General features: G+C 52.0%; 76 protein-coding genes and 7 pseudogenes (1 of these 83 running past the window's edge). 49 read left to right on the top strand and 34 right to left on the bottom strand.

Annotation, left to right across the window (positions count from 1 at the left end; genetic code table 11):
• From EAH77_RS18935 to EAH77_RS18955, 5 genes are all read left to right on the top strand, one after another.
• Positions 1-1,510, top strand: partial view of a hydantoinase B/oxoprolinase family protein gene (locus EAH77_RS18935; protein WP_140474377.1) — the 3' portion only. Its footprint begins 152 nt before the window's first position; the window shows 1,510 of its 1,662 coding nt (coding positions 153-1,662); its start codon lies off the left edge, out of view; its stop codon occupies positions 1,508-1,510.
• A gap of 2 nt (positions 1,511-1,512) precedes the next feature.
• Entirely contained in the window at positions 1,513-2,319 is an 807-nt protein-coding gene (locus EAH77_RS18940) for an SDR family oxidoreductase (RefSeq protein ID WP_140474378.1), read from the top strand.
• A gap of 37 nt (positions 2,320-2,356) precedes the next feature.
• On the top strand, positions 2,357-3,511 hold the full coding sequence (locus EAH77_RS18945) for a pyridoxal phosphate-dependent aminotransferase (RefSeq protein WP_140474379.1): 1,155 nt from the start codon (positions 2,357-2,359) through the stop codon (positions 3,509-3,511).
• A 101-nt stretch (positions 3,512-3,612) separates the two neighbouring features.
• Complete coding sequence (locus EAH77_RS18950; RefSeq protein ID WP_140474380.1) at positions 3,613-4,218, top strand: TetR/AcrR family transcriptional regulator; 606 nt, start codon at positions 3,613-3,615, stop codon at positions 4,216-4,218.
• Positions 4,219-4,316: 98 nt separating this feature from the next.
• Entirely contained in the window at positions 4,317-5,588 is a 1,272-nt protein-coding gene (locus EAH77_RS18955; protein WP_140474381.1) for a Glu/Leu/Phe/Val family dehydrogenase, read from the top strand.
• Between the two features lie 12 nt (positions 5,589-5,600).
• Here EAH77_RS18955 and EAH77_RS18960 read toward each other — a convergent pair whose 3' ends face one another.
• Positions 5,601-6,020 carry a winged helix-turn-helix transcriptional regulator gene (locus EAH77_RS18960; protein WP_140474382.1) on the bottom strand — a complete coding sequence of 140 codons (420 nt, stop codon included), beginning with the start codon at positions 6,018-6,020 and terminating at the stop codon, positions 5,601-5,603.
• Between the two features lie 131 nt (positions 6,021-6,151).
• Between EAH77_RS18960 and EAH77_RS18965 the strand changes: the two genes are divergently transcribed.
• From EAH77_RS18965 to arsH, 4 genes and pseudogenes are all read left to right on the top strand, one after another.
• On the top strand, positions 6,152-7,009 hold the full coding sequence (locus EAH77_RS18965; RefSeq protein ID WP_140474383.1) for an SDR family oxidoreductase: 858 nt from the start codon (positions 6,152-6,154) through the stop codon (positions 7,007-7,009).
• Positions 7,010-7,157: 148 nt separating this feature from the next.
• Positions 7,158-7,286: pseudogene (locus EAH77_RS18970) on the top strand (POTRA domain-containing protein); the annotation flags it as partial.
• 131 nt (positions 7,287-7,417) lie between these two features.
• Positions 7,418-7,717, top strand: coding sequence for an ArsR/SmtB family transcription factor (locus tag EAH77_RS18975; RefSeq protein WP_140474385.1), 300 nt, complete (start codon positions 7,418-7,420; stop codon positions 7,715-7,717).
• Positions 7,718-7,740: 23 nt separating this feature from the next.
• Positions 7,741-8,463: an arsenical resistance protein ArsH gene (arsH, locus tag EAH77_RS18980; protein WP_161985830.1), complete on the top strand. Its 723-nt coding sequence runs from the start codon at positions 7,741-7,743 to the stop codon at positions 8,461-8,463.
• A 106-nt stretch (positions 8,464-8,569) separates the two neighbouring features.
• Here arsH and EAH77_RS18985 read toward each other — a convergent pair whose 3' ends face one another.
• A complete protein-coding gene (locus EAH77_RS18985; RefSeq protein ID WP_140474386.1) occupies positions 8,570-8,836 on the bottom strand; it encodes a hypothetical protein in 267 nt (88 codons plus the stop codon).
• 589 nt (positions 8,837-9,425) lie between these two features.
• Here EAH77_RS18985 and EAH77_RS18990 point away from each other — a divergent pair.
• Positions 9,426-11,090 carry a methyl-accepting chemotaxis protein gene (locus EAH77_RS18990; protein WP_140474387.1) on the top strand — a complete coding sequence of 555 codons (1,665 nt, stop codon included), beginning with the start codon at positions 9,426-9,428 and terminating at the stop codon, positions 11,088-11,090.
• A gap of 432 nt (positions 11,091-11,522) precedes the next feature.
• Here the strand turns inward: EAH77_RS18990 and EAH77_RS18995 are convergent, their stop codons facing one another.
• A complete protein-coding gene (locus tag EAH77_RS18995) occupies positions 11,523-13,181 on the bottom strand; it encodes a tannase/feruloyl esterase family alpha/beta hydrolase (RefSeq protein WP_140474388.1) in 1,659 nt (552 codons plus the stop codon).
• A 280-nt stretch (positions 13,182-13,461) separates the two neighbouring features.
• Here EAH77_RS18995 and EAH77_RS19000 point away from each other — a divergent pair, with 280 nt between their 5' ends.
• Positions 13,462-14,574 (top strand): tyrosine-type recombinase/integrase, encoded by a 1,113-nt coding sequence (locus EAH77_RS19000; protein WP_140474389.1) that lies wholly within the window; start codon positions 13,462-13,464, stop codon positions 14,572-14,574.
• A gap of 111 nt (positions 14,575-14,685) precedes the next feature.
• Positions 14,686-16,827, top strand: coding sequence for a 5-histidylcysteine sulfoxide synthase (gene ovoA, locus EAH77_RS19005; protein ID WP_140474390.1), 2,142 nt, complete (start codon positions 14,686-14,688; stop codon positions 16,825-16,827).
• Positions 16,828-17,076: 249 nt separating this feature from the next.
• Here ovoA and EAH77_RS19010 read toward each other — a convergent pair whose 3' ends face one another.
• Positions 17,077-17,778 (bottom strand): glutathione S-transferase N-terminal domain-containing protein, encoded by a 702-nt coding sequence (locus EAH77_RS19010; RefSeq protein WP_140474391.1) that lies wholly within the window; start codon positions 17,776-17,778, stop codon positions 17,077-17,079.
• Positions 17,779-18,012: 234 nt separating this feature from the next.
• On the opposite strand from EAH77_RS19010, the gene EAH77_RS19015 reads away from it, so the two are divergent.
• The 3 genes from EAH77_RS19015 (at position 18,013) to EAH77_RS19025 (ending at position 21,311) form a co-directional block, all read left to right on the top strand.
• On the top strand, positions 18,013-18,597 hold the full coding sequence (locus EAH77_RS19015) for a sugar O-acetyltransferase (protein ID WP_140474392.1): 585 nt from the start codon (positions 18,013-18,015) through the stop codon (positions 18,595-18,597).
• A gap of 263 nt (positions 18,598-18,860) precedes the next feature.
• Positions 18,861-19,661, top strand: coding sequence for an MBL fold metallo-hydrolase (locus EAH77_RS19020; RefSeq protein ID WP_140474393.1), 801 nt, complete (start codon positions 18,861-18,863; stop codon positions 19,659-19,661).
• 354 nt (positions 19,662-20,015) lie between these two features.
• A complete protein-coding gene (locus EAH77_RS19025; RefSeq protein ID WP_140474394.1) occupies positions 20,016-21,311 on the top strand; it encodes an NRAMP family divalent metal transporter in 1,296 nt (431 codons plus the stop codon).
• Positions 21,312-21,686: 375 nt separating this feature from the next.
• Here the strand turns inward: EAH77_RS19025 and EAH77_RS19030 are convergent, their stop codons facing one another.
• Both EAH77_RS19030 and EAH77_RS19035 read right to left on the bottom strand, forming a co-directional pair.
• Entirely contained in the window at positions 21,687-21,983 is a 297-nt protein-coding gene (locus EAH77_RS19030) for a type II toxin-antitoxin system RelE/ParE family toxin (protein WP_140474395.1), read from the bottom strand.
• A complete protein-coding gene (locus tag EAH77_RS19035; protein ID WP_140474396.1) occupies positions 21,970-22,233 on the bottom strand; it encodes a type II toxin-antitoxin system ParD family antitoxin in 264 nt (87 codons plus the stop codon). Before EAH77_RS19035 ends, EAH77_RS19030 begins: the two co-directional genes overlap by 14 nt.
• A gap of 245 nt (positions 22,234-22,478) precedes the next feature.
• On the opposite strand from EAH77_RS19035, the pseudogene EAH77_RS19040 reads away from it, so the two are divergent.
• Positions 22,479-22,854: pseudogene (locus tag EAH77_RS19040) on the top strand (recombinase family protein); the annotation flags it as partial.
• An 11-nt stretch (positions 22,855-22,865) separates the two neighbouring features.
• Here EAH77_RS19040 and EAH77_RS19045 read toward each other — a convergent pair.
• The gene (locus tag EAH77_RS19045) at positions 22,866-23,399 is read right to left on the bottom strand and encodes a DUF6622 family protein (RefSeq protein WP_140474397.1); all 534 of its coding nucleotides are present in this window, start codon (positions 23,397-23,399) and stop codon (positions 22,866-22,868) included.
• 518 nt (positions 23,400-23,917) lie between these two features.
• Between EAH77_RS19045 and EAH77_RS19050 the strand changes: the two genes are divergently transcribed.
• The 3 genes from EAH77_RS19050 (at position 23,918) to bla (ending at position 26,407) form a co-directional block, all read left to right on the top strand.
• Positions 23,918-24,187 (top strand): metal-sensing transcriptional repressor, encoded by a 270-nt coding sequence (locus tag EAH77_RS19050; RefSeq protein ID WP_140474398.1) that lies wholly within the window; start codon positions 23,918-23,920, stop codon positions 24,185-24,187.
• A gap of 8 nt (positions 24,188-24,195) precedes the next feature.
• Entirely contained in the window at positions 24,196-25,323 is a 1,128-nt protein-coding gene (locus tag EAH77_RS19055; RefSeq protein ID WP_140474399.1) for a nickel/cobalt efflux protein RcnA, read from the top strand.
• A gap of 196 nt (positions 25,324-25,519) precedes the next feature.
• A complete protein-coding gene (bla, locus tag EAH77_RS19060; protein WP_140474400.1) occupies positions 25,520-26,407 on the top strand; it encodes a class A beta-lactamase in 888 nt (295 codons plus the stop codon).
• A gap of 43 nt (positions 26,408-26,450) precedes the next feature.
• Here the strand turns inward: bla and EAH77_RS19065 are convergent, their stop codons facing one another.
• The 3 genes from EAH77_RS19065 to EAH77_RS19075 form a co-directional block, all read right to left on the bottom strand.
• A complete protein-coding gene (locus EAH77_RS19065) occupies positions 26,451-27,518 on the bottom strand; it encodes an Ig-like domain-containing protein (protein WP_140474401.1) in 1,068 nt (355 codons plus the stop codon).
• Positions 27,519-27,609: 91 nt separating this feature from the next.
• The gene (locus tag EAH77_RS19070) at positions 27,610-28,482 is read right to left on the bottom strand and encodes a SinI family autotransporter-associated protein (protein WP_140474402.1); all 873 of its coding nucleotides are present in this window, start codon (positions 28,480-28,482) and stop codon (positions 27,610-27,612) included.
• A gap of 57 nt (positions 28,483-28,539) precedes the next feature.
• Complete coding sequence (locus tag EAH77_RS19075; RefSeq protein ID WP_140474403.1) at positions 28,540-30,795, bottom strand: inverse autotransporter beta domain-containing protein; 2,256 nt, start codon at positions 30,793-30,795, stop codon at positions 28,540-28,542.
• Positions 30,796-31,197: 402 nt separating this feature from the next.
• Here EAH77_RS19075 and EAH77_RS19080 point away from each other — a divergent pair, with 402 nt between their 5' ends.
• From EAH77_RS19080 to EAH77_RS19090, 3 genes are all read left to right on the top strand, one after another.
• Positions 31,198-31,884, top strand: coding sequence for a TetR family transcriptional regulator (locus tag EAH77_RS19080; protein ID WP_241673494.1), 687 nt, complete (start codon positions 31,198-31,200; stop codon positions 31,882-31,884).
• A complete protein-coding gene (locus tag EAH77_RS19085) occupies positions 31,884-32,219 on the top strand; it encodes an SMR family transporter (RefSeq protein WP_140474404.1) in 336 nt (111 codons plus the stop codon). Before EAH77_RS19080 ends, EAH77_RS19085 begins: the two co-directional genes overlap by 1 nt.
• Positions 32,220-32,297: 78 nt before the next feature.
• On the top strand, positions 32,298-33,164 hold the full coding sequence (locus tag EAH77_RS19090; protein ID WP_140474405.1) for a helix-turn-helix domain-containing protein: 867 nt from the start codon (positions 32,298-32,300) through the stop codon (positions 33,162-33,164).
• Between the two features lie 80 nt (positions 33,165-33,244).
• Here the strand turns inward: EAH77_RS19090 and EAH77_RS19095 are convergent, their stop codons facing one another.
• Together EAH77_RS19095 and EAH77_RS19100 are read right to left on the bottom strand one after the other, a co-directional pair.
• Positions 33,245-34,024 (bottom strand): (S)-acetoin forming diacetyl reductase, encoded by a 780-nt coding sequence (locus EAH77_RS19095; protein WP_140474406.1) that lies wholly within the window; start codon positions 34,022-34,024, stop codon positions 33,245-33,247.
• A 221-nt stretch (positions 34,025-34,245) separates the two neighbouring features.
• On the bottom strand, positions 34,246-35,130 hold the full coding sequence (locus EAH77_RS19100; protein ID WP_140474407.1) for a LysR substrate-binding domain-containing protein: 885 nt from the start codon (positions 35,128-35,130) through the stop codon (positions 34,246-34,248).
• A gap of 97 nt (positions 35,131-35,227) precedes the next feature.
• On the opposite strand from EAH77_RS19100, the gene EAH77_RS19105 reads away from it, so the two are divergent.
• From EAH77_RS19105 to EAH77_RS19115, 3 genes are all read left to right on the top strand, one after another.
• The gene (locus EAH77_RS19105; protein ID WP_140474408.1) at positions 35,228-35,545 is read left to right on the top strand and encodes a carboxymuconolactone decarboxylase family protein; all 318 of its coding nucleotides are present in this window, start codon (positions 35,228-35,230) and stop codon (positions 35,543-35,545) included.
• Positions 35,536-35,922: a tautomerase family protein gene (locus EAH77_RS19110; RefSeq protein WP_140474409.1), complete on the top strand. Its 387-nt coding sequence runs from the start codon at positions 35,536-35,538 to the stop codon at positions 35,920-35,922. Before EAH77_RS19105 ends, EAH77_RS19110 begins: the two co-directional genes overlap by 10 nt.
• Positions 35,923-35,994: 72 nt before the next feature.
• Positions 35,995-36,645, top strand: a complete 651-nt coding sequence (locus EAH77_RS19115) for a Vat family streptogramin A O-acetyltransferase (protein ID WP_140474410.1) — start codon at positions 35,995-35,997, stop codon at positions 36,643-36,645.
• 47 nt (positions 36,646-36,692) lie between these two features.
• Here the strand turns inward: EAH77_RS19115 and EAH77_RS19120 are convergent, their stop codons facing one another.
• The 7 genes from EAH77_RS19120 to EAH77_RS19150 are packed head-to-tail and all read right to left on the bottom strand — an operon-like array spanning position 36,693 to position 44,643.
• Complete coding sequence (locus EAH77_RS19120) at positions 36,693-38,045, bottom strand: LLM class flavin-dependent oxidoreductase (RefSeq protein ID WP_140474411.1); 1,353 nt, start codon at positions 38,043-38,045, stop codon at positions 36,693-36,695.
• A gap of 36 nt (positions 38,046-38,081) precedes the next feature.
• A complete protein-coding gene (locus EAH77_RS19125) occupies positions 38,082-39,545 on the bottom strand; it encodes a dipeptide ABC transporter ATP-binding protein (RefSeq protein WP_140474412.1) in 1,464 nt (487 codons plus the stop codon).
• Complete coding sequence (locus EAH77_RS19130) at positions 39,542-40,381, bottom strand: ABC transporter permease (protein WP_140474413.1); 840 nt, start codon at positions 40,379-40,381, stop codon at positions 39,542-39,544. The genes EAH77_RS19125 and EAH77_RS19130 overlap by 4 nt, the downstream gene beginning before the upstream one ends.
• Entirely contained in the window at positions 40,378-41,385 is a 1,008-nt protein-coding gene (locus EAH77_RS19135; RefSeq protein ID WP_140474414.1) for an ABC transporter permease, read from the bottom strand. Before EAH77_RS19135 ends, EAH77_RS19130 begins: the two co-directional genes overlap by 4 nt.
• A 28-nt stretch (positions 41,386-41,413) precedes the next feature.
• Positions 41,414-43,039: an ABC transporter substrate-binding protein gene (locus EAH77_RS19140; RefSeq protein WP_140474415.1), complete on the bottom strand. Its 1,626-nt coding sequence runs from the start codon at positions 43,037-43,039 to the stop codon at positions 41,414-41,416.
• A gap of 34 nt (positions 43,040-43,073) precedes the next feature.
• Positions 43,074-43,634, bottom strand: a complete 561-nt coding sequence (locus EAH77_RS19145; RefSeq protein WP_140474416.1) for a GNAT family N-acetyltransferase — start codon at positions 43,632-43,634, stop codon at positions 43,074-43,076.
• A gap of 10 nt (positions 43,635-43,644) precedes the next feature.
• Positions 43,645-44,643: an LLM class flavin-dependent oxidoreductase gene (locus EAH77_RS19150; RefSeq protein WP_140474417.1), complete on the bottom strand. Its 999-nt coding sequence runs from the start codon at positions 44,641-44,643 to the stop codon at positions 43,645-43,647.
• 204 nt (positions 44,644-44,847) lie between these two features.
• Here EAH77_RS19150 and EAH77_RS19155 point away from each other — a divergent pair, with 204 nt between their 5' ends.
• A complete protein-coding gene (locus EAH77_RS19155; RefSeq protein ID WP_140474418.1) occupies positions 44,848-45,261 on the top strand; it encodes a hypothetical protein in 414 nt (137 codons plus the stop codon).
• 59 nt (positions 45,262-45,320) lie between these two features.
• On the opposite strand, the gene EAH77_RS19160 is transcribed toward EAH77_RS19155, so the two are convergent.
• Together EAH77_RS19160 and EAH77_RS19165 are read right to left on the bottom strand one after the other, a co-directional pair.
• Positions 45,321-46,151 carry a phosphoenolpyruvate hydrolase family protein gene (locus EAH77_RS19160; protein ID WP_140474419.1) on the bottom strand — a complete coding sequence of 277 codons (831 nt, stop codon included), beginning with the start codon at positions 46,149-46,151 and terminating at the stop codon, positions 45,321-45,323.
• Positions 46,152-46,162: 11 nt separating this feature from the next.
• Positions 46,163-47,377 carry a Tm-1-like ATP-binding domain-containing protein gene (locus EAH77_RS19165; protein WP_140474420.1) on the bottom strand — a complete coding sequence of 405 codons (1,215 nt, stop codon included), beginning with the start codon at positions 47,375-47,377 and terminating at the stop codon, positions 46,163-46,165.
• A gap of 172 nt (positions 47,378-47,549) precedes the next feature.
• Between EAH77_RS19165 and EAH77_RS19170 the strand changes: the two genes are divergently transcribed.
• Positions 47,550-48,182 (top strand): TetR/AcrR family transcriptional regulator, encoded by a 633-nt coding sequence (locus EAH77_RS19170; protein ID WP_431306780.1) that lies wholly within the window; start codon positions 47,550-47,552, stop codon positions 48,180-48,182.
• 31 nt (positions 48,183-48,213) lie between these two features.
• On the opposite strand, the gene mntR is transcribed toward EAH77_RS19170, so the two are convergent.
• On the bottom strand, positions 48,214-48,660 hold the full coding sequence (mntR, locus tag EAH77_RS19175) for a manganese-binding transcriptional regulator MntR (protein WP_194150521.1): 447 nt from the start codon (positions 48,658-48,660) through the stop codon (positions 48,214-48,216).
• Between the two features lie 278 nt (positions 48,661-48,938).
• On the opposite strand from mntR, the gene EAH77_RS19180 reads away from it, so the two are divergent.
• The 7 genes from EAH77_RS19180 (at position 48,939) to ompC (ending at position 55,055) form a co-directional block, all read left to right on the top strand.
• Positions 48,939-49,808 (top strand): metal ABC transporter substrate-binding protein, encoded by an 870-nt coding sequence (locus EAH77_RS19180; RefSeq protein ID WP_241673499.1) that lies wholly within the window; start codon positions 48,939-48,941, stop codon positions 49,806-49,808.
• Positions 49,805-50,590 (top strand): ATP-binding cassette domain-containing protein, encoded by a 786-nt coding sequence (locus EAH77_RS19185; protein ID WP_140474423.1) that lies wholly within the window; start codon positions 49,805-49,807, stop codon positions 50,588-50,590. The genes EAH77_RS19180 and EAH77_RS19185 overlap by 4 nt, the downstream gene beginning before the upstream one ends.
• Positions 50,587-51,444: a metal ABC transporter permease gene (locus EAH77_RS19190; protein ID WP_140474424.1), complete on the top strand. Its 858-nt coding sequence runs from the start codon at positions 50,587-50,589 to the stop codon at positions 51,442-51,444. Before EAH77_RS19185 ends, EAH77_RS19190 begins: the two co-directional genes overlap by 4 nt.
• Positions 51,441-52,289, top strand: coding sequence for a metal ABC transporter permease (locus EAH77_RS19195; protein ID WP_140474425.1), 849 nt, complete (start codon positions 51,441-51,443; stop codon positions 52,287-52,289). The genes EAH77_RS19190 and EAH77_RS19195 overlap by 4 nt, the downstream gene beginning before the upstream one ends.
• A 70-nt stretch (positions 52,290-52,359) precedes the next feature.
• Positions 52,360-52,929, top strand: coding sequence for a hypothetical protein (locus EAH77_RS19200; protein ID WP_140474426.1), 570 nt, complete (start codon positions 52,360-52,362; stop codon positions 52,927-52,929).
• Positions 52,930-53,110: 181 nt separating this feature from the next.
• Entirely contained in the window at positions 53,111-53,299 is a 189-nt protein-coding gene (locus EAH77_RS25260; protein WP_140474427.1) for a hypothetical protein, read from the top strand.
• 625 nt (positions 53,300-53,924) lie between these two features.
• Positions 53,925-55,055, top strand: coding sequence for a porin OmpC (gene ompC / locus EAH77_RS19210; RefSeq protein WP_140474428.1), 1,131 nt, complete (start codon positions 53,925-53,927; stop codon positions 55,053-55,055).
• Between the two features lie 83 nt (positions 55,056-55,138).
• On the opposite strand, the gene EAH77_RS19215 is transcribed toward ompC, so the two are convergent.
• The gene (locus tag EAH77_RS19215) at positions 55,139-55,687 is read right to left on the bottom strand and encodes a helix-turn-helix domain-containing protein (RefSeq protein ID WP_140474429.1); all 549 of its coding nucleotides are present in this window, start codon (positions 55,685-55,687) and stop codon (positions 55,139-55,141) included.
• Between the two features lie 102 nt (positions 55,688-55,789).
• Between EAH77_RS19215 and EAH77_RS19220 the strand changes: the two genes are divergently transcribed.
• The 4 genes from EAH77_RS19220 to kup all read left to right on the top strand — a co-directional run bounded on the left by EAH77_RS19220 (position 55,790) and on the right by kup (position 60,142).
• A complete protein-coding gene (locus tag EAH77_RS19220) occupies positions 55,790-56,458 on the top strand; it encodes an AzlC family ABC transporter permease (protein WP_140474430.1) in 669 nt (222 codons plus the stop codon).
• Complete coding sequence (locus EAH77_RS19225) at positions 56,455-56,778, top strand: AzlD domain-containing protein (RefSeq protein ID WP_140474431.1); 324 nt, start codon at positions 56,455-56,457, stop codon at positions 56,776-56,778. Before EAH77_RS19220 ends, EAH77_RS19225 begins: the two co-directional genes overlap by 4 nt.
• A 178-nt stretch (positions 56,779-56,956) precedes the next feature.
• A complete protein-coding gene (locus EAH77_RS19230) occupies positions 56,957-58,141 on the top strand; it encodes a sugar transporter (protein ID WP_140474432.1) in 1,185 nt (394 codons plus the stop codon).
• Between the two features lie 132 nt (positions 58,142-58,273).
• Positions 58,274-60,142 (top strand): low affinity potassium transporter Kup, encoded by a 1,869-nt coding sequence (gene kup / locus EAH77_RS19235; RefSeq protein WP_140474433.1) that lies wholly within the window; start codon positions 58,274-58,276, stop codon positions 60,140-60,142.
• A gap of 11 nt (positions 60,143-60,153) precedes the next feature.
• Here the strand turns inward: kup and EAH77_RS19240 are convergent, their stop codons facing one another.
• From EAH77_RS19240 to EAH77_RS19250, 3 genes are all read right to left on the bottom strand, one after another.
• On the bottom strand, positions 60,154-60,723 hold the full coding sequence (locus EAH77_RS19240) for a glycine zipper family protein (protein WP_140474434.1): 570 nt from the start codon (positions 60,721-60,723) through the stop codon (positions 60,154-60,156).
• 17 nt (positions 60,724-60,740) lie between these two features.
• Complete coding sequence (locus tag EAH77_RS19245; protein ID WP_140474435.1) at positions 60,741-61,100, bottom strand: hypothetical protein; 360 nt, start codon at positions 61,098-61,100, stop codon at positions 60,741-60,743.
• A gap of 213 nt (positions 61,101-61,313) precedes the next feature.
• Positions 61,314-62,774 carry an AMP nucleosidase gene (locus tag EAH77_RS19250; protein ID WP_140474436.1) on the bottom strand — a complete coding sequence of 487 codons (1,461 nt, stop codon included), beginning with the start codon at positions 62,772-62,774 and terminating at the stop codon, positions 61,314-61,316.
• Between the two features lie 158 nt (positions 62,775-62,932).
• Here EAH77_RS19250 and amyA point away from each other — a divergent pair, with 158 nt between their 5' ends.
• The 3 genes from amyA (at position 62,933) to phoC (ending at position 65,890) form a co-directional block, all read left to right on the top strand.
• Positions 62,933-64,414: an alpha-amylase gene (gene amyA / locus EAH77_RS19255; RefSeq protein ID WP_140474437.1), complete on the top strand. Its 1,482-nt coding sequence runs from the start codon at positions 62,933-62,935 to the stop codon at positions 64,412-64,414.
• Between the two features lie 180 nt (positions 64,415-64,594).
• Positions 64,595-64,915 (top strand): DMT family transporter, encoded by a 321-nt coding sequence (locus EAH77_RS19260; RefSeq protein WP_140474438.1) that lies wholly within the window; start codon positions 64,595-64,597, stop codon positions 64,913-64,915.
• A 231-nt stretch (positions 64,916-65,146) separates the two neighbouring features.
• Positions 65,147-65,890 (top strand): acid phosphatase PhoC, encoded by a 744-nt coding sequence (gene phoC / locus EAH77_RS19265; protein ID WP_140474439.1) that lies wholly within the window; start codon positions 65,147-65,149, stop codon positions 65,888-65,890.
• Between the two features lie 76 nt (positions 65,891-65,966).
• Here phoC and EAH77_RS19270 read toward each other — a convergent pair whose 3' ends face one another.
• Positions 65,967-67,148, bottom strand: a complete 1,182-nt coding sequence (locus EAH77_RS19270) for an oligogalacturonate lyase family protein (RefSeq protein ID WP_140474440.1) — start codon at positions 67,146-67,148, stop codon at positions 65,967-65,969.
• Between the two features lie 509 nt (positions 67,149-67,657).
• Between EAH77_RS19270 and EAH77_RS19275 the strand changes: the two genes are divergently transcribed.
• From EAH77_RS19275 to EAH77_RS19285, 3 genes are all read left to right on the top strand, one after another.
• Positions 67,658-69,223 (top strand): MFS transporter, encoded by a 1,566-nt coding sequence (locus tag EAH77_RS19275; RefSeq protein ID WP_140474441.1) that lies wholly within the window; start codon positions 67,658-67,660, stop codon positions 69,221-69,223.
• Between the two features lie 90 nt (positions 69,224-69,313).
• Positions 69,314-71,482, top strand: a complete 2,169-nt coding sequence (locus EAH77_RS19280) for a right-handed parallel beta-helix repeat-containing protein (protein ID WP_140474442.1) — start codon at positions 69,314-69,316, stop codon at positions 71,480-71,482.
• Positions 71,483-71,550: 68 nt separating this feature from the next.
• Positions 71,551-72,231: an oligogalacturonate-specific porin KdgM family protein gene (locus tag EAH77_RS19285; RefSeq protein WP_140474443.1), complete on the top strand. Its 681-nt coding sequence runs from the start codon at positions 71,551-71,553 to the stop codon at positions 72,229-72,231.
• Positions 72,232-72,317: 86 nt separating this feature from the next.
• Here EAH77_RS19285 and EAH77_RS19290 read toward each other — a convergent pair whose 3' ends face one another.
• Together EAH77_RS19290 and EAH77_RS25580 are read right to left on the bottom strand one after the other, a co-directional pair.
• A complete protein-coding gene (locus EAH77_RS19290; protein WP_140474444.1) occupies positions 72,318-72,848 on the bottom strand; it encodes a glyoxalase superfamily protein in 531 nt (176 codons plus the stop codon).
• 252 nt (positions 72,849-73,100) lie between these two features.
• A pseudogene (locus EAH77_RS25580) lies at positions 73,101-73,313 on the bottom strand (LacI family transcriptional regulator); the annotation flags it as partial.
• Between the two features lie 537 nt (positions 73,314-73,850).
• On the opposite strand from EAH77_RS25580, the gene speD reads away from it, so the two are divergent.
• The 3 genes from speD to EAH77_RS19310 are packed head-to-tail and all read left to right on the top strand — an operon-like array spanning position 73,851 to position 76,963.
• Positions 73,851-74,324 carry an adenosylmethionine decarboxylase gene (gene speD, locus EAH77_RS19300; RefSeq protein WP_277752570.1) on the top strand — a complete coding sequence of 158 codons (474 nt, stop codon included), beginning with the start codon at positions 73,851-73,853 and terminating at the stop codon, positions 74,322-74,324.
• Positions 74,311-75,711: a coproporphyrinogen-III oxidase family protein gene (locus EAH77_RS19305; protein WP_140474445.1), complete on the top strand. Its 1,401-nt coding sequence runs from the start codon at positions 74,311-74,313 to the stop codon at positions 75,709-75,711. Before speD ends, EAH77_RS19305 begins: the two co-directional genes overlap by 14 nt.
• Before the next feature lie 37 nt (positions 75,712-75,748).
• Positions 75,749-76,963: an MFS transporter gene (locus tag EAH77_RS19310; protein ID WP_140474446.1), complete on the top strand. Its 1,215-nt coding sequence runs from the start codon at positions 75,749-75,751 to the stop codon at positions 76,961-76,963.
• A gap of 252 nt (positions 76,964-77,215) precedes the next feature.
• Here EAH77_RS19310 and EAH77_RS19315 read toward each other — a convergent pair.
• The 5 genes and pseudogenes from EAH77_RS19315 to cbpA form a co-directional block, all read right to left on the bottom strand.
• Positions 77,216-77,812 (bottom strand): annotated as a pseudogene (locus tag EAH77_RS19315) (ISNCY family transposase); the annotation flags it as partial.
• Positions 77,813-78,010: 198 nt separating this feature from the next.
• Positions 78,011-78,271 (bottom strand): annotated as a pseudogene (locus tag EAH77_RS19320) (ISNCY family transposase); the annotation flags it as partial.
• 4 nt (positions 78,272-78,275) lie between these two features.
• Positions 78,276-78,420 (bottom strand): annotated as a pseudogene (locus EAH77_RS19325) (ISNCY family transposase); the annotation flags it as partial.
• A gap of 210 nt (positions 78,421-78,630) precedes the next feature.
• Positions 78,631-78,936, bottom strand: a complete 306-nt coding sequence (cbpM, locus tag EAH77_RS19330) for a chaperone modulator CbpM (protein ID WP_140474447.1) — start codon at positions 78,934-78,936, stop codon at positions 78,631-78,633.
• Between the two features lie 6 nt (positions 78,937-78,942).
• Positions 78,943-79,893 (bottom strand): curved DNA-binding protein, encoded by a 951-nt coding sequence (gene cbpA, locus EAH77_RS19335; RefSeq protein WP_140474448.1) that lies wholly within the window; start codon positions 79,891-79,893, stop codon positions 78,943-78,945.
• A gap of 461 nt (positions 79,894-80,354) precedes the next feature.
• Between cbpA and EAH77_RS19345 the strand changes: the two genes are divergently transcribed.
• Positions 80,355-80,672 (top strand): RcnB family protein, encoded by a 318-nt coding sequence (locus EAH77_RS19345; RefSeq protein WP_140474449.1) that lies wholly within the window; start codon positions 80,355-80,357, stop codon positions 80,670-80,672.
• Positions 80,673-80,743: 71 nt separating this feature from the next.
• Positions 80,744-80,853, top strand: a pseudogene (locus tag EAH77_RS25835) (GlxA family transcriptional regulator); the annotation flags it as partial.

An 80,853-nucleotide genomic window follows, 5' to 3' on the forward strand; every position in this document is an offset into this window, starting at 1 on the left:
CTGCCTGCTGATGGACGCGCAGGGCAACTCACTGGCGCAGCCGAAAACCAGTATTCCGGTGTTTATCGGCACGCTACCGGCGACGGTGCGTCATATGCTGGCAAAATTCCCGGCGGACACCCTGAAACCCGGCGACAGTCTGGTCACGAATAATCCGTGGCTGGGCACCGGCCATCTGAATGACGTCACCGTGGTCACGCCGATTTTCCGCCACGGCGTGCTGGTGGCCTTTGCCGGGTCAGCTGCGCATATGTCGGATATCGGCGGCACGCTGAATATGGGCTCCTCCCGCGACGTGTTCGAAGAGGGCTTTATGATCCCGCCGAGCAAACTGGTGATCGGCGGCGAGGTTAATCAGCAACTGGTGGATTTACTGCTGGCTAACGTGCGATCGCCGGATCAGGTTCAGGGCGATCTGCACGCCATGCTGGCGGCTAATCAGGTCGGGGCCAACGGCCTGCTGGGGTTGATGGAGGATTTACAGCTGCACCGGGTGGAGCCGCTGGCGGAGAAAATCCATTCGCTGACCGAGAACGCGATGCGCAAAGCCATCACCGACGTGCCGGACGGCCGCTATGAGGCCTCTGTCGATATTGGCGATTACGAAGGTGAAATCCATCTGCAGGTGGCGGTGATTGTCAGCGGCAGTGATATCACCATCGACTACACCGGGTCTTCCGCGCAGTCGCTGTTTGGTACCAACTGCCCGATGTCGTTTACCTATGCCTACAGCGTCTATCCGCTCAAATGCCTGCTGGAACCCTGGCTGCCTAATAACGAGGGCTGCTTCAAGCCGATCACCGTCACGGCCCCGGTGGGTTGTATTGCTAACGCACAGCCGCCTTGCGCTGTGGAGATGCGTAACCGTGTCGGGCACATGGCCCATGCGGCGATCTTCTCCGCACTGGCGCAGGTGATGCCGGAACGCGTGATGGGCCACTCCGGCAGTGCGCCGGTGACCTGTGACGTTTTCTCGGGGCAACTGGACGACGGCCAGCGCTTTGTTGAAAGCCTGTGCGTCAACGGTGGCACCGGTGCCCGCCCGCAGGCGGACGGTTTTATCACCGGCTTCCCTGGGAATATGTCCTCAACCCCTATCGAACTTATCGAAGCGGCCACGCCATTACTGTTCATGCAAAAAGCCATCGTGCCGGATTCCGGCGGTGCTGGCCGTTACCGTGGTGGGCTGGCGCAGCGCATGGTGATCCGCCATCTGGGCAAGTTCCCGCTGTCACACAGCATGTTCTATTCGCGGCAAAATCACCCGGCGCTGGGCGTGCTCGGCGGCGGGGCGGGGACACCCAACGTGATTGCCATTAACGGAGACGTGCTGGAGAAACCGGTCGGCCGCCATGACGTGTTTCCGGGGGATGAAATCACCATTCAGATGCCCGGCGGCGGCGGGAAATATCCGGCCGCTGAGCGCGATCGCGCGGCGATTTTACAGGATTTACGCGAAGGCTATATCACTGCCGCTGGGGCAGAACGTGATTACGGATTCCGGGGTTAACCATGAATGATTTAAACGGCAAAGTGGCGATTATTACCGGCGCAGGCACCGGCATCGGGCGCAGCTCAGCAGAGTTACTGGCTGCGCAGGGTACGCGTGTGGTGCTGGTCGGGCGACGCCAGGCGGTGCTGGATGACGTGGTCAACGCCATCCGTACCAAAGGCGGTCAGGCCTGGGCTTTCGCTGCCCACATCGAGCAAAAATCCCAGGTGGCCGAACTGGTGCGCTGGACCCTCGCTGAGCTGGGCGGCGTGGATATTCTGGTCAACAACGCGGGCAGCGCCAGCAAGGTGCTGAATGCGCGCTGGATAGAAGAGGAGGAGTGGCAGCAGGTGCAGGACGTCAACCTGAAAGCCGTATTTCTGCTGACGCAGGCGGTACTGCCGGACATGCTGGCGCGCGGCGGCGGCACCATTATCACGGTGTCATCACTGGCCGCATTGCGCCCGAACCTGCTCGGCGGTGCCGCTTACGGCGCAGCCAAAGCCGGGGTGCGCAACTTTATGACTTATCTGCACAACACCTTCCGCAATCAGGGGATCCGTGCCACGTCGATCCTGCCGGGGGAGGTCAATACGCCGATCATGGATAACCGCGCCAATCCGCCGCTGCGCAGCGTGCGTGAAGCCATGGTTCAGCCGCAGGACGTCGCCGATGCCGTATTGCTGTGTGCCGCACTGCCGGGCCGCACGGTGATTGAGGAGCTGATCATCGCCCCGACGTTTTTACGCGATATCTCGGGCGACCTGGATGTCAGCCGCTGGAAAGGTGCCCCGCCAGAGTGCCGTAACGAACGAAATAATCCCTGAATCTTGCCCTCAATCATCCTGCTAAAAGGTGAATAACATGAGTTCTGCATTAGGTTTTAAAGCCGCTGAAGCGGTATTACGGGTGGAACGCAGTTCGCTGCGCGTACAACAACCGGCCTCTTCTGGCGATATGGTGTCGCTGGCGATGGGTGAACCGGATTTCGACACGCCGCCGCGTATTGTGCAGGCCGCCGCCGACGCGCTGCAAAAGGGGTTTACCCACTATGCGCCGCTGCTCGGCGACAAGTTATTGTGTCAGGCGCTGGCCGAACAGGTGGCGGAGCAGTCCGGGTATCCGGTGGCGGCTGGTGAAGTGCTGGTGACCCATGGCGGGACCGGCGGGCTGGCGGCGGCTATTTTATCTATCGTCAATCCGGGCGACCGGGTGGTGATCCCGGATCCGACCTATTCGCTCTACGCGGATCTGGTCAATATGGCCGGGGGGATTTGTGTTCCGATGCCGTGCCGCAGTGACCTGCACTGGGATCTCGACCGGTTGGAGAAGGTGATGGACGGCGCGAAGCTGTTTGTATTCTGCAACCCCGGTAACCCGACCGGCATCGTGCATACACGGCAGGAAGTTGAAGCGCTGGGTCGCATCGTTAAAGCCAGCAACACGCGGGTGATCGCCGATGAGGCTTACAGTGATCTGGTGTTCACCGGCCAGCCGTTCACCTCGGTCTTACAGGTTGAGGCGTTTCGCGGGCGCACGCTCTATTGCCAGACATTCTCGAAAAGTTATGCCATGACCGGCTGGCGTGTCGGCTATCTGGCCGGACCGGCGGAGATGATCGCCGCCGCCGCACGGGTGCATAACACGCTTAACGGTTCGGTCAACACTGCGGTGCAGCGGGCGGCGTTGGTGGCGCTGAAAGAGTGCGGGCCGGATGTGCGCCGCATGTTTGAGGTCTACAAAGAGCGCCGTCAGCTGATGATGGACGGGCTGATGAATATTCGCGGTCTGACACTGAATCAACCCGAAGGCGCATTCTACTGTTTCCCTTCATATGATCTGCCGATCCCGGCCATCGATATGGTGGGAATATTGCGTGAACAGGGCATTGCGGTGCGCCCAGGCAGTGAATTTGGGGCGGCGGGCGAACGCCATTTACGCCTTTCCTACGCGGCGAGCAAAGAGGCCATTGTCGAAGGCGTTGCCAGATTACAGCGGGGTCTGGCGAGACTTTATTAATGTTTACGGGCAATATTAACCATCAGGCAGCGATCACCGCCAGGGACAGAGTTCACATCAAAACATCGGTCGGCAGGCAAGGCTAACCACGGAGACAGGCAATGCGCAGTGATACCGAAAGAAATCGCAGGAATTTAATTCAGGCAGCAGCCCGGTTATTTGAAAAGGCAGATGGCCCGATCAGCATGACCGAGATTGCCGCTGAGGCCGAAGTTTCGGTAGCGACGGCGTATCGTCAGTTCTCCTCGGTTGAGGAAGTGCTGAACACTTACCGCCGGGATGTCGGGGTGCTGCTGCTGGAGTTCAGCCAGCAGCAGACCAGCAGCGGATTACAGCGGCTGGAAAATGTCAGCCGCTACTGGATAAAACTGGTGCGTGAACGCGGTGCCGCCATGGTGCCGATGCGTAACCGCCGCGGTTATCTGGAGCGTTTATGGGAAGGCGCAGATTACCTGCTGGTGCAGGCCGATGCGGTACGCCCTCCGCTGCGCGAAGCGATGGAAGAGATGGGGTTGCCGGACATCGGCGACAAGGCGGTTTTCCTGTGGAATATTCTGTTTGACCCGCGTGAAATTTTCGATCTGGTGGATACCGTGGGGCTCAGCGAAAAAGAGGTCGGCACCCAGCTGATGTCGGTGCTGGTGGGCGGCCTGAATGGCTGGGCCACGGCCAACCATTACTCTATCGAGGCCCTGAAGGCCCGCTAAATTTTGTAGATAAATTCAACTCCAACGCCGCACAAGCGCCTCACGGCGAGGCGTTGTCACAGCCAAAATTCATCCATTCAGTCTCAGAGAGGCGAGTTATGAGTGTACTTTCTTACGTGTCATCGGATAAAGATTCAGCCTGGGCCACCTATTTGTCTCAGGTTGACCGGGTGCTGCCCTACCTCGGTGAACTGACCCACTGGGCGGATACGTTGCGCCACCCTAAACGGGCGCTGATTGTTGATATTCCGCTGGAGATGGACGACGGCAGCGTGCGGCATTTCGAGGGATACCGTGTGCAACATAATCTGTCGCGCGGTCCAGGTAAGGGCGGCGTGCGCTATCACCCGGACGTCACGCTGGAAGAAGTGATGGCGCTGTCGGCCTGGATGACCATCAAAAGCGCCGTGCTGAACCTGCCGTTTGGCGGGGCGAAGGGCGGCATTCGTGTCGATCCCCGCGAGTTATCGGCCAAAGAGCTGGAGCGTCTGACCCGCCGTTACACCAGTGAAATCGGCAGCATTATCGGGCCGCAGCAGGATATCCCCGCGCCGGATGTCGGCACCAATGCGCAGGTGATGGCCTGGATGATGGACACCTATTCGATGAATACCGGGGCGACCACCACCGGCGTGGTGACCGGCAAGCCGATCCATCTCGGCGGTTCGCTTGGCAGGGTGAAAGCCACCGGTCGGGGTGTTTTTGTGACCGGCAAGGCGACGGCGGAACGTATCGGCCTGGCGCTGCCCGGCGCCAGAGTGGCGGTGCAGGGCTTTGGCAACGTGGGGGGCGTGGCGGCTGAGCTGTTTGTCGCCGAGGGCGCACAAGTGGTGGCGGTGCAGGATCACAGCGCAACCTTGTTCAATGAGCAGGGGCTGGACATTGCGGCACTACAGGAATATCAACAGGCACACGGCAGCATTGCCGGTTTCCCGCAGGCGAGAGTGATAACACATGAAGCGTTCTGGGAAGTAGAGTTTGAAATTCTGATACCGGCCGCGCTCGAAGGGCAGATCACGCCGGAAAGGGCGCAGCGGCTGACCTGCAAACTGGTGCTGGAAGGGGCCAACGGCCCGACGTTTCCGGCGGCTGATGATATTTTGCGTCAGCGTGGCATCGTGGTGGTGCCGGATGTGATTTGTAATGCGGGTGGCGTAACCGTGAGCTATTTCGAATGGGTGCAGGATTTCTCCAGTTTCTTCTGGAGCGAAGACGAGATAAACCAGCGGCTGGACCGTATTATGCAGGAGGCGCTGGCTGCTGTGTGGCAGAAGGCGGATTCGCTCGGCATCACCCTGAGAACTGCCGCCTATGCCGTGGCCTGCGAACGCATCCTGATGGCCCGCAAAGAGCGCGGCCTCTATCCGTGAAACGCTCAGCCGTTATTTGGCTGACTGACGTTTTTGCATAATGCGGTAGAGATTATTTTCCACCCAGTCAGTCAGGCCAGTGAGCTGCACCTGCACTTCGACGCCCATCCCGGTCAGGGTGTATTCGACGTGCGGGGGCACCACCGGGTAAGCGATCCGGTCAATAAAACCATCGGCCTCCAGCGCCTGTAACGTCTGCGCCAGCATTTTTTCACTGACGCCGCCAATTTTGCGGCGCAGTTCGCTAAAACGCATCGTTCCATCGCCCAGCGCAATCAGAATCAACACGCCCCAGCGGCTGGTGATGTGGCTCAGCACTTCCCGTGACGGGCAGTGGGCGCTCATCACTTCACCCCGGCGCAGCCGTTCGCTCAGGCTGTTTACCGCCACCTGATCTTCAATGATGTCATGCTTGACCGATGTTAATTTCATACTAACCTTTTTGTACGTACTTACGAAAAGTTAGTATATCGCATAGGATATTTTCCACGGACGCGATTTTAAGATTGTTTCGTCATAAGACGGTCGTCCCCCGCATCATTTATCACTTTCGGAGAAACATCATGATTGCTATTACCGGTGCCACCGGCCAGCTTGGCCGCCTTGTTATCGCTGCATTGTTGAAGAAAGTGCCTGCGAGCCAGATCATCGCCGCAGTGCGCAGCCCGGAAAAAGCCAAAGACCTGGCTGACCTCGGCATTGAGGTGCGCAAGGCAGATTACAGCCAGCCTGCGACGCTGGAGAGCGCTTTTAAGGGCGTGGAAAAATTACTGCTGATCTCCTCAAGCGAAGTCGGCCAGCGTGAAGCCCAGCATCAGGCGGTCATCGAGGCCGCGAAACGTGCCGGTGTGAAACTGCTGGCCTACACCAGTCTGCTGCATGCTGACAAAAAGCTGCTCGGCCTGAGTGCTGACCATCTGGCGACAGAAGCCGCGCTGCGCGCATCCGGCCTGCCGGTAGTGGTATTGCGTAATGGCTGGTATCACGAAAACTACGCGGCGAGTATTGTTCCGGCGCTGGCGCACAACGCATTTATTGGCGCGGTGGGAGAAGGGCGTATTTCGTCGGCTGCACGTCAGGACTATGCTGAAGCGGCTGCTGCAGTTTTGGTGCTGGAAAATCAGGCGGGCAAAGTGTACGAACTGGCCGGAGACGAAAGCTACACGCTGGCAGAATTCTCGGCAGAAATCGCCCGTCAGTCCGGTGAAACGGTGAACTACGTTAATCTGCCACAGGCCGAATTTGCCAAAGCACTGATCGGTGCCGGGCTGAATGAGTGGCTGGCGAATATGCTGGCGGATTCCGACGCCGGTGCAGCCAAAGGCGGGTTGTTTGATGACAGCCACACCCTGAGCAAATTGATTGGGCGTAGTACCACGCCTTATCAAGAGGTGATCGCTGCCACGCTGAAAGCTCGCTGAGCCAAAATGTTTGTATGGGGCAGGGTTAGGCCCGGTAGCGCAAACTGTATAAAAATATAACTTACTGTTTATATTAATATTTATCATCCACACTTCCCCCTCAGAGGTGTTGATGTTTCATCCCCTGTTGAGTTCTTCCAGACTCCTTAAAGTTCAGAATGCCCTTTTAGAACAAGGCTACGTCACCACGCGGGTTATGGCCGAGGAGCAGGATCTCACCCAGGGAACTTTTACCCTGATGTTGCAACCCGGCCGCATTGAGCAGATCCGTCCGGAGCGTGAGCTGCAAGCAACTGTCTTGAAGAGTTAGTGCGCATTCTAACCACCACGAAATTTCTTTTAAGTCGTGGTGTTGATTTCTCCTATAATTCCATTATTCTGGAAATATAGAATTATAGGAGAGTTGCAATGGAACTTAATGACGTCGCTAATGCGCTAAAAGAGCTTGGCCATCCAACTCGCCTCGCCGTGTATAAGTCGCTGGTGAAGTCGGGGCATGAGGGGGTGCCCGTCGGTGAGTTGCAAAAACGTCTGGACATACCAGCCTCCACGCTGAGCCATCATATCGCGGCCCTGGTTGCGGTAGGCCTGGTACGCCAGAACCGGCAGGGCAGAACGCTGTACTGCTTACCACAGTATGAGGTTCTGAACGAAATTATGGCCTTCTTTATCGACGAATGCTGCGCCGATAAGGGTCAAAGCTGCTAAAGACACCACACAGAGAAAGTAATATGTCAGATTCGATGAACGAACTTAGCAACATTCAGCCTGAAATATTGGATACCCATATCAGCACCGAAAGGTTCTCCCTGACCGCGGGTCTCCACGCTCCACGAATTTTGATGCTTTACGGTTCAGTGCGGGAAAGGTCATACAGCCGTCTGGCTACGGAAGAGGCTGCCCGACTGCTAACGGCTATGGGGGCTGAGGTTAAAATATTCAATCCTTCCAGACTGCCGCTCCCTGATGATGCACCGGATACACATCCAAAAGTGCTCGAACTGCGAGAGCTTGTTATGTGGTCTGAAGGTATGGTCTGGTGTTCACCTGAACGCCACGGGGCGATGACTGGCATCATGAAGGCTCAGATTGACTGGATCCCTCTGTCGGTCGGCGCAGTTCGTCCCTCACAGGGGAAGACGCTCGCCATCATGCAGGTTAGTGGCGGCTCTCAGTCGTTTAATGCCCTAAATCAGATGCGCATTCTCGGACGATGGATGCGGATGATCACCATCCCCAACCAGTCCTCCGTCGCCAAAGCGTTTCTGGAGTTCGATGAGAGCGGCAGGATGAAGCCTTCTGCCTACTACGATCGCATTGTCGACGTGATGGAAGAGCTAATGAAATTTACGCTGTTAACCCGTGGCAATGCTGAATATCTGGTTGACCGTTACAGTGAACGTAAAGAAAGCGCCGCCGAGCTGTCCGCCAGGGTTAATCAGAAAAGCATTTGAGCACATCGCGGCCTGTTTGTAAGGCCTCGACGGTGCGTCCAGCTTCGACAGATTTCAGAACGGCGATGATCTGGTGCTACGGTAAATGGTCTTTATTCGCTGGCTGCTATTTCAGAAATATAAAGTCAGCCACCGCCATCAATCCTACGGCAAGCGCGATGAACGCAGCCCCTGTTGCGAAGGCATATTCTGTTGTCCGTTCTTCTTTGCGGATATCAGTAAAGCGGGCAAGCGCGCGTTTTGCATCCGGTGCGTTTATCTCTTCAAATTGTTTTTCATAGCCCTGACCGGTCAGCCGAGAGGCTTCGCGTGTGTCTGATCTTTCCAGCACAGCGGTTTGCTTACCCTTTTTAAATAAATAGTAATCTGGCATCAGGTGCTCCACGTAGAAGATGGTAGTCATTAGATAGCATATCTGATCTGGTTTGATTCAGTGCTCAAGAAATCTGATTTTAGAGCACAGAATCAATGAAAAAATAACGTGCAATGTGGTTATGGATAGACTGCAATGCCCTCATTGTCTCTTCCAATATAATTTATTTCAAGGACACACGACTGTAGTCACCTCTTATTAACGCAAAGAATTACAACGAGTGAGGGAAATAGTCTAAGTATGAAAGAAATACTGTTTCTCTAAAATACCGGTTAGAAGCCCACCTTTTCTCTATTATCGAACTTAACTGTTATGGAAAAATAAAACTAAGAATATTTCATTAAAACAATTGGTTATCCCATATATTTTTTGGGGTTGAATGCAATTGTGGTTCTAATGGGAAGAATAATTAATGGCAATATTGAGGTGCTCATAGGACTCGTCAGAACTCGTTAAAACAGCTGACTTTTGTAAAAGATCAAAAATAAGCTAACTATTTACTGCCTGACGCCGATAGCTAATGGTGCTTCTGTATGGTTTACGTCATGCAGCCTTTTTTAGCCCGGCAATATCTCAGGTAAAAATAAATATGACAATTACACAGCGGCTGTTTCTGGTCTTTTCTCTGCTTTCAGCCTCACTTATCACCCTGGTGATTGTGGCCGTTCTGGTCGTGACGGGGTTTCAGTCGCGCTTTCAGTATGTCCAGAGCAATACCGTGCCTTCGATTATTGACTTAGGCAAAATGGTGGATGGCAGCAACCAGCTGATTATCTGGATGTACAGGCATGAGAGCTCAACTGATCCGGCCAGACAGGCCGAGGTTGAGAAAAAACTTAGCGAACTGCTGAGTAGTCTGAAGTCTCTCAATCAGTACTATCTGGATAACGATATTTCCAACGATAGCGATCGGCAGTTGACGGAGGCGGGCTCCGCCACCATACAAGATTTCCAGAACAGATTGCCGGCCTTCCTGAAAGGCTCCCGTGAACAGAATGCTGCGGTCTCTCTGGTTGAACTCCAGGGCAACACAGGTGCTGGTGAAGCCGCCCGCCGCCTCATCGACGGCTACAAGAAGCAGTTGCAGTTGAACGTGGACATCGGTGAATCGCTCAAAAGTCAGAATATCCAAATCTATCAGTTGACGTTCTGGGGCATGATTATAGGGTCAGCAATTGCGATCCTTATCCTCGGCTTATTCACCGTGAGGACGATAACCGGTATCCGCAGAAACCTTAACGCCATGCGTTCCACCATGGAGTCTGCCAGTACCCACCTGGACCTGACCCTGCGGGCGGATGACTCCCGTAAAGACGAAATCGGCCTGACGGCAAGAGCATTCAATGACCTGGTGGAAAATGTTGCTGCCTCGCTGTTGTCCGTGAGCGCTTCCTCCCAGTCCGTCAGTACGGCCTCTGCGCAGATATCTGCAGGCAACGAGGATCTGTCATCCCGGACCGAGGAACAGGCAGCCTCCCTGGAGCAGACGGCGGCCAGCATGTCAGAGTTGAGTGAAACGGTACGGCAGACTGCCGAAAATACCGGTATGGCAAGCCAGCTTTCACAGAATGCCCGCCGGATCTCTGAAGACAGCACAGCCAAGGTCAGTACCATGTTGGGCACAATGTCCGATATCAGGAACAGTTCTGAAAAAATCACCGATATTATCTCGCTCATTGAAGGTATTGCTTTCCAGACCAATATTCTTGCACTCAATGCCGCAGTTGAAGCGGCGCGGGCCGGGGATCAGGGTCGCGGATTTGCGGTGGTTGCCGGTGAAGTACGTAATCTTGCGCAGCGCTCATCGTCTTCAGCCCGTGAGATCAAAGAGCTGATTGAGTCATCAATGAATTTCGTGGCGAAGGGTGCTGGTCAGGCGGAAGAAGTCGGGCAGAATATGGACAGTATGAAGGAAGCAATTGGTCAGGTCGCTGACCTGGTGAATGAAATCGCGGCCGCCGCTCACGAGCAGATGCAGGGTATTGGCCAGGTCCACCAGGCAGTTAACCAGATGGACGAAGTGACGCAGCAGAATGCGGCACTCGTACAGGAAGCATCAGCCGCCTCACACTCGCTGATGGAGCAGGCCACCGTCCTCAACCAGCTGGTAGCCGCCTTTGTCATCGAAGCGCCGTCAGCGGTGAAATTGCGCACAGCGATAAGCCCGGCTGGAGTTACAAAATCATCATCACCTTCCGGGCTGCCAGCGAAGAAAAAGACAGCAGAGCGGGAAGAAGAATGGCAAAGTTTCTGAGTCTTGTAAAAAGATTTAGCAGGACTACCATAGTGAACGAGCACGGCTGATGTAATATTATATTTGTAGCATCAAGTACTGCCCTATTATACGGGGCGCTAGTAGGGCAGTACTAAACGGTTTAAATTAAGTGCCATGAGACATAACATTAGGTTAGTACTACTGTCTTTGATTTACCTAAAAACAAAGAAGTGTCATCGGACTGGTAATAAAAAACTTTAAGTTTTTATTATATGAATAATTCACACTAGAACTCGCTATGAGAGTGACCAATTTTATTTGCTTATATGCCATTTTAAAAATCCCCCCATGTCATAGTAACCTCCGAAAAAGCAGTGTGTTCATCAGTGGAATTTTCTCGTCATCTGAACCGAGGGAATTTCTATGAAAAATCACGTTTTGGCCTGTCAAATTTAATATCTCGCCCGGCTTTTACTCCGTCACGCAGCTAAAGCTTGAGGCGGAATTCTTATTCCCATGCCCCTGATATTTCGGATATGACGGAAATTCACACAGGGGCAGTTCCCGCCCGGCCGTAGCCGAATGAGTATCGATAATCGTTTGCGGGCCTGGAGCGATGCCTTTATCTACCCAATTATCCAGCGTGCCCAGTGAATCCCAACTCATCGGGAAAGGACCGGTGTTGTGGGCAAAACCAGGCGCAATGTAAAAACGTACAAATTGATGAAGGGCCGCGTTTCCAAATTGGGCCTGCAATTTTTCATAGTAGGCAATCGTATTTGCCGGTGGGACGGACATATCTATTGAACCGTGCATCAGCAGCAGCTTTCCCCCGTGCTGCTCAAATACGCGGATGTCTGGATCGGCATCATCAGCCTGAGAAGCCAACTCCTGCAAACGCGCTTGGTACGACGCCGGATTGAACGATAGGGTGTCATACGTTGCATCCTGCGTGACAGCGTAACGTACTACCTGATCACCCATGATGTAAGGGAATGACATAATCAGATTGGCGGGTGCCGGGGCGGTCCCAGGTTGCGGCCCGGTTTGACCGTTTAACTCAGCGGCGGCGATGGTTTTTGATTTGTTGATCCCTGTTCCAAACATGCTTATCAGCGTCGGTGCATCCGCCCCTTGTAATATTGGCCATGAGGCAAAATGATCGCCGGTGGGTAAGGTCACACCCAGCGGCTGAGGTCGGGTCATTTTCCTCACCAGCGACATCTGCACATCTGACAGACAGGTCGGGCCGCTGTCTGTGCCGCCACTACAGCGTAGGCCTTCAAGACGGAAGGTTTTGTCGCAGGCTTTTATATTCGCGATGACGCCATCGCTGAGACCATCCAGTTGATCGCAAACCGCATAAACGGCGTTAGATATCAGCGCAGCCTTCGCCGGGGAGATCCAGGCATCGGGTGTGTTATACATTGCCTGACCTAAAAGCGAGCCCGCCACGTGTAATTCGATGAAGTTATAAACCGGGTGTATGGCGATCACGCCGTCATAATCTTGCGGATAGTGCTGAATGACGGCCAGCGCTTCGTGGCCGCCCTGAGAATTTCCCTGAAAATACATGTGTTTTGGCTTACTGCCATAGGCTTGTTGAATCATCGCGATCGCCAGATCGTGAGTTTTTTTCAATTGTAAACCGGTGAAATTTTTCCAGGCTCCGTTATTCAGGGCAAAGGACGCATCGGAGATCCCTCCCTGATGGCCCGAGTCACTGCCGAAAGTGGCATAACCCTGTTTAAGTACGCCGGGCGTTGCAACTGGCGAAAAGCGCGCGGTGTCTGTTTTGCGCACAGCGCCATTAAACCCGCTGCCACCCAGATGCAGCGCTTTGCCATTCCATATTAGAGGCAGATTGATTTGGACATTAATATCCGGCGCAGAGGAATCAACGGGTTTGATGGCACCTTCAAGCTGGCAGTGGCGCTCGCTGGCCTGGCCTACCATAGCCGCCGCCGTGATCACGGCACCGTTGGTCGGCAGCCCAATTTGAGAAGCTCCGATGTGAATCTGCTTCATGGCCAGACAGTCGGTTTCGCTAAATGTTTTGCGCTGTTCGGCGACGCTGTTGCTGGTGAGCAATATCAGCGCTACACCGCAAAGAGAGGGGATGATTCTCATTTTTTTCTCTGGTCGTAAGGTAGCAAAATATCCTGCCCTGTTTTTAACATCTTATATGTCATTAATCATCCGCTTATTTTCGCTGGTTAATTGACCTATTAGCGCCCGTTTCACCCGTTAATTCATTTGGCTAAATTGATACGCCTGAGTCAGCTATTTTCGATTCTCCGCACGCTTTGTGACTCCAGACTTAATAGGTCTGGAGTCACAAACCTTTTGCGTAGGATCTGCAGAGTTGCTATAACTGCGTCCCGGACTTTAGCCTGTTGAAATAGCCTGAATGAATAGAGTCGTGACCGAACCCGACATCGCCGCCGAGCAGGTTGGGCGCCATGTGATCCAGTTTCTTGCGCAGATCAAAAACGCGCCGCTGGCTGAACTGGACAATATTGATGAAGAGGGCAACGCGACGGTTGAGCAGGTGATGAAGGTGTGGATCAAACTGTCGCTGATGATCACCCGCCGTCGCCCGGAAATTGCTGTCTCCTCATTGCTCAATCATGTACTGCCGATGATCGGCCCGCTGCCGCTCAATAAAGTCAGCCGTTTGCGGCTCAACCGGTTGTTCAACGTGCTGCTGGCAGAGGGGAAAATCGCCGAAGCCAAACGGGTGTTTGCCTTATGTAAACAGTTTCTCAGCTGGGCAGAAACTCAGGGTTATCTCGAACATTCGCCGATCAGTTCAATGAAACGCCGTGATGTCGGCGGGCGTAATACGCCTCCTCGCGAACGTTCTCTGACCGATGCGGAAATTTGGATTTTCTGGCATAGCCTTGATTTATTAGGTATTTCAGAGCAATGCCGCTGGGCGCTGCGCCTGTGTTTACTTACCGCAAGGCGCCCCGACGAAGTGGTGCGGGCGCGAAAAGAGGAATTTCATTTACACATCGGTGTATGGCGGCAGGGACTGCGCAATAAATCGCGGCGTGACCACAGTTTACCCCTGACCCCGCTGATGATCCGCTGTGTGAGTGCACTGCTTGAAGCCAGCCCGGCGGATAGCCCGTGGCTGGTGCCTTCGCCCGCTGACGGGCAAAAACCGTTGTCGCGTGGGGCGATCACCCAAGCGCTGCGGCGTATGCTGCGCGCTGAAAGAGGGCCGGGCATTGAGGTGTTTACTACCCGGGATCTACGGCGAACTGCACGATCCAAGCTGGCGTCGCTGAGCGTTGCCAACGATGTTGCGCGTAAAATCATGAATCATTCGCTGGAAGGGATTGACCGTGTATACGATACCCACGATTATTTGCCACAAATGAAACGGGCGCTGGAAATGCTTTCCGCAGACATTGAACGTATTATCTCAGCGGAATCTTATCTGCCATTACGCCACCGTTTTGAGGGTGAGCCACTGCGACTGCCTGAACGATCCCTGCTCTTTATGCTCGATTAACCCGAAAAGTGCTGACTAAAGTGTGTCACAATTTCTCATGAAACCGCCGTGAAATGAATAAATGCTACACTTTGCAGTTCATTTGCCTCGCCAGAGAACTAAGGAATATCCATGAGTCCCCTAAAAATAACCACAACCGGGTTACCTCAGCCGACGCAAACGTTACGCCTGAACGGCAACAGTGCTGCCGAAAAACGCCATGAAATTCTTGGGTACTTTAACCAGACCTGGGACCTGTACGAAAGCCTGTTTGACTGCCTGGCCGATGAGCGCGCCTACTTTAATAAGGCCATTTCTCTGCGCCATCCACTGATTTTCTATTTTGGCCATACCGCGACTTTTTACATTAATAAGCTGATGGCCGCCGGTTTAGTCTCTCAACGTATTGATGACGGTATTGAGGCGATGCTGGCGATCGGCGTGGATGAAATGAGCTGGGATGATTTAGACAATAGCCATTACAGCTGGCCGAGTGTTGCTGCGTTACGTGATTATCGCGGCAAAGTCCGCACCTTTTTAGTCGATTTCATCGAAAATATGCCGCTTGAATTGCCGCTCAATTGGGAAAGCCCGGCGTGGGTGATCCTGATGGGTATTGAGCATGAACGCATTCACCTTGAGACGTCGAGCGTGCTGATCCGTCAGTTGCCGGTCGAATGGGTTAAGCCCCAGGGGCACTGGCCAGCTTGCACGCATGTCCGCGAAGATCGTGCTGCTGCGCCGAAAAACGCACTGGTAACCATGGCCGGTGGGGCAGTGACGCTGGGAAAAACGGATGATACTTACGGCTGGGACAACGAATACGGCACTTCGCACAGCGACGTCAAACCGTTCAAAGCCAGTAAAATGTTGGTCAGTAATGCGGAATTTTTCGAGTTTGTACAGGCCGGTGGATATCAGAATGTACAGTGGTGGGATGACGAGGGCCAGGGCTGGCGGGATTTTGCCAATGCGACGATGCCTACGTTCTGGGTCGGTTCTGCGACACAATCGGAGAACCTAAAACTGCGTCTGATGACTGAAGAGATCCCGATGCCATGGGACTGGCCAGCGGAGGTTAATCAGTTGGAAGCCGCCGCATTCTGCCGCTGGAAAGCTGATGAAACCGGCAAATCCATCCAGTTGCCGACCGAAGCCGAATGGTATCTGCTTCGCAATCAGGTGGAAGGCGATCAGCCAGACTGGCAGACAGCGCCCGGCAATATTAATCTGGCGTGGTGGGCTTCTACCTGCCCGGTGGACCAGTTCCCGCAAGGGGATTTCTACGATATCGTCGGTAACGTGTGGCAATGGACCACGACGCCGATCAGTGGTTTTGATGGTTTCCGCGTGCATCCTTTATATGACGATTTTTCCACACCGACCTTTGATGGTAAACACTCGATCATGAAAGGTGGCAGCTGGATCTCCACCGGTAACGAAGCACTGCGCTCATCCCGCTACGCGTTCCGCCGCCACTTTTTCCAGCATGCAGGTTTCCGCTATGTGGTGTCGACGCATCAGGAAAAACTGACGGTCAATCCGTATGAAACGGACACTTTGGTGTCGCAGTACCTTGATTTCCAATACGGAAAACGGTATTTCGGCGTGGATAATTACGCCCGCGCTCTGGTGGATATCGCCGAAAAACTGTGCGACAAACGTCATCGCGCACTGGATATTGGTTGCGCCACAGGCCGCGCCAGTTTTGAGTTGGCACGCCTGTTTGAGCAGGTCACGGGGATGGATTATTCTGCACGCTTCATTGATGTGGCACTGTCGCTGGCCAGCGGTGAAGATTTACGTTATCTGATGCCGGAAGAGGGTGACCTGATGGAATATTGTCAGGCGCGATTGTCAGATGTGGGCTTAAGTGCCGAACAGGCAGAGAAAGTGCGTTTTTTGCAGGGTGATGCCTGTAATCTGAAACCGCAGAAAGAGCCTTACGATCTGGTGCTGGCTTCCAATCTCATCGACCGGCTGCGCCAGCCGAAACGCTTCCTGCAAGATATCGCGCCGATGATTCGCCCCGGAGGCCTGCTGATGCTCTCTTCGCCTTATACCTGGCTGGAGGCGTTCACGCCAAAAGAGAATTGGATCGGTGGTGTGCGTGAAAATGGCGAAGCGTTGACCACACACCAGGCACTGCAACGCCTGCTGGCGGCCGATTTCACCGAAGTTCAGGCCCCGATAGAGGTGCCTTTTGTGATCCGCGAAACGGCAAGAAAATATCAGCATACGGTGGCGCAACTGACGGTGTGGCGTAAGCGTTAATCTCCGCTTAAATATCGTGTACCGGCAGGGAAGTCTCTGAAAAGCAAGGTGGCTTTCCTGCCGTTTAACAGCGAATGATCCAGCCAGGCCCCGGAAGTCAATCTCCAGTGGGCCCACGGCCCTGGATGAATAAAGTGATGAGATTAATGGTTGAGTTGCCACGGTTGTAGTGATTCAAAACATCTGTATGTTGTAACTAAAGGAGATTGTAAAAAAGGCCTGCCGTTTTATCAGGCAAGCCCGCTCATGTTATCTTGCCGGAATATTCAGGCCACGTTGTACCGCTTCGCGTGCCAGACCGCGTTCCAGCCAAAGAGGGACCTGGATGAGCTTGTCATAGTCGACCAATTCACGCGCCTCATAGAAGCCAATCATGTTGCGAACCCAACCCAGCAATGAGATATCGGCAATGGTGTATTCATCGCCCATGATCCACTGTCGCCCCGCGAGACGTGATTCCAGTACGTTGAGCAGGCGGATTGACTCTTTGCGGTAACGTTCGAGAGGGCGTTTGTCTTCGATTTCCCGACCAGCAAACTTGTGGAAGAAACCGAGTTGGCCAAACATCGGGCCGACCGCGGCCATCTGGAAGAATAGCCACTGCAAGGTCTCAATGCGTTCGACAGGATCTGTCGGTAAGAACCGCCCACTTTTCTCAGCCAAATACAATAGGATAGCCCCGGACTCAAACAGCGCCAGCGGTTTTCCTCCCGGACCGTTCGGGTCAAGAATAGCCGGAATTTTACCGTTAGGATTCAGTGCTAAAAACTCCGGTGTCCAGGTCTCATTTTTACCAATATCAATGAGATGTGCTTCATACGGCAAGCCGATCTCTTCGAGCATAATTGATACTTTGACACCATTTGGCGTCGGCAATGAGTACAGTTGCAATCGATCTGGGTGCTGTGCTGGCCAGCGTGTCGTAATCGGGAAAGCGGTAGAGTCAAACATGCAGTGCTCCGGTGTGAGAGTGAAGTAGCGACGGACTAAGAGTAATGTAGTTTAGACGGTCAGGTCCTTGCCACCTTACCATTCAGGAAAAAACAAGATTGAAAAAAACAATCCATCCCCGTCTTTGATAAGGTGATAATCCTTTGGCACATAGGTAACTCTTTCATTTATTTTGTCGTCAGGCAGCGTCTATACTGGCTGCATCTTTGGGAAGATCAACGGAGAATGAGCATCATGACAGAAATGGAAAAAGCACTGGCCGGGCTACTCTACGACGCCAACTACGATCCTCTGATACTTGAACAACGTCAGGCTGCTAAACGTGCACTGTTTGAATATAACCATATGCATCCTGACGATATTTCGGAGCGCGTTGACCTTATCAAAAACCTGCTGGCAAAAACCGGTGAGTCGCTGGTCATTGAGTCACCGTTCCACTGCGATTACGGTTTTAACATCGAAATTGGTGAGAATTTTTACTCCAACGTTAACCTGGTCATTCTCGATGGTGCCAAAGTCACTATCGGTGACAATGCTTTTATCGCGCCAAATGTCGGGCTGTATACCGCCGGGCATCCGGTTGATCATGAACGGCGCAATCAGGGGCTGGAATACGCGCGGCCCATCACTATAGGCGATAATGTCTGGCTAGGCGCGGGGGTCAGTGTACTGCCAGGCATCACTATTGGTGATAACTGCGTGATTGCCGCAGGCAGCGTCGTTAACCGCGATATACCGGCAGATTCGATTGCCGCAGGTAATCCGTGCAAAGTCATTCGACCGATTAACGACAGTGACCGAAAGAAGTTTAGCGCCTGATGCGCACCGCCGCCGCCTCGAAGACATCAGCTGATTTCAATGGCGGCGGGGTAGTGCCCCCGCAAAGTAACGATCCGAATCAAATCAGTGGAACGAAAACTCACGTTAAGCAATATCTTCCTCCACTGGATCTTCTTTTGTTCCAAGCTTCAGAAAATTTAGTTTACTCAGGGAATGGGGTATTATTTGGCTGCATACCACAGAGATGTTGTCGATAAATTTCATACCCTGCGGTAACTCATCACGCCAAGGAAAGAGCGAACATGTCCATAACCATCAGCGTCCTGCTGGAAAACAGGCTTAACTCCGGCTCTATAAATTTGCTGCGTGCTAAAACCGGGCTAAGTCTGTTTATCCAGGATGAAAATGACTCAATCTTGTTTGATACCGGACCTGATGATAGCTTCCTGCATAACGCTGCCCTGATGGGGGTCGATTTGACAAGCCTAACCGCGGCTGTACTTTCACACGGCCACTATGACCATTGTGGCGGTGTTCCGTGGTTGCCTGATAAATGCCGGATCGTATGCCATCCCCAAGTGGCCAGTGAGCGCCACTCGGCCGTAAGGTTTTCAGGCTATACCGCCAGAATAAAAAAATTGTCTCTGAATATTGATTATTCACAACACCTTATGGAGTACAGCAGTGCCCCACTGCATATAGGGGAACGCTTTATGTGGTCAGGGGAGATCCCGATGACCAAGCCGCAGGCATACGGTGTTATCAGAGATAAGAATACCAGAGTAGACTATGTACAAGATGAAGGAGTTCTGATCTATAAATCTGACCGCGGACTGATCATTTTTATCGGTTGTGGACATCGCGGACTCATTGATATCGTGCGTCATTGCCAGAAAATAACAGGAATAAATCATATTCACGCTCTTTTCGGTGGTTTTCACTTGCGTTGTGCGTCACCTCGTAAACTCTGGGAGGTGAGACAGTTTCTACGCAGCCAAAAGCCAGATAAAATAATGGGCTGTCATTGTACTGGTAAATGGGGTTGCTTGTGGTTGCCGGATGCAGTCACTCCGAAAACAGGAGATATTTATGTTCTGGGATAGGACTTAAATAAACAGCGTGGCTATCACTGCAGTTCCACTAAGTAATACCACGGAGCTGATGATTTTCAGCAGCAATCTTCCCTTCATTATAAAATATACGGAGGGAATAAAGAACACCGTGGTAACTAAGACTGGCATTGAACCGTTAGCAATTATTTTCACTATGCGGGGTTTGAGGTCCAATGGGGCGAAAACGTACGCTAAGAAGGGCAATCTGCGATGTAAATTGGCTGGTTAATTTTTGACTATTTAAAATGACGGCTTAAAGACGTTCCTGATTCCGTTACACCCCAGCCCTCGACATTTGACTGCTATGCTATACAGACGCTGATTTTTTTCTCTCTAAGAGCAAAAATGAAAAATTCTACTGCAGAGGATACTTCCAAAGGCCAAAAACCTTGGTGGAAAAAGTTAGGCCCTGGGCTGATAACGGGTGCCGCAGACGATGATCCGAGTGGTATCGCGACCTATTCCCAAAGTGGCGCCCAATTCGGTTTTGCCATGTTATGGACGCTGATCTTAACCTATCCGTTGATGGTAGGTATTCAGCTTATCAGCGCCAAAATAGGTCGTGTCAGCGGCCGGGGGTTGACCACCAATATTCGGCTGCATTATCCCATATCCATGCTGTATGCGATTATTGGTCTGCTTTTTATTGCAAACACCATTAATATTGCCGCCGACATTGCCGCAATGGGGCAGGCCCTGGCGTTACTCATTGGTGGCCCGCCCCATCTTTATGCTTTGGGGTTTGCAGTTATTTCATTGTTATTACAGATTTTCATACCTTATAACAGCTATGTCCGCGTACTGAAATGGCTGACATTAGTGTTATTTGCCTATGTGGGTATTATTTTCGTCGTCCATATTCCTTGGGGACAGGTATTAAAAAGCACATTTATTCCGCATATATCCTGGAAATCTGACTATATAATCATGGTGGTAGCGATATTCGGCACCACTATAAGCCCCTATCTATTTTTCTGGCAGGCCTCACAAGAGGTGGAGGAGTTGCATTTACATCCCGATGCCAAGCCGCTGATAGACGCGCCCAATCAGGCTAGTGCCAATTTTCGCCGTATCAGAATCGACACATTGATAGGTATGGGGATTTCCAACGTTGTGGCATTTTTCATCATGTTAACCACTGCCGTTACTCTGCACATGCATCATGTGACAAATATTCAGACCTCTGCACAAGCGGCATCGGCACTACGCCCGGTAGCTGGCCAGTTTGCTTTTTGGCTATTCAGCCTGGGGATTATCGGCACAGGCTTATTAGCGATCCCCGTGCTGGCAGGTTCAGCAGCCTATGCCATGGCCGGAGCATTCCAGTGGAGAAACAGCCTTGAAGCCAAACCGGTGGCGGCCAAGCATTTCTATGCGATTATTGCGATCGCCATGTTGATCGGGCTAGGTATCTGTTTTACGCCTATTGACCCGATAAAAGCTCTTTTTTGGAGCGCCGTAATTAATGGCGTAATTGCAGTGCCCATCATGATAATTATGATGTTAATGGCCATAAACAAAAAAATTATGGGGGAATTTGTCATAGGCAAGCGTATGCAAGCATTAGGCTGGGCCTGCACCGGCGTTATGGCGTTGGTCGTCCTGGGCATGTTTTGGACAATGCTATTTGGTCATCACTGATAGTTGTAGCGGCACTGTTGCACATAACCGTTAAAGGTGATCTCGGGCGCTAAAGATAAAGCAGGGCACGCAGCTGCCGTGAACAATATCCTCGGTAAGCAATGTCGTTTTGACTTCGACGTGATGATTACGCCCTTGCGCAAGCCAACGTTGCAAGGGCGTTGCGGCATTTTTGGCAGAGACTTGTTTTTATTCAACATAACCAAAAATCTTATTTTGTTAAGGCTGGTTTTAAATGTCCCCCAAGCGGTTAGCTTAGCGACTACACACTCGGTACGCACGATGATATTGTGTTAAATATCGTGGTTATTTTCAAACTGCGTCGAGTATAACTCATCCCCTTCCTTAAATTTTCCGTTCTATATCTGGCTCAAATTAAGTCCAGGAAAGATGACGAACAACATCCTGCGATTGATTCAGAACGCGGATCACAGTGATGGAAAACTCAGATGGAACAAAGAAAATCACATGCCTTTCAATAGGTAATGAGAAGATATGATCTCCTAACTCACGCCTTTCTGTTCCGATTTCATGGGTAGCTAGAACTTCAAAAATGTTCGAAATGCGACTGATATATTCATCAGCTTTAACAAGGCCAAATTGTTCTTGGCTATAAGACCAAATAGCTTCCAAATCTTCAGTCGCTTTAGGCGTCAGGTTAATCTCTTTCATGCAGACTAGCCTTTCCTTTCACCCGCTGCAGAAACGTATCTTTATCCCATGTTTCTGGCGTTCCGCTGCTCACCCCTTCAGCCAATAGATCCCGTAGAGTCTGCAAGTGAGATTCGGCCTGCTTTTCACGCAATAAGCGCAATGCTTCCCGAAGCACTTCACTTTGAGTTCTGTAATCACCGGATTTTACTAATGAATCTATAAATTCTCGAAGTTCATCACCCAAATCAACCGTCATAGTTCTAGCCATACCCACCTCGATGTAAGATTTAATCTTACATCCAGTATAGTTTTATCCGCTCTATTGTGCCAATAGATTCCCTGCAGCTATTACGCCCAATTATAAAAGGCACTCCCAAAACTGATACAACATTAAGCTATACGCCTGTATCACTAGCCATAAACGGCGTTTTTCAACGTTGGATCATCACTTATCTGTCATGTACATGATGATCATCACCTAAGTGACACAGCAAGGTTAAAAAATGTACATATCACGGATATCTCCGGGCATCGACGAAAGAACAAAATGCTCTTCGGGCAAAAAAACAGAATGAAGGCGTTCGTTGAGGAGAAAGGTTTTCGGTTGGTCAGCTGATACACCGAATATGTATCCGGCGCATCTCTTCAACGGCCGGAGCTTTTGCGCCTTCTGGATAACGCTGCACCTGGTGACATTATTCTCATTGAGCAGGTTGATAGATTTCGCGCCTGGACGAAGAAGGGTGGCAAAAACTGAAGCACCTGATCCAGGAAAAGCACCTTGTTGTAGTAAGCCTGAATTTACCGACGAGCCACATGGCGTTGATTCACCCAGGCAATGCTGACAGCCATTAATGGGATGATGCTCGATATGCTGGCCTCTTTCAGTGCATTATGTATTTAATCATTACAATTATTGCCCTGTTCAAGCGTCCGCTGATGTTTATACCATGGCATAAACAACCGGAGCGTTCCCCCCCAGAAGATCCCGTCGATCATTCCTGTTATTAATCCAAAAACTATGCAGAATGTCTCCGCTTCACGTAATGAAGGCTGGAGATACAGGGCTGAGGTTAGAGTGAATTTCAGGCTAAAGGCAACGATTATCATGCCAAGCGTCAGTGGCGTCCCGCTGCGTACGATAAAACCCGAATGATCTGAGTTTCTCAGTGGTGGTTGCGACCACCATAATATATACCCGAAAATAATGCCTGCCAGTACTCCGAATCCCATCATGATCAGGCTAAGGCCGGGGCGGGATGTCTCATTGGTTACATCATAGACTCCCCAGATTAGAAACAAGACCGGGAGGAAGAACAGTCTTCCCGGATGCATTTCCCGGTCGAAGAGAGCGGTAAATCCGCGGCGAAGCAGGAAAATAAGCAGAACCCACACCCATACAGGAATATCTTTGAAAAACTGTATGACAGACATATTTTCACCTTATTGATAAAAAACCACTATTGACTGGCTATAGAAGAAATCCCCACTTCGACTCAGACAGCAAGAATGTATGTATTAGTCTCCCTTTCCTGAATGTGATATTTCCCGTGCAGCCAGGACATTTGTTCTCTTATAAACCGCAGTACTCTTTAATTTTTTCACCTGTACTCATTTATGCTCCCTCACTGATTCTTTATAAGAGTATTTTCGCACATCCATCTCCCCTGCGGCACGACAGACAGGCGACACCTTCATGACACGATAACGACACACCTCAGGAAACGGCTTTATAACCCGCTTTTTGTATGTGTCACCAGGGCATGACTGAGATAAGTAAAAGAAAGCGAGGGGTTGTACTTCAGAATTCAATGGTGACTGGAAGTTGTGATCAATATCTTCGGGGAAACGATAAAGAATTTAAGGGCTGGCGGATCACGTGATTCATTTCATGGATGACAATAAGACTCAATTCCGCTAGCATCATCCTATCCCCCCCCATAGGATATAATATGCACGCACATACAACACATCCGGACATTATCAAACGACTTAAGCGCGCCACAGGCCATCTGAACAGCACAATAAAAATGCTGGAGGAGGGCAGAACCTGTCTCGATATAGCTCAGCAGCTTCAGGCGGTAGAGAAAGCCATTGTTAACGCTAAAAAAACGCTCATTCACGACCACCTGGACCACTGTCTGGATCACGCGGTAAAGGAGGATGGTGAAGTGTCGGCTGATGTCATCCGTGAATTTAAAGACATCACCAAGTATCTCTGAGGCACGCTATGACTGATTTTTCCGCACTGTTACAGCAAGGCACGAGCAACGCATGGCTCTTTATTCCCAGCGCGATTTTGTTAGGTGCGCTGCATGGGCTGGAACCGGGGCATTCGAAAACGATGATGGCGGCATTTATTATCGCGATCCGGGGCACGATGAAACAGGCGGTTTACCTGGGGCTGGCTGCCACTCTGTCGCACACGGCCATCGTGTGGCTCATCGCCTTCGGTGGCATGTATCTGAGCCGTCAATTCACCGCCGAAGCAACCGAACCTTACTTCCAGATTATTTCGGCCGTCATCATTATTGCCACCGCTATCTGGATGTTTTGGCGCACCTGGCGCGGGGAACAATTATGGAAGAGGGAGCAGGTAGAACAACATGACCATCATCATGATGAATCTCATCTGATTGATACCGGTCACGGTCGCGTCGAACTGTCAATTTTTGAAGAAGGTATGCCGCCGCACTGGCGTCTGAAGAACCTGTCGGGACAGCGCTGGGGAGCAAAAACCGTCACCGTGACCACGTCGCGTGAAACAGGGATGGCGCAGATTTTCCAATTCGAGGAAATCGAGGGCGGCTTGCAGTCAGTACATGCCGTCCCCGAGCCGCATAATTTCACTGCGCGCCTGTCGCTGGGGCATGGGGGTCATTCGCATGACTATGATGTGGTGTTTACAGAGCACGCCCACCCACATCACGAGCACGATCACGCGGCGCTGGAGGGGCTGGATATCAGTTCACAGGAATATCAGGACGCGCATGAAAAAGCCCATGCCAACGACATTCAGCGCCGTTTTACCAACCAGAATGTCAGCACCGGTCAGATCATCCTTTTCGGGCTGACTGGTGGGTTGATCCCCTGTCCGGCGGCGATCACCGTGCTGTTGCTCTGCATTCAGGTCAAAGCCTTTACATTGGGTGCTGCGCTGGTGCTGTGCTTTAGCATCGGTCTGGCGATCACGCTGGTGACCGTTGGCGTTGCCGCAGCTTATAGCGTCAGGCAGGCGACAAAACGCTGGAGTGGTTTTAACACCTTAGCCCGTCGTGCCCCTTATTTCTCGAGTGCGCTGATCGCGTGCGTCGGCCTCTATATGGGTTTTCATGGCTGGATCAGCCTGACGCATTAACAGGTTAGCGGGCAGCCTTGTCTTCGTATTTTTTATCTCAACCCGGACATAGACCTGGGCGGCAGGCAGGATATTCAGCTATGTGTTTACTTTAGGTTCGGATAAAATCCTTCTCACTTGTCGATCCTTTGAGAAAGAGGGGATCTTCAAATCTATGTATTTTAAAGATAAATATTCATCATAATCGAGAGACAGCATGATCAAAATGACCTTCCGACAAGCGGCCCTCATGGCAACGGCGGTGATGCCACTCCTCTTTGGCAGTGCGCCCCTGTTTGCACAAACCTCGACAAACGTGGCAGCCATTCAACAAAAACTGGCAGCGCTGGAAAAAAATTCCGGTGGACGTCTGGGAGTGGTGCTGATCAATACCGCCGATAACACCAGGATTGAGTATCGCGGCGATGAGCGTTTTCCAATGTGCAGCACCAGTAAAGTGATGGCCGCTTCAGCGATTTTAAAACAGAGTGAGACAGAGAAAGAACTGCTGAACCAGCGAGTTGAGATCAAAAAATCCGATCTGGTCAACTACAATCCCATTGCTGAAAAGCATCTGGATACCGGCATGACACTGGCTGAACTCAGCGCTGCTGCGCTGCAATACAGTGATAATACTGCCATGAATAAGCTTATCGCCCAGCTTGGCGGGCCTGTGGGGGTGACGAAGTTTGCCCGCTCTATCGGTGATACCACTTTCCGTCTGGACCGCACTGAGCCAACGTTGAATACCGCCATTCCGGGTGATAAACGAGACACCACGTCGCCGCTGGCGATGGCAACCAGCCTGCACAACCTGACATTAGGCAAAGCCTTGGGTGAACCTCAGCGTGCACAGTTAGTTGAATGGCTCAAGGGTAATACCACCGGCGCCGAGAGCATCCGTGCAGGCCTGCCAGCAACGTGGGTAGTGGGTGACAAAACCGGCAGCGGCGACTACGGCACCACTAACGATATCGCGGTGATCTGGCCGGAAAACCATCCGCCGCTGGTTGTGGTGACCTATTTCACCCAGCCGCATCAGAATGCGAAAGCGCGTAAAGATGTGCTGGCCGCCGCCGCTAAAATCGTGACGGAAGGTCTGTAATCTTTGTATTCCATGGGGTAAAAACCCCATGGAATACCCATCACTAAGGAACCAGACACGCAGCACCTTCTGTCATTGATTTGCTGTTTGAAGTAGTGTGACCGTCAGAAATATACATATAATACCCGTGACTAGACCACTCATCGCTAGACCAGACAACAGACCCGGCAACTTTGGCTCCATCTACCGAAACATTCCCCCACTCCTGCCACAAAGTAGCAGAAGGTATCTCCCTTTTATTAGCAGCGCCGGTTGACAACTGATTGAGTGCTGGCATGGTGTATCCTTGTTCCGTACACCAGGCATCAGCTTCATACCAGCTGCGTCCTACCGTACTGAAAACATAGAAAAGGTCGGGATTAAACGTAATAGTATTACTGACTTCCTCATTAGTGGCCGTGAAAGTCACTGCGCCTTTTGATTTAAACGTCACCAGACCGCTGGATGAAACGGTAGCAATCTCATCATTACTGCTTTTCCAGGTCACCTGGGAGGCAACATTGTCGGTTTCCAACTGTAATTTGGCGCCATTCCAGCCAGTACGCAAAATGAGATCGGCCGCTACAGTCTTACTTTGTGTGGTGCCGGGTGCCACGGTGTACTCGGTGATATTGATAGCATGCGGGTTAACAGGCCCATCAACAATATTGTCATCCTGATCGTAATTACTGATGTCGTCTATCGTCAGGAGATCGTTTTCACGTGGGTCACCGGTTAGCGTTTTGGGTTGCAGACTGACGCCAATAAAGCAGCCCAGATCCTGCGAGGTAATGGTGTAACTGTCCACACCGGTTGCCAAAACACGCTGCCCTTTTTGCGGATGATCGCAACGCCAGACCACGGAAGCGAGCGACGCATCAGCATCACCTTCGTTGTCGAGCAATTTCCATGAGAGTTTCACCGTGTCATTTACATCCAGGTCATGATCGGTTTCGTGTTTATCATCTTTAGTAAAATTCACTTTCCCGCTTTCGCCAGCGACGTTGAAGAACGAGGGAGGGGTTCCGATGAGGTGGCCGGTTGAGGGTGTTGTCATCTCAGCATGACACAGCGTATTCAGTGAGAGGAACATCAAGCAGGAGAGTGCAGAATACTTCAATAATTTTGCCATGATGGTTTCATCCTATGCGCGAACGAGGGTGTAAAAAATTGAGCACTTGCGTGCTCAATTTTCATGATCGACTCGTCGCTATTTCACGCCCTTATTTATGGCTACTTTTCAGCAGTGGTGTGTAGTCAACTTTCAGACTGTAACCCTGAACACCGTCTGCGCCGGCCGTCGCAAAGACATTCGTTGCCAGAGCATTGGTTGCAGGGATAGACAGATCTTTATTATTCGTTGAAGTAACCGCATAACCGCCCGCTGTACCGGTAGTGGCACTGGTGCCATCAAAGACCCATTTGTAGCTGTAGTTACTCGTCGCTTCAATTTCGCCAGCGTCCCAGACGCTGTTGTTATTAGCGTCATACCAGGCTTTGAACTGATAAGTATGACCAACCAGTAACTGACTATCTTCCTTACCAATGAGGTTAACGGTAGGTGATGCGGAATCGACGATCATCACGCCAATATTGCCGCCGACAACCGGACCGGTTGGAATGCCATCTGTCGCGTCGTTGGTACTGACATCAGCAATGGTGATCAGCTGGCCTTTAGCCGGTGTACCCGTTGAGGTCTGTTCGGTGATTTCTGCGCCAAGGTAACGACCTGCATCTGATGCCTGCAGGGTATACCCCACCTTTCCATCATTATCTAACGCGATTTTGTCGCCACCTTTACCATCACTGGTGGTGTACCACTTGATGGTGGTTTTACTGCTGTCGGTATCGCCTTCTGCGTCGGTGAAGCCATAGCTCAACGTGATGGTATCGCCCGGAGACATCGCTTCGGTTGAACCGCTTTCGTGGCCGTTAGAGAAAGAGACGCTGTGGTCGGTAGAACTGCTCCCTGTTCCTTTTAATACCGGAACAGTACCGATCAATTGCCCGGCGGACTCGGTCATTTCTGCCATCGCGAGATGGGAGCAGCCTACAAATAACAGGCTGGCAAGAAGCGTTTTGTTGAAGGTTTTCATATCAGTCATCATTCAGTAAGTTTATGTTATAAATAGCCAAATAATTGGTTAACAACTTTATTGGCTGCTTGCAGTATTAAGTAATTTCAAACCGGCTGATGATGGTTCAAAATCGACTTTTAATTCGTATCCCTGAATTCCGCTTTTTCCTGCCGCCGCAAACACTTGCGTAGCCTGGGCGTTTTCTACCGGAATCGTCAGGTTATGATTATTGGTATCCTGATTGGCATACCCACCTTTTTCACCCTGATCATTCACTCCATCAAATACCCACTTGTAATTCACCAGTGAGGCAATCAGTGTCGGGTTGGTGTCTGAAATATTTTCACGGTCTGAAGTATCCCATTTACCGTTGCCATTACTGTCGTACGCCACCCTGAACTGATATTCATGGCCAGATTGTAATTTATTCCCTTTCAGTTCAGTCAGGTTCACATTAGGGTTTTGTACATCAACAATGGCTGTCACAATATCCTTATTACCTGTACTAAATTCGATATAAACAGAATTCGTCTTTTTAGTATCATCATCTATCGGCGTTGCAACGGCGGTGAATACACCGGGTAACGTACTGGCAATAGAGGTATTCCCTTGAGTCGGTGATTTAACATAGTAAATACAGCCAGAGGTCTTATCACATTCACTTTGCGAATTGTGAATTGTGACTTCGTGCTCCTGATTTTTATCCGACACGGAATAAATATGGAATTTCATATTGGTATTTTCAGCCGGTAGCGACGTCGTTTCCCCTTGCAAGCCAGAAACTTTAGTGCCTGTTGCCGCCAGCTCAACAGTATTTTTACCGTTGGCCGTCTGTTTAATGGCTTTATTATTATTGGGTGAATTGCTGATCAGCAACTGATAACTCACTGGCGCTTCCACCACTTTAATTTTGACGACATTAGACTGTTTAGTATTGCCATTATCATCCGTAATAGTCACCGCCAATTGATACTCATTGGCATTACTTGCCGCTGAGTTCACCCAGGCAGGGAACGTCAATGTCCAGTGATTATCCTTCCCTGCACCAATATTACTCTGCGGCGATAATGCCGGTAACCCTAGAGCAGACTCTGCGGAGAATCCGCCCACAGGGACCCACTGGGCTGATTTAATTTTCCGATGCGATTTGATGTCAGCATTCAGTGTCCAGTGGCAACCTTCATAAGCTTCGGCAAGATCAGGCTGGTCGGAAATAATACACTGCGGTGCGGTCCCGGTCGGCTTGAGATAAGTATCAATATCCAGATCTTTGACTTCGCGGTACTCAAGAACAATGTCATTGTTGCGATCAACAAAATCCATGCGGCTACCGGCCAGCGTGCGCATCGCACTCACTGCCGACGGATCCAACTGCTTAGATATTGGCACACCGATATGGTAATCCACGGCAATATTGGCTGTCAGTTCGGTGCTGTCCGTATTGCCTTTTTTATAGCCCACCCCCATGGTGACCAAAGGCACTGGAGTGTAATCCACACCCACCGTCACGGCTGAAGGGTCTTCCTGCAAATCATCAATACCAAACAGCGCAACCTGATCACCATAATATTGTTCATATACCAGTGAGGCACCCAATTGCGGATATGAAGGCAGATAGGTCTGCAGACGCACATCCCAACCTTCTGCCGGTCGTTCTTCATAATTATCAAAGTCTTTCGACGTTTTCCACTCGGAAAGAGGAATATAATAATTGCCGCTGAACTTTAAATAGTTGGTCCAGACTTCCGTCCCCATACTTCCCCGGCGATGACCCCGACTGATGTCATAATCATAAAAAGCATTAACGCCGACCAACCAATCTTTATTAAGGTTATATCTAACTCCCGCACCCAGGTTAGCAATATTACGGCCATCTTTACTGTGTGTTGAGAATTGATTGAATAACAAAGTACTTTCACCCGCGTACCAGGGGATTAAGTAATCCAGTGATGAACCATCAAGGCTGCCATCATTAAGGGTTAAATTGGTTCTGACATGCCCGTAAGGTGACAGTAACGCTTCGACTTTCGATTGCGCCGTGCTGGTGACTGCACTTTTCCCATATTGATAAAGTTGATTCGTCGCACCGTCTACTGTCAAATTTTGGAAATTCTGTTGAGCTTCACTCATTAATGTTTGCGCTGAGCGGCTCTCTACGTTTTTCTCATTTTTTTCACTTTGTGTCGAAGGCAACGTTGCGTCTTTATTATCAGAATAGACGTCACCGCCGCCTAAAGTAGGTAATGCGATTCCATCACGTGCATAGGCAGAAAAACTCATTAAAATACAGATGAGTACTTTCGCATATTCGAAGTATATATTTTTTTTCATATCGTAATATCAATGTTAGATAAAATATTTCAAAATATGGCCGATGGATATATCAGTAGACACTCTGTAATAACAACACCCCTATTAACAGGAGGCGCGTTTATGAACATTAATTTCAGACATTCCTTCGCCAGGGAAAATTTCACGTGAGATCCGAGAAATAAATCATAGTGTTCTTCTTCATGAAGATATTTATAAAAATGGATAAATGAGATGTTGTTTCCATCAACTCAGTGAATGCATCATACCTTTAATTACCCTTTATTTATATATCCAAAATTGGATACCAATTTGGAATGGATTATAAGGAGAGAGATTTCCCGCCGTTGTTGGTAATCCGTCTCTTTATGGCCCTGATCAAACCGTCACACTGGGTCATTTGCGAACGAGCGTTCTCAAAACTTGAACATCCGTCCAACATTTGGCATGATGCACGTCTCCTTCCTTTACCGCTGGTCACTTCCCGTGGTTTATCTGTGTAAACAAGATCGCAAAGCCGCCATTTTACAGGCTGCTGCACGCATCGCGCTGGATGAGGGTCTGGCATCGACCACTGTTCGCCGGGTGGCCAGCGAAGCGGACACCGCAGCAGGGCAAGTTCATCATCATTTTTCCAGCGCGGCCGCGTTGCGGGCAGAAGCCTACCTGCTGGTGATGCGCAACATGCAGCAGTCATTGGCGTTGACCAGCCGTCACTTAATGCCATTTGAGCGCATACGGCTGTATTTGATCGATGCCAAAGATCAGCACTACACCCGGGTCATTCGCCTGTGGCGTGAAGCGATGCTGTTAACCGAACAAGATGAATTAATGCGAACCGCTTTCGCCAGCTCATTGTCTGACTGGCACAGGCTGGTTAAGCAGGTGATAGAAGAAGGCAGGGTAAGTGGCGAGTTTAAAAGTGGGGAGTGCGCAGATGACATTGCCTGGCGCCTTATAGGCCTGAGCAGCAGTCTCGACGGCATGGCGCGTCTTGCTTCGCTGGGCCTCACCGAACAGCGCGTTGCCCATAACCTAAACCGCGCAATTGACATTGAATTACGGTGTACTTCACATTGTGACGCCATTTCGGCACAAGGAACTGTTTAATGTTTATCACTTATTTATATCTTTGTATCGCCATTATGGCTGAGGTCATCGCGACCAGCAGTCTCAAAAGTTCCGAAGGGTTCAGCCGGTTCTGGCCCAGCCTGATTTGTATTGTCGGTTACGGACTGGCGGTCTTCCTGCTCTCATTGACGCTGCGTACTCTGCCAACCGGCATCGCGTATGCCATCTGGTCCGGTATAGGCATTGTGCTGGTATCAGCGATAGGCTGGGTCTATTACGGGCAGAAACTCGATACCCCGGCTATCATCGGCCTAAGTCTTATCATCGCTGGGGTTATTGTGGTAAACGTTTTCTCAAAATCCATTGCGCACTGAGTAATAAAAAAGTGACATAGCTTTCCGTGCTGCGAGTGCGGACATTAGTTTCATCATCAGGACCGTCTGGAGTGCATTTTGTACAACGTAGATAAACCCGATTTTCATGATCAGTTGATTAAAGAGCTGTTGTATTGGATTGAAGTGAATCTGAACGATCGCCTGACGATGGAAAGTGCGTCAAAGAAAACCGGTTATTCGCCCTGGTATCTGCAACGGTTGTTCAAGAGCAAAACCGGCTATGCGCTGGGCAAATATATCCGCGATCGTCGCCTGACGATGGCGGCGGTTGCGCTGCGCCTGACCAATATGCCGATCCTGGATATTTCGCTCTATTACTCTTACGACTCACAGCAAACGTTTACCCGTTCGTTTAAAAAGAACTTCGCCGAAACGCCGGCCGTATTTCGCCGTAACCGTGAGTGGGATATGGGTGGCATCACCGCACCACTGCTGATTGATGACTTTCCGCAACCCGATTACGAGATAGTTAACATGCCAGAGATGGCTTTTGTCGGTCAAACCACGCGCCATACTTATCCCATTGAAGCCCTGTTCAATCCGAAAAACCACGTCCACCGCGACGCCCTGCTCAACTACCTGAAAGAGCCTGAATCCATGCAGGGAGAAGTGTGGGGGCTGTCGGACTGTGGACCAGGCGAAGAACTGACGTCGGTGATGGAGATGGCCTATACCTACGGGCGGGAAAAAACAACGGATAACAGCGATAACAAAGCCGCTACGCTGACTGTTCCGGCAGGGCGCTATTTGAAGATCGACTATCCACACGAACTCGGCCGCCTCAATGACTATATCCTCTACCTTTACTCGGTATTTTTACCGACGCTTGGCTTGCAGTTCCGTATGAGCCATGATCTGGAAAAATACTCCCAGGCCACCGCCCGTAATGGCATTACCTGCGAATATTACATTCCGGTGGTGTAACATTTATTTAGCTGGCAAACCAGAATGCAAAAAGCCTCCGTATTAGGGAGGCTTTTGTTTGTGCTGCCATCGCGTTTAACTCAGTTAAACACCATGCCGCCATCGATCAACAGTGACTGACCGGTCATATAATCGGAATCAGGGCCCGCGAGGTAAGAAACACAGCCTGCCACATCTTCCGGCTCGGACAGACGCTTCAGCGTGATGTTCTTGGCAAACTCGGTGGTGCCATAACCGATCGGTTTCCCGGCTGCTTTGGACACCTGGCGGTCAATCTCTTCCCACATCGGCGTTTTCACGATACCCGGACAGTAGGCGTTAACGGTGATACCCAGCGGAGCCAGGTCACGTGCGGCGGTTTGGGTCAGCCCGCGTACGGCAAATTTGCTTGAGCTGTAGATTGCCAGTTCAGGGTTCCCGACATGCCCGGCCTGCGAACAGGCATTGATGATTTTCCCGCCGTGATTGAGAGATTTAAAGGCCTTGATCGCCGCCTGAATACCCCAAATAACGCCTTTCACATTGATGTTGTACACACGGTCTACGATCTCCGGTGTGATATCCTCAATCAGCGTAGTGGGTGCAATGCCCGCGTTATTGACGATAACGTCAAATCCGCCCAATTGGGTTTTGGCGGCTTCCACTGCGGCAAACACCTGGTCGCGGTCTGATACATCCGCCAGTTGCGCGATAGCCCGGCCACCGGCCTGATTAATCTCTTTCGCCACGCTATTGGCGGTTTCTGCGTTAAAGTCCACAACGGCGACGGCAAAGCCGTCTTTCGCCAACCGCAACGCAATGGCTCTGCCGATCCCTTGTCCTGCACCTGTTACTAACGCCACTTTTCCATGATCAGACATACATCTTATCCTCTATGTATTGGGTTTCAGGTACTTCTCATAACAAACCGGACACTCCGTCCAATAATTCTTGCTGAGAAGTTAGGATTATTGTTACCTCTCAACAGGAGTAGGCGCAAATATTAGCCACGGGAAGTAACTAATTTCCGAATGCAGAAAAGAGGAAAGTGTAAAGCTGAGCGTGCAAGGGTATGAACGCAAACACCCTTTATTTCAGTGAGCTACAGAAGAGTAAACGTTTTTACCTTCTCCACCATCAGCCGTTGTAATAATTGCACGGCAGCATTAGATGTCTTTCCTTTATGCAACAGCGAGATACCTAGCTGGCCAGGTGAAGGTAAAATACCGGTGATCACGCTCAACGTCTCCGGCATGCCAATGCGGGTTCGCAACGTCACCCCAAGCCCGGCCTGAACACCAGCCCAGATGCCGCTGAGACTGTGGCAGGAAAACACGATCCGCCACGGGATCCCTGCCTGGTCAAGCGCAGCAATGGCACGGGAGCGAATCAGACAAGGCGCGTCAAACATCACCAACGGCAGCGGTTCGCCATCCGCCAGATAGGCGTGAATATCCCTGTCTGGGTGGTGGATCCACTCCAGAGGACAGTGGCCGATGGGCTGGTATTCCGGCAATGCTTTTTCTGGTTGCCACAGAAGTGCCAAATCAAGTTTGCCGGCTGCCATACCGTCGAGCAGCGCCTGATTTCTGTCTACCTGGGCATAGATTTTCACCCCCGGATGCTGCTGGCTAAACTTTCCGAGGACCTCCGGCATGGCTGACTCACCAAAATCCTCCTGCATACCCAGCCGTACTTCTCCCTGGAGCAACTCGCCCTTAATTGCCAACTGTGCCTCGTCATTGAGTGCCAGTAAGCGACGGGCATAACTGATTAACATTTCACCGCTGGGGGTCAGCACGAGATGGCGTCCGTTTTTTACCACCAGTGCCGTACCGCACTGCTGCTCCAGCTTTTTTAACTGAGCACTGACCGCCGACGTTGAACGACACAAACGTTGTGCCGCCAACGCGAAGCTGCCGCACTCAATACCCAGCACAAAACTGCGCAGGGCGTCGGTGTCCAGAGAGACCGGGAGTTTGTCCACAATCATCCTTAAATTCGGGATTAAAAGTTCTGAATATTTTGATTTTCTGCACAGTATCATCACGGCATAGTATTTTCACTCACAATGGAGAAAAACTATGCCGACAAATCTTGATCGTCAATCTCTCGCCCTGGTCGCTCCCAAACTGGCTGAACTGAGTCAGGAGGTGCTGTTTGGCGATATCTGGCAGCGCACTGAGCTGTCACCCCGTGAACGCAGCCTGATCACGCTGGCAACGCTGACCGCACTGGGCCGCGTCCAGCAGTTGCCCTGGCATATCGACTTTGCCCAACAAAACGGTCTGACGCGGGTGGAAATCACCGAAGTATTCACCCATCTGGCTTTCTATGCGGGCTGGCCCGCGGCGGTATCGGCCATCAGCTGTATGGCAGAGGAGGGTGAAAAATGCCAATGACCCGGATCACCCTGCGTCAGGGATACAGCGACGCGGCGCTCGGGCAGATTTCAGACGTCCTGCATCAGACATTGGTTGATGAATTTGCAGTGCCTGCGGCTGACCGTTTTCAAATCATTGAGATGCTGCCGGACGTGCAGCGCAGTTTCGATCGCCACTATCTCAGCGGGACGCGCAGCGCGGATTTCATGCTGTTCCATATTGTGGCGGGGAAACCCCGTACGTCTGAGCAGAAGCAAAATTTCTATCGCGTACTGAGCGAACGGCTACATGTCTTACTTGGCATCAACCCGGATGATGTGATGGTGGTGATTCAATTTAATACTGCGCAGGAGTGGAGCTTTAGCCGCGGGGATATGTATCAGCCAGTGGGATAAGTAGAAGTCTCAGCATTGGACCTCAAAGACGCTTTCCATTAGGGTGATAAAAAACAGCAAGGAGACGCTTTAATGGACGAGATCACCCTGACTGGCCCGGCACCTGAAGCCCGACATCCGATGGCCGGCTTCCCTCAGGTTTGCTTCATCAAAAACACGGTCAATAACCCGAATATCATTATCGGTGACTACACCTATTACGACGATCCCGAAGATTCAGAAAACTTCGAGCGCAACGTGCTGTATCACTTTCCGTTTATTGGCGACAAGCTGGTGATAGGCAAATTTTGTGCGCTGGCACGCGGCGTAAAGTTCATTATGAACGGCGCTAACCACAAGATGTCCGGCGTTTCGACTTATCCGTTTTGGATCTTTGGTAACGGCTGGGAAAAGTCATTACCGCCGATGGAAGAGTTGCCTTATAAAGGCGACACAATTGTCGGTAACGATGTGTGGATTGGCTACGACGAATTGATCATGCCCGGCGTGAACATCGGCAACGGGGCCATCATCTCGTCGCGCTCGGTGGTGACTGCCGACGTTCCGGCGTACAGCGTCGTTGGGGGAAATCCGGCGAAACTGATTAAAAGCCGCTTCGCCCCGGACGTCGTCTGCCGTCTGGAGAATATTGCCTGGTGGAACTGGCCGGTGGAGCGCATCACCCGTCATATGGGGTTGATTGTATCGGGGGATGTCGCTGCGCTTGAGCAGGCGGCTGAATAAACCTAAAACGCCCCATCGCAGGGGCGTTCTTTTTACCGTTAGCGCAATTATTTCACCACGGCCAGTTCCCGCTCTTCACTCAACGCTTTCGCGGCAAACTGATTTTGCGGCTCACGCAGGCCCAGATTTTCGCGCAGCGTATTGCCTTCATATTCCGTGCGGTAGAGACCGCGCTGTTGCAGCAGCGGGATCACCTGTTCGACAAAATCGTCGAACGCCGTCGGCGTGCCGCCGCGCACGATAAAACCGTCGGTTGCGCCGCCGGTAAACCAGTGCTCCAGACCGTCGGCCACATCGGCTGCCGTACCCAGAAACGTCGGGCGTGGCGTAGCGGCTTCCAGCGCAACCTGGCGCAGCGTCAGGCCGCGATCCTGTGCGTCACGTTTGATCTCATCGGTGGTGCTGCGAAAGCTGTTCTGGCCCAGATCGCCGATGTCCGGGAAGGGCGCATCAGGGTCGTGCTGGCTGAAATCATAGTGTTCAAAATAGCGGCCAAGGTATTCCAGCGCCTTATCCACGGTGACCAGCTGTGCGGTTTGTTGATATTTTTGCTCGGCATCGGTGACACTGTCACCGACAATCAGGCTGATCCCCTGGAAAATACGGATACCATCGGCACCGCGACCGTTTTCCACCAGTTGGCGTTTAACGTCCTGGTAAAATTCCCGGGCCAGTTCCGGCGTGGCCTGGCGGGTATAGATGGCATCTGCCGCTTCTGCCGCAAAGGCTTTGCCCTGATCGGACGCCCCGGCCTGAAACACCACCGGTTGGCCCTGCGGCGAGCGCCCGACGTTCAGCGGACCCTGTACCGCAAAATATTTTCCCTGATGATTCAGGGTATGCAGTTTTTCCGGCGCAAAGAACTGGCCGTCGGCTTTATTGCGCACAAAAGCATCGCCCTCCCACGAATCCCACAATCCCTTCACTACGCTGACGTATTCGCTGGCGATGCGGTAACGCTCATCATGCTCCGGGTGTTTATCCCGTGAGAAGTTTTTCGCTGAACCCTCCAGCGGCGAGGTCACCACGTTCCAGCCCGCACGACCACCGCTCAGATGATCGAGACTGGCAAACTGGCGTGCCACGGTAAACGGTTCGCTGTAAGAGGTGGAAAGCGTCGCCACCAGCCCGATTTTTTGGGTTACCAGCGCCAGCGCGGAGAGCAGGGTGATTGGCTCGAAGCGGTTGAGAAAGTGCGGGATCGACTTCTCATTGATATACAAACCGTCAGCCACGAACAGGAAATCAAATTTTCCCTGCTCAGCTTTCTGCGCCAGCTGCTGGCAGAACTGAATATTGATACTGGCGTCAGCCACCGCGTCCGGGTGGCGCCATGCCGACATATTGCCTGATGCGCCCTGAATAATGGCCCCTAAACGCAGTTGTCTTTTGTTACTCATGATTGGCTCGCTTCTATTATCTTGAGGATGTCAGGTTCAGGCCGCCTGACCGGGAAGAACCGGCAGGGCGTCCAGCAATTGTTGTGTCCAGCGGTGCTGCGGATGGGTAAACACGCGCCCGACGTCGCCGCTTTCGACCACCGCACCGTCTTTCATCACCAGCACCCGGTCAGCCAGATGATGAATAACGCCGAGGTCATGAGAAATAAACAGCAGCGCGGTGCGGTGCTCCGCCTGCATATCGGCCAGCAGATCCAACACCTGCGCCTGCACCGAGACATCCAGCGCACTGACCGGCTCGTCGGCGACCAGCAGGGCCGGATTAGGCGCAAAGGCGCGGGCAATCGCCACCCGCTGGCGCTGTCCGCCGGAGAGCTCACGCGGATAGCGTTGCAGGAAACTGGCACCGAGGCGCACTTCGTCCAGCAACTGCAACACGCGCTGGCGTCGTTCTGCGCCGAAAATACCGGCGGCGTCCAGGCTCTCGCCAATGATTTTTTCCACCGTGTAGCGCGGGTCAAACGAGCTGAGAGGATCCTGGGCAATAAGTTGAATACGGCTGCGGCGCAGGCGGCGCTGGTTTTCTGCCACGCGGCTCCACGGCTGGCCTTCAATCTGAATCAGTCCACTGTCGGGCTCGGTCAGCCCGAGCACCATACGTGCCACGGTGGTTTTGCCCGAACCCGACTCGCCGACAATGCCCAGCGTTTCTCCCGCCGCCAGCACCGCCTGCAACAGCTGGCGGGTCCACGGATGTTCCGGTGCCTGCAACAGGCGCTGCGCCGGGCCTTGTTCCACCACGATGCCGTCTTTCATCACCATCACAAAATCGGCCAGTTGCCCAACCACCGACAGGTCGTGACTGATGAGCAACAGCGCCTGACCGTCGTCGCGGCGGCGTTGCAGTAAATCGAGAATTTGCTTTTGTACCGTCATATCGAGCGCGGTAGTGGGTTCATCGGCGATCAACAGTTCGGGTCTGCCCGCCAGCGCGGTGGCGATCAGTGCGCGCTGACGCAGTCCGCCGGAAAGCTGGTGCGGGTAAAGCTCCAGCCGCCGCTGTGCTTCAGGCATGCCCACCGAGGCCAGCAGCTGTAAACTGCGCTGGCGCAAGTCCGTGTTGCCATCGCGCGGGTTGGCCCGCAGGGCATCGCCGAGCTGCTGGCCGATGCGCCGCAGCGGGTCGAGCGACACCAGTGCATCCTGCAGGACGTAACCAATCTGCTTTCCACGGATAGCCCGCCAGTCGCGCTGGCTGGCCTGCAACATGTCTCGACCGTCAATCATGAAACGGTCGGCGGTCAGCAGCGCATTTTCGTCCTGTAAGCCAATCAATGAGCGTGCGGTGACGGTTTTTCCTGAACCCGACTCTCCCACCAGCGCCAGCGACTGGCCGCGTTGCAGTTGCAGATTCAGGCCACTGACCACGGCTTTCAGCCCCTGTGGCGAAGGGAAGCGCACGGTGAGATTACGGATATCAATGAACAGTTCGCGGCTCATGCCTTTTTCCCTTCGAAACGGGCCTGCCAGTGGCGGCCGACGGTATTAACCGCGACTACGGTCAGGGTAATTGCCACGCCCGGCCAGACGCCAATCCACCAGGCGTTACGCAGGTAGTTACGGCCTTCGGCCAGCATCAGTCCCCATTCGGCCGTCGGCGGTTGCGGCCCCATGCCGAGAAAACTCAGCCCGGCGGTGCCGATAATAGCCGTGCCCAAACCGAGCGTCGCCAGCACCGGCACATGGGCAATGGCGTGCGGCAGGACGTGCCGCCAGACCAGTACCCGGCGGGTCAGCCCAAAGGTGCGTGCCTGTTCGACATAGCCCGATGACATCACTAAAAAGGTTTGAGCGCGGACCACCCGGGCAAAGCGCGGTATCGACGCCACGCCCAGCGCGAAGATCAAATTGATGGTGCCGGGGCCGGTGAACGCAATCAGCATCAGCGCCAGCAGCAGATCGGGAAACGCCGAGACAACGTCCACGGCGCGGCTGATGAACTCATCCAGCGCACCGCGCGCCAGACCGGCCAGCAGCCCAAGCAGGCTGCCAACGGTAACCGCCAGCGCCATTGCGGCGATACTGATCAGCAACGAATAGCGGCTGCCGTAAATCAACCGCGTCAGCACGTCGCGCCCGAGCTGGTCCGTTCCCAGCCAGTGCGCGGCCGAAGGGGGTAACTGAGCGTTCACCGGATCCGCCATCAGCGGGTCATAAGGGCTAAGCAGCGCAGGGAACAGTACCGCCAGCAGCACCAACAGCAGAAAAATGCCAGAGACCAGCAAACCGGCGGGGGGCCATGCGCGACGGCGTAACAAAGGAAGAGTCAGGCTCATGAGGCGCCTCCGTGGGAAGCGGGCTGGTCACGCAGGCGCGGGTCAATCAGCAGATAGAGAATATCCACCAGCGTGCTCATCACCACATAAACCAGCGCGGAGAAAATCGCCACCGCCAGCACCACCGGCAGATCTTTACCGAGCACTGCATCGACGGTGATTTTGCCTAAGCCGGGGCGGCCAAACACCTGTTCGGTGATCACCGCACCGCTCAGCAGTCCGCCAATCAGCCAGCCGGTGAGGGTAACGGCGGGAAGCGCCGCATGACGCAGCGCGTGGCGTAAGCGGATGGTCAGGTTGCCAATCCCCCAGGCGCGCAGCGTCAGGGCGAAAGGCTCGTTGAGGGCATCTTCCAGCCCACGCCGCAGCACCTGTGCGACCACTGCGCCCTGTGCCAGCCCAAGAGACAGCGCGGGCAGCACCAGGGCGGAGAAATTGCGGTCACCGGCCACCGGAAACCAGCGCAGGGTGAAGCTAAAAACAAACAGCAGCACGATACCGAGCCAGAACGACGGCGTTGACGCCAGCAGCAGTTCAAAGAAACCGGCAATGCGCCTGCCGATACGGCGGTTGGCAGTCAGTACCGCCATCGCCACGGCGAAAATCAGGCTGACCACCAGCGCCGCGCCGGTCAGTTTCAGCGTCGGCCACAGCTGCGACAACACCAGCGAACTGACATCCGTATTCAGCATATAAGAGCGGCCAAAATCCCCGTGCAGCACCCGCCATAAGTAATGCAGATATTGCAGCCACAGCGGCTGGTCCAGCCCCCATTCGGCGCGGATCGCCGCTTCGATGGCCGGTGTACGCACCTGCTCGCCAACCAGCAAACTAACAATATCGCCGGGCGCCAGATAGACGCTGATAAACGACAGGCTGACCGCCGCCCACAGCACCAGCGCACCGCTGCCGACGCGGCGCAGCACGCGCCACAACAGCGGCGCACGCCAGTTCAGGTTGCTTCGCCAGCGGCGGGGCGTGGCGAGTGAACTTTCTACGGTCATCGGAGAGCTCCTTTTTCATTCACGTCAATTAGTGATCGCTCAGCCAAACGTCATAGGCATTTTCCGGCATCTGTTTGAATGGCCGAAAGCCCAGACCATGCACGTAGGCAGCGCCCGCAATCTGGTCTTCCGGCTCATACAGTGGGATGGCCAGCGCCTGCTGCACAATGGCGAACTCCTGCAACTGGGCGTAAAAGCCTTTGCGTTTTTCGGTGTCCAGCGTCTGCGACGCCCCCTGCAACCATGGGGTGATTTCCGGGGCTGCCGTGCGGCTGTAGTTAATTGCACCGCCGCCTTTTACCGGCAGGTAATGGTTTTCAATATCGATGCCATCGGTATCGGTGTTGGAATTGGCAATCGAGCCAAACTGGCCGGTATTGCGCACGTCGGTATAGGTGCCGGAATCGACATAACGAATTTTCAACTCAACGCCCAGACGCTGGCGGGCCTGCGCCTGCAACGCCTGCAGTAATACGTCACGCTGGTCGCGTACCGTGGCCTGCGCCTGAATAATTTCAATGCTCAGACGTTGACCGTCTTTTGAGCGGAAGCCTTCGCCGTCACGGGTTTTCCAGCTCGCTTCGTCGAGCAGCTGGTTGGCCAGCGTCGGGTTATTGCCATATTTGCCGTCGAGGCTGTTGTCATACAGCGGATCCACCGGTGACGTAATGCCCCAGACACGGGTCCGCTCGCCGCGATAGATCGACTGCAATATCGGCCCGACGTCCAGCCCCTGCAACAGCGCCTGACGCACCTTCAGCTCCTGCGTCGGCCCGTAGGTGACGTTCAAAAACAGCGAGTAAGGCGTGCCGGTATTCAGTGCGTGCTGGTAGGTAAAGTCTTTGTTGTCCTTGAATTCCCCCGCGTCGTTGCCGGAAATCCCTTCAATCACATCAACCTGCCCGGAGAGCAGCGCGCCGCTGCGCACTGAGGACTCCGGCAGGAAGCGGTAGGTCACGCTGTCGAGATACGCCGGTCCCTGATGTGCCGCATTGGCCGACGCCCAGTTATAATTTGGGTTTTTGACGAACTCCGCCTGTTGGCCTTTCTCATATTTTTTAAGGATGAAAGGTCCGGTGCCTGCCAGCTCCGGCCCACCGGCTTTCAGCTGTGGTGAACTCCACGCCGCCGGGGACAATAATTTCAGACTCGCCGCGAAAGAGAGGAAAGGGGCGTAGACCTGTTTGAGTGTCACGGTAACCGTGTGGTCGTCCGGTGTGCCGACATTGTCGATACGGCTGGCGATGGCGCACAGGCTTGAACCTGCGCAGTAGGCCGGATCCTGCGCATGGCGGAAATTCTCGGCCACGGCATTGGCGTCGAGTTTTTTGCCGTCAGAGAAAGTGACGTCCGGGCGCAGGGTAAAGGTATAGGTTTTTCCGTCGTCGGACAGGCTGTAACCCTGTGCCAGCCACGGAATGTACGAACCGTCCGGTTTGCGCGCCAGCAGGGATTCATAAGCTACGCGCAGGATCAATTCCGCTTTCGACTGGCCGTTAAGCTGCGGGTTAAAGGTGTTGGGTTCGGTTTCGACACCCCAGGTCAGCGCACCGCCGCTGCGGGGCTGCCCGGTGGAGGCGAAAACGTTGTGGCTGACGGCCAGCGCCAACAGAGAGAGGCTGGCCATGCCAGCGGTGAGCGTTATACGATTCATTATTTCCCCAGAGATCCATCAGATTCAAACGTCATCAGACGTAAAGTTTGGCTTCAGGCACGGTGCGCACGAACTCTTTCTGCGCCTGTGCTTCATACAGCGGTTGGTTAAGAATTTTGCGTAAATAGACCAGTTCCACACCGAGCGGATTGACCGCCGTGTGGAAAGGTTCGTAGCCGCGGCGCTGATAGAGCGCCGTCAGCCACGGATGCCGGATGGCGGTCGCCAGATAAACCGCCGGAACTTTCAGGGTGTCGCGCAGAAAGTTATCTTCGACATAACTCATGATCTGCGCGCCAAATCCCTGTCCTTTGGCGCTTTCGCTGACGGCAAACCAGTGAACAAACGGCCAGGGCGCGAACTCTTTATTGGAGGGCGTCCACGGAAAGCGCGTGGTCAACGTGGCGGTCAGCCCCTGTTCGGTTTCCAGCACATAGGTGGTCTCACGACGGATCACCTCGCGTACCTCGTCAACCGAGGCACGGGTGATGGTGAAATGAATATTCAGCTTGAGTAGCGGGGCATAGGCCTGTTGCAACAACGCGTGCAGCTCAGCCGCTTCATCTTCGCGTGCCAGCCGGATTTGTTGGCTCATGGGGTTCTCCTCAGGCCAGCACGCGGCTTTCGGCCGCCAGCAGTTCGAGCGACTTCAGCCGCGCCTGGGCCTCGGCCAGCGGGGTATCGATCACAAACTCTTCCACGCCGTAGCGCGCCTGTAATTCCTCAAGCTTGTGGTGAACCTGCTCTGCGGTGCCGGTCAGCACTGACGAGGTGCGCTCTTCAATCTGATGGGACGTGGCGGTGGACTGGCGGATATAGGCTTCAGCCTGCGCATGGCTGCCGACGGTGACGCTCTGACCGTCGCTGCCGGTGACGCGAAACTGCTGACGGTCGGCGGCCAGTTTCTCAGCCTGCGCGGCGGTTTCAGCCACAATCACTGAGACGGCCAGCAGCCCGCGACGCCCGAGGCTGTCGTGGGTATAGGCTGACAGCGCGCGGCCAATTTCCGCCGGATCACCGTTGAGGTGCGCGGCAAACACAAAGTTCCAGTTCAGGCTGGCGGCCAGGCGTGCGCTCTGTTCGCTGGCACCGAGCAGAAAACGGCTTGCTGGTTGTTCCGGCAGCGGCGTAGCGAACAGCGTATCGCCCTGAATGTCAGAGGGTTGCGCCGACAGCCAGCCATCGAGTTGTTGCAGCTGCGCCGCAAAATCGCCTTTCAGCGTGGGGTCGACTGCATATTGCAGCGCGCGCGTGGAGAGCGGCAGGCCGCCGGGCGCTTTGCCGACGCCTAAATCCACCCGTCCCGGCGCCAGCGATGCCAGCAGGTTGAAGTTTTCGGCCACTTTGTACGGACTGTAATGTTGCAGCATCACACCGCCGGAGCCGACGCGGATGCGTTTGGTATGCGCGAGGATCCAGGCGATCACCACTTCGGGTGAAGAGATCGCCAGCTTATCAGTGTTGTGGTGTTCGGCCAGCCAGAAGCGGTGATAACCCCAACGTTCAGCCTTCTGTGCCAGTTCCAGCGTGCGTTTAAGCGCACCGCTGGCGGTTTCACCCTCGTCGATGGGGCTTTTTTCCAGCAGACTTAATCGGTAACTCATAGTATTCCTGTCCTTTTGTTCCCGGCGGTACGTTATGGGTTCGATTATTAAAGGCAGGTTACAAAGTTGTAAAACAACAATAGTTGCTATTCAGTTGCGCGAAATGAGATAGGGAAAGCGGGCGGGGTGTGACGGCGGTTTCTGCCGGAACGGATTTAAGGTAAGGTTTGCGCCATAACGATGGCGTCCACTTTCAGGCCCAATATGACAACGGATAATCCCGACGAACTTTTCCGCCAAAAACTGGTGGCGCTCACGCTGACGCTGAATATTGATCCGCACGTGGCGGACAATCAGGTGCTGGACCGCGTGGCACTCAGCTTTCGCAAACTGCTCAATTTTCTGTCCGAGGACAGTGAACGGAGCCAGCTGGCGTTTGACGCGCAGGCGAAAAACGCACTGGTCAGTGCCATCGGCGATAATTTTGCTCAATGTCAGGAAGGTGGATTGTTCAGAAAAGACATTTCAGCCCGATGGCTGGCCCGCAGTTTTGTCGGCATGCTGGACCAGATGCGGGAGGAGCCGGCCGACGCGGCCCTGCGCCATCAGCAAAGCATCGCCTGCGCGAAGATTCTCTGTGAAGGAATGTGGCCGGGCGCAGCGGATTCACGGGTTTAAAACCCAAAAAAAGCCAGGGTGCGTTAACGGCACTCTGGCTTTTTTTATGCGTGAAAGGCTTAGCGGCTGAGCGATTTAAACTGGCGTGTCGTTTCTGTTAACGCCACTTCGGTTGGCAGACGTTCCATAGAGCTTGCGCCGTAGAAACCATCCACCAGCGGGCAGTTTTTCATGATGTACTCTGCGTCCTGCGGCGATGAAATCGGCCCGCCGTGGCACAGCACAATCACGTCTTCACGCACGCTTTTGGCAGCTTTCGCCCACTCGTTGATCATCGGCACGCAATCTTCGAGTTTAAGCGCGGTTCCGGCACCGATGTTCCCGCCGGTGGTCAGGCCCATGTGCGGCACGATAATGTCCGCACCGGCTTCAGTCATCGCGATGGCATCGGCGGCGCTGAATACGTAAGGCGTGGTCAGCATGTCTTTCTGATGGGCGAGACGGATCATATCGACTTCCAGCCCGTAGCCCATGCCGGTTTCTTCCAGATTGGCGCGGAAGTTACCGTCAATTAGCCCGACAGTCGGGAAATTCTGCACACCGGCAAACCCCAGGGCTTTCAAGTCATCGAGGAATTTATCGAACTGGCAGAATGGGTCAGTTCCGTTAACACCCGCCAGTACCGGCGTATGTTTCACCACCGGTATCACTTCTTTGGCCATATCGACCACAATCTCATTGGCGTTGCCGTAAGCCAGTAAACCGGCCAGCGACCCGCGCCCGGCCATACGGTAACGGCCTGAGTTGTAGATAACGATCAGGTCAATCCCACCGGCTTCTTCGCACTTGGCGGAGAGCCCCGTTCCCGCACCGCCGCCGATAATCGGCTCACGGCGGGCGATCATTTCATGAAATTTAGCCAGCAACGCCTGACGTTCAAATTTAGCCATGATGGTTTCCCTTAATGTTGGGCAATATCTCTAAAGTGTCGGACTGCGGTAGCGGCAAACTCTGGATCATTAATGTTGCAGCTCAGTCTGACTAAACGCCGCTTTGCGGTCTGTTTTACGGTTTTTTCCAAGGTGTCGGCAAAAGCATTCAGCGCATCGGGGTTCCAGAAAGGTTGCCCGACCGCATCGAGGGCAGAAAAACCGCCCCCGGGTATCAGGAATCGCACTTCACCTTCGCAGGCGTTGAGCTTCTCCCCAATCCATTTCGCCATTTCTGCGTTTTCTTCCGGCGTGGTGCGCATCAGCGTCACCTGCGCATTGTGCTCGTAAAACTGGCGGCCGGCGTATTTGGCCGGAACGCTGGAAATATGGCCGAAGTTGACCATATCCAGTGCGCCGCAGGAGCCGACGTAAGGCACCTGCGTTTGTGCAATGGCGTCAAAGCGTTCAGGACCACAAGCCAGTACGCCATCAAATAAGAAGTCGCACACTTCAGTGGTGGTCAGATCCAGTACGCCAGAAAGCAGCCCGCTGGAGACCAGTTTTTCCATCGCTTTACCGCCGCTGCCGGTGGCATGAAACACCAGGCAGTCAAATTCTTTTTCCAGCAGTTCGCTGGCGGCCTGGATGCATGGCGTGGTGACACCAAACATGGTCAGCCCGATCGCCGGTTTGTCATCTTCACTGTCTGGATGCGAGAAATAAACCGCGCCGGCGATCTGGTGCGCGGCATTGGCCAGCACTTTGCGCGAAATGCGGTTTAGCCCTGCCACATCGGTGACGGAATAGAGCATGGCAATATCGCTCGCGCCGATATAAGCCGACACATCACCCGACGCCATCGTCGAGACCATCAGCTTCGGTACCCCCACCTGCAGGCTTTGCATCGCCGGAGTAATCAGTGCCGTCCCCCCAGAGCCACCCAGGCCGAGCAGGGCGGCGACGTCATTTCGCGATTCGATGAAGCGCTCGAATGCCACGGCCATCGCGCTGATAGCCCGCCCGCGATCGCCGCAAAACACCGCATCTGCGCCATCAGGATGGAACGCGGCAACCGTCGCGGCACTGATATCGGCCAGCGTGTCGTGGCCCGTTGCTTTAGTTGATAAATCCACCGTGACCGTTTTCAGGCCGGTAGCACGGACCAAATCACTGACAAAAACCAGTTCCCGACCTTTGGTATCCGTCGTGGTGGCGATGTAAACACTGGGCGTTGGCACGGTCATCGGGGCATCCTTAATATGAGTAAGATAACGTCATAATGAGACGGCGATCTTATTCATGCAAGGCTATCATACACATTTGAGACTGTAGTCTCATAAAATTTACACACCGGTGATTTTACTTCGTATAGCTGCTGAATTTGCTAAAGTGACCCCATCAGGATATCGACGGAAATTGACTTTGACACCTATCGACACTCAAAAAGAACTGACTCCGGCGCAGCGCCGCACCCGCCGACGGCTGGTGGCGGCAGCCATGTGTTTGTCAGAAAGCGGTGCGTTACCCACGCTGACCGAAGTGGCCACGCAGGCAGAGATGTCACGCGCAACGGCCTACCGCTACTTCCCGACCCAGGGGGCATTGGTGGCGGCCATGGTTGAAGAGAGCCTCGGCCCAATCCTCGAGTGGCGTCCACATCAGGACAACGCCGATCAGCGTATCCATGAACTGCTGGCCTTTGCCTATCCGCGTATGCTCGAACACGAAGGCGTGCTGCGTGCTGCACTGCAACTCTCATTGCAGCAGTGGTCTGAACGACGCCGTGATCCGAAAACAACAGAGACGCTGGTTCGTGGTAACCGTAAAAATATTCTCAAACGCGTGGTGGAACCGCTGGAAGGCAAAATGTCACCCGACAGTTTGCAGCGGATGATCTACGCCTTCTCGCTGATTTACGGCTCAGAGGTATTTATGGTCATGAAGGATATCTGGCACGTTGACGACAAAGAAATCCTCAACGTCACCCAGTGGATGGCGAAAGCGATTTTGCGTCAGGCCGAAGAGGATACAAAGAAAGGGAACGCCTGACGGGAAGAGTCCCGGCAGGCGATCAATATTGCTATAACAGTTTCTGCTGCGCCGTAAAGCGGCGAAAGGCATCGAGGGTTTCGTCGCTAACATGATGCTCGACACCTTCAGCATCGAGGCGTGCGGTTTCCGGACTGATGCCCAGAGCAATAAAGAAGGACTCCACCACATTATGCCGCTCACGGTTTTCCGCCGCCAACCTCTCACCTTCCGGCGTCAAAAATGTTCCCCGATACGGCAATTGGCGAACCAGCCCGGCGCTGGCCAGACGTTTAAGGGTTTTCGCCACCGTCGGCTGCGAAACGCCGAGACGGGCGGCTAAATCGACCTGCCGCGCTTCACCAAATTCGCGGATCAAATCCGAGATCAGCTCAACGTAGTCATCCATTAATTCCCGACGATGTGCCTCTCGCACCTGTAAAAAACCCTGAGCGTGCTCTTCAGCATCCAATAACGGATTCGATTTCTTATTATTCACAACGCCTGCCTCTTTCTTGCTCAATGGTTTTTTACCTTGGCCGCTATCACAGCGGCAAGGAGTGACATTGTAAACCAAGCGGCCTCCAGCACCAATTTTTGCAAACTTCACCTTGGCTATGTAGTATAGCCTATGCTATACATGAATAATAAACCGCCATCTTGTGCTGTTGTGTTCTCAGGAGGAATTTCATGGAAAGAGGCCGGGGTCTTATAAATCACGCTGTTTCAGCCTGGTTCAGTCATTCACCGTTTCGCTTACGGCTGATGCTGGTCGGGATGATGGCTTCGCTGCTCGGCGGTAATGCACAAGCGGTTGAAAAAAATCAAAAAAAGTTCAAAGTAGTCACTACTTTCACGGTGATTCAGGACATCGCGCAGAACGTCGCCGGTGACGCCGCCACGGTAGAGTCGATCACCAAACCCGGCGCTGAAATCCATGATTATCAGCCCACACCGCGTGATATTGTCAAAACCCAGTCGGCCGATTTGATTCTGTGGAACGGCTTCAATCTGGAACGCTGGTTTGGGCGATTCTTTGCCAATATCAAGAATGTGCCGTCGGTGACGGTGACCGACGGCATTACCCCGTTGCCTATTCAGGCAGGGCCGTACGTCGGCAACCCCAATCCGCACGCCTGGATGTCTTCTAAAAACGCGCTGATCTACGTCGAGAATATCCGTGCGGCGCTGGTCAAATATGACCCGGACAACGCCCCGACCTATGACCGCAACGCCAAAAATTACGCGGAAAAAATCAGTCAGCTGGATGCGCCGCTGCGCGCCCGTCTGGAGCAGATCCCTGCCGGACAGCGCTGGTTAGTCACCAGTGAAGGGGCGTTCAGTTACCTGGCGAAAGATTATCAGTTGAAAGAGGCTTATCTGTGGCCAATCAACGCCGAAGAGCAGGGTACGCCTCAGCAGGTTAAAAAACTGATCGATCGGGTGCGCGAAAAACAGATCCCGGTGGTGTTCAGCGAAAGTACTATTTCAGATAAACCCGCCAGACAGGTGAGTAAAGAGACTGGCGCAAAGTACGGCGGCGTGCTGTATGTCGATTCGCTTTCCGCCGCCAGTGGCCCGGTACCGACCTATATTGATTTGCTGAAGGTCACCGTCGGCACCATTGCCGAAGGATTCGGACAATGACTTTGCCGCGCCTTGATCTCAACGTCGACAATATTTCGGTGACTTATAATAACGGCCACACGGCGATTCAAAACGCTGGCTTTCGGTTACGTGGCGGTTCTATTTGCGCGCTGCTTGGTGTTAACGGCAGCGGCAAGTCCACGCTGTTCAAAACCATTATGGGCATTATCCGCCCAACGCAGGGCAGCGTGACCCTCGACGGGCTGAACGTCGCTAAGGCACTGAAACAAAACCTGATTGCTTACGTGCCACAGTCCGAAGAGGTGGACTGGAATTTCCCGGTGTTAGTGCGTGATGTCGTGATGATGGGCCGCTATGGCAAGATGTCGTTTCTGCGCATTCCGTCAACAGAGGACAAGCGACAAGTCGCTTCCGCATTGGCGCGAGTCGGCCTGACAGATCTGGCACAGCGTCAGATTGGCGAGCTGTCCGGTGGTCAGAAGAAGCGCGTGTTTCTGGCCCGCGCCCTGGCGCAACAAGGCCGGGTAATGCTGCTCGATGAGCCTTTTACCGGCGTTGATATCAAAACCGAAAATGCCATTATCGAGTTACTTTGTCAGTTGCGCGAAGAAGGACATCTGATTCTGGTTTCTACGCATAATATTGCCAGCGTACCGGAGTTCTGTGACAGGGTAGTGTTGATCAATAAAACCGTGATTGCCCACGGCCCGCTGGAAACCACGTTTACCGCTGAAAATCTTGAGAGCACCTTTGGCGGCGCGCTGCGTAACATCAACTACCTGTCTCAGGATCGTCCCTCGCCAGTCAGGCTGGCGCAATGATTGAACTGATGCTCGAACCGTTTCACTACAACTACATGGTCAAAGCCATCTGGGTCAGCGCCGGGGTTGGCGCGGTATGTGCGTTTCTATCCGCATATTTGATGCTCAAAGGTTGGTCGCTGATGGGCGATGCACTATCACACTCCGTGGTGCCCGGCGTCGCTGGCGCTTATGCACTGGGTTTCCCATACGCCATTGGCGCATTCGGTACCGGCATTCTGGCCGCGCTGTCGATGACGTTGTTACGTCATTACACCAAACTGCGGGAAGACGCGATCATCGGCTTCGTTTTTTCGACGTTCTTCGCCCTCGGGCTGTTACTGGTGTCAATGAACCCGACGTCGGTCAACGTGCAGTCCATCTTGTTTGGCAATATTTTGGGTATTGATGACGCCGACATTTTGCAGGTGCAAATTATCGTCGGCGTCTCGTTGCTGGTGCTGTGCGTTGTCTGGCGTGACCTGTTGGCGGTGTTCTTTGACGAAGCACATGCGCGGTCGGTTGGCCTTTCACCTCTGTGGCTCAAGGTGATTTTCTTCACCCTGTTCAGCGCATGTAGCGTGGCCGCGCTCCAGACCGTCGGCGCAATTTTGGTGATCGCTATGGTGATCACACCCGGCGCAACCGCCTATCTGCTGACTGACCGTTTCTCCCATTTGCTCATCATTGCAGTCATCTTGGGTACAGCCACCAGTGCAGTCGGCGCCTGGCTGAGTTATTACCTCGATGGCGCAACCGGCGGGGTGATTGTCTGCCTACAAACCACGGTATTCCTGCTGGCGTTTCTGTTCGCACCAAAACATGGTTGGCTGGTTAATCGCCTTCGTCTCTACCGGGCAGGGAGCCGCACATGATGGCCTGGATTGATGTTCTGATGGAGCCAATGAGTTTCGCGTTTATGCAACGCGCGCTGCTGACCGCCGCCGCAACCAGTATTGTCTGCGCAATATTCTCCTGCTTTCTGGTACTCAAAGGCTGGTCACTGATGGGCGATGCCATCTCCCATGCGGTACTGCCCGGCGTGGTACTGGCTTATCTGGCCGGTATTCCGCTGGTGGTCGGCGCGTTCAGCTCTGGGGTGTTCTGCGCCGTTGCTACCGGTTTTATCAAAGAGCACTGCCGCGTGAAAGAAGACTCGGTGATGGGCATTGTATTCTCCGGTATGTTTGCGGCAGGTCTGGTGCTGTTTTCGCGGGTGAATACCGAACAGCATTTGAGTCATATTCTGTTCGGTAATGTGCTGGGCGTGACAGACGGCGAAATGCTGCAAACGCTGATTATCGCGGCCCTGGTCACGCTGGCAATATTTTTGAAATTCAAAGATCTGGTGCTGTTCTGTTTTGATCCGGTACAGGCCAAAGTTATCGGGCTGCCGGTACGGTTTTACCATTATGCGTTGTTGTGTCTGCTGGCTTTGACCATTGTCGCCGCGCTGCAGGCGGTAGGCGTGGTGTTAGTGGTCGCGATGCTGATCACGCCCGGTATCACCGCATTTTTACTGAGTAAAACCTTGCCAAAGATGGTGATGATCGCAGTGACGGCGTCACTTTTGGCCGCTATCAGCGGTACCTTCATCAGTTTTTATATCGACGCGGCGACCGGGCCGACCATCGTGCTGATTCAGGCATTGTTCTTCCTGCTGGCGCTGGCGGTACACTTGCTGCGCGGAAATCCGAAGCCGGTGGCGGAGTTGTCTTAGTCTTATAAATCAGAAATAGAACAGAACATTTGTCATACTCATTGGCAGATAACCTGAGGAAGGAGCAGCAATGAATATCAGTAAATCTGACAGCAGCGATGCGCGGGAAATATTACAGATGCTGGGCGAATCTAAAGGGGAAAACCTCACGCCGCAGCAGCGCGCAGAAGAGGGGTTTACTCAGGGCAGTATGGATGAAGCCATGCTGAAAAACTTCCAGGCTGGCAGCGGTGTGTTTGTCAGTAAAGCGCAGGCCAGCGATAATACGGTGATCACCGGCGTGGCGATGACGGTACCGGGAAGGTTGGCAAAACACGGTACGGCGCAGGCTGCGTACAATATAGTTCTGGAAAGTGGTGAAGTAACGGCAGACCAGATTTTCCTCTATGGCCCCGTTACCGTCCGTCAGGCTTTCCGAGGTAAAGGTATCCTCACGCAGCTGCTTATCCATATCTGCCAGGCGCTGAAAGATCAATATAGTCTCGGCGTAGCTTTTGTGGATAAAGAGAATCATAAATCGCTGTTAATCCACCGCCATTACCCGATGAAAGAGCCTGGCAGCTTCGAGCTGAATGGCCGCAGCTATGCAATCTTCACCTTTGCGCCCGCCACCGTACTGGCGTTCTACCAGAACCGTTAATCATCCCCTTCATTTCTGGTTACCTGCGTATGGCACGCGAAGCCGCATAGTTGCTGGGCAACTATAGAAAGCAGAAATGGATATTTTATTTCCCAGCCATTCCACGGTTAACTGGTTTCAACGAAGAACAATGTGAAAGCGTTTTTCTTCAAGATTTCACTAACACGGGAGTGCTTTCATCATGCCGCAGACAAAACGTTTGAAGACTTCAATCTCATTTTGGCAGCGCGTCAAACACAAGTGTGCCAGTGCGTTTATCAGCGAACCTTCACAGGACAGCACCCGTATGATGGAAGCGTTAATCCCAACAGGAAGTTTATATGGTATCGAAATGGGAAATATCGACCCGGCCTGGTATCGCGAGAAATAATCGCGTCCATCGCATGATGCGCATATTTTATTGGAATGAACTCTGCGTGTTAACAAAAGGCCTTAATGCTTCTCCTGGTAGGGCAAATATGTAGTAGTAGTAAATTCGTTCTCTCTGACCTCGTCGTAAATGTGATTATCTCTCTCATTTGTGGAGCCCATAACTGCCTGCAGTTATGGGTTTTTTATTGCCCTCATCTCCCAAATCTCACTCACCGCTGTTTTTAGACAACAGGGTAGGCGCTAATAACAGGCAAAAAAAAGCCCCGCCAGTCAGGGCGGGGCGAAGATGCAATATCAGCCACAGGGAAGGGCTATTGAAAATAATAAGATGACGCTCAACAAGGATAGTAGACCATGGTGATGAGTCCATGATCTGGGAACTAAAATATCACAACACTTTAGCTATTAATAAATACAAATTTTATATGAATTAATAATGAAATATATTATATATAAATGAAAGTTGTCACTGAAATAATTAGCAATAAATAATAAAAGTGTTTTTGATAATTTAATTAAAAAACTACGGAACTATATAGTTATGATTAGTGCGAAGGGCTAAGCATATATATATTGTATTTTTAGAATAAAAACATTCATATTAATGATAAAGGAATACCATAATGAAATTGAAAGCACTGGCATTAATCATTCCAGCACTGCTGGTAGCAGGCGCAGCGCAGTCGGCTGAAGTTTATAATAAAGACGGCAATAAACTGGATCTGTACGGCAAGGTTGATGGCCTGCACTACTTCTCCGATGACGCGTCAAAAGACGGTGACCAGTCTTATGTGCGTGTCGGTTTCAAAGGTGAAACCCAGATCAATTCCGAACTGACCGGTTACGGCCAGTGGGAATACAACGTTCAGGCTAACCACGCAGAAGGAGATGGCTCGTCGGGTAACGCGACCCGTCTGGGCTTCGCAGGTCTGAAATTTGGTGACTACGGTTCATTCGACTACGGCCGTAACTATGGTGTCGTCTATGACGTTGAATCATGGACCGATATGCTGCCAGAGTTCGGTGGCGATAGTTATACTACCGCTGACAACTTTATGGTTGGCCGTACCAACGGCGTAGCAACTTACCGTAACACCGGCTTCTTCGGTCTGGTTAACGGCCTGAATTTCGCACTGCAATACCAGGGCGCAAACGACGGCAATATTTCGGGTGAAGGTACAAATAATGGTAACCGTAGCATCCGCGCTCAGAATGGCGACGGCTTCGGTATGTCCACCAGCTATGATTTCGGTATGGGTATTAGTGCTTCGGGTGCTTACGCCTCTTCTGACCGTACCAATGATCAAGTTAATGGAACCATTGCCGATGGTGACAAAGCCGAGGTTTGGACTCTTGGCCTGAAATATGATGCGAACAACATTTATTTAGCGACTATGTATTCTGAAACACGCAACATGACCGGTTTCGGTGACAATGACGCACTGGTCGCGAACAAAACTCAGAACTTCGAAGTGACTGCGCAATACCAGTTTGACTTCGGTCTGCGTCCGGAAGTTTCTTACCTGCAATCTAAAGGTAAAAACCTGGCCGTCGACATTGCTAACAATTCAGAATATAACGACAAAGATCTGGTCAAATATGTTTCTGTTGGTACCTCTTATTACTTCAACAAAAACATGTCCACCTATGTTGATTACAAAATTAACCTGCTGGACAATGACGACAACTTCTATAAATCAACCGGTATCTCTACCGACGACATCGTAGCATTAGGTCTGGTTTACCAGTTCTAATTCCGACTATCTTTATCAGGCCCACCTATTTGGTGGGCTTTTTGGTTTTTATTGCAGGCAACTCCCGTCGCATTCTCAATAAGTTAATTCTGTTCAGAAACCAATACCGCCTGAGTATCCGCTTCCAGCGCACGGAAAATGTGTTCCTGATCGGCAGGGTAGCTGATGTAATCCCCGGCATTGAGCGTGAAGGGCTCCTCTACCAACCCAACCAGCGCCTGACCCTGGGTGATAATAATATGTTCGACTGCACCCGGTGAATGTGGCTGGGAAATACGATCGGCGCCAGGCTGGGTCATCAGCAAGTAGATATCCCGCCGCGCACCGGGCGGGCAAGTTGCAAGTAATACAGCCTTGTAGTTCGCCAACTCCGCCGCCACTGACGGCCCCTCACCACGCCGGATCACCTGAGATTTATTGATCTGCGGCTCCATCAACCGGGCAAACGGAATATCCAGCGCGACGCACAGCGCCCACAACGTTTCCAGGCTCGGATTGCCATTTCCCGCCTCAAGCTGAGAGAGCGTAGACTTGGCGACGCCTGCCCGGCGGGCCACTTCGGCCAGAGACAGACCGGTTCGCTGACGCTCGCGCAGCAGCGCTTTGGCAATAATGCTGATCGGTTGAGACATAAATCACCCTGCACAATGTTATAACGAACGATCGTTCGACTTGTAAATAGAATCACGATTGTTCATTATAACAGTCTAACTGTTCGTTATGGGATGAGTTTTATGAAGTCCAGCCATTTTTCTTCGCTGAGTGCGGACACCATCAAAGCCATTGTGCTGGTATGTCTGGCGGATGGTATCGTCGGAATATCTTACGGATCGCTGGCTACGGGCAGCGGCTTTCCGCTGTGGGTGCCACTGGCGTTATCATTAGTGGTACTGGCCGGGGCATCCGAGTTTTTGTTTATTGGTATTGTCGCCAGTGGAGGCAGTCCGTTTGCCGCTGCGGCGGCGGGACTGTTGGTCAACGCACGCCATCTGCCGTTCGGCATCGCGGTCAAGGATTTGGTTGGGCATAATGCGGCAAGTTATTTAGGTTGCCACATTATGAATGATGAAAGCGTAGTGTTCGGCGTCGCACAATCCTCACACACCCGCCGCCAAGCCGCCTTCTGGTTCTGTGGCATAGGGATTGCGATCTGCTGGCCATTGGGCGTAGTGATAGGCGGTTTAATGGGGAAATTTATTCCTGATACGCAGGCTATCGGCCTCGATGCCGTCTTCCCAGCCATTATGGTGGCACTCATTCTGCCCGCACTGAAAAACGCCAAAACCATCATCTCAGCCTTTTCAGGCGCAGTGATTTCCCTCGCAGCAGTGCCTTTTGTCCCGGTTGGGATGCCAATACTGTTTTCACTGCTGGGACTGACCATCAGGGGGAAAAAATCATGAACCAGCCTGCTCTGGTGATTGCTGGCATCGTCATGCTGGCCGCGGGAACCTACTTGTTGCGCCTGGCCGGGGTGAAACTCGGTTCACGGATAACCTTTAGCGAAAGTCGCCGCGCCTTGATCGCCGATGCCGCGACAACGTTGCTACTGTCAGTCGCAGTGATCGCCACGTTACTGGAAGGGGAGCATTTTGCCGGTTTTGCACGCCTGGCAGGCGTTGGGGTAGCGGCCATACTGGCGTGGCGCAAGGTACCACTGATTATTGTCATACTGGCCGCGGCTGTCGTGACGGCTGGCCTGCGCGGGTTAGGGGTGTCCTGAGAATGCATCAGGCGAAGTGATATATCAGCCTAATGAAAAACCTGCGGAGGGAATTTTCCCCTTTGCCGGATTTAACGGTTTTCATTCAGGTCGAAATAAAACACAATACGGCTCACAAAAGTGACATTTTTTCTGTCATGCGCGCAACTATCATTTCACCAAAAAGCCACATACTTTCATGCAAACACTACCCGTCTCACGCAAGACCGAATGGCTTCGCGTCATTATGCTTTCCATCGCCGCCTTCATTTTTAACACCACGGAGTTCGTTCCGGTTGGTTTGCTGTCGGATATCGCCAGCAGTTTTTCGATGGAAACGGCTCAGGTCGGGCTGATGTTGACCATCTACGCCTGGGTTGTCGCCCTGATGTCGTTGCCGCTGATGTTGCTGACTCGAAATGTTGAACGTCGACGCTTGCTGACTGTGATATTTGTGCTGTTTATTGTCAGCCATATTCTGTCGGTGATGGCATGGGACTTCTGGTCACTGGTGGTGTCACGTATCGGTATTGCACTCGCTCATGCTATCTTCTGGTCGATCACCGCGTCGCTTGCGATCCGCGTGGCTCCGGCAGGCAAGAAAACGCAGGCACTGAGTATGCTGGCCACCGGTACGGCGCTGGCGATGGTGCTGGGTTTGCCGCTCGGGCGGCTGATTGGACAATACCTCGGTTGGCGCATCACGTTTGCGATCATCGGCATTGTCGCGCTGGTGACCTTATTGTGCCTGATGAAGCTTTTGCCTAAATTGCCAAGCGAACATACTGGTTCACTCGGCAGTGTGCCGATGCTGTTTAAACGTCCGGCGCTGGTCAGCATGTATTTATTGACCACGCTTATTGTCACCGCGCATTACACTGCCTACAGCTATATCGAACCCTTTATGCAGAACGTGGCGGATATGGGCGAAAACTTCACCACCTTCCTGCTGCTGATCTTTGGTGGTGCAGGAATTCTGGGTAGCGTATTGTTCAGCGTACTGGGCAACCGGTTCCCGTCAGCCTTTTTGGTCGGGGCAATTGCCATTGTGACACTCAGTATGTTGTTGCTACTCGTGGCGGCGACGCATACCGTCAGCATCTCCGTACTCTCGATTTTATGGGGAATGGGCATGATGGCGATTGGACTGGCGATGCAGATCCGCGTTCTGGCGCTGGCACCCGACGCCACCGATGTCGCAATGGCGCTGTTCTCCGGCATCTATAATTTGGGCATTGGTGCTGGTGCATTACTCGGCAATCAGGTCAGTTTGCATCTGGGAATGGCGAATGTGGGTTATGTCGGCGGCGTGATGGGCTGCGTGGCATTGACGTGGTGTGTGTTTATTTTCCGGCGTTATCCGCTATTGCGGGCCGCTCACTAAGTGCAGAAAAATGCGATAGAAAGTCAAATTTAACAAAATATTCACATCAAGAGATGTACTGGTTTTTGCCGGTACTATACTGCCTACAGGCACCGGCTTTCTTCAGCCCACTGAATTTGCGAATCCCCCTCTATGCATATAACGAACAAGCAGCCTTTGCCTGCGGTAACGCTGGCGGCAATTGGCGTGGTGTACGGTGATATCGGTACCAGCCCGCTATATACCCTGCGCGAATGCCTGACCGGGCAGGCGGGTATTACTATGACGCAAAGTTCGATTTTCGGTTTTCTGTCGCTGATTTTCTGGCTGCTGATGCTGGTCGTCTCGGTCAAATACATCGGCTTCGTGATGCGGGCAGATAACGACGGCGAGGGCGGGATCCTGACGCTGATGTCGCTGGCGGTGCGAAAAATCAACCCGCGCTGGTTTACGGTTACGGTGTTTATCGGGCTGATTGGCGGCAGTTTCTTTTACGGCGACGGCGTCATCACCCCGGCGATCTCCGTGCTGTCAGCGATAGAAGGGCTGGAGATTATCGAACCCTCCCTTGACCCTTTCATCATTCCTATGTCGATTGCCGTCCTGACCCTGCTGTTTATCATCCAGAAGAAAGGCACAGGCATCGTCGGCAAGCTGTTTGCACCCGTCATGGTGGTGTGGTTCGTTTCGCTGGCAGTGCTGGGTATCAGTGGAATCTTGAAAAACCCTGCCGTATTGCAAGCACTGAACCCTTACTGGGCGATGAATTTCTTTATCGAATATAAAGGCGTTTCTTTCTTCGCCCTTGGCATGGTGGTCCTGGCGGTGACGGGTGCCGAAGCGCTGTATGCCGATATGGGACATTTTGGTAAAAAACCTATTCGTATCGCCTGGTTCCTGCTGGTCGCCCCTTCGCTGATATTGAACTATTTCGGTCAGGGCGCACTGTTGATGACCAACCCTGAGGCGGTTAAGAACCCGTTCTTCCTGCTGGCGCCAGACTGGGCCTTAGTGCCTCTGTTGCTGATTGCTACCATGGCAACGGTGATCGCCTCCCAGGCGGTGATTTCAGGTGTCTTCTCTCTGACCAGCCAGGCGATGCGCCTTGGTTATCTGCCGCCAATGCGCATTGTTTACACCTCAGATGTGGAATCCGGGCAGATTTATATTCCGGTGGTCAACTGGCTGCTGTATGTCGCAGTACTGATTGTCATCATCAGTTTCAAACACTCCAGCGATCTCGCCTCGGCGTACGGCATTGTTGTCACCGGGACCATGGCGCTGACCTCCGTGTTACTTAGCATTGTGGCGATAAAAAACTGGGGTTGGAAGCCGCGTTGGGGACTGCTGTTAATGGTTCTGATGCTGCTCGTGGATATTCCGCTGTTTGCCGCTAACCTGACCAAACTGTTCTCCGGCGGCTGGCTGCCTGTGGTATTGGGGCTGAGCATTCTATTGATCATGATGACCTGGCACACCGAACGTACCCGTCTGCTGCGGCGTCTGCGTGAAGACCCGGATGCCCTGAATTCGCTGATCACATCACTGGAAAAATCCCCGCCGCAGCGGGTGCCGGGTACGGCAGTCTTTATGTCACGCGCACCGGACGCTGTGCCGCTGGTGTTATTACACAATCTCAAACACAACAAAGTGCTGCATGACCGGGTGATTCTGCTGACCATTGCCAGCGCCGACTCGCCTTATGTTCACAAAGTTAAGCGCGTCACTATTGAACGGTTATCACCGTCGTTCTGGCGGGTAGTAGCCAGTTATGGCTGGCGCGAAACGCCGAATCTGGAAGAGGTGTTTTATCGCTGCGGACAGGATGGATTGCGCTGCACCATGAGCGATACGTCGTTCTTCCTGTCGAGGGACACATTGGCACTGGACAAGCGTCCGTGGTATTTGCGCATCCGTGGCAGGCTTTTCCAGGTGTTACAGCGTAACGCTTTACGGGCACCCGACCTGTATCAAATCCCACCAAACCGAGTGATTGAGCTGGGTGCCGTGGTGAAGTTCTAGCGGTAAACCTGTTATTGATAATCTGGCGGTGCATCTCCATCAGGGGAGCCGCCATGATAATCCGGCGGTACATCACTTTGCGGGTAAGCCGGTTGGTAATCGGGAGGTACGTCAGACTGACGTGATTCACTTTGCTGATCATAGGCGTAGGCGGCGGGTATTTTGTTGCCTTTCGCGTACATGCACTGGGTGTAGACCACATCGTATTGATTCTGCAAATCGCCGCTGCTCATGCCCGCCGTATTACTGCCCATTGCACTGCCCACCAGCAGGCCACTGCCCGCGCCAATCAGCGCACCGGGGCCGGCATGTCCTGAGGCCGCCCCCAATAACGCCCCAGCAGCAGCACCCACAACGGTCCCTGCTGCGGCCGTACCTGCGGCATTGTTCGACGCCGCCTGTGCACCACCGCTCACGCTGTCTTGCGCACTATTACGGCACAAGATGTCGTCCTGTCTGAACTGTCCATAACTTTTGCTGCTACCCGGCAACACGGTGACATCCGGGCTGGAAGGCGGCGAGACACAACCGGAAAGGGCTGCCAGCAAAGCCAAGGGTGCCATTTGATAAAAACGTTTCATAGAATATGTACTCAGGCTTAACGGGATGCGGGTTCGCCAACCACGACTTTCATCCAGCCGCGTGCACAACGCGGTACACGGGGGTAATAGCCCGCCGGATTCTGGCAGTAATAGGCGTAGTTCGGGGTTTTCTCTATATAGGTTTGCGGCGGTGGTGGCGTCACATACACCACCGGTGGCGGACCATAATAGACCGGTGGCGGAGGCCCCCAGGGCACACCAATCACCACATTAGGACCGCCATACCAGCCGCGGTTATAGCCATGATAATAACCGTGTCCATAGTAACCATGCCCGTAATAGCCATAAGCCAACGAGGCTTGAGTGACAAACATCAGCGCCCCCGCAGCCAGCATTAACATCAATAGCCTTTTCATAACCCACCTCGAAAACCTGCTTTTAACAACATCACTGACTTTGGGCGCAGCGCCCATCGATGACGATGAATATACGCCGGTACAAGCGTTTTTTTACGCGGGAAATCAGGGGGAATACGCTAAGTTATCGACAGTAATTGTGTAGAAATATTCAGAGGATAGCGGGGAAGGAACACCCTTCCCCGCAGAGGTGACAATGTAACGATAAGCTGACTAGCGAAACGGCGGTTCGTTGAAAGTTCGCAGCTTGCGGGAGTGCAGTTTATCACCTTCCTGACGCAGCAAATCGATGGCGTGAATACCGATTTGCAGATGCTCAGAGATGGCCCCTTCATAGAAGTGATTGGCCTGGCCGGGCAGTTTAATTTCACCATGTAGCGGCTTGTCAGACACACACAGCAAAGTGCCATAAGGAACGCGGAAACGGTAACCCTGCGCTGCAATAGTGGCACTTTCCATATCTACCGCCACAGCGCGGCTGAGGTTAAAACGCATTGCCGAAGCCGAGTAACGCAGCTCCCAGTTGCGGTCATCCGTGGTGACCACAGTGCCAGTACGCAGACGCTGTTTAACTTCCTCGCCCGGCATCCCGCTGACTGCCTTGGTGGCGTCATATAACGCGCGCTGCACTTCGGCAATGCTCGGGATTGGGATATCCGGCGGCAAAACGGCATCCAGCACGTGGTCATCGCGCAGGTAGGCGTGGGCCAAAACGTAATCCCCAATTTGCTGACTTTCACGCAGACCACCACAGTGACCAATCATCAGCCACGCATGCGGGCGCAATACCGCCAGATGATCGCAAATGGTTTTAGCATTAGACGGTCCAACACCAATATTGACCAGCGTGATGCCTTTGCCGTCCCGTGCAATCAAATGGTAAGCCGGCATCTGGTGTTTCTTCCACGCCAAATCTGACACCGTCTCTTTCAGATTGATGGTTTCCGGTGTCACGTACGCCCCACCGGCGCAGGAAAGCGCAATATAGGGGCTGGCGGGATCGACAAGTTGATCGCAGGCCCAACTGACAAACTCATCCACATAGCGGGTGTAGTTAGTGAATAGCACATAGGGCTGAACATGTTCCGCCGGAGTGCCGGTGTAGTGCTTCAGGCGGGCGAGGGAAAAGTCGGTGCGCAGGGCATCGAAATGGGACAGTGGGAACACCGAGCCCGAAAGGGACAGCCCATCAGTAATTTGATCACCGATTTGCGAAAGCTCGGTAGTCGGGAAATGGTGTGCCAGCGCTGCGCTCATGGTGCGGTTGAGATTTAGGTCAGAGCCATCAATCACAAACGGAAAGGGGATCTCCAGCGGCGAAGGTTTGACGACAAAACTGGCGCCGTACTCACTTTCCAACAGCGCTAACTGATCGGCCAAATAATCCCGGAACAGTTCGGGGCGCGTAATGGTGGTGGTGTACTGACCCGCACGTGGAAAACGCCCATAGGCGCGGGATTTAAACGAATTCTGCGCCGTACCGTCCCAACTGACGCTAAGTTCGGGGTAAGTAAATAAACCAGCCGACCGCAGGTGCGGATCAGGCAACGAGCCATCGATAATAAACTCGCCAATCGCCTTACGCAGTGCCACGACGGCAGCACTGTAAAGGACTTCTAACCGGTCAACCGCGTCGGCGGCCGTCAGTTGAGTGTCAGATTTGCTTGTGTTCAACGTGATTCCTTATTGGTTTTATGCGTGCATAACACAAAGTATGACACTGCTTAACACAGGATCCGAATTCGAACAATCGATGACGAATAATCTGGCTAACCCTTTTGGCTATCCTGCTCCATACTTCATTTCCCTGTCATGAGAAATGGAATACGGACATGCGAAATCCCACACTGTTGCAATTCTTTCACTGGTACTACCCGGATGGCGGAAAACTGTGGACAGAAGTCGCCGAGCGCGCCGACTATCTGGCAGAGATTGGCATTACCTCCGTTTGGCTGCCACCCGCCTATAAAGGGGCTTCCGGCGGATTTTCTGTCGGCTATGACACCTATGATTTATTCGATCTGGGGGAGTTCGACCAGAAAGGTTCCCGCGCCACCAAATATGGCGATAAAGAGCAACTGCTGGCAGCGATCCACGCGCTGAAAGAGCGTCACATCGGGGTGATCATGGATGTGGTCCTCAACCATAAAATGGGGGCTGATGAGAAAGAACGTATTCAGGTTAACCGGGTCGATGAAGATAACCGCGACGAGATCCATGAGGAAGTGGTAGAAGCCGATGCCTGGACACGTTTCACTTTCCCGGCGCGAGAGGGCAAATACTCCACGTTTATCTGGGACCACCAATGCTTCAGCGGCGTGGACCACATCGAAAACCCGGATGAAAATGGCGTGTTTAAAATCGTCAACGATTACACCGCCGACGGTTGGAATACCGAAGTCGATTCCGAATTTGGCAATTATGATTACCTGATGGGCGCCAATGTCGATTTTCGCAACAAGGCCGTCGACGAAGAGCTCAAATACTGGGCGCGCTGGATGATGGCCGAGACCGGTTGTACCGGTTTCCGGCTAGACGCCGTGAAACACATCCCAGCCTGGTTCTATAAAGACTGGATCGATCACATTCAGGCCGAAGCTGAACAGCCGATGTTCATTGTGGCGGAGTACTGGTCACATGACGTCGAGACGCTGCAACAATATATTCATCAGGTTGAAGGCAAAACCCTGTTGTTCGACGCCCCATTGCAGCTGAGCTTCCATCACGCTTCACGCGGAGGTGCTGACTATGATCTGAGTAAAATTTTCGACAACACGCTGGTATCGGCCGACCCGGCTCACGCCGTGACGTTGGTCGCTAACCATGACACCCAGCCGTTGCAGTCATTGGAAGCGCCGATCGAACCTTGGTTCAAACCGCTGGCCTATGCACTCATTTTGATGCGCGAGCAGGGCGTGCCGATGGTGTTTTATCCTGGCCTGTTTGGCGCGACCTATGAAGACACCGGCAGCGACGGCAACGCCCATGAAGTGCAATTGCAGGTGGTACCTCATCTGGAAACCCTGATCAAAGCTCGCCAGACGCACGCCTGGGGCGTACAGACTGACTATTTCGATCATCCAAACTGCCTGGCCTTCAGCCGCAGCGGCACTGATGAACATCCGGGTTGCGTGGTGATCATGTCCAACGGCGATGAGGGAGAGAAATCCATCACGCTGGGCGAGAGTTACGCGGGGAAAAAATGGCAGGATCTGCTCGATAACCGTCAGGAACAAGTGGAGTCAGATGAACAGGGTACCGCTATTTTTCGCTGCAACGCAGGCAGCCTGAGCCTTTGGGTGGTGAGCGAATGACCCTTTCCGCCTCCCGGTGGGCTGCTTAACCAGCCCGCAATCGCAGCACATAGGCCATGGTTAAGGGCTGTAAACCTTTTAACGGTTTGCCTATAATCACAGGGTACAAAAGCCGACTGGACGACCAGAGACTCGGCAAAATCATAAAGGGACGGCCCTTAGCTGAAATAAGGAAATATTATGGCGTGGGTCTATTTGGTTCTGGCAGGCATTTTCGAGGTTATCTGGTCTACGGCAATGAAAGAGTCGCATGGGTTTACACGCCTCATCCCGACGATTATTACCGCTTTCTTTATGCTGCTGAGCGTCGCTCTGCTGGCCATCGCGATGAAATACCTGCCGCTTGGCACCGCATATACCGTTTGGGTCGGTATTGGCGCGATAGGGGCGTTTATCCTGGGTGTCATCATGTTCGGTGAAAGCCTCAACCCTATGCGGGTGATCGCCGTATTGCTGATTTTCTCCGGCGTTGTTCTACTGAAACTGGCAACCAAAGGGTAATGACCCCTTTTACTTTAAAGCAGTAAAATAGTGTCAAGTACAACCCCTCACTCGCATCGTGCATAAATAGCGCTTAAATGCTTACTAATCATTCGCTTGAATAATGCATCTGTATTTTTGCGATACGGCTCAATCTTTTTTGTTACTAATTTGTTTAAAAAGGCAGGTGTTAGAAAATGTTACGAACCCGATTTCGGGACGTAAATCATAATGATAAGTAAGGAAACTTTTATGAAGAGTGTTGTTACCTTTTGTTTAGCCAGTCTTTTCTCTGTCAATGCATTTGCCCTGGTCCCTGCAGGCAATGATGCGACCACCAAACCCGATCTTTACTACCTGAAGAATGATCAGGCAATTAACAGCCTGTCGCTTCTGCCACCTCCGCCGGAAGTGGGCAGCATTGCATTTCTTAACGACCAGGCAATGTATGAGAAAGGCCGTCTGCTGCGTTCAACGGAACGCGGTGCTCAGGCAGCTGAAGATGCTAACCTTAGCGCTGGCGGGGTGGCAAATGCCTTCTCCGGCGCATTTGGCTCGCCAATCACCGCCGCAGATACCCCTGAGTTGCATAAGCTGTTGACCAATATGATTGAAGATGCCGGTGACCTGGCGACGCGTTCAGCCAAAGAGAAGTACATGCGCATTCGTCCGTTCGCCTTCTACGGTGTGCCGACTTGCAACACCAAAGATCAGGACAAGCTGTCGAAAAACGGCTCCTATCCTTCTGGTCACACTTCTATAGGTTGGGCGACCGCGTTAGTACTGACTGAAATTAACCCAAAACACCAGGATCAGATCCTCCAACGTGGTTATGATCTGGGGCAGAGTCGCGTTATCTGTGGATATCACTGGCAGAGCGACGTAGATGCCGCGCGTATCGTGGGTTCAGCCGTGGTGGCAACACTGCACACCAATGCAGCTTTCCTGCAGCAATTGCAGAAGGCAAAAGACGAATTCGCCAAACAGCATAAGTAATATTATTCGCCAATTAACGGCTCTTGCCTGCACAAGAGCCGTTTTTTATTGGGTAATACCCAGACCTCACTGAGGCTTATTCCTTGCGTAATTCACTGAGCAACGTGTCGGGAATTTCCGCCAGATACAGTGCCGGCAGTCCTTCATAATCCGTAGTAAACAACACGTGGCGGTTGTCCGGCGAGAAAGAAGGGTGCGGATGCGTCACCTGACGGTCGCCGTCCAGTACGCGCCACGAACTGTTATGCGCCGCCAGCGGTGCATATTGGCGGGTTTTGGCATCGAAGATGTACAACCATGGATCGTTTTCAATCGTATGGCTGGCGGTATCTTTCACATCGACCGGCGTACCTGAACCGTCGCCGACCAACAGTGAGCCGTTCTCATTGCTCATCAGGTGTGAACAGGCGGGCATGCTCATCAGGCAAATGTCTTCGCCGGTTTGTGGATCAAAACGGCGGATATAACGGTCATGCTGGCTTTTCAGATAGGACACATATATCAACGCAGAACCGTCCGGCACCCAGAATTCATGGGTGCAACTTTCACCAGGCGCATGTTCTTTCACTTTGCGCACGTTCGTACCGTCTTCATTCACCAACCACATACGGGCATCGACCAGATCGTGCGGACCTTCATGGCAGAAGGCGACAGTATTGTCGTCGAACGGACGATATATCGGATGGCCGAGCCATTCTTTTTTCTCGTGGATCACCACGGACTTACCGCTGAGTAAATCCACACGCAGCAGGCGGCAGTGCGGGTTGCTGTGGTAGAACGCCTGGAATATTGTCCAGTCCGAAAGCGGCGTCCAGTCTTCACGGCTGATTTCGATCCCCACCAGGCTGGTGCATTCGCTGTTGGCTACCCACGTCCCGTATCCGACCCACTCCTGCGGCACCTGATACACACTGACCTCGCTGAAATCAGCCAGTGTCACCCGTTGCAGACTGCGTTCATTTTTGACGTAGTAAAGGTATTGATCGTCTGGCGACAGGAAGCCGCCAAAGGTGTTGTCGCCTTTTCCTTCAGTCAGTTGGACGGCTCTCTGCGTGTTCAGATCCAACAGATAATAGTTACGATTCCCGTCAAACTCGCCTGAAAACAACACCTTGTTGCCGTCGCGGGTAAAGCATTTTTGATAGAAATAGTTGCGGTGGCACAACACATCAGGGGGCGTCAAACGCGTGACGCGAGCACCGGTTTGAGGATCCGAAACGGTGTGAAAGCGGAATTGAATCTGAGAACCCTTTGCCATGATTCACCTCTTAGTGATAATGAAGATCGCCGTTGCGCTGGCTGATATTATTAATTGAAATTATATTTCATTAAATTAAAAACAATGTATCACTTGGTTTTTACCATGACGTTAGGCACTGCAATAAATGTTAAGAAGATCACACAAATTCCAACCCTTTATTTAAGGCTTGAGCCTCGCACAGTTTAGCGACGAACTGCGAAATGTCATATAACACCATGTTATACAACAAATAATAAACTTAACAACCTACTACTGATCAACCAAACAGAGTAGGGTGATAATGATTTCATTCATAACTAATTGAATATGAATAATCACGAAACATTCAATTTATCTATCATTAATAATGCTACGTGCATCGCAAAATAGACCCGTAACTTGTCAGCCTTGATTTCAAATGTGAACTGTTTCACATCTATTCATCACTCCAATCTATATAAAACGTTATCTCTAAAAAAACAAAACAACGGTTCATAAATATAAAATCTCTCTGGGCGGGAAACTCCATGAACGCAGAAAAACCAATTTTATTCAGACATCAGCTGGCGTATGGCGGCGGGAACTTGTTAGGTAGCGGGGCGCTGGCGATTGCCGGTATCTGGTTGCTGTACTTTTACACCACCTTCTGTGGCCTGACACTCTTACAAGCGTCGGCGATCTTTTCCGTCGCCAGTATCATCGATGCTATTAGCAATCCGCTGATGGGTTACCTCTCCGATAACTTCGGCAAGACGCGTCTCGGTAAGCGTTTTGGCCGTCGTCGCTTCTTTATATTGCTCGGCATACCGCTGATGATGTTCTATCCGCTGCTGTGGGTCGAAGGCTTTGGCTTCTGGTACTACCTTTCTACCTACGTGATGTTCGAGCTGATCTACACCTCGGTGATGGTGCCGTATGAAACCCTGGCCACAGAAATGACCACCGACTTCTCCGCACGCTCTAAGCTAACGGGCTACAAGGCGATTTTCGGTAAAGTGGCGAACTTCCTCGCCGCGTTCATCCCTGGCCAGTTCATCCTCATCTACGGTAAAGACTCCGCAGAGCCGTTCTTCTTCACCGCGCTGACCTACGGCGTGATCTTATTTGTCGCCATGGGCATGCTCTATTTATCTTCCTGGGAACGTCCGGTGGAAGAAACCACACCCGTTGATGAGAAAAAACAAAGCCTCGGCAAAACCATGATCACGCTGATGCGAGATATGAAGTCCACCTTCCACTTGCGTGTGTTCCGCAAGCATCTGGGCATGTATCTGTGCGGTTTCGGCGCGGAATGGCTGTTTGCCTCAGTCTTCACCTACTTCATTATTTTCGTACTGCAATATGACCCAACGATGGTTGCCGGACTCAGCAGCCTGAACTCAATTCTGCAACTGTTCTCTACTGCAATCTTCATCGGTATTTGTGTGAAGCACGGTTTCAGTAAGCCTTACATTCTGGCGCTGGGCATTGTGGTGTTCTCAGTGGGTTGTTACAGCCTGCTGCACTTCCTACATCTGCCACAACAGTATGCAACGGTCGCAATGCTGACCATCACTGTCATTTTCGGTATCGGTACCGGTGGTGTGTATTACATCCCGTGGACGGTTTACACCTTCCTGGCAGACATTGATGAAGCCTTCACTGGCCGTCGTCGAGAAGGGATCTATGCGGGTGCGATGACCTTCTCCGGCAAGCTGATGCGTTCGGTCATCGTGTTTGTGATGGGGGCGATCCTCAGCTTCTACGGCTTCCAGTCTAAATCACACACCCAACCAGAAAGCGCGGTGACGGCGATTGCTCTGGTGTTCTGTATCGGGGTCATTGCACTGGCACTGATGGCGATGGTGTTCAGTAATCAGATGAAATTGAACCGTAAAACGCACTTAGTCGTGCTCGGCGAAGTGGCGCGTATCAAAGCGGGGGGGGACATCAGCCAGATCCAACCTGACGTACGCGTGGTAATGGAAGAACTGATTGGTTATCCATACGAACAATGCTGGGGCAACAGTGAAGTCTGCCGCAAAATTTTCGATACACCGGCCATTGCGTTAACCGAGCCGAAACCCATGGTGAGCACCACGCAACACCCGTAAAACCTCAGCTTTACCACACCATCAATCACCTTACCGACTGGCCGGGAAAACCGGCCAGCGACGCCTTACGTTTTTAGGATGAGAACGACTATGTGGGAACGTAATCTGTTTATTGTCGCGCTATCTTTCGGGGTTAGCGCACATGGCATGGCCACCGCATTGCCTGCCACCAGCAGCCTGACCTGGCACAGCATCACATTTGGTCAGTCTACCGACATCAATTTCGCCACCAACGTGCTGCCGGAAAAAATCGGCATAAACGAAACACATCTGCCCGATGGGAAAACGATCCCGCAGGCCGGCACGCCGCTGACCACGCCGTTTACCCTTGAAAGCCGCGGCGGGAAAGTGGGAAACAGCCACGATGGATTAACCTATTTCTACACGCGCTTACCGGCTAACGCGAACTTCCAGCTGGAAGCAGATATTACGCTGAATCAGTTTGGTCCGGAAAACGGGGCTAAACCTGCCGGGCAGGAAGGGGCCGGATTACTGGTGCGCGATATTTTAGGCACGCCGCGAGAGCCGGTTACTAAGCCGGGCATTGAGGAATTACCGGCGGCGTCCAATATGGTGATGAACAGCGTGATGGCGACGGGAGATAAACCACCAGTGGTTGCGCTGATCGCCAGACAGGGCGTGCAGCAACCGTGGGGCAATACCGGCATCAGTATTGTGCGCGAAAGCTATCATCCGCTCACCACCCCGGACCATTTCTCGCTGCGACTGATCCGCACGGACACCGGTTTTGACGTCGCCTATGCGCCACAGGGCAGTGATATATGGGTCACCAAAACCGTGGCCGGTGCAGACCGCGTCACGCAGCTGGATAAAACGGGTTATTACGTCGGCTTCTTCGCCTCGCGCAATGCCAAAATCACCGTTAATCACGCCAAGTTGACGCTCACTGAAGCGCATACCCAAGCGTCAGTGCCTTACGTGGCGCCGTCACTGAAAGCGCGCATCGAAGTGATGTCATCGCCCGTTATCACACGCCGCGACAGCATATTCCAGCTGCGTACCAACGGTGATGGCCAGTTGCAGATCGAACAGCACGGGAAACCGTTACTGCGCCAGAAAACCGTCCGCGCTGGCGAGGTAGTCGCGGTGCCGTTCCACGCCGATGATCCCACGACCACGTTGAACATCACCTTTACACCGGATAGCGGGCAACCACTGACGCAGGAATTCCCCGTCAGCATGGTGCTGGTCAGTGATCCTGATGAACTTTATGTCTCGCCACAAGGCGCAGAGGGCAACGACGGTTCACGCGCACATCCGCTGGATTTCGCCAGTGCGGTCAATTTATTAGCACCGGGTGGCACACTGTGGGTAGCTGACGGTGAATATCCGGCAAGCCAGATCCCGGCGACAGCCAGCGGTACGGAAAACAACATGAAAATACTGCGCGCGCAGGGTGGCAGCGCCGTGTTTAACGGCCTGAAGCTCGATGGCAGTTACTGGAATGTCCAGGGCATTACAGTAACGCAAAAAAGCTTCCAGATTGCTGGAAGTTTCAACCATATCGACCGAGTTAAGGCCCATCACGCCGACGATACTGGCATCTGGGTAGCATCGCCGGACAGCATTGGCCGCGCACTGTGGGCCAGCAACAATCTGATCAGCAATTCTGAATCCTGGGCCAATCAGGATCCTGGGCGTAAAAATGCCGATGGTTTTGCAGTGAAGATGCGCGTGGGTGAGGGCAACCGGCTGGTGAACTGCTATTCCCACGACAACATCGACGATGGATTCGATCTCTTCAATAAGATTGAAGACGGCCCAAATGGCAGCGTCACTATTGAGAACAGTCTGTCAGTGCACAACGGCAGCAACGGTTTCAAGCTCGGTGGCGAAGGATTACCGGTGGCGCACGTGGTCCGCAATAATGTGGCGGTGGAAAACGGGATGGACGGCTTTACCGACAACTTCAATCCGGGCGCACTGGTAATCGAAGGCAACCGTGCGGTGGACAACCAACGTTTCAACTTCCTGTTCCGCCCGTCGCCTTACACCACTGCCGACAAGCAGGGCACATTCAAAGGCAATATTTCGCTACGTACTACGGCAGGCAAGTATGACGATGCAGTCACTGGCAACGTTGACAAGAGTAATTACTTTTATATTGACCCTTCAAGTGTGAATAACACGGGCAAACCCATAAAGCCTGCAGATTTTAAATCTGTCACGCTGCCAGACCCTATTGTCCGCAGTTTGGACGGGGGATTTAATTACCACGATTTTCTTGAAAAGAAATAAATGCAACACCCATAAGCGTTATAACGCAAATATAAAAATACTGATTAATATCTCTGGGAACATAAAAAATGAAAAATAACAGACTGCTGTTCTGTGGTCTGCTGCTGGCCAGTGCCAGCAGCCAGGCTGTGACGATTGATCTTCGCCATGAATGGCTGGACGACAGTAAGCAAAACAAAGATAGGGCATTAATATCGCACCGTTTTGACAACGGGTTTGGTTTTTCGCTGGAAGCCAAATGGAAGTCAGGCGGTAATGATGAGAATAAACCCTTTAATAATCTGGTAGATAATGGCACAGAAAGCACCATCAGCTATCAGTATAAAGTGACCAAGGCGTTCTTCCTGCAACCTGGCTTTACGCTGGAGTCCAGCTCTGACAACAGTATCTATAAACCCTATCTGACGGCGGGTTATACCTTCGACAGCGGTATTTATTTTAATGCCCGTTATCGTTATGAATATACCCGTTATACTAAAGAGAATACTGAAGATCGTAAAACCAACCGGGGTGAAATCTGGCTGGGTTATCGTCTTGCTGACTGGCGATTCGAGTATAACTATATTTATAAACACAGCGACCAGGTGTTATACGACAATGACAAATGGGATTACGAACAGGACTTAAAAGTCGCGTATAATATTAATAAGCAATGGACGCCTTATGTCCAGGTCGGCGATGTGTCGGTGAGAAAAACCACCGACGAACGCCAAACGCGGTTCCGTATTGGTGTGCAATATAATTTCTGATAGACCATGCCTCCCGGGCGTTGTTGTTGCCACTGCCCGGGAGGCCAGGAACACCTGGCAATGAAAGGGACTCATCATCAAATAGTTCAGCTCTGGCAGAACCGAATCCGGTTACCAAAGGGATCAAACAATTCCAGAATTTTTCCCCAATCTTGCGTAACAATGTCTGGACGCATGTATCCGTAGCGTTTGCTATGTAGTTCATCACGGAGTTGTTCGATATTCTGCATCGGGGCAAACACCGTCGAACCTGGACTCGCATCGCCATGATGTTCGGAAAGGTGGAGTTGTAAGCCGTTTCGGTTGATCCCCATATAAAGGGGTAAATCAGCTTCAAAACGGTGCTCGAATTCAACGCTGAAACCGAGGAAATCAATGTAGAATTCTCGCGCCTTAGATTCGTCGAACATCCGCAATATAGGAATAGGCTTGTCGAACACAATCGCAGGTGAGGTATTGTCCTGAAGTAGCATCACTGATGCGGTATTCCAGTCCTTGTAACCTAACTGGCAAGCCACTATTTCCAGAGCAATGGAATGAGTGATCTCCTGATTGCGAGAATCTAATGAGACACGTAGCTTCTTGGCCATCTGCTTTGCTTGACTGACTGTTAACATCGTTGTTCATCCTGGTGATGAGGCATTTTGGTGCTCGCATTGCCAAACCTCGATCGTCAAGAGACTCGACAGTCATTGGGAGGAGAAGAAGAGTGCTTTCACCTTTCCTTTCGGAAGCGAGCGGCGGGCAGCATCAGCCTGAAATGTTTTTTACAGCAGATCCTGAATATTGTAAAGCTGACTAACTGAAGGCGTTACCCGGAAAAGCTGCTCATAACGCGTTTCTCCGGCTTACTGCTGGGGAAGTTTCATTCAGGCAGGCTTTAACACAATCACCGCATATCGGCATATCACGACGGTGTCATTTCTGAAGACACAATCTGCGGGATCGCCAAGCTCCAGGCAATCGCCAGCAAGCATGTCAAATTTGCTGGTACCTTCCTCAAAAGTGAGTCTGCCTTCCAGTACCCATATGAGCTGGCGTCGGGAGAGATAAGAGATGGCTGGCATGGGCACAACAGTGCTCGTCAATTCGGGAAAGTTTTTGTCTCAATCCGATTTATTCAACAAAGCCGTTTCCTGATCATGTTCCTTACGTGATAGGGGCAGCATGCCAGGTCCGCTACTGAGATGTTGTTACATACGAGCTGATTGGCTGTGACTATGCCCTGCGATATATAGCCTAAATAAGGCGGCAACAATGGTAATTTAATTTTAACAATCGCGCTTTTTCTATGAGATATGTGTTTCATTTATTTATGTGCCTGACTCACTTTGCAAGTGAGGCGGCTTTAAAAATTCTAATTAAATTCATATCGTTATAAAATAAACCTTCAAATATAAGTAAATTATATGTGACACAGATCACATTATTAATCCTCAAACAAACCGATAACATTTTTTTGACTTATAAGTTATATCGTCAGCTGATATCTGATCCATTCCGTTAAAATTTATTGAGGACACTATTATGGAAAGTGCTATCGATCTGTTTTACGTAGAAAAATCAATGGATATCGTAGACAACTATGATTTCAATGATTCTGACTGGTAAGAAATAGAATGAAAGGGCAATTTTTTGCCCTTTCATTTTTTATTTCAGCGGAGGTAAATATGGATGATACCGGACATCACTATGTGATAGATATCATCTCTAAGGATGTTGAATTCCTTAAAGATGAGACATTACTAACTCATTCCTTTGAGAAAATACTGCGTCTTTCCCATTTTCACATCATTGGCAGGCTGGTTTATAAATTCCAAAGTGGCGGGGAAGGTGTAACGGGGATATTTCTTCTCTCTGAATCTCATCTGTCATTTCATACTTACCCCGAAACAGGTTATATCAGCATTGATTTATATACCTGCGGGAAGCATGCGGTAAATTTAAGTCGGGATATTGAAGCCATTTTTAATAACCCCACAAAATTCAGATCGCGTTACATTGAACGGGGAAGTACATTTTTAGCAAAAACCAACCCTTTTTTCACATCGTCAACGGTGGTTCTTGAGGATAATCGCAATGAAACTCACTAAAAATGGCCTTATGTGCTTCGACTATCAGTTTCCGATTTACAATTACTTCTTCCCTAACCAGCATAAAAACATCACTACAAAAACACTGCAGCAGACATACTCAACCTCCAATGAAAATATTCGATCCCGCGCGCTGTATTTTCACATCCCATTTTGTGAAACTATTTGCAGCTTTTGTCATTTTACCCGTGGTGGATATAAAGATCACAATGACGTAGACCGTTATACCAAGGCCCTGATAAAAGAAATTGAAATAAAGGCGCAAATGGTCGACTATCATGCTGTTCCCGTTCGCGCGATTTTTTTTGGTGGCGGAACGCCTTCGATTTTATCCGCAGAAAATATCCGGGCCATTGGGGCTGCCATACACCACCATTTTGACCTGTCAAAGCTGGAGGAATTTTCCTTTGAAATTGAAGTAAAAAGCCTAAATGATGATAAAATCAGTGCATTACAGGACATCGGTGTGACTCATCCCAGGTTTGGCCTGCAGACATTCAGCCCTTTATGGCGAAAGCTATTCAACCTGACCTCCACGATAGAACAGATACAGTACGCCGCCCGCGCATTGAATGCCGCTTTTCCGCACGTCTCCTTTGACATCATCTATGGCATGAACGGGCAGGATGAAGAGGATATTATTTCCGATCTTGAGCAGGCGATCGCGCTGGGCACCACCAACATCGATATTTATCCTATCAATAATGTCTCCACCCAGCCAAAGCTGCATAAGCATATAAAAGACACGAATTTAGGAGTGACGTCTGCGACCCGAAAATTCACCATGAATATTCTCATCGATGCCTATATGCGCAGCCGAGGATTTATGCCACATAACGGACACGGTTATGTTCGGTGTAATAACATCACCTCTGACGTGGTGACAACCAATTATAAGTTTATTTATCATGAACACGTATACGGTTATGCAGATCATGACCTGCATGGTTTTGGGGTGAACGCGGCGTCATCGTTACGCGAACATGCTGTGACTAATACCTCCGGTCGGGAAAAATATATTAACGCAATTGAGCAAGGCGAAGTCAGTTGCACGATCAGCCAGCATCCTTCCTATATGGATGAAATGAAGCCTTTGATTCTACATCTGGCGTATTTCGCCAGTTTAGAAAAATCAAAGGTGCGTATGGAAACCATACCGGACAGTTTGATGGAAAGGATCGCAGAACTTAAAAATGAAGGTCTCATTACCGAAGATGCGGAGTATTTCCGTTTGACCAAGAAGGGGTGGTACTGGTACACCAACATTATGTATTATCTGATGCCGGATGTTGATAAAGACATTATGAAAAGTTATATCCACAAACAGCTCAGCACGCCGGGTAAATTTATTTCGAAAAAAGAGTTAATTTTTACTACTGCACAATAGGTGACAGACTTTTTCTCCACTCGATAACGACGGTTCAATGAAAGCGAAAATCAATAAAAACTATCTGGCGTTGTCCTCCTCTCTGGCTATCTCCAAGACGGGGGACTATGCCCATGAGGTGGTTTTCGCCCTGATCGTGATAGAACTCCTTCGCGAGAACTATCTCCTGATCGGCGTCGTGTACTTTTTTCGGTTTGTCCCCTTTATTTTTTTTGGCCCCATTGGCGGTTGGTTAGCCGACCGCTATCCCTTAAAAAATACAATGCTCTACAGTGAATTACTCAGGCTTGTTGCCTCAGTGTCACTCCTGTTCCTGTATGAATACAATGCGCTTAACCTGGTCTCGATGATCGCCTGTACGTTGGTGATCACGGTGGGCAGAAGCATTTTTCAACCCAGCTTTCAGTCCTGCGTGCCCAAGCTTTTCCGTGAAAGTTCGCTTATCCGTATCAACAGCTCCTTTCAGATGATCGATCAAATCGCCTCTATTGCAGGCCCGCTGCTCTGTTCGCTGCTGATCGTTTCAGTGGGGAAGCAGGGCGTCCTGATATTCGACTCGCTGACCTACGTGGTCTCTATGGCCGCGCTGTTAATGCTCACGCAGGCTAAGGCAGAGGGGAGCCTGCGCCCTGCCTTTTCAGTAGCGTCTATTTTTAAAGAGACGTGGGCGAACGTCCAATTTTTGCGCTGGCACTCGAGGGATCTTTTCGCTTCGATTATCGGTTCAGCACTGTGCATTCTCTTTACCGCCTCCCTGCTGAGGTACGTGCTGCCTGCGTTTGTGATTTTCAAAGGAGGGACAGAGGTTGAGGTCAGTTATATCTTTGCCGCGCTGGCGTCCGGTACCGTGGTCGGCAGTCTGCTCTACGCCAGATTTTCGGTGATCAGATCGCCATCCGCGCTGATGAAATGGTGGATGGCCTATGGCGCGGTATTTATTCTTTTGGCCTGCACAATTAACCTGTCCATCTCTCTCTCGTACGGTATTTCTTTCGTCTTAGGCGGCTGCGGAGCCTTTGTCGATATTTCCATTGTCAGCCTGATCCAGGCGCTGTCGGGAAAACAGGATATCGGAAAGAATTTTGGCCTGTTTTCCACGCTGGCCAACACGGGTGAAGCCGCATCGGGGCTGATTTATGGCTTCTTTGCGCTGGGCGGGGTGTTCGCGTCATTCATCATGATGGCCTCGTTGATCTCACTCTCCGCCATGCTGATGCTGCGCAATATGGGGCGCGGAGAGTCTCCGAAATAGCCCTGCGGGATCCGCTAAGGGAGCATCGGCGTGAACCTTTCAGACATTCGCGCCGTTTGGTTTTTATAAATCGCCGTACAGCGCGCGTAAAGCCTCCACGGCATTGGCCAGTGTTCCCGTCTCCACCCGCTCCGTCAATTCCCGGACCAGCTCGCCGAATGCCTCGGCCGGCACAAACACCCGCAGCGCATCAAATCCCAGGATCGCATCCTGGTGCGCAGTCCCCGGCAGGCCCAGGGTGATATGGGTACATGCGACGGGTTTTCCATGCTTTTCAACATATTGACGTGTCGCGTTCATGTAATCGAAGGCTGATTCAGTCTCGCAAAAATGCAAATGCATCAGACGGCCGGTGGCATCATCAATGAAGACCAGCAGGCAGCATTTATCTGCGCGGCCTTCGAACCAGTCATGGTGAGAACCATCAATCTGGACCAGTTCACCCAGACAGTCGCGTTGATAACGAGGCTGATAAACCCGGGGCTTACGCCGCGAGTGTGGTACCCAGAGACCATCAGCGGTCATCCAGCTGCGCAGCGTCTCAATGGAGATCCTGATGCAATGACGTTCGAGAAGCTTCTCGGCGGCTAACGTAGGGCCGAAATCGCTATATTTTTCACGTAGCAGCGTCAGAATTTTAAACCGGAGTTCATCAGGGGCACGATTGTTTGCGGGCTTGCCGCGTTTTCGGGATGACAGTCCGGCAGCGCCTTCAATCTGATAGCGGTCGAGAAGACGTTGCACCTGACGAACGCTGAGGTTCAGAAGTTTGGCGGCGCGCGACTGCGTCAGACGTTTATCGCATAGCTGCTGTAAAACAGGGATTCGATCGAGTTCTTTCTGGCTCATGGTGACCAACATAATAGTGATACTCCTGGCTGCCTGAATAAGAACAGGCTAACCGGAGTACGACATTTTAACTTTGCTAGAACACGACATTATCGCTTTGGAGTAACATTCTTTGTCTATCCGAAGTTGAAATGTCACCCTCTGTTCCAAAGTTAAAATGTCACTTTTACTGTGATTAAGTCTGAAAGAGCAGGGTGGTTATCGTTTGAGGCTGGCTCTGAATTCTGCAGGATTAACCAGTACCGGATTGATGGCTTTTAGCTGTTCCTGAACCCTTGCCTGAGCGCGTCGTTTGGGCATTTTCTTGCTGCGTTCTCTTTTACCCTCACGTTCCCGTTCGTCCTGAGTTACCTGCGCTAATTTCAATACGGCACCAAGCCGTTTATTGTCCACGATGGCGCCCTGGTCAACGCAGGCCAGCTTGTCATAGACCTGATATGACAACGTTCTGTAGCCGTATGCACCAGAAGCCCGCGACATTGTCTGTCGCTGATCCCGAGGTGTTCAGCTGCCCGGTGCGTTGTCATCCGGCGCTCGATGACATCCTGGATAATTTTGACGCGATTGATCTCTTTCAAGGTAAACATTCCTGAGCTTTCTGCGTACATGGCAATCTCCCGGTAGTTTTTACTGATGAAAAACGACTCCGTGAAACTCACCATATCGCGGTCACGTGAATTGAGCTACAGGCGGACATTACTATTGAGGCGTTACATGCTTGGTGCGTATAATCATGATTATGTTAAATTATAAAAACCCATCAATAACTTAACGAACACGGGTTGAGCTACCATGGGCACCAACCCGTGTTCGTCATTTTAAGATGTTTGAACAAAACGATCGAGCTGCCTGCGCAATTGGTCGTTTTCTTTCTTTAGCTGCTCCACTCTCTCAAGCAGAGTCAACGTCATGGCGACACCAGACCAGTCCAAATCCAGCTCATTTTGCAGGCGTCGGGCACGTTTAAGGTCGTTCAACGCATCTGCATCAAAAATCCAAACCGTATCTGTCGACTCTAATGGCACAATCACACCCAGCCCGACGACCTCGACTAATTCATCCTGCATGATCCCGGTTGACTGGCATAATTCAGTCACGGTGTAGGTGATTTCTATTTCAGTCATAATCTGCTACTCCCATCCAGTCCGAGGATTAAATGCCGCCTGCTCTGACAGTTGTTGCCAAAGTACCCGCGTTTTCTCGTCTGGTTTGGGTGGCATGACAACTTTGAGGATTGCATACAGATCGCCAGCGCCCTTTTTACTGACCAGACCTTTGCCTTTAATACGTAAGCGCTGACCACTTTGGCTAGCCGCCGGGATAGTTAAGGCAATTTTCCCCGTCAGTGTCGGTATCTCAACACTGGTACCCAATGCCGCTTCCCATGGGGCTAACGGCACCACAATTTGTAAATTCTGACCATCAATATCAAACACCGGGTGCGGAGCAATGCGAATAATCAAGAATAAATCGCCATTGCTTCCTCCGCCAACACCCGGAGCTCCCTGCCCTTTAAGACGGATACGTTCGCCATCACACACGCCCGCAGGTATTTTTACTTTTAGCGTCTTAGAGGTCTCAGCACCTGGGAAGCCCGATGCATCAATGGTCGGTATATTGTAAGAGATTGAACGAGTCTGTTCAGTTAGCGTTTCTTCTAAAAAGATGGGGAGTTCCATCTCAAGATCCTGCCCGCGCCCCCTGGGAGATGCTTGATGCGATGAGTGTTGAGTTGAAGAACCACGATGACCAAAGAAAGATTCGAAAAAGTCTGAGTAGTCATGCGTGCCAGCGTCTGTACTGCTTTGCCACTGTTGACCACCGGGGTTGTAGGCCGCCTGTTGTTGACCAAACCGTGGGTCATTGCGGTGTGATCTTAATTCGTCGTATTCAGCTCGCTTTTCGGCATCCTTTAATACTTCGTAAGCCTCGGCAACTTCTTTAAACTTACTTTCAGCATCAGCTTCGGAACTAACGTCAGGGTGGTACTTACGTGCCAGCCTGCGATAGGCTGTTTTTATCTCTTTCACGGCAGCCGTGGGCTCGACGCCCATGACGGCATAATAGTCTTTAAATTCCATGCGGCAATATCCTTAAACTCAATGTGCTATACACAATAGATTTAAAGGTGCGGGGCGACGGCAAACAGAGACGAGCCCTGTAGATGGGCCGAGTTACAAATGCGGCCAACACACCTGCAGTTTGAAAAATGACGGGCATAGTAGATATAAGATATCCCCGTCAAGTGGGTAATCCTAATGGCTTCAGAAATATCTGCCATCCGCCACTGCAAGCGGAGATGGCCGCTGTCGGCAAGCCCCACAACGCGTAGATCTTCAATCAGGCAGGTCAGTCCTTCAACCTGGGTGAGTAGACGGCGAAAATTTGCATTTCGACACAATTAAAGCTCCCTGCTTGTGGGCATTTTCTCGCTATTATCCTGTCCTACATGACAACAGATGCTTCGCTGTGCCGCTGACTAAACCCGTTGGCGGTTGAGTGGCGATGCATGTAACAGATGATAGTCTGAACAGGATAAATTATGCGTCATTTTAAATGGGTAATGTTATCGGCTTTGGTTTTCTCCTCAGTACTGCCACTGGCGGGTACAGCGGCCGCGGCGACAAACTCTCATGAAATCAAATCATTCTACGATGCTTCAAAGCTTTATACGCTAGGCAGCGTCGTGCCAGACCTTTACCGCACCAAACTCTATGAGATCACCGAGTGGCAAAAACGTAATCTGCCTGCACCATCCGCTGACAGCCACTGGACCTACATTGGCGGCAGCTATGCGTTGATCACCAACACTGATGGCAAAATCCTCAAAGCGGAATCTGGCGATATCTTTTTCCAGTGATCGTGTTCAGGCAATAGAGCTTTCTCAGAAGTGATTGTTGACTTATTTTGTCATTTTTGTATTTTAAGGACATGCAAACATTTCTAATTATCGTCCCCGAAGGTGGCATGCTGTTTGAATCGGCAGGTATCGCCGACATTCTGATGCAGGCAAACCGCCTGAGGATGGGGAGTACCGGTAA

This window comes from Ewingella americana (assembly GCF_006438725.1).
Lineage (GTDB): Bacteria > Pseudomonadota > Gammaproteobacteria > Enterobacterales > Enterobacteriaceae > Ewingella > Ewingella americana_A.

Excerpts from the sequence above, each read along its gene's own strand:
- EAH77_RS18940 (WP_140474378.1), top strand. The coding sequence starts at position 1,513 with ATGAATGATTTAAACGGCAAAGTGGCGATTATTACCGGCGCAGGCACC.
- EAH77_RS18945 (WP_140474379.1), top strand. The coding sequence starts at position 2,357 with ATGAGTTCTGCATTAGGTTTTAAAGCCGCTGAAGCGGTATTACGGGTG.
- EAH77_RS18950 (WP_140474380.1), top strand. The coding sequence starts at position 3,613 with ATGCGCAGTGATACCGAAAGAAATCGCAGGAATTTAATTCAGGCAGCA.
- EAH77_RS18955 (WP_140474381.1), top strand. The coding sequence starts at position 4,317 with ATGAGTGTACTTTCTTACGTGTCATCGGATAAAGATTCAGCCTGGGCC.
- EAH77_RS18960 (WP_140474382.1), bottom strand. The coding sequence starts at position 6,020 with ATGAAATTAACATCGGTCAAGCATGACATCATTGAAGATCAGGTGGCG.
- EAH77_RS18965 (WP_140474383.1), top strand. The coding sequence starts at position 6,152 with ATGATTGCTATTACCGGTGCCACCGGCCAGCTTGGCCGCCTTGTTATC.
- EAH77_RS18975 (WP_140474385.1), top strand. The coding sequence starts at position 7,418 with ATGGAACTTAATGACGTCGCTAATGCGCTAAAAGAGCTTGGCCATCCA.
- arsH (WP_161985830.1), top strand. The coding sequence starts at position 7,741 with ATGTCAGATTCGATGAACGAACTTAGCAACATTCAGCCTGAAATATTG.
- EAH77_RS18985 (WP_140474386.1), bottom strand. The coding sequence starts at position 8,836 with ATGCCAGATTACTATTTATTTAAAAAGGGTAAGCAAACCGCTGTGCTG.
- EAH77_RS18990 (WP_140474387.1), top strand. The coding sequence starts at position 9,426 with ATGACAATTACACAGCGGCTGTTTCTGGTCTTTTCTCTGCTTTCAGCC.
- EAH77_RS18995 (WP_140474388.1), bottom strand. The coding sequence starts at position 13,181 with ATGAGAATCATCCCCTCTCTTTGCGGTGTAGCGCTGATATTGCTCACC.
- EAH77_RS19000 (WP_140474389.1), top strand. The coding sequence starts at position 13,462 with ATGAATAGAGTCGTGACCGAACCCGACATCGCCGCCGAGCAGGTTGGG.
- ovoA (WP_140474390.1), top strand. The coding sequence starts at position 14,686 with ATGAGTCCCCTAAAAATAACCACAACCGGGTTACCTCAGCCGACGCAA.
- EAH77_RS19010 (WP_140474391.1), bottom strand. The coding sequence starts at position 17,778 with ATGTTTGACTCTACCGCTTTCCCGATTACGACACGCTGGCCAGCACAG.
- EAH77_RS19015 (WP_140474392.1), top strand. The coding sequence starts at position 18,013 with ATGACAGAAATGGAAAAAGCACTGGCCGGGCTACTCTACGACGCCAAC.
- EAH77_RS19020 (WP_140474393.1), top strand. The coding sequence starts at position 18,861 with ATGTCCATAACCATCAGCGTCCTGCTGGAAAACAGGCTTAACTCCGGC.
- EAH77_RS19025 (WP_140474394.1), top strand. The coding sequence starts at position 20,016 with ATGAAAAATTCTACTGCAGAGGATACTTCCAAAGGCCAAAAACCTTGG.
- EAH77_RS19030 (WP_140474395.1), bottom strand. The coding sequence starts at position 21,983 with ATGAAAGAGATTAACCTGACGCCTAAAGCGACTGAAGATTTGGAAGCT.
- EAH77_RS19035 (WP_140474396.1), bottom strand. The coding sequence starts at position 22,233 with ATGGCTAGAACTATGACGGTTGATTTGGGTGATGAACTTCGAGAATTT.
- EAH77_RS19045 (WP_140474397.1), bottom strand. The coding sequence starts at position 23,399 with ATGTCTGTCATACAGTTTTTCAAAGATATTCCTGTATGGGTGTGGGTT.
- EAH77_RS19050 (WP_140474398.1), top strand. The coding sequence starts at position 23,918 with ATGCACGCACATACAACACATCCGGACATTATCAAACGACTTAAGCGC.
- EAH77_RS19055 (WP_140474399.1), top strand. The coding sequence starts at position 24,196 with ATGACTGATTTTTCCGCACTGTTACAGCAAGGCACGAGCAACGCATGG.
- bla (WP_140474400.1), top strand. The coding sequence starts at position 25,520 with ATGATCAAAATGACCTTCCGACAAGCGGCCCTCATGGCAACGGCGGTG.
- EAH77_RS19065 (WP_140474401.1), bottom strand. The coding sequence starts at position 27,518 with ATGGCAAAATTATTGAAGTATTCTGCACTCTCCTGCTTGATGTTCCTC.
- EAH77_RS19070 (WP_140474402.1), bottom strand. The coding sequence starts at position 28,482 with ATGAAAACCTTCAACAAAACGCTTCTTGCCAGCCTGTTATTTGTAGGC.
- EAH77_RS19075 (WP_140474403.1), bottom strand. The coding sequence starts at position 30,795 with ATGAAAAAAAATATATACTTCGAATATGCGAAAGTACTCATCTGTATT.
- EAH77_RS19085 (WP_140474404.1), top strand. The coding sequence starts at position 31,884 with ATGTTTATCACTTATTTATATCTTTGTATCGCCATTATGGCTGAGGTC.
- EAH77_RS19095 (WP_140474406.1), bottom strand. The coding sequence starts at position 34,024 with ATGTCTGATCATGGAAAAGTGGCGTTAGTAACAGGTGCAGGACAAGGG.
- EAH77_RS19105 (WP_140474408.1), top strand. The coding sequence starts at position 35,228 with ATGCCGACAAATCTTGATCGTCAATCTCTCGCCCTGGTCGCTCCCAAA.
- EAH77_RS19110 (WP_140474409.1), top strand. The coding sequence starts at position 35,536 with ATGCCAATGACCCGGATCACCCTGCGTCAGGGATACAGCGACGCGGCG.
- EAH77_RS19115 (WP_140474410.1), top strand. The coding sequence starts at position 35,995 with ATGGACGAGATCACCCTGACTGGCCCGGCACCTGAAGCCCGACATCCG.
- EAH77_RS19120 (WP_140474411.1), bottom strand. The coding sequence starts at position 38,045 with ATGAGTAACAAAAGACAACTGCGTTTAGGGGCCATTATTCAGGGCGCA.
- EAH77_RS19125 (WP_140474412.1), bottom strand. The coding sequence starts at position 39,545 with ATGAGCCGCGAACTGTTCATTGATATCCGTAATCTCACCGTGCGCTTC.
- EAH77_RS19130 (WP_140474413.1), bottom strand. The coding sequence starts at position 40,381 with ATGAGCCTGACTCTTCCTTTGTTACGCCGTCGCGCATGGCCCCCCGCC.
- EAH77_RS19135 (WP_140474414.1), bottom strand. The coding sequence starts at position 41,385 with ATGACCGTAGAAAGTTCACTCGCCACGCCCCGCCGCTGGCGAAGCAAC.
- EAH77_RS19140 (WP_140474415.1), bottom strand. The coding sequence starts at position 43,039 with ATGAATCGTATAACGCTCACCGCTGGCATGGCCAGCCTCTCTCTGTTG.
- EAH77_RS19145 (WP_140474416.1), bottom strand. The coding sequence starts at position 43,634 with ATGAGCCAACAAATCCGGCTGGCACGCGAAGATGAAGCGGCTGAGCTG.
- EAH77_RS19150 (WP_140474417.1), bottom strand. The coding sequence starts at position 44,643 with ATGAGTTACCGATTAAGTCTGCTGGAAAAAAGCCCCATCGACGAGGGT.
- EAH77_RS19155 (WP_140474418.1), top strand. The coding sequence starts at position 44,848 with ATGACAACGGATAATCCCGACGAACTTTTCCGCCAAAAACTGGTGGCG.
- EAH77_RS19160 (WP_140474419.1), bottom strand. The coding sequence starts at position 46,151 with ATGGCTAAATTTGAACGTCAGGCGTTGCTGGCTAAATTTCATGAAATG.
- EAH77_RS19165 (WP_140474420.1), bottom strand. The coding sequence starts at position 47,377 with ATGACCGTGCCAACGCCCAGTGTTTACATCGCCACCACGACGGATACC.
- EAH77_RS19180 (WP_241673499.1), top strand. The coding sequence starts at position 48,939 with ATGATGGCTTCGCTGCTCGGCGGTAATGCACAAGCGGTTGAAAAAAAT.
- EAH77_RS19185 (WP_140474423.1), top strand. The coding sequence starts at position 49,805 with ATGACTTTGCCGCGCCTTGATCTCAACGTCGACAATATTTCGGTGACT.
- EAH77_RS19190 (WP_140474424.1), top strand. The coding sequence starts at position 50,587 with ATGATTGAACTGATGCTCGAACCGTTTCACTACAACTACATGGTCAAA.
- EAH77_RS19195 (WP_140474425.1), top strand. The coding sequence starts at position 51,441 with ATGATGGCCTGGATTGATGTTCTGATGGAGCCAATGAGTTTCGCGTTT.
- EAH77_RS19200 (WP_140474426.1), top strand. The coding sequence starts at position 52,360 with ATGAATATCAGTAAATCTGACAGCAGCGATGCGCGGGAAATATTACAG.
- EAH77_RS25260 (WP_140474427.1), top strand. The coding sequence starts at position 53,111 with ATGCCGCAGACAAAACGTTTGAAGACTTCAATCTCATTTTGGCAGCGC.
- ompC (WP_140474428.1), top strand. The coding sequence starts at position 53,925 with ATGAAATTGAAAGCACTGGCATTAATCATTCCAGCACTGCTGGTAGCA.
- EAH77_RS19215 (WP_140474429.1), bottom strand. The coding sequence starts at position 55,687 with ATGTCTCAACCGATCAGCATTATTGCCAAAGCGCTGCTGCGCGAGCGT.
- EAH77_RS19220 (WP_140474430.1), top strand. The coding sequence starts at position 55,790 with ATGAAGTCCAGCCATTTTTCTTCGCTGAGTGCGGACACCATCAAAGCC.
- EAH77_RS19225 (WP_140474431.1), top strand. The coding sequence starts at position 56,455 with ATGAACCAGCCTGCTCTGGTGATTGCTGGCATCGTCATGCTGGCCGCG.
- EAH77_RS19230 (WP_140474432.1), top strand. The coding sequence starts at position 56,957 with ATGCAAACACTACCCGTCTCACGCAAGACCGAATGGCTTCGCGTCATT.
- kup (WP_140474433.1), top strand. The coding sequence starts at position 58,274 with ATGCATATAACGAACAAGCAGCCTTTGCCTGCGGTAACGCTGGCGGCA.
- EAH77_RS19240 (WP_140474434.1), bottom strand. The coding sequence starts at position 60,723 with ATGAAACGTTTTTATCAAATGGCACCCTTGGCTTTGCTGGCAGCCCTT.
- EAH77_RS19245 (WP_140474435.1), bottom strand. The coding sequence starts at position 61,100 with ATGAAAAGGCTATTGATGTTAATGCTGGCTGCGGGGGCGCTGATGTTT.
- amyA (WP_140474437.1), top strand. The coding sequence starts at position 62,933 with ATGCGAAATCCCACACTGTTGCAATTCTTTCACTGGTACTACCCGGAT.
- EAH77_RS19260 (WP_140474438.1), top strand. The coding sequence starts at position 64,595 with ATGGCGTGGGTCTATTTGGTTCTGGCAGGCATTTTCGAGGTTATCTGG.
- phoC (WP_140474439.1), top strand. The coding sequence starts at position 65,147 with ATGAAGAGTGTTGTTACCTTTTGTTTAGCCAGTCTTTTCTCTGTCAAT.
- EAH77_RS19270 (WP_140474440.1), bottom strand. The coding sequence starts at position 67,148 with ATGGCAAAGGGTTCTCAGATTCAATTCCGCTTTCACACCGTTTCGGAT.
- EAH77_RS19275 (WP_140474441.1), top strand. The coding sequence starts at position 67,658 with ATGAACGCAGAAAAACCAATTTTATTCAGACATCAGCTGGCGTATGGC.
- EAH77_RS19280 (WP_140474442.1), top strand. The coding sequence starts at position 69,314 with ATGTGGGAACGTAATCTGTTTATTGTCGCGCTATCTTTCGGGGTTAGC.
- EAH77_RS19285 (WP_140474443.1), top strand. The coding sequence starts at position 71,551 with ATGAAAAATAACAGACTGCTGTTCTGTGGTCTGCTGCTGGCCAGTGCC.
- EAH77_RS19290 (WP_140474444.1), bottom strand. The coding sequence starts at position 72,848 with ATGTTAACAGTCAGTCAAGCAAAGCAGATGGCCAAGAAGCTACGTGTC.
- speD (WP_277752570.1), top strand. The coding sequence starts at position 73,851 with ATGAAAGGGCAATTTTTTGCCCTTTCATTTTTTATTTCAGCGGAGGTA.
- EAH77_RS19305 (WP_140474445.1), top strand. The coding sequence starts at position 74,311 with ATGAAACTCACTAAAAATGGCCTTATGTGCTTCGACTATCAGTTTCCG.
- EAH77_RS19310 (WP_140474446.1), top strand. The coding sequence starts at position 75,749 with ATGAAAGCGAAAATCAATAAAAACTATCTGGCGTTGTCCTCCTCTCTG.
- cbpM (WP_140474447.1), bottom strand. The coding sequence starts at position 78,936 with ATGACTGAAATAGAAATCACCTACACCGTGACTGAATTATGCCAGTCA.
- cbpA (WP_140474448.1), bottom strand. The coding sequence starts at position 79,893 with ATGGAATTTAAAGACTATTATGCCGTCATGGGCGTCGAGCCCACGGCT.
- EAH77_RS19345 (WP_140474449.1), top strand. The coding sequence starts at position 80,355 with ATGCGTCATTTTAAATGGGTAATGTTATCGGCTTTGGTTTTCTCCTCA.